This window comes from [Clostridium] citroniae WAL-17108 (assembly GCF_000233455.1).
GTDB classification, from domain to species: domain Bacteria; phylum Bacillota; class Clostridia; order Lachnospirales; family Lachnospiraceae; genus Enterocloster; species Enterocloster citroniae.
In genome coordinates, this window is record NZ_JH376429.1 from 55126 (window position 1) to 161226 (window position 106101).

The window sequence follows — 106101 nt, forward strand, 5'->3', positions numbered from 1 at the left end:
GCGGCAGCTTCCGCTCCCAGGGAATACAGATACTCCGCCGCGTCTTCCACAGACATATCTCCGATCATAACCGCCTCTCCCGTGGACTTAAACTCCGTATTCCATGTGGAAAATGCAGGCGGAACATCACTCCAGTAAGGGGTGGGATTTACCTCATCCGCTGTGATGATCTTATACAGCATCATGTTCAGCTTCTCATAAGTATCCAGATCCGGCTCAATGGATCCATATACCTCATCCGAAAGCGGAAGTCCCCGGGTGGTTTTAAGGATCTTCCCTGCCTCCACATCGGAGAGGAACCATTTGATAAAGTCCGCCGCTTCCTGGATGTGCTCAGACTGGGCGCTTACCGAGAAGAAGATCGTGGACTGTACCCATCCGGAACCGCCCTCGCCCTGAGGCAGGCATACGCCTCCCAGTTCATCATCCGGCAGCATTTTCCCAATGGTCATAACAGATCCCACGGAGATGCTGCGGGTCAGCACTTTCCCATTCAGGAAATAATCGTTCATGGGATCATACTCCACAAAGGAAAGGATCACCTCAGGAGGAGGGCATACCCCTTCTTCTACCAGATCCAGATAGAGCTGCATGTACTCCTTATAGGTCTCTTTATTAAAATTGAACTCATTTCCTGCCAGTGTCTTTTCTCCCCCGTGGGATTGCACATATTCCTGGTAATACTGGTACCAGTTACACATATCCCATAAAGGATACACTCCGTCCGGGCATTTTTTCTTTGCCTCACGGCCCCAGGCGATCATCTCCTCCCAGGTCCATCCGTTTTTCGGCTCTTCAATGCCCAGCTGCGCCAATCTGGTTTTGCTAAAGACAACGCCCTGTCCGTTGCGGCTCAGGGGGATTCCATAGAGTTTTCCATCGATCAGATAATTCTGTTTTTCATCCTCGCCCACAAACTCTGCCAGATCAATATAGGGCGACAGATCCGCCAGCGTTCCATTGTCAACATACTGCTCTATGTAGGCTGCATCCATCTGGAGAACATCAGGAACCTCCTTTGAGGCAGCTAACACCGGCAGCTTCTGCCAGTATCCATCCCATCCCGTAAATTCCACATCAAAGGTAACGCCTGTATCCTGAGAGTAAAGATCCAGTACCTTTTGAGTGGCTTCATGCCTGCTGTCCGAGCCCCACCAGAAAATAGAAAGGTTGGAAGCGCCGCCTGACGGCTGCCCCTCTGTTTTTGCGCCTGGAGAACTTTGTGCCCCCGGATCCTGCTTAGGACTATCAACCGGCTTTGAACAGCCTGACAGTGCCAGCATTGCAGCAAACAGAACCACCGCGACCTTTTGACCAATTTGTTTTTTCCTCATAATATTCCTCCTTTTTTTGATAGCGTACTCCGGAAATTTCCTGGTACTCAGATTTCTGTGCGGCCGGCAAAAAACCAGCTGCAAAGACGGGCGCCGGGGAGACTCCGAGAGTGCATGATAATATATTTGTTTTAACCCTTAATGCCTGAAGCTGCCACACCCTCTATGAAATCCTTCTGTCTTGTAAAGAACAGGATCAGGGAGGGGATGATCGAAAGCAGCGACATGGCAAATAATTCTCCCCATTTGATCTCCCACTGATCAACCAGCATCCGAAGGCCAAGTCCTACTGTAAATTTGGCCGGTGTGCTTAAATAGAGCATCTGTGAGTAGAAATCGTCCCAGCTCCAGATAAAAGCATAGATCGCCACGGTTGTCAGCGGTGCCTTTAGCAGGGGTAAAATGATCTGGGAATAGATACAAAATGTTGATGCCCCGTCACATTTGGCCGACTCATCCAGCTCCCTGGGAATCCCCCTGATAAATTGGATCAGCAGGAAGATAAAGAAGGCGCCTCCGCCCAGGCAATAGGGAAGGATCAGCGGCACATAAGTGTTGACAAGGTGCAGTTTGTTATACATGATATACTGTGAGACAACGGTCACCTGGGAGGGCAGCATCAAGGTCATCATGACAACGGAAAACCAAAAGTTTTTAAACTTAAATTCCATCCGGCCAAAGGCAAAGGCCACCAGGCTTCCGGAGGTCACTGCCCCCACCACATTGATCGACACAATGAACATGGTATTAAGGAACAATCTGCCAAAGGTCAGGCTGTTTGTCATCTGCCATCCCTTTATGTAATTGCTCAGTGTCCAGTTTACCGGCAGGAAATTACGGGACCCAAGCTCATTTAAAGGCTTAAAGGTTGCAAAAAACCACCATAAGATTGGAAATACCATGATCGCTGAGAGGAGGATCAGATCGATATGACTGACCCAATGGTTTTTATGCTTTTTCTGTTTTAAATCATTTTTCTCCACTGCAAATATCCTCCTCTCTAATTTTCATAAAACACCCAGAACTTTTGACCGATAAACATAACTGCCGTGAAACAGCCAACGATCCCAAGAAGTATCCATGCCATTCCGGCCGCATAACCCATCTGATAGGATGTAAACGCCTTTTCGTAAAGCATCAGCGCATATAGATATGTAGCATTGGCCGGGCCTCCCTTTGTGATCAGGAAAGCGGAGTTAAATTGCTGGAAAGCTCCGATCAATCCATATATCAGATTGAAGAAAATGACCGGCGAGATCATTGGCAGCGTGATCTTAAAAAACTTGTGTACTGTTCCGGCTCCATCCATGCCGGCCGCCTCATACAAACTGTTGGGTATGGCCTTCAGACCTGCCAGGAAAATGATCATGCTGGATCCAAACTGCCACACGTTCAATAAGACAATGGTTGTCAGCGCATACTTTGGACTGGTGAGCCATTTTACAGCTTCTATCCCAAAAATCCCCAGGATCGTGTTGATATATCCGTCTATGCCGAAAATATTCCTCCAGAGGACCGCTACCGCTACCGAGCCGCCTAACAGGGACGGCAGATAGATAAAGGTCCTGTACAGGTTCATCCCCCTTACGGCCTTATTCAGACGGGTTGCTACAAATAACGCAAAGACCAGTTTGAGAGGCACTGCCATGAGCACAAAACGAAACGTGGTAAACAGCGCTTTTGAAAACCCTCTGTCTCTTGTAAACATTTTGATATAATTTTTCAGGCCCACCCATTCCGGAGCCGTAAACATCGAGTAATCTGTAAAAGATAAATAAAAGCTATAGACCATCGGCCAGGCGGTTAGGATCAGGAATCCCAGCAGCCAGGGAAGCATATATAAGTAACCTTCCCAATCTTTCTTCCATCGTTTCCTGCGTGCTTCTTTGCTGATAACCTCTTTGCAGTTTCCATTTTTCACTTGATCCCCACCCTTTATTTTTAATTCATTTCCTTTTCAATCGCTTCCATCAGACCCATCATATATCCGGTGGCAAACAAGTTCCCGTTGGTCCCGTATCCCTGCTCCCCCACCGTGTCCAAATACATTGTGGGCACATGATCCGGACGGATCACCCCGTCAAATCCAATGTCGTAATAAGTTTTCATTGCCGTATACATGTCTGTTTTGCCAGTGTGGTGGAATTCCTCCCGAAAATGTCCGGGGCCGCCGGTCAAGTCTCTGAAATGTGCAAAAAATATCTTGTTCTGGGTTCCAAAATGCCGGATCGAATCAATGACATCTTCTCCCATGGCGGCAAAGGAACCCTGGCAAAGGGTAATTCCGTTGTATTCACTGGGCGCCAGATCAATTGCTCTCTGCATGGCGTTGACGCTGGTCAGGATCCGCTCAATGCCGCCAATATTGTCAACAGGCGGATCGTCCGGATGAAGCGCTAACTGGACACGGTATTTTTCAGCCCAGGGAACTACCTTCTTGAGAAAGTACTCCAAATTACTCCATAAACGATCCTGAGAAACGCGGCCTAGCTCTGTAATAGGACAGACCGGGATCAGATCATTGTCAAAGCCGGTAACCGTAGCTCCTCCATCCAGCTTGATATTTGTATCAGTGCGAAACCACCCCCACACAGGCATCCAGTTATAACAAACCGTTTTTATCCCAAGTTCAGACATATTCTTTAACAAGAGAATGAAGTGTTCAATGGCTTCATCACGCCCCTCTGATCCCAGCTTAACCTCATCCAGAAATCCAACACCTTCTACAACAGAAAATTCCAGCCCAAAACTCTCCATGGAAAGCTTTGTTTTTAAGAGCGGCATATAATCCCATTCATGGATGTAACGGGAAAAGCCGCCCGCCCATCCGGCACTGGTCACAGCGCAGCGCACCCCCAGCTGCTGAGCATGATGTTGTAAGATTTCATGTTTCGGATTAAAAAATGCATATCCAAGTTTCATTCCCCGCACCTCCATTTCAACGCCCCTTAAACGGATGCATTATTTTTGCACTATTGCATATTTACATTATCTATTATGCATTATCTATTATTTTTTGTCAATATCAATATGTCATTTTTTACATTTTTTATTTTTTGCGTGATTGTATTGTTTTTTTGCACTATTGTTTTTGATTTTATATTATATTATTGGATGATATGTTAAATTACATTTTTCGTAACAATTGTGCAATATTGCATATTTTGTGAAATGCACTATTGCAAAATATGGTTGTACATTGTTTCAATTTATGATATGCTTAGAAAATAAGAGAAATTCAAATCCAGGAGGTTTGTTAGAAAACTTTATGAAAGAGAGACGTGTTACCATTACAAGCATAGCCACAGAACTGGGATTATCGAGAAATACAGTTTCAATGGCGCTTAGAAATGATCCAAGAGTCGCTGAAGAAACCCGGCAGAGAATCACTAATTATGTGCGCTCTTCAGGATATACAAAATTCACAGACAAAACCAGCCGCGAAGAAGCACCTGACCGTCCTCTGCGCATCCTTGCCTTACGGCGCCCGGACAGTTCCCCTTATTGGGATCGGATCTTAAATGGTCTTTCCGAAGAAGCCTCTCTTTACAATTGCAACATCAGTATTGCTGTCGTCACCCAAAAGAATATAGATGAACTGCAGCTGCCCTATTCTCCTAATGACGAGATTGACGCCTGCTTCTTTCTTCATAAATTTGGAACTGCTTATACACAGAAGGTGCTGAAAAAAAAGATGTACAGTATTTTTCTTGACCGTGAAGTATATACGGCATTAGAGCCAACCATGGGGGATGTGATCAAAAGCGAGAGCAGACGGGCTACCATGGAATTAACTCTAAGCCTGATCCGCCAGGGAATGACAAGGATCGCCTACTTAAACCCCTTTCATGTGGACGGCGAAAGCTTTTGTGACCGCTTTGACGGATACCGCGATGCGATGACGATCTCTAACCTGCCCCTGGAACCCCAGCTGATCACCACGCCGTCGCCGTTCCCATTGATGTCTTCAGCGGTACGCAGCGCATTTGAGCAGCTGATGATCGATCCTCCCCAGGCGGTTGTCTGCGTAAACGACATCAGCGCCATGTGTCTGTCGGAAATGATCATAAAAGAAGGCCTTCGGATCCCCCAGGATATCGCGATCACAGGCTTTGACAATGATGAGGCAAACTCGTTCCAGCCGTTTTTCACAACCGTTGACTGCCATGCGCATCTATTGGGAAAACGTATGATCCACCAGCTTTTGTGGCGCATCAAGCATCCTGATGCCCCTTATGAAACGATCACCGTTCAGGGAGAGATCATCTACCGTGCTTCCTCCCAGCGGAACGTACAATCAAACATTTTCTGAAAAGCAATATGTGGAAGAAAAATGTGAAGAAAAAAAGCCCCAGGGTATCAAATGATTCCCTTGGGGCTTTCTCTGTCGTATGTCAGGAGTTCACCGGGGTGAGGACAGCCTTTTCCGGCCGCATAAACTTTAGTTCCCGGTACTCCACTCCGGTGGGACTCAGGGCTGACCTGAAGTTTTCAGGATCCTCCGTATTTTCCCCAAACATTCCATAATGGCATGGGATGGCTGTCTTTACGCCGATCTCCTGCGCCAGCCTGGCGGCGGACCTGTAATCCATGTTTCCCAGTTTCCCATTGATGCAGACGATCATGGCGTCCGGCGCATATGATTTGATTTCTGTGAGTTTTTCCGTATACTCCGTGTCCCCGGTGATGTACAGACCGCCTGTGTCATTTCCCTTGTCCTGAAACAAAAGCCCGATGCTGTCCCGGGTATGGCATGCATAAGCTGCCCTCAGGGTGATCCTGCCGCCGACCACGGTCTGCTGGTATCGCTCCAGCCGGGTGTTGTTATGGATACCGCATTCCTCCAGCTTCCCGATGCAGGAGCCGGGTCCCATAAAGGTGATGGGCCTGTGGGCCAGGCGGCATATGGATACCTGGTCAAAATGATCCAGATGGTCATGGGTGAACAGGATATAGTCCACATCCAATTCTTCCGGCTTAACAGGGACCGGCACCATCCGTTTCATTCCTTCTATCTCCTCAACCGTGTTGGACAGATAGGGATCAATGCACACTCTGCAGCACCCAAAATCCAGGATATATCCGGCCTGCCCCAGCCAGGTGATCTCAAATTCCATTTCTTCGCCTCCCTTTCCTACCAGTTGTGGACCGCCCCTTCCCTGTCTCTCAGGGTGGGAAGAAACTTAGGCTTGTAAGTGTATTCCCTGGCAGCGTCCTCATCCACCTCCACCCCCAGTCCCGGTGTATCCCTAATGGTGATGAATCCATTTTCATACCGGACATTGGTATGGAAGACCTGGTCCAGCTCTTCATTGTGGTCCACCCACTCCTGTATGCCGAAATTGGGTATTGCGAAATCCACATGAGCCAGGGCTGCATGGGCCAGAGGTGAGATATCACTGGGTCCGTGGAAGGCGATCTTAACTCCATGGTTCTCCGCCACTGCCGCTGTCTTCATGGACGGGGTGATCCCTCCGTAGTGGCTGATATCCAGCCTGAGGTAATCAATGAGATTCCTTTCAATGGGAATCAGGCAGTCCTTCATACTGTTATAAAGCTCTCCCATGGCAATGGGAGTCACACTGTGCCCGCGGATAAGCTCCAGTCCCTGGACATTGACCGGCTCCACAGGGTCCTCTAAGAAGAACAGGCCGAACCGCTCCAGCTGTTTGGCGGCAGCCGCCGCCTGGATCGGCGTAAAACGCTCATGGCTGTCATGGATCAGACCAATACTGCCGCCAAATGTGTCCCTGAGATAGGATGTGACCCGGATCAGGTCATGACCGTATTCCTCCGTGTCCCATACCTCCGGCTTTCCAATGTTTCCCTCTGTGACTTCGATCCGTCTCCCCAGGCTGATATCCTGATGGGGTTGGTTAAAATAAATCCCCTCCTGACGGCTGTCTTTGGTGTCAAAGCTATACCTGAAGCAGGTGCATCCGTCCTCCATCCGCTGCCGGATCCTGTCAGCCAGATCTTCCTTTGTGTGTCCATGGACATGGAAATAGGCCCTCAGCCTGTCCCGGCACCTCCCCCCCAGAAGCTGATACAAGGGCGCGCCATACCGCTTACCCTTGATATCCCACAGCGCCATGTCGATACCCGCCAAGGCGGTCATCAGTACAGGGCCGCCTCTCCAATACGTTCCCCGGTACACCAGCTCCCATATGTCTGTGATACGCTCCGCATCCATACCCACCAGATATTTGGACAGATGGCTGTCAAGGGCTTCCTTAACCGACAGCTCCCTGCCGTTAAGGGTTGCATCCCCATATCCTGTCACACCGTCTTCGGTTGTGATCTTCACGATCAGATAGTTCCTTCCCGGACATGTTAGGATCGTCTCCATACTTTTAATCAACATTCCTATCCTCCTTTGGTCCCTGGTGTACTCTCAGAGTCTCCTGGCACTCAGATTTGCGAGATGATTTTTTGTAGAGTACGCCCTGTCATCCCAGGGACTGGAACCATTGGTTCATGGGCCCCTGTTTTCCGTGAAGCGCCACCAATGTCTCCATATCAAGAGCGCCCGGTTCCGGCAGCAGAGAGGTCAGCCCTCCGTCCACCACAATATCGCTTCCCGTCACAAACCGCGCCTCCTCCGATGCCAGATAGACCGCGGTATATCCAATATCCCTTGGCTCCCCTATCATATGCAGGGGCTGGTTGCACTCCATACCCAAAAGATGTACATCCCTGAATTTCTCCACATATTCATCATAAATCTCCTGACCGTATCTGGATAATACCCAGTGGCCCACCTTTACCTGGATCGCCCCTGGTGAGATACAGTTGACGCGGATATTATAAGGGGCCAGTTCAACGGCCAGGGCTTTGGTCATCATCTTAACCGCACCTTTGGCCGCACAGTATGCGGTCTCATTGGCCAGCCCCAGATGGCCTCTGACAGAGGATATGTTAATGATACTGCCCCTGTTTCCCTCTTTCATATACGGAACCGCGAACCTGGCCCCATACCAGTAGCCTCTTACATTGGTCTCCATAATGGCCTCATACCGCTTTTCCGCCTCCTCATCCTCGTCATCCACAGCATATCCAAACATGGGATATCCCGCATTATTGACCAGTATGTCAATGGCTCCATAGGCATCGCAGGCGGTCTTCACCATGTTTTTCATACTCTCCCTGCTGCGTACATCCGTGCTGACGCAGATACTTTCTCCCCCCTGCCTGCTGATGGACTGCCGCAGCTGCTCCATCTCCTCCATACTTCTGGCAGCCAACACCACCCTGGCCCCCTCCGCTGCAAACATGGACGCGATTTCCGCACCGATCCCCCTGCTTGCGCCTGTAACAATTGCCACCTTATCCTTCAGTCTCATACTGCCTCCTGTGTTCTTTTTACTGCGTTTATAAACATGTCTTTTATGCCGGAGATATCCACCAGGTCAGTGGCCATATCAGAGGGCTCGGTTACGATCAGCACCGGATTGGCTTTCTCTCCCGGACAGGTGAACTCACCGTGAAGCACGCCGGGATTGATGGCAAAACAGCTGAACCCGGGATGATCATATACCATCTCCACGATCATAAAGTCCGATTCCTTAAGCTCCCTCCGGTCCCGCTTTTTAACAAAATCAGCCAGCCCGTCAAAGGCAAATGCGATATATAAGGGTTTTGTATCCCTGCCGGACAAAAGAAACACCTCTTCATGGGCCGGATGATGGTGAAACATGGAAGGCCATAAAAGGTTCATCCCCACATTGATCAATTTATTCCCCCCATGATCATTGCATTCCAAAACAACCTCCACCTGTGCCCTGTCATCAGCCATGGCATACAGGTCATTCCCGCTCCTCACAGAGGAGATAAGCCCCTTACCTTCCAGATAGTTCCATACCTTTTCATTCATTTTACATATTTGTATCATTTTTACCCCTCTGCCCCGGTCGCAGCCATCATGATCGCGTTTTCACTTACATTGGTCCTGTTAAGCTCAGCCGTGATCGTACCTTTGGTCATCACCAGAAAGCGGTCGCACATCTCGATCAGCTCCGTAAGTTCAGATGATATCATGATGATTCCGATCCCCTTTGCCGCCAGCCCGGATATGGTTTTGTATATTTCCACCTTTGCCCCCACATCGATCCCCCTAGTGGGCTCATCTAATATAAGGATTCTTGGATTTGTGCTCAGGCATTTTGCCAGAACCACCTTTTGCTGGTTCCCTCCGCTTAAGTTCAGCACCTTGGTATCAATGGATCCTGCCTTGATATTCAGGCTTCCCTTCATCTCCTGGGCATGCTTTTTTTCCTTGGATCTGTTGATCAGGCCCTTCCTGGAGATATTCTTCAGGCTGGCGATGGATATGTTTTCCTTAATGGATGCCATGGCTATAATTCCATCCTTTTTCCTGTCCTCTGTCACCAGGCCAATCCCATACTGCATGGCGGTGCGGGGAGAATCGATCCTTACCTCTTTTCCGTCCATGTATACAGTCTTGCTGTATTTTCCTTTATAGGACCCGAAAATGGCGTTGACCAGTTCACTTCTCCCAGCGCCCACAAGCCCTGAAAGGCCTAGTATCTCCCCCTCCCGCACAGAAAAGCTGACTCCGTTCACAATGTTCTTCTGCCTGTTATAGGGATGCTGGACCACCACATTTTCCACCCTCATGATCTCCTTCCCGATTTTCACGGTTTCCTTGGGATACATATTTTCAATCTTGCGGCCGATCATCTTTTCCACAACCGCCCTGTAATCAAACTCTGAGCGGTCAAATCCCCCTTGTGTCTCCCCGTCCTTTAATACGGTGATCTTGTCCGCCACATCAAACACCTCATTGAGACGGTGGGATATGTAAATACAGGAAATATTGTCCTTCTTCAGCTCCAGGAGGATCTTTAGAAGGTTATCAGTCTCTTTCAGCGTCAGGGTGGATGTGGGTTCGTCCAAAACCAGCACCTTGGGCTTTTTCCTGATCGCTTTGGCGATCAGGACCAGCTGCTGCTCACTTGCGCTTAAATTGCGCATAGTCTCCCTCACCGGAACATCCAGGCCCACTTTTGCAAGGGCTGCCTCCGCCTCCCTGTAGATCCGTTTCCAGTCCACGGTGCCATTCTGTTTTTTGTAATAGCTTCCTATAAATATGTTCTCCCCGATGTTCATATCCAGCATGCAGCTGATCTCCTGATATATCATCTCAACACCGCATCCGGAGGAATCAGACGGGCTGTTAAACTTTTTTTCTTCTCCGTCAATAAAGATCTGCCCGCTGTAGGAGGTACAGGGATATGCCCCGCTTAACACCTTCATAAGCGTGGACTTACCTGCGCCGTTTTCACCAACCAAGGCATGTATCTCACCGGCCCTTACCCGGATATTGACATTGCTTAGCGCCTTTACTCCCGGAAATTCTTTTGTGATATTTTTCATCTCTAAAACATAATCATTCATGGACCAGTCTCCTACGCTCCGTATTGCCGCACATGATCTGCGGCAATACGGATGAATCAATTTTCCGAATCTATTTCCTGTCTCTGTCAAGTTTGACTTTTTATCCTTACTTCTGTATAATTGGATTTGGTATAGGCCCATTCATTCCGCACTGTTTCCCCAAACATGACGATGGATCAACGGTCTATACCTTTTTAATTTCATCTTTCTGTCTCCACTCCATCCTGTCTCCTATCTTGCAGCGTCCACTTCCGGATAATCAGAATCGTGTTCGTATGTATCCACATTTTCAGCTGTTACAATGGTCACGCCGGAGTCCACAGATGAGGGAACTTCCTCTCCCAGTATGGCCTTATAGCAAAGCTCCGCTCCCAGATAACCCATCTCAAAGAAGTCCTGGGCAGCCACTGCATACACCTGTCCTTTGCGCACCGCATCCAGGTTCATATCCGTATCATCCATACACACTGCAACCACCTGATCCGTAACCCCCAGTTCCTCAAGAGCCTTGCCAACCCCCGGAGTGCCTCCGCTCTCTCCGCTGAAAATTGCATTGATGTCCGGATTTGCTTTGATCATAGTGGTGACTTTATCCAATGACTGAACAGGGTCCGCATTATCCGCCTGTTTGTCAACGATCTCATACTCGATCCCATTTTCCTTCATGTAGGCTTCTGCGCCCTCAAGCTGGGAAATCTGGTTGGCTGCGTCAATGTTGCTCATGAGAACGCCCATGACCACCTTCTTGTCCTTGCCCAGCTTTTCCACAATTGCCTCCATCTGGGAACGCCCGCAGGCATATGGATCCATACCCACAAATGCAGTTCTCTGGTCCTCACTGTCCGCATCCACACATACGGTAGTGACCACAATGCCGCTGTCCTGCGCCTTCCCAAGTACATTGGTAAATGCAGTGGGTGAGAATGGGCAGCATACGATTCCGTCAGGTGCCGCCGCAATGGTGTTCTCAATGGCTTCCACGGTCTTCTCAACCGAGTGGTCATCCGCCCCCGTCCACACGGCCTCAAATCCCAGATCCTTTCCGGCAGCCTCAAAGCCCTCCTTTGCGATCAGCCATACAGGGTCGTTTACCTTTGGGCAGTCGAACATGATCTTGATCTTCCGGTCCGGAGCCGCTGCCGCCGCTTCAGTCTTTGCCTCGGCGCCTCCTGCTGCAGATCCTGCCGCCGTTGCTAAGGACCCCGCCGCCGTTGTTCCTGCTCCTGCCCCGCTGTCAGCCTTTGAAGCTCCACATCCTGCCAGTGACGCTGATACCATTGCCGCGCATAATAAGTAACTTACACTCTTCTTAAACATCTTTACCCTCCCATTTTCATTGTTTGTAACTGTTCAGGACGGCTCATCTTCTTGACCGGAAAAGCCGGTCAAGAAGCATCGGATGTCCATCCGATGTGAAAATGGATGCAAAAACGGACTTATAAGCAAGCTTAACGCCCGCTTTTGCACCCATTTTCCCGCCGTCCTGAACTGTTACGTTTATTTTTTATTCCCATAACAAAAAGCGTTTCCTTTAAAGGCTTTCCCTGCTCCTCCTTTCCCCTGATTTCTCTGCGGTCTTTCCATGACTTTATATCACTTTACATCCAGACCTGCCCGCCTTTTGCTAATAAGATCAATGGCTACCGACAATACGATAATTGCTCCGATGGCTATGTTCTGCCAGTACACGGATACATTCATAATGATCATTCCATTGGATATGACCGACATCAGCGCTGCCCCCAGTACGGTACCCAGCACGGTTCCGGAACCTCCCAGCATACTTGTCCCTCCAATGATGGCGGACGCGATCACAGTCATCTCCCACCCCTGCCCCAGGGAAGTCTGGCCTGATTCGATACGTGAAGTCATGATAACCCCTGCTGCCGCTGCCGCCAGACTGCTGAGCAGATAAATCATGATCTTGATCCTGGTCACATTAATCCCCGACAGCCTTGCGGTCTCCTCATTTCCCCCGATCGCATACACGGACCTGCCAAAGGTGGTGTTTTTTAATATGAAGTCCAGAACAAATGCAACAATGATGACAAAAAACACAGATCCCGGCACGCCAAACACGGTCCCGTTTCCAATCACGGAAAACTGTTCCGGCAGCGGATACACAGGCACACCCTTTGTCAGGCCGTTACAGATTCCCCTTGCTATGTACATGGTGCCCAGGGTAACAATAAATGCAGGCATCCTTACCAGAACGATAAGGGTTCCGTTAAACAGCCCCACCAGAGATGCGACCACCATGGACGCAACCACTGCAACAGGAATCGGAAGCCCCATTTTGAGAAACATGGCAACCGCGATCCCGCTGACGCCTATAACAGAACCCACGGACAGGTCCATACCGCCCACGATGATCACCATTGTCATGAATATGGCAATGATCACCACATAGGATGTCTGCCTGGCCAGGTTGATAAGGTTACTGGCCGAGTAAAATGCCGGATTTGCAATGCTTATGACTGCGCACAGCAGCACCAGCGCCCCCAATACCCCAATTTCATTAAACCGTTTTCCTTTGCTCTTTTTTCCCTCTGATCTCATTACACCCTCCTCAAATATCCCAATCCTGAATGTCTTTGTCTATGTTCTCGCAAAGCCTGATATCAATACTGGTGGTATATGTATCTGATCTGACCTCTTTATCCCCAATGATAAGGTCGCTTAATATCTTCAGCGCCATGTACCCCTGCTTTTCCGGGTCCTGACAGATAACTGCATCAATGACCCCCTTTTTCACATAGTCAGTGACAAATGCAGAATTATCATAACATATGATCTTAATATCCCTGCCCAGGTTCTTCACCTCCACAGCCTTGGCAACTCCTTTAATCCCATATCCGGCTATGAAAATGCCGTTGATCCTGTCATTGCCCTCCAATGCCTTTAAGGTCTCCCTGAATGCTATCTCGTCATTTTCCTCCACCTCCAATACGCCGGCCAGACTGATCCCGGGATACTCCTCTTTGATCTTGGACTCAAACCCATTCAGCCTCTGCATATGGGCCATAATATACCGGTAGCCTATGGTCACCAAAAACTCCCCTTTTTTCCCGGTGAACTTAGCCAGCAGCTCCGCAGCCACCCGCGCGCTTTTTTCATGGCAGAACCCCACAAAGCAGTCCCGATAACCGCGGCTGATATCCGTGCTGCAGGTCACGATCCTGTGGCCGGATTCTCTGAGTTTTACAAGCTTATCAATTACAACCGGGGAATTGATCGCGTTTAAGGCAATCCCTGCAACCCCCATATCACTCATTCTGTCTAATAGCTCCACCATCTCCTTTTCTTCATGGGTATTCATGCAGAAAATGTGGGTCGTGATACCATACTCATTCAGGGCATCCCGCATCTGTTCCGCTCCCCTTTTCAATTCCTCAAAAAACGGATTGGTAATGGGTTCAATAATGAATCCAAGCTGCATGTTCTTATTCCTCAGCACCAGCGCTTTTCCAAGGCGGTTGGGTTTGTAATCCAGAGATTCTGCAATTGCCATGATCCGTTCCCGCGTCTTTGCACTGACCCCCGGCTTGTTGTTAAGCGCCCGGTCAACGGTTCCGATGGAGGTATTAGCCATTTTCGCAATATCTTTCATAGTCGTCATAGTGCTCATCCCTCATTTCCATTTGTTTATTGTGAACGATTACGTTATATTCTCCTATGTATACCTGAAAAACATGGTCATTAATCCACTTTTTACCATGATTTTCATCTTATATTTTCGTGAACGTTCACGTTTTCTGTCTTTAACATATCATTTTTCTTGGTCATTGTCAACATTAATTTGTTTATTTTCGTCTTATTTATAACATTTTTGTCATATTCAGGTTGTTTTAAAAGTATGTAAACGTTATTTGCTTATAGATTTACCTGTTTTTATCCCTGCCCATGAGTAAGATATACAAAAACATGCACCGGCTTTGATCAGCGGCGCATGTTCTGTGTACATTATGTGTTTTATATGTTTTATGTGTTCCGTGTATTTTGTTTCCGGTGCTTATCTATCCGTCCATTGCAGGGATTCCGCCAGGCGTTCAAATGCTTCCATATCCTCCTGGCTTTCTATCATAAAAGACCGTTCCAATTCAATGAACCGTTCATTTTCCTGATCCGGGATAAAATACCGGAACATTGTGGACTTGATGGTCATCAGCCCGTCCTCCGTCTTAAAGACCAGCTTCATTGCCTTCTGCCCGTCAAAATCCATGTCCTCTGCTTTTTCCAGGCAAAACTCATTCCCCCGTTTCAGGCCGTATTGCTCAATGGTGCGGTCGTACATTTCCAGCATCCACTGGCCAAAATCAGCGGCATTTCCCTGATCACTGTAAAATTGCCACATTTCCATTGGAGTTTCCCCTATGTAAACACCGTAGCGTTCGTTTCCATCTCCGTCATAGCATATGAGTCCCACACGCTGGTCATTATCATTTATCTCATAGTAATCCCCGGGCCCGCTGCCCTTGGACAGGTCAAGACAGAATCCGTATTCCGTGTGATAAAAGGTGGTTCCGTCAATATAGGCCCGGCCCATGGCGTCCTGATTGGGGTCATAAGATCCTCCATAGTCTGCAAAATCCGCCTGTGTCCCGCTGCTTCCGTTCCAGTCCCAATCCCAGGGAACCATATCCACAAAATCATCGCCATGCTGGAAAAAAACAGTTACATCTTCATCGATCACCTTTATGTCCGGACCGCTGTAAAAGGAAAGGGTTCCCAGGTATGGGTAATTTGTCCTGCAGTCTGAAAAAAGAAGCAGGCCGCCTGCAAAGGATTCACATTGAACCACATTTTCCAGGAATAGTTTGGAGGAACCGGCTGTGGTGATGCGCATAAGATCCGGCGCAGACCGCTCCTTTGCGCAAAATGCAAAATATTCCCCCTGGCCTGTTTTAAGAAGGCCTTCAGTGGAAAAGTTCTCCAGTACCTTAACTCCATCACAGTACAGATCCTGAGAGGTGTTATAGTCTGTGTAAAATACAGATTCCTGTTCCTCTCTTACAAGATCCAGCTTCGTGCCGTTGGCGATGCACTTGGGGGACTGTCCCGGCAGGCCGCCCTTTAAATCAAATTCATAGATCCAGCTCTGTTGGGCCTGGTATGAATCATCCATTTTGGTCAGAGAGAGATAGACGGCATCCTCACTCCCCGCCAAATACCAGTCATAATCATTCACCCAGTTGTCCCTAATGTCCGGGACCGCAAACTCTGACACAATACCGTCAATTGCTGCAAACAACCGGCTCTTGCCACTCCCGTTTATATGGTAGAGGATCATAGCTTCCCCAGCCAGCCAATGTGGTTTCTCTATGAACTCCCAGACCATGGATACCTGGTCGGACAAAAGCTTCTTTTCCCCCTCTTTATAATAGTACAGGGAATTGATTCCATCCTCCCCATAGACCGAGTAATAAACACTGTCCGAACCGGAGTCCAGGTAATAGCTGCCGGCCCTGTCTGCTTTGGAAAGGATTTCCTCAACCGTTCCATCCTTATTTATCTTATCCATTTCAAAATAACACAGGTCCCCATCCTCCTGAAACCCGGACATATAAATATTGCTGCAGTCCCCATTTACCCCAGCAACCTGCACATCATCAGCCAGAAATTCCTCTTTACCGTCCCTGTACCTGTAAAGCCTTTCCTTTCCATGCTCCCCTTTCCGTGTAAAGCAGATGACAGCCCCGTCCTCTGAAGGATAAAAATTATACACATCTTCAACTTCCAGGCAGCTGCCTGTCTGAGGCGTGTAGGAATACAGGTCATACTTTTGTTCAGAAATATCATACGGTTTCCGGGATGACAAAGCCTGACCTGCCTGCTGTTTTAAATCCACCTTAACCGGTACCTGGTATAATAGCCGGTTCCTGCACATTACAGTGTATGCATATCCGTCATATAACACCTTTGCCGTCCCATCCCTGTCATTGACAGCAATCAGCTTCTCATCCACACTGAAATTTTCAGATTCCATCTCAAAGTTGAATACGAGAAAGCTTCCATCTTCGGATATCTTAACATCATAATAATCCTTCAGGTTTGCGCAGGGGCCCGCGCCCTTCATGACCACGGACGGGTTCTCTCCCTCATCCATTACCCTGTTCACATCCGCTCTCATAAGATCTGTGTTCTTTATGTAATAGACATAGGCCGGGGCGGTTTTCTGATCCCATGTGTCCTGATTTTGTGCCTTCTGATCCCGTTCTTCCTGCCCTGCTGCTGCGCTGTCCTCTGTTCCGTTTTGTCCTCCACTCCCATTTCCCTGGTTTGTCCCGGTCCCGCTCTGGTTTGCGGACGGAGCCGTACATCCCCCCAAAGACATTACCGCTGCCATTACAGCACAGATAGACAACACTATAGCTGTTCTTTTTCTATCCCTTCTCTTCCCCATAGGTTTCCTCCTGATTCCTTGGAATTTTTGGTGACCTGTCTTTATTATATCTTAATTTTTAAAAACTTTGTTGAAAATAATTTTATATCAGGATAAAGTGGATTTGCGGAAGACAGCAGACGAAAATCAAAAGGAGATGATTGATATGAACAGAAATGTATGGGAGCAGCTCCCTGACCTGATCCAAAAAGAATATGATAATATCCGCGGCCTGGTAATTATCCGGAATGGATCGATCATACATGAATCGTATTATGGAAATAAAGGGCCGGATGACTGCATCCACGTTGCCTCAGTAACAAAAAGTATCCTTTCCGCACTTATAGGCATTGCTGTAAAACATGGTTATATTGACTCCATTGACCGGAAGGTCATGGAATTCTTTCCTGAGTTTATATTCACTGATCCCAATAAAACCCGTTCCCGGATCACGCTGAAACATCTGCTTACAATGACAGCCCCCTATCCCTATGAGGATTGGCAGGAACCCCTGGAATCACTTTGCACCTCTTCCGACTGGGTCAGGTTTACGCTGGATATGCTGGGAAAAGGAGGGGAAACGGGCGCCTTTAAATATTCCACAGCCAGCGCTCACCTTTTGTCCGCCGTTCTTTCGAGGACCACAGGGAAATCCGCCAGGGAATTTGCCAATGAAATGCTGTTTCGCCCCATTGGAATGAGATCTATTCCTGACTATCCCATGGACGGCTTTGGATATGAGGATTTATTTGGCGCAAAGCTGAAGGGATGGCCCCATGATCCCCACGGCATTACCACCGGAGGATGGGGACTCACCATGACGCCGCGGGATATGGCCCGGTTCGGTTTGCTGTACCTTAACAACGGCTGCTGGGACGGAAATGAGATCCTGCCCCAATCATGGGTCAGGGCTTCCGCGGCTGCAAATCCCCATCAATATGGGTATATGTGGTGGCTTTTTCAGGAAAAGGACATATCCGCTTTTGCGGCTATGGGAGATGGAGGGAATGCCATCTTCTGTATCCCTCAATTGGATATGGTGGCCGCTATTGCATCTGCGTTCATCCCCCAGCCAAAAGACCGCTGGATCCTGATAAAGGAGTACATACTGCCGGCTGTAGTTACTGGATCTTTCCAATGCCGGGATAGTAGCGGAATAACACCCTAGCCAGAATATCCTCTTCCGGGACATAGGGATCTTCCCAGAATCTGGCATCGGACGAGTGGTTTCTGTTATCCCCCAGCATCAGATAACACCCATCCGGCACTTCAAAATGATAGGTATTAGACTGCATTTCCTCCGGAAGATAGGTTTCCTCCAAAGGAATCTCCGACTGGTTGATATACACATGGTTATCTTTTATATCCACAGTTTCTCCGGGCAGTCCAATGATACGCTTCACCAGCCTTGTCTTATCCCTGCCCGGCTCTGTCTTATGGTCAAAGATCACAATATCTCCCCTCTGGGGATCTTCCCCAAACTGATAAGCGAGCCTGGAACCAATGATCCTGTTTCCTGCCATGATGGTATTCTCCATGGAGCCGGAAGGAACCTGACTGTTGGCAATGATGAACCTGTTTAGGAAAAATGCGATCACGGCTGCTATGAGAATAATCTTAACCCACTCCATGATCTCATGCTTCAGGTTAAATGGCGCCGGGTCGGCTGGATTGGAAGAATTGGATGTCTGTTTTATTTCTTTCATAATGTCTCCTTTGTTGCTGTATTACATATTATGACATTGGATAAGTTTATCACGGATTTCCGGAAAAGTCCTTACCATTCCGTTAAATCCGGTTTCCAATTTTCTGAATATTGATAGGCGGTCATGATAACGGCGAGAGCTGTCAGGTGTTGTCCTGGATTATCCTGCATGTAAAGGAAAAAGGAGGCAGCTTTGGTATCTTTCTCCCATATGATATTAAAACCCCCGGAGAGCTGCAACTCTCTGGGGGGTGTCTGTGTACCATTGGGATACAATCGCTTTTCTTTTCTGATTTCATAGATTGGCATGGATATCACACTGCTCTAAGTTATTCCTCTTCAAAAGGAAAAAGAAACCCCAGGGAGGTGCAACTCCTTGGGGTTTCGCTTTGCGTCCAGTAGACACAACCACTTTTCTCAGCTAACATTATAGTACGCCAAGGAAAAGAAAATGTCAATAGTTTAGTAATGATCAAAATATTGATTCCAACCACCAAACATATTCAGATCTTCTATGACGTTTTATTCTATCAGCATTTTCTTAGAACTTCCCAGCCTTAGCCGCTTCTTCCCTGGAAACAGGAAACCTTGATTTTTAGCCATTCTTTTATCAAAAGTATAGGAATATTCAAGAAGTAAACGACATTTCTACACCTTTTTATACACCGTTTCACCCTGTAGTACATTATTCGAATTATCAAGGATCTTTTCTCCATTTGAATCCTGAAGAGGGTCAAGAAACGAATATCGCTCCGGATAATCGGCAAATGCTGTTCCCACAATCTGCGTCCCGTCTGCTCTGTGAGCCGTATAACCTCTTAGCAGAGTTTCTTCTGTCACAGTATCCCCAGTCAAATCTATGAGGGTTCTGCCGCTGTAAACGACTTTATTTGTAGCCATTTAAGCCTCCCTCCTACCCGATAGTTACCGTAGTACCTCCAGCGGGATTCTCGCTTTCGTTATATGGGATTGCTTTGACTGTAACCTGCGATAAGTAGTTATATCCTTCCTCAGAATTCGGAAGCACTGTCTGCTCCTTTGTAGAAGGTGTAACTGTCTTTGCCTGTGGTTTGGCATCTTCCGTACCTGACATAGAACCTTCTACACCAAGCAGAGTAATACCCTCTCGAATATTATCCGGAATGATTTTCTCTTTTTCTGCTGCCGAAATCCCAACTTTACCAGAACCATCGTGATGTCCCTGCGGAATGGTGTACTCTTCATCCTTTGAAGAAATTGTACCTGTCACAGCTCCGTTATTCTTCATGGTTCCCGTCAGTTTCTGACCTCGTACATACGCGGTCTTTCCCTGAAGAATTTCAGCAACAGCGGCTGTTGCATCAGAAGAATCTACGTCATATTCACAAGTACCTGTGATCGGCTCCCCTCCTTTGTCATGGGCGGTAAAGCCGGAAAGAATCTTATCAGCGGTTACGGTATCGCCGGTCAGGTCGATCAGTGTCTCTCCACCATAGATTACTTTGTTAATAGCCATATTCTCTCATCCTCTCTTTTGGAAATAAAAAAAAGAACGGTTTCACGCTCTGTCCGCTTGCTACTCATCTTTATTTGCCTGCTTAATGATCTGATTTACATAGGTACTGAGACCGGCCATTAAAATTCCCTGAACAATTGCGATAAATATAGCCATTGCAATCTCCTGACCACTCCCTAATGGAGAAGTGGCCAAAACCCAGATTCCGCAAAGGACGATGCCGCCGACACCGAGGATCAACGGAATATACTTGTCCTTGATTGCCTGAGTCTGCTTCAGACCCATACCGCAGAAGTAAAGGACAATCGCCACAACGATTAACTCAGGCTGCACATAGTTCATAATCTGTTCCATCATTTTAATTCCTCCTACTGATTTTCTTGAATATAGGTTGATTTGTGAATAGGCAACTTATTGATCTCCTGCATGACTTTCTTAGCTGAGCCATTTCCGCCCATCTCTTCATAGGGCTTGTAGAGATAATCGTGCAGATTTTCATATTCGTCCTGCGTGATCCATCCCCGCTCGATGTAGGACATTCCCAGATAGATAATTCTATCGTGAGCAAGACCAATCAGCATCTGCGTCCTCACATCTTTTTTCTCACTTTTCTTCTGGATATACGCCCAAAAACCAGAAGAGGCGACGACTGCACACACAATCGTCACCACCATTTGAAACCATGGTTCCATTTTAGTATCCTCCATAACTATTTGATTTTATCGGTTATGATCATCCTTTTGCTGATGATTGTAATCGACTTTTCAAATAAATCTTCATAGAGACCTATCAAATTTTTTCTTTGTTCCTTCGACAAAAGTTTGTAAAAGCTTCCCATCCAGCCCCGAAACATATTCTCTACATTTTCATACGTTATCTCCTCGTTTTTCACTTTGACGGCGAGTTTCTTGAGCTTTCTGCGCATCGTAGTAACCCGCTTCGGATTGATTCGCTTAATTACCTTTCCGGAATCTGTTAAACTGTATTTTATTTGCAGAAATTTGTACGTGCTGGAAATCTTCACAATTCGAGTTTTCTTCTTATTGATATGGATTCCATATTCTTCTGCAATTTGATGAATATGATCTAGCAGATCAAAGAGTTCTTCTTTACTCGGATTCATGATATACCAGTCATCCATGTATCTTCCATAAAACTTCTGGCTTCTTACATATTTGACGTAATTATCAATCCGATACGGATAATAAATCCCGATGACTTGTGATAGCTGGTCTCCAATATTAACCGACTTCTCCATCCACTTTTCGCCTGTCAGCTTTGACTCTGGAATGTTCCTATAATCTAACTTGTTGAAAGTGTCAGACATACATGTGGCATATTCCTCGTCCGTCATGTAAGAAACATCGATTTTAAATCCGTCAAAAATCTGTGTTAGCAACCAGTCAATGAATTCGTCATCATCGAACAGCTTTAACAATTCCCGTTTGGCAATTTCATGAATGATATTATCGTAAAACTTGGAAAAGTCTCCGAACAATATCCATCCTTCATTTCCATACAACCGATAGTATTTACGGAGATGAACTTCGAACCTGTCCCGCTGATGAGAGATACCTCTTCCTTTAATCGAAGCACAATTGTCATAGATAATATGCTTCTTCACTTCCGGAAGCAAGACTTCATCGCATAAGACGTGCCTAATAATGCGATCCCGAATTTGAATACTTGTAATAGGTCTTACTCGGCCTCTCTCAAACAACGTGAATTCCTGTGTCGGTCCATTTTGAAGGGTCCGATTCATCAGATCATCTTGAATGGAAAAGATATACCGAAGAAAATTCAGCATGAATTTCTGGGTAGTCTCCTTCCATTTGCTGGTTTTGACAGAAACCTTGTAAGCCCTATACAAGTTGTTGGCGTCACAGATAATCTCCTCATAGTTCATAAATCATTCACCGTGATAGCAATACTTACCGTAGTAAATTGCGTCCGGCTTTGCTATTTATCCGTTCGGAAAGGACAATGTCTCCTTCTCTGTTGGTTAGGCAGAGAATCCGGACGAACTCCATTAGAGTTCGAAGCGTTGTTGTAGTTCGTATTGCCATTGTTGTTCACATTAGCGAAATTAGCCGAAGAAACGACGCATAAATTAGACATTACCCTCTTAACTGTGACTTGATTCGGTTATCTCGTTGACGCCACTTCTTTATCAATCCGATTTCTCGGTCGATAGCTTTAACATAACGACTGTAGAGATTAACGTCCACTTCGAATATCTCAACGATTCGTTGCAGCTCTTTTAAAAGCTGCTCGCAGTTTACTATGGCTGTATTCTGATAATCTCTTCTTTGTTCATACTCGTGTAGCGTAGTTGGATAGATAGAGTTTGCTGCTCGAACATTACTGGTCAGCATAGAAGCCAACTGATCAATACGATTTTTGTAGTTCAGCATCAAATATCTATACCTTGAAAAATCTTCTGTCGCATCCTTTCCGTGAGCATATCTTACTCGGACAAGCTGATCCAAGTCTTTCACTCCGAAACTACGCTGCATGAAATCAATCAACATATCATGTAATTCGATGGAATATGTAATTGCTTCGAATTTAGATTCAGTCCGATCACTCACAAGAACACTCATGCATAATCCTTGTCTGTGATCTCTTTGAATTCTTCTTCCGTAATCCAGTTCTTTTTCACTGCATTCCGAACCCGTACTTCATTCCACATACCCAAATTGTAGTAGCGTTTTACCTTGTCGTAATTCTTGCTATGTTCCATAACTGTTTCCTCCTTTTATAGTTCGATTTCAGACATCATGGCAACATATTCGATATCTGACTGCATTTTAACAAAGGCCAGCTCTGTTTCTGGAACCTCCCGCAAGACAAACCAATACTTGTCATTGACCTTGGTAATCTGGACAAGTTCCATGTTCATGTGAACTTCATCCTTTTCTCCATCGTTGATTGTTACGATCGAACAATTTCCGTCAAAAACGGACTCATTGATTTCCGATGAAGATATAAAGTTATTACCGTTCAACCTCAAATTATCAAGAACAGTTTCATCGGACAGAGTAATCTTATAAATCTTATCCTCCATTTTGATTCACACCTTTCATTTAGATTTTTCTTTTTTTATAGCACAGATTGTTGTCACCTGTGTACGGTTTTCGTGGGGGCACAGGGCCCCTGGATTCAGACTAACCAATAGCGAAGACCGGACGAACCCCATAAGAGTCCGAAGCGACGTAGCAGGTCGTATCGCCACCGTAGTTCACACCAGCGAAAACAGCCGAAGAAACGATATCTCTGAGCCAGAACGTTGCACGATTTGAGATCATCTTCGGAACCACCGTAAACAAAGCAAGCTGCGTCTTTCCGATCGTATAACGGTTCACAACGACCGTACCATCTCCTGCCGGAGTAAAGACAAGGCTTCCGTACATCATAATTTCATTCGGAAGTTCCAGCGTAGAATCAAACCAAGCACCAGCCGAAGGATATCCATTCGAAACGGCGTTTGTCAGATATTCACGGTGGGTGAGAATCAAGTCACCAAAGGCACTCGCCGCCAACGTTTTCGCCTGCGCCAGATTCTTGGTGTACATTTTAGAACCAACATAGCCGCCGGTTGTGATGTTCGTCTCATTCATCTGTGCGTTGTAAAGAGGTTTATCCGGCATGATAACCAGATGGGGCGTGGTGAAAGCCGTATCGCCGCAATTATACCAGTAATCAAAATCTACGATTCTCCATGTATAGCTGCCGATAGACCAGTAATCTCCAAGGAAAAATCCTTTGAAGGTTCCGTTCTTGATATTTGCCTTCTGGTCGTCTGTAATAACGCTCCCCAGATTTTTTCCTCTGTAAATCATGCGGCGCTGCTCCTTCGGAACAAAAGCGTCCAGAATTGCAAAGAGTGCATCGTCCGCACCAATCGCTTTGTTCCCTGCTGCGGTGCCAATCAATAACTTATCATCCGCAGACAACGTATTGATTTGCGTAAGTTCCGACAGATTGACGCCGGAAATGAAATCCTGAGAACTGGTAAGCCCAATCAAGGATTTAATAAAATCAGTCACCATAATTGTTTTGGTTCCATTGTTACCATCAATCAAGACGATGTTGCTTTCATCTAGTGTCTGGACCTTCTGATAATCCGTAATTTTCATCTCGATATGTCCTCCTTTTACCTAATACAAAAAATAACGCGGCCATCAATTGGCTGTCCGTTGCTATCCAGAATTAAGGAGCTGGAATATGCACGCGCCACAATCGGGTCCACGTTACTATCAATGATAGTTCCTTCTGATGAATCGAGAAGATTATCGTAATTCTCGTATCCATTGTCATAAAGATTGTTGTATACGGTGAATTCCGTCCGAATCCCCTCTACAATTTCTTCAAGAATCGATGTCCTTTTTTGTAACTCTAATATCTGGTTTGCCAGATTTGCTTCTACATCCTTCGAAAGAGTATCCTTCAACTGCTGGAACCACTCATCAAACAATGCCTGAGCATTTTCTCTCCATGCAGCCATTTCAGATGTATTATTGTTTGTGTACTCGTTAAACCAGGTCGCCCATAACTGTTTCCAGTAAGCACTTGTTTCCTGCATATCTGCCGTTTGAGCAGCATACCAGTCGTTCCATTGTTTTTCCCATGCCAGATAAGATTTCTGGATTTCTTCCGTCTGGGTGCTGAACCATTTTGACCACTGGTCTTTCCAGAAAGCATTTGTCGCTTCCATATCAGATGTCTCTTTTTCATAAAATGCATCCCACTGGTCTTTCCACTGAGCAACCAAGGCGTCAATGGACATTTTCTCCAGTGGAGCTGTTACGAACGGACACTCCGATGTACCAACAGCATTGGTGATATTCGCCTGACGGATGGATGTAACGCCAGAATTTACCTGAATATAGGCCAATGGATACTGCCAACGGTCGGTCGTGCTAATCATTGTTGGTTTCGCTGGATTAGTAGCTGGCGTACCTTTGATGATTTTAATCGCATTTGCACGAACAGATTCACGAGCATCTACTTCCAAAACAACCACATCAATCCGATTTAGAATAACTTCCGATTGTGGTACAGTCAAAGGAAGCAAGGCGTCATTCAACGTCCATGTATGATTAAACCAAGCTCGACCAATTCCGACATTCACCATCATGCCAGTAGACTCTTTCACCATCATAGCAGTCCCAACATGCTGCAAAATGCCGTCACGTATGATCCCGTCAAAAATGCTTGACATTTGAATGGCATCGTATCTCCGATCTTTATTCTTTGAGTTATAGAACCCATAAGTGACACTCATTTTTCTTCACCCCTTTCCTGCTATTCTACGGTAACGAATGTCGGATACGAGTCGAGTCCTTCTTTGCTTTGAGAGCGAATGAATTCCGTTACCCGAGCTTTCCCCTCAATTCCGTATTCATTCACAATCTGTACCATATCTCCTAAGAAGAAATCCTCTCCATATCGGTACATCCTCGTTGTTTCAACCTTTCCTTCGAAAGATTTAGTTAAAACATTCTCTGCCAAGTTCTCCAAACCTCTTTGGGAAAGCTGCGCTTTATACTCAGCATCTGTCAGAGTTTCGTTATCTACGGTCGAAGAAACATCTCTGGCATCTGTGTAAAGTTCCCGTCGCTTCAAACCTGTTCCAGCTCCGGACGAGCAAGCCACGGTCGTAGTTCTCCGATCAGCCCCCTCTCCCTCTCCGGCAACCAAAGTGACTGTTTTCAAAGTTTTCTTTGATTCCAGATAATTGGTATTGATCACATTCTCAAATTTAGGAGAGAAAATGACATAGGGATTAGTAAACTGATCGTAGGAACGGTCTGTGCCGGCGTAGAGTTTAAAGACGAATTTGTTATCATCAGATAGTTTGATTCGGAAACCAATATTCTTAGAATCGCATAGCTTTTTTATAGCATCATACAGATTGTCTCCGGTAAACTGCGCGTCTACCGTCAGTCCAGTAATCGCTGGGTCTGTAGAAGCCTCGAATATCAGTCCTTCCACCTTTCGGGAAGCATCAGAAGGATTGATGATGTTCTCATCCAGCAGCTTTTTGATTCCATTTTGAAAGTTTCCGCTCAGAATCGTTTGCTTCCAAATGATGCGGCGTTCCAGAATGGATTCCAATGACCTTCCAGTGACCGTGAAGTGGTTTCCGTTTTCAGCATCAGACTCGATCTTTCTATCCTCGACAATCATAGTCTGGTCAGATTCTTTCAGCCAGAGATAGTAGTCATCTTTCAGGATTTCAAGAACAGAATCGTTGATGCTTGTATATACCTCAAAATCTCCATAGGCGGAAAACCGCTCCGTCCATATCAATGACTCAAAGGTATCAAGCACAGAAAGCATTTTCAGAGAAGTATCCAGAACAATCAATTCCATAACTATGCCCCCTCAAACGCCGTTCTGTTTTCAATCTTAAACTGCACGTTGGTTGTTCCTTCTTCAACCACATAAGCGAAAATATTATCGCCTTTTGATAGCTGAAACCAATCGGAATCTTTGTCAAGGCAGTTTAAAATATTAGTGTAGATACCGTTTCGAAGAAGCGTGATTGATTTATCCCCTTTGATTGTTGAGATAATGATTTCATCGCCAGCAACCATTCCAGAACCAGTTAGCTGCTTTAATTTATCAGTATCAATACGCATTACCTCTCTCGTCCCGGTATTGTAAATCGTGATGTTTCTCACATTTCCAATGGCATGGATGGTAATCACAACCCCGATCTCGGCATCACCGGAGTAATATACCGTCTGCTCGGTTTCATTCTTAATCTCGCCAAATTCAATCAAGGACTCGGTTAAAGATTCATTCGAAAAAGCGAACTCAAACAGAGGTTCCACTCCATAGAAGATAGTGGTATTAGTTCCATCCGGACCAGCAGAATAAAAATAAGGATCAGGACACACGATTGAAATCTGCGTCGTCTCATCGCTGCTGAAAATATCTGGTTCATTTGATTCCACATAACCATAAGTCTCACAAATACGATTATCAGTCTCTATGAGAAGTGTTACTTTCTTCTTTATCGGAAAGTATTTGTAGGAGTCATGTCTTGTGTCTTCAATCTGAGGATTAAACATCAGTTTCAGAGACATAACGATATTTCTGGAATTTACTCTTGCCGAGTTATACAGCGATCCGTCATTCGTAGAGATTTCGGTCGTGTTAATATCTGCCTTGCTCGGTCCCAATCCGCTGATAGATTGAACAGCGAACCCGGATTCCTCCGGGAACGCTAATTCAAATCTTTTTGATTCGCCCAAGTAATTAGTTACAGTTACTGCTCTAATCATGTGTTACCCACCAGCCCTTTCATCGCCGAAAATTGATTCTTTGTCTGCCGATAAATATCAATTCTCGACAGAGCTTTAGGCGAATAATTATTTTGCGTGAATTGATAGGTATTTCCCGTAGGAGAACTTTCTCCATTTTGAACTTCCATTTCAGAAACACGATCATTCATCCCAGTGCTGACAGATAATGCCTGATTTCTGCTAAACAAAGTATTCAGCCTTCCGGTCCCTGCTTCTACAGCGGATAGGTCAAGAACCGGTCGAATGGTGGGCTGAACATCCATGTCTGCATCTACATAGTCTGCAATCTTGGAAATGATGTCATTCAGTCCATCGATAGAAGATCTGGCAATTTCCCGTCCAGCCTTTCCAGCCTTGGAAACATTGTCAATCAACGCATTTATGAAGCCGACTCCTGCAAAGTTACCGATTCCATAAAAGCGTTTAGAAGGAGAATGCTCGTCCAATTCGTCTTCCGCTGCTTCAGCGGCTGCGGCTGCCATAGCTCTTGCTTTTGCTTCTGCTTTCCAGGTATTTTCGCTGATACCATCACAGAAACCATCGACCAAGTATGAACCGGCAGATTTGAACTGACTATAATAGTCTTTGATGGCAGTTACAGAGCCACTCAGCGTAGTTGTAAAAGCTGTTCGGAGTTCACTATCTTTGCTTCTCACACCGGCGATAAACTTAACCATGCACTCTCTACCAGTCGAGGTAAACTCCGCATATTTATTTTTAATCACCGTAAGACAAGCGCTGATAATGTTTGTAAACGCCAGCCTCGCACTACTGTCCTGCGATCTGACGCCGGCAATAAGCTTCACCATCGTCTGGGTTCCAGTTGACGTAAATTCCCCGTACTTATTTCGTATTGCAGTCAAACAACCGCTAACGATATTGGTAAAGGTTGTTCTGGAAGAACTATCCTGAGACCGTACACCGGCGATAAACTTAACCATAAGTGTAGAGCCACTGGTTTGGAACTCTCCCTGTTTCCCATTGATTGCCGTCAGCACAGCCTGAACCAGCGTAGTGAATGTCGTTGTCAGTTCGGATTTCTTCGCATTTGCGCCATTGATGAAGGATGACAACATACTTGAAGCTGCGGCTGTTACTTTCGATTCTGCATTATTGAATGCATTGATAAATCCGGTTACACCGGTTTCGCCAAGCGTTGTCAACGCAGAGCTGAAGGAAGTCATACCGCTTGTATCCAGACCAACCATCCCATTTGCCATACTGACAAGCCGGTTTGTCTGGGTAATCACTCCGGACAACAACGTCGTATCAATACCACTGATGCTGTTGTAATAATTACTGAAATGAGAACCGAACGAAGCCATATCGCTACCGAAGCTGGAAAGTGTCATATCATCGGAGAACCATCCGCCTTCTTTTGGAAGACTTTTCTGAAGCTCAACAATGGATGTAGCAGCATTAGTTGTAGTGGTAACGATGTTCGCATCCACATCTTTCATATAGTCGGAATATTGTGCGAAGCTCTTACCAAAGGAGACCAAACTTGTGCCAAAAGCAGCAATATCATTGTCTCCGGTAAACCAACTCACCAATCCACCTGTATTCGGTAACGTATTCGCCAACTCAACCACTGCTTTGCCAGCCGTTGCGGAGTTCGTAACGGCCTCCACATCAATGCCCGCAATCGCATCAGAGTAGGATTTCATCGCTCTGCCAAATGGCACCAACTTCTCCCCGAACGTGTCCATGTCGTTCTCTCCGGTAAAGAAGCCCACGACACCGCCACTGTTGGGAACAGTATTTGCCAATTCGATTAAAGCCTTTCCCGCAGTAGCAGATTCCACGATTACATTCGCATCCAAACCTCTTACCGCCTGAGAGAACAGCATCATCGCCTCGCCGAACGGTACAAGCTGCTCGCCAAACGCATCCATATCATTTTCGCCAGCAAAGAAACCTACCACGCCTCCAGAATTCGGAATTGTGGTTGCCATTTCAGCCATAGCCTTTCCTGCGGTAGCAGCATTCGTTACGGTATCTGCATCTAGTCCTCTTACGGCATTTGCAAACCCCATCATTGCTTCGCCAAATGGAATAAGCTGGGCGCCGAAAGCACTCATATCGTTCTCACCCGTAAAGAAGCCGATGACTCCTCCGGAATTCGGAAGGGTTGCCACCATCTCCGCAAGTGTCCTTCCCGCCGTAGCCGCATTTGCCACCAATTCCCCGTCCATACCAGCAATGGCAATAGAGAAATCTCGCATCGCTTCACCAAATGGAACGAGTTGAGTAGCAAAGTCGCTCAGAGAAGATCCTCCTGTAATCCAGGAAGTCAATCCGTTCAAAATATCGGCAGCGGTCAGAATAAGAATTGTTTCTGCCAATGCTTTTACGCCATCCAGCATAGAAGGATTAAGCTGTGTAGCACCTTCGATAAATGGCTGCACATTCGTCATAAACGCAGAAAGATCTGAACCAATTTGAGGGAATTGACTTGAAACTCCAGACATGAAACCGCCGACAATTCCGCCAACAAATTGACCGATAGCCGTACCAATTCCCTGCAATAGATTTCCGCCCTCACCGATAAGCCATTCCAATCCCGGAATCTGAGCCAAGGCACCGACAGCCGCCAGAACCAATGCCAACTCTGCAATGACTGCTCCCATCCCGAGAACGCCAAGCATGGCTCCTGGTACCAACGATGCCACTGCACTAAGAGCAAGCATGATTGCTGAAAGCAAACCAATTCCAGCGATTCCTTTGATGAGTACATTTACGTCAATACCACTCAAAGCATCGATTACGCCATCAAAGAAAGCCATCAGCAGCTCCACACCGGCTACAATCAGTTCTGGCAATTTTGTCGTGATAGCCTGGATAATTCCGATCAGAATATCGAATAACTGCTCTACGATGATCGGCGTATGCTCAACCAGAGCCGAAAGCACACTGTCAACCAAGACAAATAGTCCGTCCACGACTGCTGGAACAGCCGTAACCAAAGCCTCAACTGCTGCAAGTACCAATACTGTAAATGCCTCGGCAATAGCCGGTCCCCCATTTGCAATTACTCCTGCGAGAGAAAGGATTCCTTCGCCTATCGCTTCAAACAGCAATGGAATCAGACTGAGAATACTGGATACCGCCACTACAAGGGATGCCGCTCCCGCTGCTCCGGATACTGCCAGAGCAGAAAGTCCAGTGGAAAATGCGAGAATACCAGCACCTGCGGCCAGACATCCTACTCCCAATACGGCAATAGCGGCTGAAAGTCCTAAAATAGCCGGAGTCAATGGTCCTAATGCCACTCCTGCAACACCGAGAACGGTGAAAGAGCCGGCCAGTGCCACCAACCCTTTGGCGATGCTCTCCCAAGACATATTCCCCAATGACTTGAGAACCGGGGTAAATATCGCCAATGCAGCGGACACGGTAAGAACCGCTGCCGCACCCGGAAGTGCAGTTTTCATTGCGTTGAGTGCCACAACAAGAATGGTCATGGAACCTGCAAGGGTTACCAGTCCTCTGGCAATTTCATCCCAAGACATTCCGCCCATATTTCGAACTGCTTCGCCAATAATGAGTAATGCTGCACCGACCTCCACCATTCCAGTCGCTTTCGACATCATTCCTTTTGGAAGTAGATTCATCGCAACCGTTACAGCAGCCATAGAACCAGCCATTGTGGTAAGACCTCGTCCAATCTCCCCCCATGTCAAGTTCCCCATCTTTTCCACTGCTTCCCCAAACACGAGCATAGCCGCCCCAAGAATTGTCATTGCTGTAGCGGTAGAAATCACATGCTTCGCATTGGCTGTCACTTTGGTGAATACCGCCAGTTCGGTAAGAACCACCGCAACCGCAGATAATCCCTTCAAAAGAGTGGAAATATCCAAAGCACCAAATGCTCCAACCGCATTCGCCAGAATATTGATGGACGCCGCAAGAAGAACCAAACCAGTTCCTTTCAGAACACCCATCCCATCCAAATCCGTAGCTTTCAGGAACAACGCCAGTTCGGTGCAAAGAACGCCGACTCCAATCAGACCTTTCGCCAAAGAGCCTACATCCAACGCTCCCAAATCTTCAACTGCTCCTACAAGCACTCGAATCGCTGCTGCAAATACTACTAAACCAGCAGAACCTTTTATCAACCCCTTCGATGTTTTGGAAAGAGCTGTCGCAGATGCTACCAGAATAGCGGATAACCCGGCAACGCCAACCAATCCTTTCAGAAGCTCATCCCAATCCAAACCGGATAATTTCTGAACTGCGCCTGCAAGAATAAGAACAGCGGTAGACATCCCAATCATCGCAATGGTCAACTGTCCCATTCCTTTGATTGCCGCTCCGTTCATTATCTTTTCAAAGATGGCCATTGAACCAAGCAGTTCGACGAACAGAACACTCAAAGCTCCCAAGGACGCATTCAGCTTTTCGGAATCAACCAGGGATAACGCCACAATCGCTGCGGTCAGGATTGCCATAGCTCCGGCAATCTTCAGAAGAGTGCCAGCTTTCAGACTTGACTGCCATGCTTCAAGACTCCCCTTAACTCCATCCAAAATATCTTTGAATGAACCAAGAATTCCGCCGCCGTTTTCGGTGATTTCCGATAGAGAGTCAATAAACTTTTTCACCCCGATTAGAATTGCAGAAAACAATCCGGTATTGATTAAATCCAAAATTGGGTCAAAACTTGCGGTATCAAATGCTGTGAGAATTGCTTCCCCAAGGTTTCCAAACGCATTTGCGACAATGGAACCCAGCTTCAATAAAACAGGCGCTGCCTTCTCGACAATCCCAATAATTCCTTCAAATGCCTTCTTTACCAGTTCGCCTAATTTTACAAACGGTTCAAACCGAGTCTGTACCTTATCCGCAAAATTATCGAGACCACTGGTATCAACATTCGCAAACTCGCTGAACGCATCGGCAACTGTTTTTACAAAAGTCTTTATTCCATCCGCAATTGGTTTCAGGAAATTCCCGATTCCTTCGATAGCTTTGTTAAAGGCATCGGACGATTTAATAGCTTCATCGATACTAACAATGAAATCTCCAATGCTGGCCGTAAACCCGAGAATTCCATCTCCGGCCGGAGCCACATAACCAATCAGATCTGCAAATCCACCAACAAGCGCTTTGACACCTTGAAGTCCAATATCAAATAAAGCGAATACCCCTTTGAATGTTCTCTTCAGGTTATTCGCTGTTTCTTCGCCCATTTTGAATTTTTCGGTAAGTTCCTGTAATCCTACAGTGAGATTGTAAAGCTGTTCTCCGGTCATCGGCGGAAAGACTTCTCTAAACGCTTCTTTAACTGGCTTTATAATGCTTAAAACACCCTCGAAAGCATTCCTTACCGCTTCAATCAACGCAGTTCGTCCGCCAAGATCTTTCCAATCCTGCAACATCTTATTTCTCGCTTCGGCAGAAGCATTTACCATGTTGCCAAGGGCGTTGCTAACCTCAGTTAAAAGTTCTTTTGCCTCTTCGAAATCACCAATGATGATTTCCCAACTCTGAGTCCAACCAGACTGAACCGATTCTTTCAGGGTGTCCCATAACTGCGTGAATGTCTTTACCTTGGTAGCTGCATCCAATGCTGTCTGAGCCAGTTTTGTAATCTCTTTAGCTTGTTCTTCGGTATATCCCTGAGCGATAAGATCTGCTTCTGAGTAAGCTCCAGACAACTGTGTCAGAGTTTCGGTCAACACCTCTGTTGTCAGCCATCCACCTTCGGTCAGAGAAGCTCTGAATGAACCATACTGTTCAATCATCGCATCCATGTTGGTTCCGAAATGTTCTGCGGTTCGAGTTAAGGCGTCTTGAAATAGCTGACCGCCCATTCCCGCATTTACAACGGAATTCCAGTCTTGCAAACTAACCTTGCCCGCTGCAATCGCCTGCGAAAGCTGATACATAGCGGTACTGGCCTGATAAGCATTAGAACCCGAAGCTGCTGCTAAGTTGGCAATACCTTTGATTGATGTTACTGATTTATCCAAGTCAACACCGGCAGCTGTGAAAGTGCCAATGTTACGGGTCATTTCCGTAAAATTGTAAATCGTCTGATCAGCGTATTTGTTCAACTCATCAAGAGCAGCATTTACCTGGTCAATGGTTGTCCCCTTGCTCTGTGTATTAGCAAGAATGGTCTGAACTGCATTGATCTGTGTTTCATACTCCTGAAATCCAGTCTTAATTGGATCGATTGTCAGTGCAGAAACAATATTTTTACCAGCATTTAACGCTGAATTTGTGATGTTCGCCAGAGCCGTAACTGCCATGACTTCCAACGCCGAAAACCGCATCTTTACGGTTTCGACCGCATTGGAAAGCGGAGTCATATTGCAATTTTTTGCTGCGGCATTAACGTCATCCAATCCTTTGGAGGCACCTTTTAAGTTTAAGCTTTTTTCGAGCTTTTCAATTGAAGATATACTGGTCTGAACATTCTGCTCAAACTGTTTGTTATCGAATCGCATTTCAACGACTCTTTCATCAATCGTCTTACTCATAGCTTAGTAACCTCCTTCCATGCGTTATTTGCAATTTCGTCAAAAATAGGCTGGATAGCAGGATTGATGTAATCTCGCCCCTGTACCCAGCCGCCGTTTCGAGTTCCGTGTCCATACTGCAAAATAACAGCGATTGGAACTCCATTTTGAACATTCGAATTATGAAATGAAATTGTAACCGAACCTTTTCGATTCTCAATTTCGTAATACCAGGAATTCGCCGTCTCCCCAGAATCCACTGGTGTTGCAGACGCAAGGGCGGCTACTCCCTCTTTACCAAACTTGTCCAGGTCTCCGATGTGAACCGCTTCTTTTGCTCTCTCCAGAAAGCGTGTCAACTTGGAGAAGTCACCCTTTTGTCTGAAACTTATCATCGTGCGTCCTCTTTAAATTCGAGTTGCGTAATCCAGTGAGATCCATCCTGCTCCGGATTTCAACTTACCCCATCCAGCATCAGAACCAGCACCGGTTTTAACCTCGACGATGGTGTAGACTCCTTTCGGACAGAAACCATTGGTTCCGTAATTCGTTCCAGGACCTTTACGGATATACAGATCGGAAATGTCCACCTGAACCAGAAAATTTCCAGAAGGCTTCTCTACTGATCCACCAGAATCAGAAGAAGCTGCGCCTTTATAGGTACAGTAAGCTTCATGAACGCTGATCCATCCTGCTCCGGATTTCAACCTACCCCAGTAACCGTTCTGAATTTCGGTAATCGTGTAAGTACCTCGGTCAGTAATCATCCCATTGGTTCCGTAATTCGTCCCAGGGCCTTTGCGAATATTCAAATCACCGATGTTGACTTTGTAAAGTCCAGTTTTGTAGGTTTTCTGGACGCTGTCAGTCGTACTTCCGCCAAGCTGAGCAGTTACCCGATTTGCAAGATTCCCCAGCCTGGAATACAGCCAATCCCCAGGACAAGATTTGTTGGCAAACCACCGATGAACCGTAAGGATCATCTCGTTTGATTTGGGACTGTAGTTCAGAGATTTGTCCTTGTCGCCAAACCAAAGGAGTTTTGTCTTACCATTTCTCCGGCAGATATCAACGCACAGAGCAACCAACTTTTCATATACCGCATTTGTCATGGCATACGGATCGGTCATATCACTGGCACACTCAATCGTCACAGCCCGCTGGTCATTCGCGTTACTGGAAGAGCACCAGCTTCTGTTTGCCTCATCCACGCAAAGAACCACACGTCCGTCACTACCAATTCCATAGTTGCAAGAAGCCTGTACGTTACTACTGTCAAAACAGCCCCCAATAGATTCTGCTGAAAGCTGACCGACTACACAATGCGGAGTGATCCGGTCAATTGAATGCGTCCTAGCTCCGCTATGGTTTGGACTTTTTACTGTACAATTCACCAAGCTGCTATTACTCATAGTAATCACCCTTTCGTATTCCACTTCTTTTTGCGGGCCGCATTTAATGCCGCATTCCGTTTCATAATTTCTCTGCGGCTATGTTTCTTCGGCGGCCTGCTCTTCACATCGCATACTCTTATCAAAGTGAACAGTTTATTGAGATGCCATTTCTGACATTCAAATGGAATGTTTAAAGCTATCATCCAGTAATAAACGAGTTCTGCCGTAATCTGCTCTCTGCTCCCCTGCGTTTTTTTCTCCTCGAAAAACCGGGTGGCGGTCATAGGAAGAGCAATATACCGATTGACCTCATTGATATTGCTGTTCGTCAGATAGTTATAAACTTCCGGGTTCACGTTCTGTGTAAGAGTCATACATTTTACATAATCGATGGTTTCTTCCAAAGTTTTTTCCTGCTTCGTCAGAAACGGCTTATTCCATCTCGATTCCCATTTTGAAAGAGAAACAAGAGAATGCTCCAATTGCAAGGTCTGAGCCTTTGTGTAAACAAACTCTTGCTTCACCTCCTCCCAGAATTCCGTGGATGGTATTGTGATTCGGAGCATCTCTCACCTCTCCTTTAATTCTGAGTGTTTGCTGCGATTGCAGGAACTGTGGCAGAATTGCCGATGTTCATCACCGCATTCACAAAGTCTGCTGCTGCCTTGTCATTCGTAACCAGTTCCTCAAAGAGAACCTCATAAGCAGGAGATTCCATAAAGGATCTGGAAATCTCCTCAGACTTCATAAAGCGACGGCCATCTTCACTCTTGACACCGTAAGCTTTCGTAATGAGATCTTCAAAGAATTCCATAATCTGGCCGCCATCAGCACCGGCGCCAATACTCTTGAGCTGTACATCATAGCCACCCTTCACGCTTGTCTGCATCTTGACAATTTCCGGCTTTGACAGGTGGAAATAGAAATCCTCTTTTCTTTCGACACCATTCAGATCGATATAGGGAATGGTTTTCTTCAGCATAATTTTTTCTCCTTTCAAATAAAAAGAAGCCCCGCACATTGAATACGAGGCTTCCTATACGTTATTCTTCAACATAACCATTGACATACTTCAGAGTGCCTGTCACTTCATCATCAGCAACAACCACCTCACTCTGCAATTCATTCACTGCTTTTCCAAATAAAACAGCCTCTCCGTCTTCAGGCTTAACAGAAAGGCTCATTAAGGGAGGTCTTCAGCAGCCAGAAGCTCAATCACTTCATCAGGAAACGGCAGTCTGGGATCAACGCCATCGTTACCCTCTGGAGTAGTCGGGTCTTTACCATACAGGATTTCTTCCAGAGCTGCCAGCTTCTTCGCATCAATCTTAGTAGAATCCAGTGTAAGGATTGCGGTAGGTTTCAGCTTCTTACCATCGATTATCTTCGCAATCTCCGCCGGAGTCGTGCTGAATTCCCAGGACAGAGCGATTGCCTCCGGGCTGTCATTCACAGTGGTATAGCCTTTCTCAGAAACAGAGGCAAGGCAATTATAAACAAGATGCAGCTTATAACCATAGTCATTGGAATCTACATCATTGCCAAGAATAGTGCGATAAGAAAGTCCAAACTGCTTCCTGCTCTGCTGGCCTGCAAAGACACCAGGAGCGACTTCAACGGAACCGTCACACTCCGCAAATTCATCCGGAGAAGTATAAGCCTCAATCGTTCCGCCGAAATCCTCTGCGGACATCAGGTTCAGATACTTGATGTTATCCGCATAGATCGGGGAGGGCTCCGCCCCGGAAGGGCTCTCTGTCACCGCGCTCAGACCGTTCCAAGCAACACCTTTGTTATACTGTCCACCAGTCTGAATCGGGTAGAGAACACCATGATCAACACCAGTTTCGTAGAGGCGTTCCCCAACTTTATCCCAAATAAGCTTACTCATTGAATTATTCCTCCAATCTTAGAAATACACATTAAAAATGTAGTGATTCAGGTTATCTTTTTTGAAATGCCGGTCAAACCGGCTCATCGGTAAATTCGTTACTTTCTGCACCAAGGATGTATCCGGATCTTTATCAATAACGGTAACGGCATATCTTCGATTAGATAAATATACCCCGTCGTTTGCATATGTCTTGTCTACATCATCAAGGCTATATACAATAGCGGGGTAATTCATCTTAATAGATTCCGGAGGCTGAAAATAACATCGGCACTGTTCACCTTCTATCGGGCAAGATAAAATCTCGCACAACAGTTTATGAAACAGGATTCGTCGATCAGTCATTATACACACCTCCTACCGTCAGAATCAGACGCGGATACTGTACTTCAACACTGGAAATCTTCCACTTCGCTCCCATGAACTCGACATACCGCATTGCGTGAAAATTCTGATAAGCAAAAGGATCGGCCACGATGCTGATCTCATTGGAAATGTTGATATCGTCATTGAGTTTATTGGAAGTCTGATACCGACTGGTATTCCGAATCAAATCGCCGAAATACTCTCGCTCAGTAATTTCCCCGTCCCAAACACCCGGACGAACGTCCTTTGATATTGCATAGCCGATTTTCCCAAAAAACTTTGCCATTTTGAATTCTCTCCTTTACTCTGTCTCCAAAGTCAATCCAATAAGCCCATAAGTCTTCGTAGTGGAATTTTCTCCATTGTCTACCGTCACCTTAATGCTCTGAGTATCCTTATTCTTAATAAGGAGTACAATGTTCATGTCGTCATCAAGCGTAACCGGTCCTTTGGTACCACCTACGAGTTCAACGGTCGCAACTGCATCTTTGGAATCAGCATCAACTTTCAAAGCAAGATAGTTTCCTTCCTGCTCAGAAGTATTACTGCTAAATCCCGTGTATCCAGTAACATGCTTCAATGTACCGGTAATCTCAGACTCTCTGATAGCAATATTCTCCTGTAACGAATTTACCGTTTTCCCGAACAGATTGGCTTCTCCATCTTCGGGACTAACGGAGAAGCTGATTAAGGGTTTACCGTTACGTCCTCTTCAATCGCAATGGCGGAGTACACTCTGGTCAGAGCGCCGGAGCATCTGGTTTCCAGAAGGGACTTCTCCTGGTTAAAGTCGATATCAAACTGCGTGAAGTGAGTAACTTCGCCGCCTTTCGTAGCACCCAGAGAGTAGTCATTCAGGTTCGTGATGATGGCAAGCAGCTTCTTGGTCTTGCTGTCGTCCGTCTTACGAGTCTTGCCTTCGAACTGCTCGGCCGTATGGATTTCCCCAACATTCAGAGCAGAAGCCAGCTCTGATTTAGAGCTATAAATGCGGCGGCCGTTCATATCACGAGCCAGGAGCATTACATTGAGCATGTGAGGAGTGATGTACATATCGGGAGTGCCAGTACCCTTATAATCCTCTCTTGCATACAAAACCGCATTGATCATTGCTTCAGCGTAAATATAGTTCTCGCCAAAGTTCACGCCGGTATTAGTACCCTGAAGTTCCTTTTTTGCGGCGGCAACATCCAAATCTGCATGAATGGTATACAGGTCATCATCGGTCCAGATAGGTCTGATCTTATCCGGATCGATCTTACCCTCATCACCATCATCACGACCGTCCCCCAGCATCATCGCAATAGCCAGCTCTTCATTGAGCATCAGGCGGTCGATGTCATACAGATACTTTACATAATCGAAATCCGTGATATCGACAATGTCGTCGCGATGCAGAGCATTCTTCACATAAACGGTCTGCGGATCGGTGGTTCTGCGTACCAACTTGAAATTTCCGGCCTGCTTCTTCTCTTTTCCTTTCTTGTAGCCCCTGGCGCGAAGTGTATCAATACCGCGAATATCGGTCTGGCTGGTTCTGATTCTGGAAATCGGGCTCTTATGTACTTTCTTCATCACATTAGTAATCCAGCCCTGGTCATTGGTAATGAGTTCGGGAGCCCCCGGACGCACTTCCTGATATTCCGGGAACAGACTCGTCACATTTCCGTCGCCGGTCTGAACAAATCCGCCGCTGACAGCATCATGCTGAAGACCGTTCTGCTCCGCATAAAGCTGAAGCGCTGTCTGGAAAGTACCAACCTGGCTGGTCTTCGCCGCCTTGATGATGTCTTCCTGTGCGGAATGCGTCAGAAAGCCACCGGTTTCGTTTTTCTTATCGTTGTCAAACACATTATGCTTCATCTCGGTATTTCCTCCTTTAGAATCGTCATCATTTTTATCTTCAGGCTTATCGGTTTCCCCAATAGCCTGTCCGATCATTGCATAAACCACATTTTTCTGCTTTTCATTGAGGGTATTAAATACCTGCTCAATTGTCTCGTCAACTTCCTCAGGTTTTTCTTCAGAAGTCTTATCTTCCTTAGATTTGGATTTCTCCTCCGTCTTCTTTTCCTCGGATTTGTCATCCTCCTCGGCGGAATGATAAATCATAATGTTCTCGTCATATCCAATAATGGTACGGTCTTCTGAAGTCTCACCGTGAGCCATAACAGAATCAATGAAAGCTCCCGGATTAGCTCCAGCCAGAACAAGGCTCAGTTCGTAGATAACGCCATGCATCACATTCGCTCCGGCCTGTTTAAGCTGACCGGCACAAATAGAAAGTGAACGAACATCTCCGTGCTTAACTAGCTTCTTCGCTGCCTGTCCGGATTCACTGTCATTGAAACTACAGTAGGCATAAACGCCCTCATCACGATTTTCCAGTACCCCATGACCGAGTACACGATTGGGATCGGAATGATTATGTCCCCAAATTAGTGGAACAGTTTGTCCATTCTGGTTCTTAAACGCATCCCTTTTGATGGTACGGCCATCGGTGCAAAGAAGATCGTTTCTAGTGGCCCAACCACTAAAATCGTATTTCTCCATTTTGAAAATCACTCCTTCTATCAGTATTGTGCGAAAGCCATTGCTACTTCCTCCGTTTCCTCTTCTTTACCGCTTTATATTCGGAAGCTATCTTGTCAAACTCTTGCTGATAAAGATCTTCATAAGTGGCATCAAGATTTTCTTTTGCCGCTTTATAAGCTTCCCTTGCGGCGGTAACGGCAGCCTTTAACTCTGTACTAACTTTTTCTCTTTCCGATTTAGCATTCGCAGAATTATCAGCCCTTTCTTCTTTGGTGTCCTCGGTAATTCGCTTCTTCTTAAGACTTGCGGAAGTTCTCACCTCTTCCTTTTCAGCTTTCGCCTGCTCACTCACCTTAGATTTATCCTCGCTGGCATCATCACGAAGCTTTGCAATTTTCTCATTTCGCTCCGCTACTCGCTTTACCCTTTCCTCTTTGGATAACCCGGATGGAATTTCTATCGCCATTAAGCGTTCGATCTCAGTATTCTTCTTTTCATCGATACGCTCTTTCTGGTCTTCTGCTTCTTCTCCAATATCCTCCAAATCAGATTTTTTACGGGAGTCAACCCTACTCCTTCTCGACGAAGATTCCTCGGTAAGCTGAGTATTCAGTTCCTTTAATTTAGCCGAGATCTGCTCTCGGGTCGCCTTGGCCTTTGCTCTCAGCTCAGCAATTTTTTGTTTCCGTTTTTCCTGTTCTTCTTTTACCTTTTCCTTCTTCTCACCAGAAATCTCATTTTTTGTATAAGCCCAGACTTTCTTTCCCTCATCGTTAAGCTTCGTTGTGGAACGACGCCCTTTGAGTTCTCTGGTTCTCATATAATATTCATGAGCTTTCACCGGGTCGTAATAAGGAGATGCATAGTGTTGAAGAGGCTCGTTAATATCCATTAGGTCTCCTCCTCATCATCCGAAAGATAGCTTCCTATAATTTCATCAATCTCCTTTTCAAGACCGTCAAGCAGCTCGTTTATGATACTGTCATAATCGGCTCCGGCATCACTTTCATTGGATTCGACATCAGAACTACCGTTTGAAGGATCAGATTTGGCCTCACTGATATTGCTGTTCTTCAGCGCATCAGCTTTTGGATCATCAGACGGTTTCATACCAATAATCTGGCGAATTTCGTTTGATGTCATAATCTCATTTCTTGTGAATTTGTCAGCAATTTCTGACAGATCAGCTACTGGTACAAGTTTGAAGGGGTCACGGAAGAACAGAATCGATTGCTTTTGAGACCTGGCTGTTTTAGTAAGGAACTTACGTTTCATTTCGTCAACGATTGCTGAAATGATCGGCTCAATAGTACGGTTGTAGTAATTCAGCATGGTCTTCTCGTCTGCGGAACCATCCAATATACTCTGAGTGATACCTAACTGGCTGTATAGCATACTCGTTAGATATTCAATCTGCTTCATCAGATTATTTTCCACAGAACGATTCAACTGTGTGATTCGCTCCGTACCATCGGTATACGCAATACCATATTTAGAACCGGCCAACTGACGCTCAATCTCGACACGCCTCTTCTCAGCCTGTTGACGCCTTGCTTCTGTTTTTATCACATAGGGAAGCTGGATAATTAAATCGAGTTTTCCTGAACTGCTCTGCTCATCAACAACGTCCAATAAATTCAGTTTTCTTATCAAACGCTGCATCGTTGAGTTTGGCTCATTCATCACCGCATAAAGCGGATTTTCAATAATGGCGACCGTATCTTTTGGAACTACAATGTCTTCCTTTAATCCAGTCCGCTCATTATAAACTCTTGCTTTGATATGATTCGGAAACCATTCCAGAATCTTCCCGGTTCGCATTGACTCGATTTTATAGGAGCCTGTAGTGTCAGGGTCATCATCCGTATCCACCGGGATAATCGCCACACATCCCTCATCGAGCATTGACAAAACCACATCCTGAAGGAAAGCCCGCCCAGTCTGGTCAATGTTGGCTGATAAATTCAGACAATCATTTAGCCCCGAAGAAATTTTTTCAAGAAATCTTTCGGAGTCGTCCAGACGGACATGTTGAATGTTAATTGAAGCGCAATCCAATGCGATTCGATTATATACAGAGGTAACGATAGATCTTTCATTTCCTCTTGTGAGTCTTGGACGGTCGGGCCTGTACGAATATCCAACCCCTATGTCCCGATAGAAACCTGTTGGGTCTCTATTTAAAAAAGCATTCCAGGCATGTTTAATCCTGGAACCGATTGAAACTTCCATTTTGAAATCGTCACCTCCTATTCAAAAGCATCTCTGTTCAGCTTGAAAGCAACAAACGCATCCATCATAGCTGCCACAGCATCAATCTTTGCGTCATATCGCTTTTTCAGCAATTTACGATTTCCATTCGTATCTTCCATAACGATACAGTTCCCCATTGCAAAGGTCATAAGTTCTTCATCAAACAAAAGCATCCGCTCCTCAGAAAGTTTCTTTAACTCTCCCAAAGGAACGGATTCTGTCTTAGCACCCTGTATTACCTTTTCGATTCCAAACGGACCATTTTCAGAAGACCATCGCTCAATGAACTCCTTTGCGTTGTACGGGTCATACCCCAAGCAACGAACGTCATAGCCAAATTCTGTGATATGGTTATCCAAATCTTCATAGACTTCCATCATATCCAAAACGGTTCCCTCTAGGACAATCAGGCTTCCTTCATCCATGAATTGGTCGTATTTAATTCTCATTGCTGCCGGAAGTTTCATCAGAGTCGATGAAGAAATGTAGTTCCTGGTTTTAACTCCAAAGGAACCATTCGATAACGGGAAAAGGAACGTAAAAGCACAGAAGTCATCCCCCTGCGACAAATCAATTCCCAAAGAGCAGGGCATCTGCCAATAGCTTCTCTTCTTATGAGGAAGAGTTTCTTCATATGTGAAGTAATAGGTGTAGCCCTCCATCGGCAATCCAAATCTCTTAGCCAAGATATCGTTTCTGGCCGCCGGAGACTTCTCTGCTCTTTCCACATCGAGCTGATAGGTCTCATAGCTTACCGTTTTACCGATATTGGGATTCGCCTTCAACCACATGTCTGGATTTCCAACTTCATCAATGGAATCAAGCTTATACCACCAAATGGAAACATGTGGATTGACATATTCTCCTTTAAGAATGTCCATCAACTCCATTTTGATTGTATCGCCTGCTCCATTTCTCACTGTTCCCTCTGAACTCGTGGCAACAATGATATAGTCATCCAATTTCGATGCTCCTTGCTCTAAAGCGCCCACCACATCTTCCCTGGTATCACCGGACAGCCACTCATCCACTGTAGAAATCTTAGGTCGTAATCCCTGAAGCTTTGCGATGGACATTGGCCGCACTTCCAAAAGCGAACCTGTGAGAAAATTCTCAATACCCTTTTTGGTGGAGGCCAATTTCATTCTCTTTGCTTTAGAACCAGTCGTATTCTGCAAAGAGCCCTCTGTCAGAAACCGGAACAATGGACCTCTCGACCTTGTAATCGCAGTGCGAAAAGGTGACATTACTTCATCCGCCTGTTTCATGGTAGGAGCTGTCGTGACTTGATGAGTCGTGGATGTGTCGATATTCAGCCCATAGGAATGAACACAGGTGTCATACAAAGATTTAGCAGCTCCTCGCCCAATGATAAGATATTGTTTCTTCGTCAGACGCTGCTTGATTCTTTTATTCACATATCGGCCGCCATGTCCGTCAGAACTTGGCTCCCACACACTTCGTTCGACGAAGTAGTACCATCCATAAAGCTGCTCACCCCACAATTTAAACGAGTCCAGCAAATTCAAATCAGAACCGTCCGTCAATGTTAGTTCTGATTCGCAATAGGCAATCCATCCTTCGACGGCCTGGTCATCATAGTAAATACCAGGATTGGCTATTAGGTCGTCAATTCTGTTCATCTCCATAGAGATTTCTTTACAAACCGGTATCTCTCCCCTGATTACGGCATCCCGAAACATGCCGTAGTATTTGGGAACGGCAGTGTTTGATAATGCCATAATTGAATCACCTACTTGCTTGTTGCTTTCTTGATGACCGCGTCAATTCCCTTCGTCATGTACTTCGATACATAATTGGTGGCGGTCTGCTTTGCGGCATTGGTCAGCACATCCTGTACAAACTTTCTACCGACAGAAATTTCTGAACTGGTAAGCTGTTTATACTGCTTTTCCATTTGAAGACGGTTGATCTTTGAGCGGAGTTCCGAATCAGACATCTTCTTCACCTCATCATCGGAACTCGTCTTCTTTCCGCTTGCTCTTGCAAGCTGTTCGGGAGTTCTTCGGACGCCCCATTTCATTCCAAGAATCCCGTGATGCTGTAGTAATGCTTCATTACTCATTTTGAATCTCCCTCCTTTGCGATATATGATGTCACTCCGTTTGCTGCGTTCCCAGTCTCGTAATACGGAACTTCTGTTACCACAATATTTCGATCCAGAACTTTATTCTCAGTATCCAGCATTTGAGATTGGAACGCTTTCGGCGTTACCCTATACTCGCCATCGTAGGACTCGTGTTCTTCGGACTTTTCTTCGTCAGTTTCCGCTGCAACATTCAGTCTCCACTCCGCCTCAGCAATCATCTTTTCCATAGACGCCATTACAGCGGAACTCAAAGGAGGATCAAACAGCAGCTTTACCTTCAAATGCATATATGATTTTACTAACTGAAATTTTGTCTCATCGGAGACGAATTCTTTCCATATAGAAGTTTTATCCCGAATGGAAAATCCCGATGGCGGACCAACCCCAAGTTGTGTCAAAATCATAAACACTGAATTGATATGCATGATAAGATCTGAATCGAAATGTTCATATTCTTCCGTAATACCAAGCATCTTTTTGATTGAAGTCAATATACTCTCTATAATTTCCATAATCTCTATGATCTCCTCTCCATCAAAGTTTCCAGGGACATGTATCGTTTCTGCTTCGAACAATAGGTTCTGCGACAAGAAGACTTTCATCTCCATAGTGAATGGCATTATGTGTTGTAAGAATTGTTGAGATGAGAAATTCTGGATTTAAAAGAAAATCACTTCTCTTTAAAATATCCTCCACGGAAATCGGATTCATATGGTGAATCAATATCTTCCCATATATCTCATGACCTTCTATTCCGAGGTCACATCCGTTATCTCTCACAATCACAAAATCACGAACTGACTTCCACTCCATAGACCGATAGAAAATCTGATTCAGATATCGGTCAAACCCAAACGTGTCTGCCCCGATGACTCCGCCCAAACGAAGATACTCGTATCGTTCTTTAAAAGTCTTCAATTTTGATAATTCCGAATATGTCCTAATCATCATCGTTACCCTGTCCACTGTATATACGAAACGCATTGATGGCGTCCTTATAGAGATCTTTAATCTCATCTGTGGAGTCAATAGCTCTTACTTTTGCCCGCAACAGATTGTTCTCTTCCTCCAGTCTCTCCCTCTCAAGCTTCTCTCTGGAAGAGCCCAGTTTCAAATAGTGAGTAATGACCTGAGAAGAAGCAGTCCCTTCCAGCAATTGTCTTTCAGCCAGGTCAACAGCCAAAGAAATCATCTGAAGTTCCCTTGCTTCCGGAGTCAAAGCAGGACGAATCTTTTTGGAAGAACCTGTCGATTCAGAACTCTTTACTTTTCTAGCCATTTACTGCCTCCTTCCCGTCTGTTCTTCAATAGTTTCATAAAAGTTTTCCGGCAGTATTTAAAAGAACCCACAAGGCTGACTGTAACTTTTTTACCGAAAGGAGAAAAAAGAGTAAAAAGAACCACAGCTTATTACTTAGCCAACCTTATGAGCTCTGTTAAATACTGCCGGAAGGTAAAAACATTCTCCGAAAAATACCCCCGGGGAATTTTTAAAGACCGCCGCGATGACGGAGGGGGTGCGATTTTTGCTACCCCCCCCTATACCATCTGATACCTAGACAGCCCCCGCGTCTCGCGTAACTTTTTTGTAAATGTTTCGGAAATCGTATTTTACGATCTCATCAATTGCTCGTTCAACTTCCAAGTCATTCTCTTCATCGGAGAGTTGGTCCGAGGTTCTGGCAATTCTACCAAGATACGAACATGAATGATAACCTTTTTCCTCATCAAACAGTAACCATGAAGTGAACTGTTCAAATGGATCGAAAGGATTGTCAATGGTTGTAAGCATACACTTCTTCGCCATTTACTTTGTTCACTCCTTTCCATTCAGATACTTCGACACAGTAGAACTGGAAACACCCAAAGCCGCTGCTATCTCAGCAGTGCTATAGCCAGAAGCGTTCAGCGCCGCAATACGATTTACTTTGGCAGAACTAAGGGTTGTTGTTGCACGAGGGGTAGCTCTCTGTCTGACTGTATCTATGTTTGTACTGTTGAGAATCTGGGTAAGCTTGTTCTCGCTGATAGCGCCGGCTTGAATCGCTTCCCATTCACGATCTGTAATCTCGACAGGGGTTCTCTTGGCACCAACAGCAGTACGGGCCGCAGTAAGGGCCTGTTGATTAGCCTTCTTGATTTCAGCCTTTGTCATATCAGGGTTGTCTATCTTCTTAGCGGCCACAATAGAATTCGCCATGGTCTGTGCCTGACGCTCGCGGGGGGCGTTCTTTAAAGCTACATTAAGCTTAGCCATAAGAGAATCAACCTCTGTCTGGTAGGTCTGTTTTGCTGAAGCAGAGTAGGCTATCTTTCCAGTATTAACCATCTCCCTGCGGGCCTGATTAGCCAGAGACTTCATGGTATTTGCATAGTCTGCATACGCCTCTTCCTGTGGTGTCCCAGATGAGAGAGTGCGAGCGTCTCTGGTTTCTGCCATCTTGGCACTCTTTTGAGTCCGCACCTGGGTCTTTCCGTTCTTATCTATGTACTCCTCCCTGACGCTCTTCCAGCTTTGCTCTCCGGTTTCCTTGTCAATGATCGGGCTTCCTTTTCTTTTCAACACAGAAGTCTCAGACTTGGCACGAGAAATCAGCGTAGAAGCTCCGCCATAACCATCATCGTCATCGTGAGCCTGGTACTTCTTCTTCAAAGCCGTAATACCATTGTCCTGCTCACTCTTCTTGTAGTCTAGCTTATGCTTCTCTGCATCGATGACGACCATACTGTGACGTACAGCTCTTGCAAGCTCATCTTGAGTAGCACCTTTCAAAGTCATATCAGTAATCAAGTTTGAAATCTTACCCATTTCTGTCTGGGTATTTTTCATAATCTTAATCTTCTGACCGCTGCTGTTACAATAATCGTCACCTTTCTTAACGGTCCCATAAGACATCTTAGGATCGAATCCTTCCAACCCCTTTAATTGTGGAGTAGAAGTAATCTTCACCCTACTATTAGAAGAATTACAAGGAATCACCATGACAGTATCGCCATCGAAGTCAGCTCCGGAAAGACGGTCAGCAACCTTTTTGTTAATGCCAATAGCGTCTGTCGGTGTATTCCCAAGAACTCTTCTTCCTTCTGGCTGCTTATTATTAACAGTTAAGATTGGAATCTCAAAAGTTCCACCATGCGGATACCGCACAAGAGCTACTGTTTCTCCATTCTTGTAGTTCGGAGCATAGACCTCATTGTCTTTGATAGATGTCAATGGAAGAATAACTTGATACTTCTGTCTGGGAAGAGCGGCTGCCTGTAAATGAACAGCGGCTGCATCGCAGTCATCAGCAAAAGATTTCAAAAGAACCTTTTTCACTGTTGGATTCGTAAGAGAACAAATCTCATCAAATTCAGACTGCTTGTCTGCGGCCGCTAAATTCAACTGCTTCTTTATCAAAGTTCTACTCTGTTTCGACAGAAACTGAGATGGAAGCTTGTCTGCCCATTCGCCCCAATCCCCTTCTTCTGCTCGCTTGTTGATAAGGGAAAGCTGTTTCTTCCCATTTTTATCATAGTAGTAACTCTGACCTCCTCTTTCAGTAGTGGGGTTATCCGGGTCATTAACTCCCTCTTTAATTAAAGAACCGAACGGGTTATCCGGGTCATCTTTGATTGGTTTCAGAACATCCATTTTAGGTGTCCCTTTTTTCTTATTGGTGTTGAACATAACATCCACACCATCAGGAAGGTCATCTGAATAAACCGCCATCCCTTTGATGTAGTGTGTCTTGTCAACTAAGATGCGAACCTGAGCATAATGGGATTCTCCAAGAGACAGGTCGTCAACACCTCTTCGAATTTCCACAACACCATCCTTCAATTCGCCGCCATCTTCCGAATACCGAATCTGCAACCGCTTTGAATCCATGCTTTTGGGATAAACAAATTTGGGATCAAAAGATTCCCCATCATCATGAGAGACATAATCTTTCAGAGAATTGATATTCTCAAAATCGTAAATCTCTTTATGCTCTGTTCCAGGAGGACAAATCACACGAAGCGTTGTTTTCTTCCCAGGATTTGTTACCTGATCCGCTCGTCCGCCGTAAACAGGATAACCCTCCATCTCCAGCATATAGAGTGCTTCATTCAGTTTCTCCTTGGAAATTCCAAGTTCACGTTCCACACCGGCACCAACATCAATCATGCCTTTTTCGTCAATTTGCTTTTTGATAATTTCAGCAGTTGTCTTAGCTTGGTTCATACGAACCTCAGAATTTTCATTCAAAAGCGAACGAACAGAAGAGTCGTTTGCGAAGCCCATTTCTTTCGCAATTTCATTTAAGCTCAAACCATCTTCTCGAAGAGATTTTGCTCTCGCCACATCCAGCGCACGACGTTCATCTTTTGCTAACGATTTCTGCGTACGGTATTGAGTGGTGGTTAAACCCATGGCTTTTGCAATTTCGGTATCACTCATACCCAGACTTTTCAGTTCATCCACTCGACTCAGAAAATCTCCACTATGCTGATACGGATTATCACCAGATCCCCACGGATAACGACCGGAACGGCGGGGCATTCCATAATGCATCAAAATTTCTTCTGCAATCGGATTCATAAGTTAGCCCTCCTGTTCTTTGATTTTGTTGATTACTTTGTCGAATGTGATGATCTTGTCCATGATGGGAACAATGGTTTCAGCCGTTGGATTCTCATAAAGAATCTGGTTGTTCTGATAAATCCGAAGTTCCATTTCAATGTCGGCTGGCTTGATTTTGTATTCCAAACAAAAAAGAGCAGCATATATTTCAAGCTGCTCCATGTGCGCAGGAATGACGCCGGTTTTTAAATCATGAATGCGAAGCATACGATTTCGAAATGCAATCGCATCTGTTGTTCCAAAGCAATTCTCCGAATAGAAAAGAGGCTGCTCAGGAACCATCTTGAATCCTATGGCATCATTCACATACATATTCAATGTTTTCTGGGACTTCGGAAGTTTCTGTCCAAGTGTGATACATTTTGCCGCAAAATCGTGAAGCTCTGTTCCTTTTTGAGTTGCAAGGAATTTTGAATACGATTCTGCAACTTTGGATTCGTCATAGTTGATCCAGTGATATTTACTTGCGCCAAGAAAGGCGTGTTGCCCTTCAAGAGCAGAATGCTTGTTGAAGATCATGTAACACTTCCTCCTTATTTTCAGGACAAATAAATCTTGAGAACGACATCTCGTTCATTCGTCCAACATAATATTCTTGATTTGGTTGTTTCTTGGCGCGAACACTTTTCTTACATTCTAAAGTGGCCCACTTATTGTTATAAAGGATCAGCAAATCAGGAATTCCCTGAATGTGGCTGGAATCCAGTTTTGTTACAATGCAGCCTTTGAACATTTTTTTCAGTTCTTGGATCAGTTTATTCTGAAATTCGCTTTCCAGCATAAGTAAGCCTCCTTTCTCCAAAATAAAAGAGAGAATGGCCATTTTAACCCTCTCTCTTCATAACAGTCGATGTATTTTTCGCGCGCAAAAAGAAACAAATGAAAACATAAAAATAGCCCGTACCCCAATTCCAATAGGTACAGGCTAAATAATTTCTTTATTTTATCGGGACTCAACTTTCACAGGATTTAGATAAAAAACACCTTCATTCTCACTAAAATACTCAACTTCAGCGGTCACATGTACATTTGATCCGACACTTATATAATCAGGAAGATATAAATCCTCGATTCCCATTCCATAAGTATTCACATCTTCAAACTTAAAGATTGGTCCAGGATTGACCATTTCATCATCTACATAATTACCGCCGCTCATCAAAATATCATATCGAGTATCGTAATCGCCATGGTTTGTAATGTAGGTAATACAACCATCGAATACTATCGTTGAGCCTTTATATTGTTCTGCAAAAGTGGAATAAAAATCGTTTATTTCTCCTTCAGTCGATAAAAGTTTTTCGAGATCAGCACAAGTTTCAATTGTGAGTATCGATTCTACTGCTTTGTCTTCGGCTTTTTCGCTTATTGACTCCTTCGACTCCTCATCTTCTTCCAAATCACTCTCTTCCGAAAATGTATGGTAAGTAATAATAACCTCTACATCATTTGAATACCATTTATCAGCGGAATAATTTTCATCACCATCTACAGAAACATTTTCAACTTCTCCATCTTTCGTCAGCCAACCTGTTATTAAATCATCAAGAGCAACTAACGATATGTTTGTAAATCCACGTTCTTCAAAATCTTCAACAACTGACTGATAATCCCTTCCTTTTTGAGCTCCCGATGCAGAAGGTGTCTTTGCTTCGCCATCATGTGTCTGAGAATCAGAGCAAGCAATAAGCAAAAACGTCATAATTGCTGCGATCATAAACATAACAATCTTTTTCATTTTCAATCTCCTTTTAATGGTTTTCTTCTTCGTCATCGCCGGGAATATTGTTTTGCTTAGAAGTTAAATTGACCCCAATGGCGGTACCTAAAACTGTAATAACACCCGCCACCACTCCACTCACAATCCCTATTAACTTTATGCGGTTAGCCGACTTTTCGGAATCCTTTTTCGATATTTCATCGGCAACCTCTCTCATTTGTTCGAGTATGTAAGTCTTTTCTTTAAAGGTCAAATTGTCATTTTCAAGAATACACTCAAGAGAATTCATCACACGATTATACATATCGTAACATATTTCCGCACCATCCCTGTCATCATTCATCAACTGTTGTAGAATACCCCGATACTCTTTCATAATTTCAAGAGATATCGATACGAAGTTAGGAAACTGCTCTAAAGCCTTCTTTGCCACTTCAGGTTCCATTCCCGGAATCATTGTAGCAAATGCTATGACTTTATCCTTTGTCAGATGACGAAAGTCAGGAATATCTAATTTTTTTAGAACTTGTATTTCTGTATATGGTCTATCCACAATGTCACCGTCCTCTAGTCAGATAGATTTTGGCGCAATAAAAAAGGTGCGGCCCCAACAAGAGACGCACCTAAAAAAGTGTTCTCCCATTGTTGCCACACAATCTCGTTCCGTTTAAGGTATGAGTAAAGAGAGAATACACCTTTTACCAAAGTGAATTCCCTTAAACGGATTCTATATTAGATTGTGTGGCTCTTACAGTATATCACAAATTTTTCCAGAAGAAAAGAAATTTTTCATTATCTCTTGACATTTTCTTTAAGCTGTGATATATGCCTGTTTTCTGAGATCATCATAGACCATCTTCATTCCATTCTCAAAATACACTACTATACTCATATAACCGAACGGACGAAAATATACGGATGACCGCGACAACCTTGGATAGATTGACTTAAAATTTTCATACAAGCTCTCCCAACTAATCTTGCTCATGATTTCCTCCATTTTTTTGCTCGTGGCCAAAAACCCACTTTTTTTGCGCTATTACTATATACTTTTAAACTTTCTATCATAATAGTTTAAGAAAAAAAGTGGGAAAGTGGGCTTTGAGCCCGCAAACCCGCATTAATACTGGGTTTTTACTGACCAAATCGGGGTTTTAAAAGTGGGCAGAAAGTGGGCAAATGGCCACAAATTTGACCAAAATCGTCCGAATCCTTCCCCAAAATTCCCTGCGTTTCTCAAAAAGCCCACATAAAAGTGGTCAAAGCCCATTTTTCAAAACCCAAAAGTGGGCGTGATTTTCACCCACTTTCAAGCTTTGTACGGACGATTTTCAATAGTTCCTTCTCTGATAAGGTAAGTGTTTCTGAACAATTGGCCGATACGAATACTGCTTAACGAAGGATTCTCTTCGAGATTTCCGCAAAGACATCCCATATCGAGCCGGAGAACCTAGACTCTTTTTCTTCTCTTTCTCAGGTGTCGAAACTCCAAACGCCTTGTTCAGAGCATCCGCCATCTCTTTTATAGATGCTGTAAACTTTTCCCAAACTTCTACAAGTGTATCAATCGCTCGCTGTAAATCAGTCATATCCATAAGCTACCTCCAAATTCGCCCGGTTCGTTTGTCCTTGATGACGATCCGCTCTTCAACGTGGAAGTCGGACAGTTCACAAAGAGTAAAAATCGTATCCAGCAGCTTATGGAACCGTTCTTCTTCCCGCTCAATGTTTCTCAGTGCTTCACAGGCAGTCGGATCGGAATACCCTTCTGCATTTTTACGATAATCATTTTTAACGCCCATCTCGTCCTCCCCACCGGAATGAATCGTCCATATAAGTTGCAGAAGAGCTGGTCGCCTTTAACACAATCAGTCCGATCAGACCCACGAGCCCAACAATACACGCAATAACTCCCATTACACATTTCATGTTGCTTCACCCTCACTTTCAACTAATTTCACACCACCATATTCCCACAAATCCTCTTTCAGTTTTTCCATATCCAACTCACCATTTTGCCAGCGTTCGTAGTATTCCAGAACTCGTTCGGTGAACTTCGGAATTCTCTTCGCATAGGATTTTGTCCAATAATGGTCCATCAACACTTCCAATGGCAAAGTCAGAAGCAGAACCATCGCAGTATTTACCGCATCATCGGTAGCCTCCTGCTTTACTCTGATAAGTTCGTCTCCGATTTTTTCCCGAACCATGACATCGAGTTGTGCCTTTGTGAGATTGTATGTAGTGGTTTTCTCTTTTTGCTTTAACTTTTGAGCACGTCTTCTCTCGGCTCGTCCCATCGTCTTCCTCTCCTTCATAAATCCAATTCTCTTTCGAAAAGAACAGATATCCACCTATAATCAGGGTAAATAAAAAGAACGTTGCATCCCATTCAATCGGGACTGACAACGCTCCTAGAAGAATAAACAGAACGGCATGGATTTTATTTTTTACTAACTTATGACTCCACATTTTTTCTTGCATCCTCCTTCTCTTTTCCGATTTTAATAATGCCCGCCTCAACATCGCTCATTTTAGTCATAACTCCGTTTTCTCTTAATTTAGAATAAGCTCTGGCGGTAGCACAATGTTCAATGCATTTACAGATTCTACAAATCAGAGCATATACATAAAGATATACAAGGCTAAATAAAATCACATATTGAATAGATGTCATTATTACGCTCCTTTTAATTTTTTTAGTTTGTAGCAACTCAGTTCAAATTGAGGCTTCACACCACTTCGATGTGCGATGGTACTAAATTGAATACCTTCTCCATATTTTGCTTTCAACCGCAAAACATCCGGATGGTTGGGTTTCCAAGTTGCTAATAGTTCTTCCAAGGTGTTGTAAAATATAGACTCATAGTATTGAATCATGTTTTATCTCCACATTCTACCAATGATAATGTCTGAATATGGAAGCGCCTCAATCCACTTGCAGAATTTTACCCACTCATCCAGCTCATGATTTCTTAGCATGGGATAAACACTGGTTAGTGTTTCATAATTCGTCATCACAGTACGTTTCTGATTATGATAGGACGCGGGAAGAAGCTGAATCATCTGCCACCAATATTTCTTGTCTTTGGTTATTAAAAACATCTCTCGTGCCGAATTTAATGAATCGATGATGACGTCCAAATTACAAAACCAGCAGTTGTCACCTTCATCGACCAGATGCTCACATGAGAAATCGTCCAATGTAAACGCCTTCGCAGCCAGTTCAGACATCGCAGAGCGAGTATCAACAGCTATACCAACCTCGTAGGTATAAAAATCTTTCCACCAATACAACGGAGCCGTGATGTCCAGATTCACCGTAATCATTCGCCGATACCTCGCATCCGCAAGCCGCATCATCAAATCGTGGTCTGCTTTACCGAGCTGCCAGGAATGATCATATGTATGCTCGCAGGAATCATAATTGGCACAGTTCTCACATCCGATACCATCATCCCCACCTTTGCAGATTCCACTATCCGATTTCTCCCAACTGTTCATCGGATTCCGCATTCCGCGGATAGCGTGTTCCCATCCCATAACTTCAACATTTTCAATTTTAATCATTGTCTTCTCCTTTCATGGGTTCCGCTGCAACTTTAATTTGATACTCCAATTCCTGAGCCATGTCTTTTAAAAATTGAACTATAACAAATTCAAACTGATTGCTTCTAATACGACGAAAGTCATCGAACATAACTTTACGAACCAACCTATGCCGTTGATGACAGTCTCTTTTATCCATCTGAATAACGATAGAATTCGTTGCGCTCTCATATCTCCAAAGAATTTCAAAATGGCGTTCTCCCAGTTCTTTTAACAAACTTTCAATCATCGCTTTCTCCTCTCTTCATTCGCAATTTTTCCTCTCAAAATAGTCCAATTCTTCTTTAAATAATCTGAAGAACTCGTAATAATCATCAATAGTTCTGTCTTTCTGTGAGCAAGTGTTTGTCCTTCCGAGATGTTTATACCAATTTACCATCATGCCACTTTCCAAATGGATGATGTAATACTCGTTGGAGTTAGAAAACCAAGCAAATTCATCACAAACGACAGTTCCATGACAGAATGCGTCCATAAGTCTATCGTAGCCAACGGTTTCTTTTACAATCTCACACAGTTTATCTCTGTCGATATGATACTGTGGTAGAGGACTCAAATGTTTTTCATTCATAAACTTTCTCCTTTTTTAACTTCCTAATTTCAAGCCTAACCCTGAATATAACTGGGAATAAATCTGTTTTTCTATTTCGTCTTTATAAACCTTGGTTGGCGTACCGTTTACCATAATTGTCATAGTTTCTCGTAATAAAGGCGCTGCTAAGTTTTCGAAACTTGGACCTGCCGCGTTTGCTAAAACTTGTGTTTCAGTCATATACGCCAGTGCTTCCATTCGCTTATTTTTACACCGACTGACAAACGGGCAATTCTTGCATTCTTCTGAAAGTTTTGATAATCCCATTACTGACAATTTCTCCTTTCCCGTTCCAGCTTCACATCAATGGCTTTCTGTAAATCCTCTGGCTTAATATCAAAAATGGACTCCAGGAAGTTCGGACAAATATAAGCATCTGCCATCTCTTCCAAGAGTCCAATTCTATCGCCATAACCTCGAACCTGTTTGCTGATCTGCTGCTGAAGCTCTGCAAATTCCTCCATTGCCACCGTACATTTTGTTTTCCAGGAATGTTTTTGAAGGCTTCTGTGAATAATACGCCGTCTTTCTTTTTCAGAAAATTGAATGTCACCTTTTTATCCCTGGATAAACCTATTCCGATTCATACTGAAGCTCCTCCTCGCAACGCAGACAATCATTATTAGCGGCTCCGAAACAGCCATGGCAATGCTTCCTCATATCATACTCAGCCTTGGTTATTTCAACAAATTCGTCATTTTCTTCTTTAAAGAAGCGATTAAGCTCCACTGTACAGTCTTCTGGTGTAATTGTATAGAAAATTCCAACTGTGTCGTAATCTCCATTTTCCGGATCAACTAAAAAATCTTCGCAATAGACCTTAAATGGTTTACTTGCCGGAAAATATGGCATGGTAATAGGGAACTTCTCTTCCATTACCCGATTGATCAAGCTACTATGATAGGAATCATGTGGATTGTTCATATTGATTCCACAGTATCTATCTACATCGTGATACTTTACGGTTCCATCAGAATATACATATTTGAAAAGAGAACTCATTCGCTTACACTGATAGTTTACAATTTCACCGCGATATCCCGAAAGGTCCGTAATATCACTCCAAACATCCTCTGTATCCTCGATCGATGTAAGTGGCTTTCCGTCAATTAGGCGATTCAGAATATATTTAGTCATACCGATACTGAAACCGCTATGGCCGTCCTCGGACAGACTGTGATAGGCTTTCAGAGCACTTTCGTAGCAGACGCAACCATAATCCCACTCCCTTTCTTTTGTTCCGGAGGCTTTTCTTTCGTTCTCACAAGCAATCTCTACCTCTTTTTCAGCCCATGTCTGCGTATTGGATTTTTCCCGGCAGGATGACAAAGGAATATTCCGGTCATCTATATACTCATTTGCAAAAATCTTTCTGGTATCAGAACCAAAGTTCTCGATGATTTCCGGAAGATTCTCATTGACCGCATCAAACACCAGATTTCTCTCCTTACACCACTCAACAGCTTTTTGAAGCATGTCTTCCACGCGGCAGGTCCACAGAATCAACTTATCTCCATCCTTTTTCCGATTACGAAGATACTCTATCAGTTCTTCGTTCGGCGCTCCGATCCCTGGCCAGTTGTTCTCACATAAAGTTCCATCGAAATCTACTGCAATAATTTTCACTGATTTAAGATTCATACGTTTTTTCTCCTTTCTTATAGCGGACTCATCCCTTATGCAACTACTATATCCGCCTTGTGGTCGCCCTCATTATTGCTCGACCCTCTCCCAAATTCTCCAATTACTCAAGCCATTTGTTGTCGATATAATAGAAACTGTAGACACAGACTCCAATTAAGACCATCCAAATAATCCAGAATATCCACATTGCAAAATCGGTTTCTAAGTATTCTACGGTTTCATCAATCTTCATATTTTCATAAAATGGTGAGTTATCGGCTATTGTTTTATCAGCCAGTTCTGTAAATATGGTTCCGGTAAAGTTTAAACCAACTCCATAATACTTATAACGAATGTGGCTGGATTCTTTAACAGTGTCTATATACTCCTTTCCCGGCAGGTCGATTTTACTAACTGAAAAAACGTGATTTAAAAATGATATTTCATCACATATCTGTTCCTCACTACCAGCATAATCCCATGTCCAATAGGTTTCCGTTGTATAGTAAGTATGGGTTTTTCCATTCGTAGTTGTTGTATGTGCAACCTGGCGAGTATGCATTGTATATCGTTCTTTCACTTTTTCAATATAAATGTATTCTCCACCAATTTCAGGATATGTAACTGTATCGACCGCTTTCAAATCGCCATATACAAAAGCGTTCCCGGCATTAGTCCTCATTCCGTACTCAAACAGTTCCTGCGATTCTATTTTTATCGCCTTGTTGTATTTTTCATTTTTATCCAATTGATAATCCGAAATTTTTCCAGCAATAAGGACTCCAATCAGAAGCATAATAGCGACAATCGATACACTTACCAGTATTTCCCGTTTCGTAATCTCGAAATTCCCGAAATCAAAACTTCTACGCTTGCGTCCTCTCATAGCTTTTACTCTCCAAACAGATTCTGCGGAGCATCGGCAGGAGCACTATAGTCAAGATAGGTATATCCCCGAACCTCATATCCGAGAATATTGAGAAAAAATCTTGTCGGGAATTTGCGTATATATCGGTTGTATTCTTTTACCTGCTTATTGTAGTTACTCCGATATTCTGCAATTAAATTTTCTGTAATTGAAAGTTCATTCATTAACTCTTTATAATTTTCATTAGATTTTAATTCTGGATACGCTTCTGACACCGCCGTGATAGCTGTAGTAACGTTTTCGATATCACCGGTAGAGCCTCTATTTTCAACAATCGCCGTCAATGTTTCCGCTTCATGCTTATCGTACTGCTTAACACAATTAGCAAGGTTGTAAACCAAATCTACACGTCGTTTTTCCTGAACTTTGATGTCAGAATCAGCAGTATTAACTTGCTCTTCCAAGGTAAATGCTCTGTTCTGGGAACTCTGTATACAAAACACACCTAACAAAATAATAGCAATAATACCGACTGCTACAATTAAAGCTACTTTCCAGTTGTTTTTAATTGTTCTCATGATTTTTTCTCCTTCTTACTCTTCTGAATTTATCTACACTCTTTATCACACCCGTATTCTTATTGATAATGCGATAATAGAACTCTGTCTCCTCAACCAACATCCAATCTTTACAGTTTAAATAATGAGCAGATAAGCATTCTTTTTGCTCTCTGGTCAATTTTTTCGGTTGCTTCATGTGGTTTTCTCCTCGCTGTAATTGATTTTCTTAGATTTGGGGAATACCAGCTTTTGATAAATTTCTTTGGCTTCTTCCCCTTGATAGGCATTGATAATTTCTACCCTTCCTTTTTGCTGCCTTCCAACAATCAGAACGCCAGCGTCTTTCCCATGAGAAAAATCCCAACTCACAATAACACTATCTGTTGATTTCATTCACTATCACCTCCCCAAGCTTATTTTTGATACGTCCTAAGATATCCTCCACCAATCTTCTCGTATTCGGATGCAGTTTTATATAGCTTTTCCGCTCCTCATACCAAGAGAAGATCTCCAGCAGGTTCCCTTTAAACCAGCTAAAGGACCACCAATCACAAATCATCTCCAGAATATAACAGTAAGGCATTTCCAAAATGATTTCTCCTTCTTCGGGATCGTCATTGATAAGCACCCAATACTGCCAATGATGAGGGTTTCGATGAATATGTAACAGCCAAGCTTTTCTGAAATCCTCAACTACTCCATAAGAGCGATTGCCTCCATAAAAATAAATATCATAGGGGCCATACTCATCGGGCTCCGTTTTGGATTGGTCATGTGCAAATACGATATTGTGTTCCGCACCACTGCCCTCTGTAATTTCAGGAAGATTTTTCTGCAACCAACGAAATCCGGCTTCAACGTTGGATTTATGTTGCGCCAAATATCGGTCATATTGATAGCTCATTTTTTCTTTTCCTCCCACTTCATAGGTTTCTGGGAATTGAGATTGTATCCATAATCCAAGCATTCATTACATGGGTCGAATTTTTCTCCCAATTCCTTGTGTTTACAGGTTTTACAATACTTTTTAAAATCCACTTCCAAATACTCTTCGTTCATGGTTGATCTCCTTTCACCACTTCACAAACCTCGATTCATTAAAATCTCTCTTATCTTTCAGTGCCTTACTAATTGCCAAATCAATCCCACTACGAGATTTCAAGTGATAGTAATACAAATCTTTGAATGGCGTATTCAACCTGTCTATTCGCCCCGCAGATTGCTGCATGATTTTGTAAGAATAGTTCTGTGAGTAGAATATAATGGTATCTGTCTTGATGCAGTTCCATCCTTCCGCTCCAGCATTGTACTGAACAAGATACACCCAGTTTTTCGACTCTGGGATTGGCTGGTGTTTGTGACCATTCCACTCTGCAATTTCAAAGACTCCATCGTCTTCATAAATTCGAAACAACCCGTTCAAAAGCTCCAGCTCATAATCAAAGTTGTAAAATATAATGGCTCTGGGATGCTTCTCTACAATTTCCATCAAGGCGATCTGTCGTGACTCGTCCGTATTCACAATTTTCCGCCATACATAGCAAAGACCGGCGGCATTCGCAATCGGCTCATTCTTATACGGGTCCCATCGTGTTCGTCCAACATCTTTGTATCGCTCTATGCTGTATCGAACAAATATATCTTCGTGATGAGAAACCGTCTGACGCTTGAAATCCATATTCACCAAAATACGATTTCTGAGTCGAATCAATCTCCCAGTATTCAAATATCGGTCAATCTTTGGGTATTTACTGAATCGACTATAAACCACATGTTCTCGGATGAATTCTGTCCGGTTTTTGTAAAACCCATTTGCGATGAATGCCGGAATATAATCCTGCCAGGTATCTCCCGGAGTTGCAGACAATAGAATCCACTGATTTGATTTGGTGATTTTCAAAAACGCCTTCACCCAAGCTCCGGAGCCTATCACTCTCTGCTCGTCAAATATAAAGAAAGCATCCTTTACATCCTCGTACTTCTTGATATTATTCCAGGAATCCACGACAATCTGATTTGAATATAGATTGACATCCTCGTGAACCGAAAGAAGGAAAGGCGAAAGATCACCCTCCCATTCCATCGTGTCCCGCTTTCTGGCTGTTGTGATGATGTATAAGTCCTTTGGGGGATCGTCCATCGCAACATAATCCTCAACCCCCATCAAGCAATCCGGATTTCCGCCATTCTGGAGATAGTAATAAGCTAATGCTGTTCTTGATTTTCCGCTTCCAACGCCGCCACACAGAATACAACCATTTCTCATTTTTTTTACTGCTACTATTTGATAGTCATACAATTCAACGGCCATTCCGTTGCTCCTCAAGAACCGCTGTTATGCTGTTTTTCAGGTTCGCCATATCCGAATACATCTCGTTTTCATTCTTCGTGCAGTCATCTTCTATGGGGGCCATATTTAACAGACTATCCAGCTCTTTTTCTAATGCTTTCAATCGTTCATTCACGCTTATCCCTCCTCATAAACTTTCATATACTGTGAAATAATCTTCTCATAGTCCACACATCTGAAAAATATATAGGTGTAAACCAGTAATTCTTCAAATCATCAGCCATAGTCATTGGTTTGGTCAAAGAATTTCCAACTTTAAAATATCCAGCAATTCCTAGAAGAGAAAGTTGAATATAGCACATCAAAGCTGGAACTTCTTCAATGTCTTGTCCGGAAACTAATAAATGGTTTTGATAATTATAATTTTCTTTTTCTAATTGCTTTCGTGCTTCGTGAATAGCAGCAATCAAGTTGGCTCCCGCTCCGCAACATGGATCGTTGATGGTAATATAGCCATCTTTCCTTACTTTCTCAGTTACATCCGTAATGGTGATTTTTGCCATAAGCCGACACATGTCATAAGGAGTAAATATTTGTTTCAACTCATCGTAGCCAAGATTTAAGCTCATGTACATCTTTCCTAAAAAATCCTGCTCCGGATTCATTTCTAAAGACATGACCAGATTTGCAAACAACTGTGGAAAAAGTTCCTGTTTTGACTTACTGTAATGGCGAATGATATCCAAGTATCGTTTCTCTCGCTTATCATATTGAGATTTGTCCACAGAATTTGATATAGAACAAGCCGACATAACAATAAAGTCTTTCCAAATATCCCACGGTCTGTTTTTTTCTGAAACAAGTTGACGAAAGATGTTCATAAATTCTTTCTCATATCTGTCGGGTTTGAAAGTGGGAAGATTTTTCATTTTCGGCTTCGGTGATAAGCTTACTTGATGTTCCTCTTTATGAACTACAAAGTCGTGCTTCTCTGATATTTTCTTTGGTTTTTCGACCTTGGAAATAGAAGCATTGATCTTCGGTTTCGCTGTGGTTCGCTTCTTTTTCCGATTCCAAAATGCCATAACTTTCTCCTTTCGCAGAAATATAGGGCTGTTTCCTCTAGCCTTAGGACATTTACCTTGCTGGCAATATCAGGCACCCTATTTGTCGCTCATCAGTGGAATGGGACCTCTTCCGGCCCTTCTTCCTCCGCATACTTCTCAGCAAACTCATCCTCTTCGATGGTGACATACATCGTTTTCAGATAAGCCTTAATACCGCTCTTACCGTTCACGTCCCAAGAATACGGCCGAATCGTCAAATCAACCTTCCGAATCTCCGCATAGTCCAAAGTGGAAATGGATTCATCATCCAACGGTGTTTTTGTCTTTCTGGTAATCATATACACCTTAGGCGGGATATTCTCAAAGCTGACTGCCACCTGGATATAATGTTTCGGCTCTTCGTCCTCGTCTCTCGGAGCCAGCGCTCTTACATTCCATCCATCATTGGAGAGTTTCTCCGCCTGCTCCGGATCTTCGATGATGACACAGAAATTCCGATTTCCAGCCCGATTGTATTTAGACTCTTCGCCTCGGAAGTTTCGAAAAATAATTCTTGCGTTTTCAATAATGATATTGGGTACATTTTTGTAAGCCATGATATACTTCTCCTTTTCTTTAATTAAATGGTATTTCCTCATCAGCGTCTTCTGGAATGTTCATAAAATCCTCAAGCTTAGGTTTGGGAATATAAGGATCATCGGATATGAACCATTCAAAGTCACCATATTTGGATATGGTTTCCACTGCATCGTCTACAAGCTTGTCATAATAAGAACGATCAACGGAATCCTCTTTAGAGAGTTCCTTTACCATCTCAGACTCTAACCACCGATAGCCCTTTGACCCAGTGGCAGCATAATATCGTCCGTCCTTTTCTCTCATGAGCAATCCGCCACCAGCCCCCGATTTAATCGGACAGAACTGACCAACTCGTCCAATGAAAATATAATTGTGAGTCGCCTCGTCTTTTTTACAAAGCTCGCTGTATCTTGCTCCTATTTCTTCGTATGTATATCCGTATTTAGATGCGACATCTTCAAGAGATTTCCCTCCAGCCTGACTATTCCAAGCCTTGTCGATGGCATTTAATTCCCTTTCTTCCTCGGTTGTAAGCCGCGGAAGTTTCTCATTCATATCCAAATATAAAGCGCTGCTTACCGACTTGGTTTCACACACATCTTCAAAGGCAATTTCTTCGCCGCTGAAAAGTTTCTTGAAGACATACGGAATCTGGAACTGAGTTCCTGTGGCTGTCCATTTTCCGTCTTTATACTTGGCGATATAGACGGCGTCATTTACAAGGCACATCCGGTCGTATGTAGCCTCATGCTCAAAGGTGTAACCATATCGCTTTCCGTAATCCATAACAAACTGGATAATCTCCGGTGTCGCATCAGGAATCTTGATAGAGTCCGTCTTAATGTGAGCAACAGTAAAGCCCCGTTCCTGTACCTCGTGTTTAAGGTTAATCATGAACAGAGCTCCTCGTTTGGCTACAATATTATCTTTGTTTCTCGGATCACGGAACGGATTCTCGAAGTTAGCAGAAGTCAGACCATATACCGAGTTGATTGCCGTCTTCAAAGCATTTGCCAAATCCTTCGCTGTCATCTCTCCGTCAATGACCTTCTGGATATATGGTGTCAACTTCCCATCCAGCATATGATTGACTTCGTCCCAAGCTTCGTGTTTGATGCTGACTCGTCCTTCCACAATGTCACGGAAGGCTCTCGTAAATTTCACACCGAACAGAACTTCTGCAATTGCACTATGAGGATGCATAGAGGAAATATCCAGCAATGCCACATTTCCGTACATACCAGGTTCTGCATAGACATAACCGCCTTCTCCAACTTCTTCTCCTCGATATGTCGATTTTCCATTCTCATACTTGTATCCAGGAAAATATGGTAAGAGACTTCCTTCATCGCCATGCGTTTGCGCCATCATTTCGGGACACGCTTCGGCCAAGAAGGAATAGGTTTCTTCATCAAGGTGATGCACTGGCTCTGCCAGATTTCGGTAATTGAACTGATCCTGTGGTTTCCGCTCGTTTCCAAATATAATCTTCTGGGTAAGCGTATTGGTCGTATCATTCACTGTCATTCCAGCCAAATCCGCCAGAATCTGTCGAGCTGTCCAATCAGCTTTCAGATAATGGAATGCCGCTTCGGTTGCAATTACATCGTTATCACAATACTCGGCAACTTTCGTCCACATTTCTTCTGGAACCGGTTGATCCCAAGGAAGCCCAAGCTCCTGATGATGGATTCCCATCTCAATTTCCAGCTTCTTCAAGCTCTTTTTATTTCCGGCAGATGCAAAGTCATACACATCCGTATAGGAAACATTGTAGGCTTCTCCAAAGAAACAATTCGGACTTCCACTGATAATTTTTTGTGAGAGGTTATAAAGCTGCTCGTTTGTATAACCCATGAGTCTTGCATACAGAATATGATTATCATATCGCCGACAGTTAAACCCGACCAACCGGAATCGCATCAATTCCTCAATCTCCGTTGGAGTCGGGTTAATCATACGCACCACAGGCTTTCCTTCGCCCTCGATTTTCCAGTTTACAAGGAACAGATTTGGAAATACCTCAATATCGTAAAATACCAACTTTGCTTCTTCGTTTCTCCCCGCTGTGGAAGGGTCTGCTGATTTAAACTGCATCTTATTAACCAGCTTGATACAGTATTCGGCCTGATGCGTACTATTCGCAGCAAATGCTAAAACCGCATTCCGCATGTCCGTCACGTCATAACTCAAATCGCTGGAATATGCGTCCTCCAGTATTTTGTAGATAAAGTCGATACTGGGCTTAGTACCCGGATGGATTTCTTTATTCAGATTTCTCTTGATTAGTGTTCTAAGCCCTTTCTCGCTTTTAATCGCTTCAAAATTTACCATTTTATCTTCTCCTTTCGTCGGTAAACCAGAGCTAATCGTTGCGATGGGCAAATCATTACACTTTGTAAGTTTTCTTCGTAATGAGCTTTTACCCGTGAACACTTTCACTTCGATGTGGTCGTCATAAATACGACTCAGTTTTTTCACATCTCCCGTATAAATATAATGAAGATGAACCCCCTTTCCGCTTTTGCTTAGCTCTGCATAAGTCGCCGGCCACTTGCTTGCTTCTTCTACATTCCGTTCGAAGGATTTGTTCCCTTCCTTATTTGGAATATCGAAATCAATTACGATGTGGTTTTCCGGGACTTTAACATAGTGGATTTTAGAAGTATCCAAATCCGATAGCTTCGTTTTTACCTTGTTCCATTTCATGGAAGGTGTTTCTTTGTCTGTTGCATACTGCGATGGACAATCGGAACATACCTGATCGAAAATGGATTTGGCAGTATTAAACTGCAATAATGAAGGCTTCTCTTCCGGCTTTTCAGCAACCATTTCCTCTTCAAATTTTTCAGTCCGGAATCCGATATAATAACTTCGTACTCTCGAACCGTCCTCCATGTTGAATCGCTCTTTGTAGTCATGGAAATAGTTCTTCAGTTCTTCCTTAAAAATTCTCTGAGAAAATGGATAGCCTACTTTGGCTTCATCACAATAGGTCTTATACATCTCCCAGGCAGCTTTCAAAGTCGTGCCGTTTTCCCGTTTGAATACATGGTAGGAATCAATGATGAAGTTATAGAAATCATTGGATGCGCCCAGCATTGCAATGGGAATATAGTCATCATACAGACCGGGATTGTTTAGATAGATTTCCCGGCAGTGATATGCAATCGCTCCCAGTTCGAATTCAATCTGTTTCATAATTGCTTTGTATTCCTTCGGGCTCAGCTTATTTCCTGAAGGAGATACGTCAATCAGTCGTCGAATCAAACCAGATTTTGCATCTGTAATCTTTACCGGCTTGTTGGTACCCATGAACAAAAAACATTTGAATCGGTTGGAGTAAGTCGATTTGAACTTCTCATTTACGGTCATCAGCTCATGGGACACCAAGCTGTTTAACCTGGTATTATCCTCAATTCTTGACAAATCGCCATCATGCTGGATCGCAACAAGCGGATTACTCTTGAATGCCTCCAATGCAAAAGAATTACTGGACGACCCCAGAGCTTTTGCGTCAAAGACCGAATAATACCCTTCAAAGAGCTGCTGAATAATATTGAGAACTGTGGATTTACCTGTTCCGGCAGCTCCATACAGAACCATAAATTTTTGCAGTTTTTTCGATTCTCCACATACCACAGAACCGATAGCCCATTCAATTTTCTGTCGCTCAGCCTCAGAGTACAGAGTAGACATCAATTGGTCATAAGCAGACAAATCGCCAGCTTCAAGCGGATATTTCAGCTTTTTACTGGCGTAATCTTTTTTATCGGTTTTTGTGTTGGAGAATATCAATTTGTCATCCAGCATGTGGAAAGAATCCCGCATTTGTTTCTGACAATATTTGTGCCAGGAATCAATCATTCCAGACTCTGCATCCCACATGTGAAGAACTTTTATTTCAGAGTCAAAGCGCTGGCGGCTTTCTTCTGCGTACCTATCCAGTTCACGGTCGATAAGTTGTAAAGCGTCCTGTTCATCTGTAGACCATAAACCTCGTTCCTCAATCCAGATAGCGTAGAAGTCACCACCTCGAATCATCAGATCGGAGCTTTTCTTAATAATGAACTTCGGATAGATTTCAATTACACCACGCTTTGTACTACGTGTAGAAATCATCAAAAAGTCGATCATCTCATTTTTTACTCTCCTTTATCGCACTTCATTTCCTCTATTGTTGATTCCAATTTCTCGATTCTCTTTTTCTGCTCTACTCGATCCAGTTCCAGGAGAACCAGATTAACCGTTACGATAAGAACAAGCGTACTTAATTTCCGATTATAACGTGCCTGTTTATTCATGGATTTCCGGATAGACCGGATCGCTGTTTCCGAGCTGCTAAGACTTCCAAAAATATAATTCATAACCTCGCACATTTTACTTTTTTTCTCCCTTCATTCCATTCAGAAAGCTAGTAATCGTTTCAAATTTCCAATCTTTCTGACCGTGATAAGTGAATATAAATTCTTGGCCATTTTTCTGGCGGATACGGATACTGTTCCTTCCATTTGGAAACCACATATCAATCCGCTCTCCTGAAAAATCGGGAAAATAACTCTCAAACCACTTCATTACTTCACTGTGACCCATGGCAATCTCTCCTTCTAAGTATTTTCGTCCAAGTACCAGCACATCTGATACCAGATTTCAACAGATCTCAAATCGTATCGGCTGCGATTTACGGTAAACAGTCCTCCGTCACCATTACGGCTATATTTCCGATCCAGAAACTTCTGGACAATGTCCTCGACATAATCTCTGTCAAACTTGGAATCATTCATAGAACCCAGCCCAAGATTGACAATCATATTCCAAAACCACTGTCCAGTTCGGTTTCCAATGTCTGGATCATCCATAATATGTTCCTCACACCGAATCGCAAGCGCGATCATCATTTCCAGCACACTGCAAGTCCGATTATCCAAATAGGTGGAAACCATAGAGCTGCTGTATCCGTTTTCATAACCAAACCGATACCTTAAATCCACTCCATCTTCCGCCCGATTTCCATCCATCGGAATACTGTAAGTAAATTCGATTCGATGCAGCTCTCTTAAAAGCTTTTGATACGATAATCTCTTTGAATATCTCCCATCAAATACAAGCTGATACATCCAGTTAAAATATGCATCATTAAGCTCGTTCTTTGTCATTACTCCTCCATTCGATGTGGCATCGTTTTTACAACATCGGAATAGTTTCTCTGGTCAAGCAGGATTTCATAATCGCACTTTAACCGGTCATTTCGGACAAACACAGAGTCGTCTTCATATTCCCCGAAATGATTCAGAGAGCCCTTACCGACAATTTCCTCCACATCGTCTACCTCTTCATCATTCTCGTCAGCCAGAACTTCGTCTGCATAGTAAGTGAGGCTGATTTTTTCATACTCTTCAAATTCGCCAAATTCCTCTGGCGAGATGACATAAGGTTTTTCCACAAACGCCTCTCCTTTCTTTTCCTCAACCGTTTTGGAATAATCCGTATAGCCCTCTTTCTGAATGATAGACGCGTACTTTTTGAAATCCATGTCGTCTACATCCTTCGGAGTTCTATCTTCCGCTACTTTAAGGCCATCACGAAAACCCTTCACAAAACTCTTTCCCGCTTTCTCTACGCTTTCTCTTTCGGCATAAGCTGCTTTTACGGAGTCGATTTCTTCCTGAGCGATCAGCTCATATTTCCGTTTCAGCAGTTGCCATGTACATACAGAACCAATCCCCGCTCCAGCAATAAAAGCAAGGAAAGTCAATCCTTTACTGCTCATCCTCTTCCTCCTCGTTTTTAATTGTCATTACGGTTATTGCCAAACCGCCAAAAAGAAAGGAGACACTCAACAGAATGCCTCCCATAATATGTCTTTTTCTCTTAGTATCCAGAACATAGTCCAGTACCGATATCACATTCTCCAGACCGTCCATATCAATGCTCCCTTCCCGTTGATAGAATTGCGATTCCACCAACAAAGCAGATACCGGACATTGCCGCCAGTGTATAAGACACAAATGCTAAAAGATTACGCATGATGATTCTCCTTTCTTCACTCATACCTTGAAAAATAATGATTTTCAACTTGGAACATCGGAACGCCATACGCACTGTATTCTCCTGCCGTAAAGAACACAACGTCGTAATTGCTCCTTGACTCCAGTTCCTCATAGACAAGGTCACAAATATCCGCTCGGACTTCGCACCTGTCCACTCGACCATTCCACATAGATGAAAATTGATTCGGTTGATAAACCACTTCATATACCGTATCGGGAAAATGTTCGGAATCTACCCGATTCAATATAGTATCGATAACAAGGCGTTTTCCTTCTTCACATTCACCTTCGGCTTCTGCCATAGTAACTAGGGCGATTAACTCTACATCTTCTCTCGACATTTTCGGTATAACTTCTTCTAATCCCTCCATTTCCTCAGTGGCAATTGGAATGGATTCCTCTTGCAAAACTGTAATAACCGGTTCTGTCTTTTCGACAACGCTGGCCCTAGGTATTGCTACAACGTCTTCCCCTTCTGAGTGAAATTCAGATACAAAGAACGAAGATGCTATCACGATACCACACAAGATCGGAACCGCTATTACTTTGATTAACTTGCGCATAAATTCCTCCCAAATAAAAACTATCCCCAAGAATCGTAATAACTCCTAGGGATAGTTATAAATTTATCTCTCACATCAAATCCCAGATGTTCCCATCCACATTAAAATCCAAAAGGATTGCCTGGTCGAATCCATTGACATAATCCGAATAACTCAGATTATCAGAATACAGACCGAAATCAATGTAATTATCTCCTTTAGAATTTTCCGGATTATAAACCCAACCAACAATCTGGCCGGCTTTTGTTCTCGGAAGTCCAAGCATCTCATAGACTTCATTCAGAAATACGCGCTTCTTTGCTTTCAACAAGTCGTTTGCATAACGCTCTTGGGCTTTGATGAACATCAGATTATATTCATTGTTGCTTTCCCAATGAGGATTAAGAATGGAATTTCCATCCTCATCCTGCGTGTACTTTTCAAAGAATCTGGCATAACCGCTGATATCCCCCGGACTTACCACAAAACCATTCTTCTTAACTTTCTTCTCTTTTCCAGTCTCTTCATCAATAACCGTTTCATCAAACTTTTTGGCTTTGAGATTATATTTCAGTTCACGGTCAACCTCTTCGCCAAATCGTTCGATCACACGGCTGCGATACTCTTTAAATCCTTTATCAATAGCTGCATAAGCCGCACTTAGAGCTACATTTCTCTTACGAAGAATGTTATTAGATGCCAAAATACTGGTGATTGACAATGCACCGAGTATGACGGAAGGCCCATACAGTTTGGCAAATTTCATACCGGTCTGAACATAAACAATCGCCAAATCTTTTTGGGCATCCTCGCTGGAATACCGCTCCTTCACGGATTCGTCTGCTTCACATTTATGAATTGTTTCGACATCTTCTTTTGTCTTGTCCAGAATTTCACCCACTTTTGTCGTTGCTTTACAAGCCATTACCGCGCTTGTAACCACACCGATAACTCCAGCCACAACGAGAATCTCCGGACTATGCTTCTTTAACTGGAAACTGGTTTTACTAAGAAAACCATTCATGCTCTTTACAATCTCTGCTTTTTTCATGATTATTTATTCTCCTCTTCTACTTTTTCTGTTTTCTTTAAATGGTCGATCAAATGCTGGGCGTACCAAAGGATTTTTTCCAAATCCTGGATTCCGTTTTTCTTCTTCCAACGGCAGGCATATTTGATGATGTTTGCGGTATCGGCAGCCTCAATTCCTTTTAAATCAGAAGTAAAGGCTTCGATTACATCAATAACTTCCATACCCGTTTCGGAAATATAATGATCCGGATGAGATACCATCCTGTCTTCTGACTCATACATCTTGAATCCCTCCTTTACAACGGCATTGGTTTAGGCAATTTTAAAATATAACCATCCCTTACTCGAACCGCCCTGCATCCAGCAATATCAGTCCATCCGTATTTATTGGCAGCATAATTGTCATTGGACACGTTTGCCAAATCATAAAGATCTGCAACACTAACTACCTCATACTGTGCAATAATTTCGTTCATGGCGTCTAATACCGATTCCGCATCTCCACGAGTTTCGAATAAAAGCTCATCATATTCGTAGCTCGTCCGGCTCTTCGGTGCTGTATAATCTTTCTTTCCGCTGTCGTAATACTTCTGATAGGATACCTTGGACGCTGTAGAGTTCTTTTTTGACTTCCCAGTTTCTCCATAGAGGATCATATCAATACCATTGGTAACTATATCGGAAATTGCCTTTTTTATTGCCGGCACCAGAACATCCATCACAATATAAGATTTTACGTTATTGACATCTTCAGAAATGAATACGTCTGCAAACTTCTGCATTTCTGATTTTTTCTTTGATTTTACCGTCCCAGAAATCACTTTCTCTACACGTTTTTCGGGAACAAGATTTTTCTGCTCCTCCTTTGATTTGTGGGAATTCGGCTTATATTCCTCCATTAAGTTGTCTCCTTTCCGCTCACCAAACTGATCTTTCCAGGCAATATAATCTTTGTACCCGGAAGTCGGTTGTTTTTCTTTTTAAACTGATAAGTAAGGTTTGACCTTGCTTTCTTTTCTGAAACTGCCCGTGTGGAAGCAATCCAGCGATTTGCAACACAGTTGTCAAATTCCATAACTGGGCCATCATACGAATACATGTTCATAAATTTCACCTCCGGATAAAAGAAGAAAGGGAAAGCACCTTGTTACAGGTACTCTCCCTCGTGTTGAAACACATTTTTTCGTTTAGGCTTCTTCGGAATCCTCTTTTTCATTCTCAATGATTGGTTCTTCGGGTTCATCCCACTCAGCATCGATAATCTGCTGCTCCTTCTGAGCTTTGATTTTGGCAATCATCGGCTTACCCACATACCTGTAGATTACAACACCTGCAAGTACGGCTAAACCGATACCGGCCGCAACCTTAAACCCCTTACCAGAACTCGCTTTAACGATTTCCTCTGTGGCTGTTTCCATAACCTCTTCGTTGTTCATGATTTCATTGGTTTCCATGTTTATTCTCCTTTCAATTTTTGAAAATGTGTGGTTCTTCTTCCATTAAAGCCACTGTTTTTTTCGCGCGTCACATCAGCTCACTGAAATTGTATCTCGGAGCAATACTGTAATCAATCACCAGGCAGGGAGTTCCATCGCTGGTCAATTGAGAACTAAATGATAGATCAATATACCCATTATCAATATTCCATCCCAACTCATCGCCGATTTTGATATTATCCAGACCGACTTCGTAGTAGAAATCATTTAAGGATACATACATCTCATCGCGCATCCGACGATTTAATTCACATTCCGCTTTCTTAATTTTGTCGATATCGCCTTTAAAATATCTGCCAGAAATCGCGTCATAGCAGAGCGTATTTCCCTTTTCTGTAATGATTATCTCTCTTGTTACCACTGGATTTTTCTCGATTTTATCCTTTGCAATAGCATCTTTCACAGTTTCGTGCTTCTTCTCTCCGAACATCTCAACGACTTTTCCCTGATAGTCCTTGAGAGCGGATTCCGATAAGGTATATGCCGTTGCGAGTGCTGCATTCCGTTTAGCGTTTACTGAGCTGGCTCCAATTAAACATGCAATGGAGAGGGTTCCCGTAATCACTGCCGGAATATAACAGAACCAAGTTGTTTTTACCACATCTGCGACTTCAAGCTCCTCGGCTCCAATCTCCTCTTTTCTATCTTCAATGAGAATCAGCGCTTTCGGCGTTGCCCGGACCGCCATGACAGTCGTTGTGATCATACCAGCAATACCAATTCCGGTAAGAATTTCAGGGCTGTGCTTCGCCATGGATGTTCGAACTGACGACAAAACTTTTGATATGTTCGATTTCTTCATTATCTCATTCCTCCAAATATCACACTGAATATCGTTTTAACCATGTCAAGAGCCTGATTCTCAGTAAAGCCAGCACGAACAAAGCTGTCCATAATTACTTTGGTTTCCGCTGTTGCTTTATCGTACTGCTTATATTTTTCTAACTTCTCAATTTCCTTTCTCAGAGTATCAATCTCGTTTTCTTTATTCCAAATTTCCATCTTTAACACTGCTTCTTTTGTAACCATTACATCATTCTGACAATAATGCAGAATGTCTTCTGAACCAGCATCAAAGCCCCAAGGATAACGGCCAGATCTACGGGGCACAGGGCCCCTAGATTCCTGCTTAACCAACCAGAATTCCGGACGAACCCCATCAGAGTACGAAGCGCCGCCGTAGCTCGGATTGCCATAGTAGTTCACACCAGCGAAAGCAGCCGAAGAAAACTCCTCTTTTGTAGCATTTCTCAGCCATCCCCACGTAAGCTGATCTTCAAAACAAGCAATTCGATTCTTGCACTCTTTCATCAAAGGAAGCTGTTCATCGCTATCTGGTTCCAGATTCTTGTTATCCCATTCGTCCTCATGACCAACAATCTGTCCAACGGTTGGAATAGTAAGTCCGTAAATCTTATCACGCAACTCTTCTGGGAACGCCATAAACAGAACTGTATCCATCCACTTCTTCAGATCGGACTTTTCAAAACCACCTTTGTTTGTAGAGCAGTTATTCATCGGCCGGCAGGTAACATATTCGTCAAATATAAACATGACGCCCTCGTCCGTAACCTTGTGAGCGGTCGCGGTAAACTCTCCAAGCTCTGCCAGCGGAATGACTATCTGATCTCCTACCTGAATGTTGGCTGTTTCGATTTCCTGTTTTCTTAATACCTTCATAATGCTTCTCCTTTCGAAATATAAAATTTGTGGTTATAAAATAAGACCGAGAAGTGTCTCGGCCGTATTTTCTGCAACTTGAAATATGTGGTTATTTGCTGGATTTTCCGACAGGTAAAGAAAAAGCTCCATTTTCAATATAAACCCTTCTATCACTAAATCGGCTTCTGTCATCGGATGATCCATAATGGCCAGTAGAATCTCGTCAACCGCCCACCGTTCATACGAACGTTCCATAATGGCTGATTTAGGCCAATTTTCTCCCGGTTCAAACAGATGCATATTCGTATAATTCATGATTTTTTGAATAGCCTCATCATTCATCAGCACTTGCTCCAAACTAAAAAGAAAGAGCCCTTGTTAGGACTCCTCTTCGTTTTCATCATCTTTTTTGGCAAGTGCCTCGTTTACCTTTTCTTCAATTTTCTCATCCATTTTCTTTTCGTTTACCCAATCGGTAAGAATACTTACTCCAAATCCGATCGCCGTAACTGCAATCCCAATGGCTTTGATAAAATTTTTGTTTTTCATAAAGCATTAGCCTCCTTTTCATAATACGGTCTGTAATTTTTGCGAATCATTCAAATTTGTTGACCGCCATCGTGTCTATAATGATGCACTCCAAGCTATCTTCCAACGTTGATTTGTAATTATCAAAATCCAACCAATAGCAATCCATTTCTTCTACCATATAGCTGATATCCCATCCGAGTTCATCGCCTCCGTCTATGCCTTCGACACCTAAAAATGACAAGTATTCATTTAATGAACAATCGCCTTTAATGGAAAGATTCCGATTTACATGATATTGGGCGTTTAACACCGCTGCCATTGTGGTTCTAAAATACTTCTTTGAGGCAAGATCATAGAAAAGCAACCGTTCACTTTCAGAATCCATGTCCATGTTGTAAACCTGATAACCCCAGTCGTAGGAAGACACCATGGCATCTTTCGCCATTTCCGCATGGATTTTATCATCCGCATCCTCTCCGTAAACTGTCTTGGCTGACTTCCGATATTGCTTATAGGATTCATTGAGCATAACGTATGCACTCATCAAAGAAGCCTGTTTCTTTTGATTTAATGCATTCGCTCCAAAGATACAAGCAATAGTTGAAACTCCCAGCAGTACAGAAGGAATATAAGTCGGCCCCGCTACTCGGACGATTTCTAATTTAGTTAGATTTTCGCCCTTCTCCAGCTCTGCCTCTTTCAACAATTTTATTGCTTTAGGGGTTGCCTGAACAGCCGTAATGGTTGTTGCAATGACTCCAATAGAAGCTACTACCGTTAAAATTGTCGGAGATGAGCGATATAATTGACGCCCGACTCTTTTCAAGATTTTAACTTTTTGCATAATATTCTCCTTTCGTTTTATCCTATTCCATGGCATATAACAGATCTTGAATATTTTCTCCAACCATCTTAGCGGTGGTAAATATAGAACTGTTCTGTTGATTCATAGAAGCAAAGTCATCCATTTTTTCTATAAATGATCGAGCCATCGCTTCTAAATTTTTTATGGACGTTTTGGTCTGGGGAAAAATATGATCGGCTACATAATTTCGAAATTCTCCAATCGCCCACAATGTATTGCTCACCCTAGTGAACTCTTTCTTGTCGAATACCGGATTTGGCAACCATTCGTCCATTTCGTACATATCACATAGAATCAACGCCAATTCGTCCAAACTCAAATTTCTGACCACCTTCTTAAAATCCCCCTTTCTTGATTGATAAAAAAATAAAAGAGAACCAGTATCGGACTCGAACCGATTACCTCCACGGAAGTGTGGCGCTCTGCCAATGAGCTAACTGTTTCTCCATAATAAGAATTGTAAATTTTGCGAAGTAAAAAGAAAGAGCCATTGCTGGCTCAATCCTCTTAATTTAAACCGATTTTCTTCAGAATTTTCATGAGTTCTTCTTTACTCATATCTGCATCAATACTCACATGTACGTGCGCTTTCTCATCTGAAATCGAAGCATTCAACTCGTTTAACTGGATATCTACGTTATATCCAAGCTTTTTATGTAATACCCCTTTTGCTAATTTCGAAAGCAACATCCGTGTAAATTTTGAGTTGATTTTCATTTCGTCCATACTCCTCTTCCTCCTCTCAAGATCTATCGGTTTCCATAAGAGAAGCTGTAAAAATCACGCAAAAAGAAAGAGTCCTTGTTAGGACTCGCTCTTATTGATAATGGTGATCTCTTCAATTTTCTTCTGGCGATCAAGCCAATCTTCGAATTCTTCTTTGTTTCTAAACTCTCGATAATCCTCGACTCCTGATCGCTTATACGTTATTTTAATCATAAAAGTCACTCTCCTTTCACAATAGGAGATGTAATTTTAGCGGACTAAATATTTCTCCTGTCAAAAACAGTCTCCCATCGTTCCCTCTTAATCGGCTTCATTTTTAAAGCCCACATAATCTGACGAAGTGTCACAGTGGGATAAAGCCCGTCCGTAGCCATTCCGGAATGTGTATCAAAGTATTCTTTAAAACGAGGATGCAAATATAAATCATCCGTAATCCATGGGTCCACGTCTCCCCACCAGGTACTCTTTGTTTTCTCGTCAAATCTCTGCTGAATAACTGCCAGTCCCTTTTCTCCGATTTGGAACAGCGTGCAGCAATGATAGACTGGATGGTCACAAAAATATACTTTTCCGTACATCGACAAATAGATGTTCGGTTTTTCATAATGGTATCGCATCATTTATTCTCCAAAAAGAAAAAGCCTATGCCGAAGCATAGACCTTCTCTTAATAATATTTTTAGTCATCAAATAGCTTACATGACGTTTTGCAATACGGATATGGTCCTCCGCAGGCTCTGCATCCGGCTGGCGGAATATCTCCTTGTTCCATATCGAGCATTTCTTCCGTCCATTCTACTTCTTCATCGGACTCATACTCGTAATCCTCTTCGTCCACCTTTAATCCACACGATGGACAGATATAAATTCCGCATCCAGTCTTCGGATCTTCTGTTTGCCTCATGACGGCTCCACACCGATTGCAAATCGCATATCCGTTATTCAGGTACTCAATCAATTCAATACCTTCGGGTTTGATAATTTTGTAGCTCATAAATATTATCTCCTTTCGTTTTTCGAAAGAACCGCTATTATTGTACGGTTTCTTCCGGTGTACGGTCAAGAGACAAAGAGCTCTTTGTAGCATCTCCTTTCCATAATAGCGTCTGTAAAAATCACGCAAAAACGAAGAGGACATGTGTAAATCACGCCCTCCTCATTTCTGACCGGTTAATTATTTCTTTGTCGGTCTAAAACGATTGAATAATCCTCTGAATGTTGTTGAGGTATAGGTTCCCGTTTCTTCAAACTTGAATCCTTTCCGCATCCAGATACCATAGAACATTATCGGTATGAGAAGTTCTGCCGCTGCAATCCCCAGTTTGAAATATCGATCCTTCACTTGCTCGTCAAGCTGAGAACGCTTATACTGCTCATCCTGTACGTCGGCTTTGATCTGTTCGTCCAACTGAGATTTCTTAATCTCATTCTCCCGGACATTTGCTTCACTTTCCAACGTACGCCGGCTTCGCTTATCCTCTGCGTCCAGCTCACTTTTGGTTTCCTCGATTCTCAAACGGTAGAGTTTTGCCAGATCCTCTATAGCCTTTGATTTCTCTTCGCTACCCGAATCCAGAGAAGATATTGCTTGAATTTCCGCTGCTATCTCCTCATTCAACAATTCTTTGATGTTTTCACTCATTTTAGTTCTCCTTTCGTGAATTCATTAACTGCTCCATAAAAGGACTTGTTATTCGTGCGAAATATAATTTTTGATGTTGACTTTCAAGACTACATATCTTTTCTTATATATCGCATCCGCTCCCTTATGGGACAGCTCCAAAAACAAATAAGGTCCGCTGTCCGGATCGGATTGATCAACCCGCAGCGAACCAACGACATCCCTTCGGAATACCTGTCGTCCGAAGACAATTCCGATAACAATACCAACGATAATGCAAATAACCAGCTCCATATTTTGTTCTTCCTTTCAAAAACCTTTTTCCAGATTTCCCACCCGGGATTTTTTCAAATATCAACATAGCATGTCTTTCGGATACCTTGGTACTGTGTTTTAACCTAGGATAAAAAAGAAAGAGCCATTGCTGGCTCAATCTCTTAAAATTTAGTAACCCCTTCCCGTTCAAATGTTTCTAAAACCTTCGCTGTTAAAGATTCATACTCATCTGGGTAAAACTTTGCTATTGATTTTTGGCACGCCGTGATACCTTTTTGGTAGCTATAACTCGCTAACAATCCAATACCGCAACACGCACATACCCCAGCCGCAAACAGTCTACCAATTTGTTGTTTTCTAATTTTCGCGTTGATTTTCATAAGTTCTTCCATTATGTGTCACTCTCCTTTCACAATAGGAGATGTTATTTCTGCGTTCCTTCGCCCTCATACACGATCTTCTTTCTCATGTCGGACCAGGCAATATATCGCTCTTTCCGACACACGGGGCAATGGAATTTACACACCTTTCCTCCGATATCCACCACCTCTTTGCTGTCCGCCTCCAATCGACTTTGACAATTCGGACAGTTGAAGCGATAGACTTTTTTGACTGCTATGTCTACAATCTTCATTTCAATCCCTCACTTTATTCAGTAACCAGAAGAATCGTCTGTACAAGTTGTAATAAACATCCTTGCAGCATGGAATATTTAACCTAGCTTTCAATATATCGTAGGACCATCCCTCGGTTACTCCTTTTAAAATGTAAGTGGATAACTCTGCATCTGTCGCAATCGCCGCTTGCTCGACCGTCTTCATACGCTCTAAATAGTGAGATCGAGCTTCTGCACATCGAGCAGTCGGATCGCCAACCACCCCGTTCTTTGAAAATACTTCCATATCAGAAGGCCGCCGGCTAAGCCCATCCAGGGCGGCGTATGCTTTCTTCCATATCGGATACTGTAAACAGAAATGCTTCAGTTCATAGTAGCGATGACGTTCAATCCAATATGGATTTTTCTCAGATAATTCCGGGCGAATCGTTGTTCCCATATTAACGCTTCTCTCCTTTCCATAAATATCCGGTTTCTTCCCAGAGCCGCTTCGGAGAAATATAAAAGTTAATGCGTCCATACTTCGAATTCATCTCTTCAATGTTGGTAATCAACTTTCCGTTTCTAGTAGCCTTTCCAATAGGAAGCCATCCGGATATGATACCGGCTCGAACCCAGGAAGCATCTTTCCCATACACCCTGGCAACGACCGCTACCGGAACAGACCCCGGCGCAAATATAATTTCTTCCATTGGCTGTTACCTCCTTTCAACGGCTATTCTAGGATAAGAACCGCAATTTGTTAAAACAACCTCGGTGGCTATTTACATTGACTGAATGAAAAACCACAGTTAGAATGTAAAGTATCGAAAGGAGAACTATTTTTAAAGGGATGGAGGTGATGGTCATTGGTCAAAAAGCAGTACGTCTCTTATTCTAAGTGCTTTAAGCCGAAAGAGGAATCCAAACTTTTACCCGAGTACCTGGTTTTCCTTCTGAAGAATAAAGACACCAAAAAGCCTATGAATTACAGGCAATGCTACACAAAGTAATTCATCACGAGAAGCCGCCACCAACGGCTTCTTTTGATTTTTAACCATTCTCCCCATCCCTTTAAAAATAGTTCTCCAAACGATAAAAAAGAAAGAGCCCTTGTTAGGACTCCATTCTCTTGAAATACAATTTTTGTAGTTTTGCTCTCATTCTTGTCAATTCAATTTGAATCGCTTCTGCCTGACCAAAATTCTTACATCGTAAAAGCATATCCTCGAATATACGAATCTTAGTTTGTAAGTGCTTTTCCTCTTTTGACATCCTGAATCTCCTTTCGATTTTGTCTTTCACAAAAGGAGTTGTAATTCTTGCGAATTCTTCCATCGAGCCATCGTCATCTCGCATGGATAATCTTCATATCCATATGTCTCGCAGGTAATGAATCCCTCTAGTACGCCACGAATCACTTCGGCTTCGTACTGCTTATAAGGGGAAATATAATCCGGCAATTCTCTGCGTATCTGTCCGCAGGAAGGACAACGAAACCGATTTACTTTTACCCATGAAGTTTTTCTTCCTTTAGTCCGAACAATTCTCAATACATTATCGTACCTCTTTAACCTTACTCCGCAATTCCGGCAGGTTAATTCCTCATTGCTAACCATATATCCATCCCTTTAAAAAGTTTAAGTGTAGGAGTTGACAATTCCTACACTATCATATATGATTACTAATGATAAATCAACCTTGCCGCACAAAAATCTCGATTTATAAAATATTTAAGGAGGTATTGAGAATGTTGATAAAATGCCCCGAGTGTGATCTACAGGTTAGCGATAAAGCTACTTTCTGCCCGCATTGTGGCTATCCGCTACAACCCGATATCAAACAACGAAAGCCTCGAAGCAAAAATAACAAGCGAAGGCGACTTCCTAACGGTTTCGGACAGATAAGCGAAATCAAAAATCGGAATCTCAGGAACCCCTTTCGAGCTATGGTCACAGTTGGAAAGACATCCACCGGACGTCCAATATGTAAACCATTAAAACCGGAGTCATATTTTCCAACGTACAATGATGCATATACGGCCCTGGTGGAATACAATAAAAACCCGTATGATCTGGAACCAGATATTACGATAAAGGAACTGTATGAAAAATGGCTCAGTGAATACTTAAAAGATGCATCTGATACTTATATACGTTCTGTAAATTCCGCATGGACATATTGTTCTTCCATATACGATATGCGCGCAAAAGATGTTAGGGCTCGACACATTAAAGGATGTATGGAAGAGGGATTTCGAATCGAAACGAGAGGAAAAAAGAAAGGAGAAAAAATCCATCCATCGCCAAGTACAAAATCCAGAATAAAATCTTTATTTAATACTATGTTTGACTACGCTCTTGAGTATGAAATCGTTCCTATGAATTATGCAAGAACATTTGAAATTTCTGGAGACATTATTGTTGAAATAGAGAAAAACAAGAAAAAACACTTTCCATTTACCGATGATGAAATGAAAGTTTTGTGGCAAAATGTTGATAATGTAAAATTTGCTGATTGGATTCTCATTCAATGTTATATGGGTTGGCGCCCGCAAGAACTCGCTACCTTACGGTTGGACGAGGTCAATTTAGAAAAAAGGTATATGCAAGCTGGAATGAAGACAGAAGCAGGGAAGCAACGGATAGTTCCTATTCATCCAAGAATCCTAAAATTCGTTGAACGTAATTATAAATTTGCAATTTCTATCAATAGTGAATATCTTTTTAATGATAAAGGACAGACACATTCCGGTTCCTGGTCTGTAACGTACGACAAATACGCTAATCGTTTTGAAAAAGTGATTAGTCAATTGAATCTAAACCCGAATCATAGACCTCATGATCCACGAACAACCTTTGTTACGATGGGGAAAAAATCCGGTATGGATGAGTATGCACTTAAAGAAATGGTTGGACATACCATACAAGACATAACAGAATCTACTTATACTGTCCGCGATTTGGAATGGCTGAGAGAAGATATAGAAAAAATAAAATAGCTTGTTTTTAGTGTAGGAATATGGGTGTAGAAGTAGTGTAGGGATAATGTATGAGTTACATACATTTCCCTACTTTTTTCTACTTTTAACAACATCTTAAATCCTTAATTTTACTGGATTTCTTAGAATTTCCCAGCCTTTGCCGCTTCCTCAATGCTAACCGCAATCGCCACAGTCATACCAACCATTGGGTTGTTGCCTGCGCCGATCAGGCCCATCATCTCAACGTGAGCAGGTACGGAAGATGAGCCTGCAAACTGTGCATCGGAGTGCATACGTCCCATGGTATCGGTCATACCGTAGGATGCAGGGCCAGCTGCCATGTTGTCTGGATGCAGAGTACGGCCTGTACCGCCGCCGGATGCTACGGAGAAGTACTTCTTGCCCTTCTCTACACATTCCTTCTTGTAGGTTCCCGCAACTGGATGCTGGAATCTGGTTGGGTTGGTGGAGTTACCGGTAATGGAAACGTCAACGCCTTCCTTCCACATGATCGCAACGCCCTCTGTTACATCGTTAGCGCCGTAGCAGTTAACCTTTGCTCTTAATCCCTCAGAGTAGGACTTTCTCCACAGCTCTTTTACTTCGCCTGAGTAGTAATCCATCTCGGTCTCAACATATGTAAATCCGTTGATTCTGGAAATAACCTGCGCAGCGTCCTTGCCTAAGCCGTTCAGAATCACGCGCAGTGGTTTCTGACGTACCTTGTTTGCCTTTTCAGCGATACCAATGGCGCCCTCCGCTGCTGCAAAGGACTCATGGCCTGCCAGAAAACAGAAACAGTCAGTGTTTTCTTCCAGAAGCATTTTTCCTAAGTTTCCATGGCCTAAACCAACCTTACGCTGGTCAGCAACAGAACCTGGGATACAGAATGACTGAAGGCCCTCGCCGATTGCCGCTGCAGCGTCAGCAGCCTTTCTGCAGTCCTTCTTAATAGCAATTGCAGCACCTACTATGTATGCCCAGCAAGCATTCTCAAAGCAGATTGGCTGGATCTTCTTAACCTGATCATAAACGTCCAGGCCTGCATCTTTGGTAATCTTCTCAGCTTCTTCAATGGAAGCAATGCCATAGCTGTTTAACACAGAATTGATTTTGTCAATTCTTCTCTCATATGATTCAAATAATGCCATCTTCTTATTCCTCCTATTCGGTCTTCATCATTCTTTACGTGGATCGATAATCTTAACAGCGTCAGCAACGCGGCCGTACTGGCCTTTTGCTTTCTCCCATGCTGTGTTAGGATCATCACCCTTCTTGATGAAATCAGTCATCTTGCCAAGGCTTACGAACTGATAACCAATGATCTGATCGTCTGCATCCAGTGCAATACCGGTTACATAACCTTCAGCCATCTCCAAATAGCGGGGACCTTTCTTCAGTGTTCCGTACATAGTACCAACCTGAGAACGAAGGCCCTTTCCTAAGTCTTCCAGACCAGCGCCTACAGGAAGTCCATCCTCAGAGAAAGCACTCTGTGTTCTTCCGTAAACGATCTGAAGGAACAGTTCTCTCATAGCGGTATTGATCGCGTCACATACCAAGTCTGTATTTAAAGCCTCTAAAACAGTACGGCCCGGCAGGATCTCTGCTGCCATAGCTGCGGAGTGGGTCATTCCTGAACATCCGATGGTCTCTACCAGCGCCTCCTGGATAATACCTTCTTTTACATTCAGTGTCAGTTTGCAGGCACCCTGCTGAGGAGCACACCAGCCCACACCGTGGGTAAGGCCGGAAATGTCTTTTACTTCTTTTGATTTTACCCATTTTGCTTCTTCCGGAATTGGAGCAGCGCCATGATGAACGCCCTGTGCAACTGTGCACATCTCTTCTACTTCATGTGAATAAATCATGTGTTAAAACTCCTTTCAAAAATGAATTTGATCAAGTACAGTGCCCATTCGTTAAATTTATCACATCATACTTGGTTCTATTCTCTCACAAAATCCGACATTTTACAAGCAGATTTTTTTATTTCCGGCCGCCCTGGTTTTATGCAATATGACTGTCCCATTTCCTCATCATTCGTATGAAAACAGTAAAGAAAATGATCCCCTTTACAATGCTGGAAATCGTCAGCGCCCACCAGATCCCATTCAGTCCCATGGCTGTACCGCCCAGAAGTATGGCCAGCGGAATACGGGCAGCGGTAAAGATAATGGTTATGACGGATGCCTCCATGGTCTTTCCCATACCGGACATGGCGCCAACAGTCATCAGTTCCACACACATGAACATTTCCGAAAATCCGATAATGCGCAGATAATCCGCTCCCGCAGGAATCACTTCCGCTTCATGGATAAACAGGCTGAAGATTGGTACAGCACCCAAAATCAGCAGACAGGTGGTAAAGATGCCCCAGACAAACATGATGCCTGCGGCTGTCATATATCCCTTTTTCACCCGCTTTAGGTTTCCTGCCCCATAGTTCTGCCCCACAAACGCATTGATGGCAGACCCGAAGCCGTCTGCCGTCATCCATGAAATGGACTCAATCTGCCCTCCTACCCTCTGGACGGCTACCGCAGTATCCCCCCAGGAAGTGACAAAGCGGGTCAGGACCATGGAAATGCCGCAGTACAGCATACTCTGAACCGAGGAAGGAAATCCGATCCTTATCATGGTTTTAATATTGGAAAGGGGAGTGGGGTTCCATATGCGCATCTGGGCTGCCAGCACCGGATCCCTTCTCATGGCCAGGACAAGCACCAGGGCCACAATAAACTGGGCGGAAACCGTTGCTATGGCAGCGCCAGCCACTCCCAAGCCAGGGACGGGTCCCAGGCCAAAAATCAGAAGCGGATCCAGCACTATGTTGGCTCCCATTCCAATGCAGTTTGCAATAAATGGCGTCCTGCTGTTGCCGGATGCCGTATACAGTCCGGTCAAGGTCTGCCCGATAAAAGCAAACACAATAAGACCGCATGCGATCCTGAGATATAAAATTGCGTTCTCCACCACCATGGGTGAATTGAGATGGAAAAACCCGATCAGAGGACCGGCCAGCATATTGGTCAGCACCCCATATGCGATTGCCAGGCCCAATGCCAGCTGCAGAGCGCCTTTGCCGTACTGCACCGCTTCCGCAAGATTTCCCTCACCATGCGCATGGGCAGACTTTACCTGTCCCCCCATCCTGGCCAGCGTAACCACACCGGAGGACAGCCATGTATACATGGCGGCTGCCCCCACTGCCGCAACTGCATCGCTGCCCACCATACCGATCCAGGCCATATCCGTCAGGTTATAGGCTGTCTGCACCAGGGACGTGGCCATTATGGGGAGTGCCAGCCCGGTCAGGGATCTGAGGATCTTTCCATGTAATAAATCAATATTCTTCTTCACAAATTTCACCTGTCACTTTAATATTAGCATGCCATATATAATTCTCATTGGATATAAAACTTCTATTACTATACTATCTTTCGACTTTATATGCAATATGGAAGACTCATGTCTTTAAGTGATCTGGTGACCGGCTTTCATCCACCTGGAAGACAGCCTGGAGGATCAGACGCTGATTTCCGTTCACACAGGTGGACAGTGTGATGACCCGGTCTTCCCCTCCCGGAATCACACCTGTATCATAGATGGAGGCCTGCCGCATTTCCTCTAAATACTCTGTCCATTCCTCTTTCAGAAGGTTTGTCCTGTAGGCGCCCGCATCATTTTCACTGCGGATCTGGCAGGAAAAGACGGGGCACTCCCTCCATCTGCCATTATAAAATATTCTGATAAAAGGGTTTTGCTGAAAAAATGATTTGTCCCTATATTGTTTTAATCCTGCAAACATGGACCCATCCTTCATGTTATGGCCGTAGAGGATGGTATGATTTGCCGTCAAAGGGACTGTGGTGCTGTCCGCGAAAATGCTGCCCGCTATATGCTCCTCCCGGTTAAACTGATGAGTCAGGTAATACTGGTTATTCTCATGCTGTACCACCGGATATCCAATTGCAGTTCCAGGAATGGAGAGCCAGAATCGATAGTCCGGATTAATCCTGAGCAAAGCAGGCTCATCAATGTCAGGCACAGCCTCCTGCGCCTCTCCCTGAATTTCCTCTCGTACCTTCTCCTGTGTCACCCTCTGCATCTCCTTTGGCATTGCTTCACAGCCCTTTTCGTTTTTATATGCGATCCGGCGCACGGATTCATAATAATCCCTTCCGTTGGCGTATACTGCCATGGTTTTTGCAAGCCATCCTCCACTGATGATAAAACCTGCCAGAAACAGAGCCGGTACTACCCCTGAAATGCGGCCGGCCCCTGTTTTCATCTTAAAAGCCGCTGCAGAGGCAGCAAGCACAACAAGAGCAAGAAGCGCAGAACATTCTTTTATTTTCCCGGAACCGGATGCTTCACTGTCACCGCCTGCCCATAAAACTCCGGTCCGGCCCTCATGGTTTTCCTGCTGCCTGATATCATTATGATCAAGAAACACACTTCGGTTTACCTCTCCGCTATATGAAGCATTGCAGTCTGCTACCAGCTTTCTTCCCCTGACAGTCAAATCCCTGTACATCACTCCATTCTTTTCATATGGTTCTCCTTTCCACCGGATCCGGTCAATCTTATATGATTCCTCCGGCAATCCGGTCTGGGATAGAAGGATTTTTTCATATTCTGCAAGCAGATTCCCATATTCATTTCCTGGCGGGTCATCGCTCTCTGGTCCGGCCCCTAGGAATCCACCATCCAGCAGTACATCCCCCAACAGTACATCCCCCAACAGTACATCCCCCATCAGATAACCATCCGCCCCATAATCCGTCACCGTCACATCCAGGTAAAGGTCTTCCACCCAGCGCTCATTGGAAAAATGGCATTCTGCCAGGGGAAGCAGAACCTTTTTTCCTATCCCCGTCTGTGCATCATAGGCCCATATCCAGGCAGCCTGGGGCACGGGGTCTTTTCCCTCCATTCCGTCATATATGATCTCACCCGAAACATAGATGGTTTCCTTTCCGTCATGGCCTATCCCTCCATTATCGTTCTTGGGGGCAGCCATGACCATACTTGGAAATACGGCTGCAATTGTAATTAAAAACAGGATAACCACTGCTGCTTTTTTCTTAATGGTCCATTTTCTTATTCCATCCCTTCTTATGCTGAAAATGAATCCGGCCATACACAGAACAGCTGTAACCGACACGGCCAGGACCGGCAGATCGTCCCCTGTCTGGATCTTATGCTTGAATCCTGTGCCGAAATGAAACGTACCTTTTCCAAATCTCTGGTCCACCTTATATACGGCTGTGATCCTGCCGATCCGTTTCTGGGGAAGTTCCTTTTTCCAGTTGTAAACAGTTGTATTTCCCCTTATATCCCCATTCTCCTCCACAGTAAATTCATATACCGTATCATCCACCGCATATTCCTGGGGCGGAGTGATCTCCTGGATGGTATATGTGCCTGGGAGATCCGGCCGGAATAGAAGTGTTCCGTCCTCTCCTGTCTCTCCTTCATACACGGATTCCATTGGCACATGCGCCCGTTTCATGCACAGCCGGGCACCGCTAAGGGGCTGTCCCGTAGTTCCGTCCAGTTTTGTGATGACCACCTTCATTTCCTGATTTATGATCTCATATATCCCACGGATAATGTCCGGACCGCTGACCGTAAAACTGTAAATGTCCTGGTTCAGGGCATAACCTGCAGGAGCCTTTGTTTCCTTAAAGGTATAGGTTCCGTCTTTTGGTTTCTTAATCCGTACTCTCCCCGTATCATCGCTGACTGAGGTTCCTATTACATTTCCCCGTTGGTCATAAAAGGTAAATTCAGCTCCCTTAAGAGCCGCTCCAAGGGCATTTACTTTTTTAAAGAGAATGTATTCAGTCATCAGGCCAGGCTTCTCCCCGCCGCCGGAGGAGGAGGCGGCCCTGTTTTCAAAGCGGAATACCTGTACGGACTGATGGCTGTCTTCCACTGTGATCTCCTGATCCTGCGCCTTTTTGTAGCCGGATGGCGCCTGCACCTCGTGAATCCTGTAAATCCCCGGATCCAGCCCATAAAATATCTGGCCGCTTTCTTCCTCCGAGGTCCACTCCCTGATTATCCGGTCATTCTCGGTTTGGATCAGCTGAAGCCTGGCTCCTGCCAGCAGAGTGTCCGTTCCTGCTTTTGTCTTTTGGACTTCTACAATGGTCGAATAGTTGCGCATGATCAGCCGCGGGACCTCCTCCAACCCATCTGTAACCGTAAATTCAATAGGCTTTGCCAGAAGTTTAAATCCGTCCGCAGCCTTTATCTCTATAAGGCGGTATTTTCCTGCAGACAGGTTCTTCGTGCAATGGCCCTGCTTGCCGGTTATCCATTCATCCACCGGTATCCAGGTAAAACTCTCTGTATTCCCTGTTTCTTCCCTGTTTTCATCTGCCCACTGTTCAATCCGCAGCGTAACTCCTGCCAGCAGTTCCCCGGTATCTCCTAGCAGTTTTTCAGTGATCACCCGATTGGAATCATTGGTAGGATTGTATTCTGCTATGATCAGGTCTGTCAGTTCATTTTTGTATTCAAACTGGAATTCATATGGTTTCAAGGTCATCATATGGCCTTCTGCTGCTTTTATTTCTTCGCATACATATGTATAGGACTGGAAATTTCCATTGGGATCCATGGTTCCAATCGGCTGGGGTGCAAACTGCGCCGTCCCCATGGAATCTGTGGTTATCTTTTCACAAATTTGATTCAATGTCTTGTTCACCAGCTGGAACTGGGCCCCCTCCAGCTTTTGGCCGGGGTCGTCTGTATCGCTCTTGGTTATTTTAAGGATCCCATCCGGGATCTCATCTGTCATTTCCACTTTTTGCAGGACTTTGGTGTCCACAATGGAAAATGGGATATCCACGGACTGCAGGAATCCATAGGGCGTTGTCACTTCCCTCAGGATATAATTCCCCTCGGGTATGTATTTTATAAGATGGGGTTTTAAATCTCCGAGCTTAAATCCGTCCGGGATAGCTCCACATTCCTGGTCCTCCACCCCATACCTGCCATCCAGGCCGCTGATCCATTCCACTGTGACGTCCTCATATCCTCCATCCTCAGCAGGCTGATGAATCACCAGGGGAGATCCGGCCGGATTTCCCTCTCCATCCGCCTGGTAAATGGCAAGACTTGCCCCGTTCACCTCTTTGCCTCCGGTTATGTGTACCTTTGAAACTTCAAGCGTCAGTGGAATGTCACCCATTTCCCCGTACTGGATTTCTTCTAAATGTCCTTTTTCCTCCACGGTCATTAGGACCGGATCTGATGTGGCATATCCTTTTGGGGTTGCTGACTCTGTCAGTACATAGGCACCGGGAGGCAGATATTCCAGACGAGTGGTTCCATGTTCCGTATAATAACAGCGGCCCTGGAAGGTGCCCGGGATGTGTCTGAACTCATAATCATATTTCATGATAGGATGGCTTCCGCCTGCGTCAGACACCACCCGCCCGGTTGCGGCCACCTCCTGCCCGTCCTTGTAGGTCGCTGCGCGGAAGGTGAATATCCTGCCGTCCTCATCGTACTGCGGGATTCCATCCAAAACAGAGGGCTGTCCATGCTCGTCCAGCTTTGCATGGTACAAGGTCAGCCATGCCTCACTGTCCTCATAGATCACATCACTGTTTTCCGTATCATACTTACGTATTTCAATGGAAGTAAAATCATCCTCCATCTCAAAGCTCTGTACATTCCCGGTTTCCTCTATATCAATATTGACTGATGCTGACCGGACATATCCCTGTTCGTAAGGACAGATTGTTTCCTCCAGCACATATGATCCTGTGGGAATATGGTCGATCCAATGGGGCTGTACAGACGGGATCGGCTGTCCTTGGGGATCCGGCTTGATATTACCGTCATCACCATACTGGTATCCGCTGATCCAGGCTGCATATACGCTGCCCTTTTTGTAGATCCCATCCTCCCCCTTCACCGGATTCCCGCTGCTGTCCAGCTGGGCCTGATATAATGTCAAGAATGCGCCCTGGATTTCTTTTTGAGTCCGCACATCTATTTTGGCAAATGCAGTTTTAGTAAATTCATTCTGCATAAAATACGTTTGGACCTCCTCCGTGTCCCGGAGTATGATCCCCATATGCCTTGCCTGGATATAACCCTGGCTGTAGGGCACTGTTTCCTCCTGTAGGATATATGCGCCAAAAGGAAGACGGGTAATGGCATGCACGGCCCCCTGCCCTTCCGGGACTCCGTGGGGGTCTGTGCTGTCATCCGTCACCCAGGATTCATCCTTTGTCACCACCGCTCCGTCAACATAATAGATGGGCAGGGCATTTTCATCATCCTTGTCCGTCTTATTCTCATAAATGGTCTGACCCGTACCGTCATCCAGCACCTGAATGGATCTTATCAGTTCCTTGTCCCCCTGGCTGTCCACGGTATAGGCAAGGATACGTCCGTAATCATCATATACATATGCCATGCCTGTTCCTGCATCCGCATAACACAGTGGATTGCCCCGCTTATCCAGGACCAGCAGTTCACCGGTATCCGGGTCTTTCCGGGTATCCACAGTATCTAGGTCGTAAAAATATAAATGGACCGGTTCATTTTCCACCCAAACAGCATCCCATACATCCAGCGCCGCCTGACCGCTGTCCTGACCTGTGACACGAATCTCCTTATGGGTTCCTGTATTGGTGTCCGTGATCTTTCTTACTTTCCCCTTCTCCCACAATACAGTGACGCCTTTGTATGTATGTTCCCCTGTCCGCTCAAGCTCCGCCGCCTTATATAAGGACAACCTGGCCCCGGATACCGGTATATCAAACCGGATTCCTCTGCCGGTAAAAGTCCCATCCCATTCATAGAGCAGTTTTACCCCCTTCATAGCCTTCAGGGATTTTTCACTCCCCTCAACTATATGCTCAGAGTATACGTCCAGGGCTTTGGTTACATTGCCGTACCAATCCATTGTCTCAGGATCATAGGTGATGTCCCTTACATCTCCCCGCTCCTCCAGCTTTTCCTTTCGTCCGCGGACTTTATACGTCAGCAGGTCTCCGGTATCGTTCACCGTGATATCTCCATCAAATCCTCCGCTGGATTCTGTTATCCCCTGATTATCTGTCCTTTGAAGTCCGTTCTGGTTGCCTGTCATGGAATCACCGTCCTCCACTTTGCGTATCTCAATTCTGGAAGGATAATCCTGCACGTTTATCCGGCTCACTGTTTCAGTCCGGAACATATCACTTTCCCCTGGTACAGGAACAGCGTATTGATACCTTACAGCGGGTTCCGGTTCCCACCCTTTGGTGGTTCCGTCCGTATTTCTCTGCTCGCTGTAGTAGATCACATCATCCCCATAAATCTCAAATGCCGCCGGACGGCTTTTCGTATATCCTTCCGGCGCCTGGATCTCCACCAGGACATACGCGCCTGCGCCCAATGGTTTATATGTTACAATGTATCCCACCGGTACTTTTTGTGCCTGTCCATCTATGGTCATTTCCCGGACAGTGGAATATGCCCTAAAGATCCCGGTCTCATTTCCCTCCCTATCCTCCTGCTTGACCAGCTGGGTTTCATCATACTGCGGGATCCCTTCCCGGTCCAGACGGATCGGCAGGTCGTCATTGTCAGCATTGCTCTGCCCCACTCTTGGATAAAGTATATGGTTTCCATCCGCATCTTTTACCGGATTTCCTTCCCAGTCAACCGCTTTTCCAAACAATACATCCCCGGTCCCGGCAACCGCGCCGGTCCCGTTCTTAGCCACATCACGTTTTGCCGCATACAGTTTAAACAAGGCCCCATCATGTATTATGTTTTCACCTGTCTCCCCATCCAGCTTTTCAATCCGGATCCGGGTACGATAATATGTATCCTCAAAATCCTCCTGGGCAAATGCCACAAAGTTAAAATCCGATCCGCTGCCGGACGGTATGAGCGTCTCCACATCTCCCGTATCCGGATTTACACGGTCTGCGGCAGGCGCCAGCACGGTCCAGGGGACCAGCATGGGGGCAAACTTTCCGTCTATGGCAGTCTGCACTCCGGTCATAACGGATACGTGATCCCTTATCTCCGTCTGACCGCTCTCCGTCTCATATCCATGGTAGGCCACCTTGTCCAGCCAACCTGCATCCTCGCTCTGTGAGGTGTATCCAGGATAGTAGGCTTTCACAGATGCATTCTTTCCCTCCATATATTCCGGCTCATGAGGTTGCGCCTCGGTCAGGCTGTGCCCCGGGCGAATATCTTTATCCAGTCCATACTTGAATACCTCAAAGTCGCCATCCTGGCCATGTGCCTGAATGATATGTGATTCCTCGTTAAAGCGGATACTATACTTCCTGATCAGGTCCTCAGGGGTGTCCATAGAATTAAAACGGTAGTAGGGATCTCCTGTCTGGTAGTTCACCTCTGTTTCCCCTGTATTTTCATCCTGTCCCATATAGGGTACAAACGGCAATGTTATCTCCTTGGGATAGTCCTTATTAAAATGACGGTTTGCCAGTTCCTTCCCAATATCAGAGGGCGTCTGCTCCGCTATGACATAGGTGCCGTACGCAAGCATGATGGAATGATTATAATAATCATCCTTCCCATTTTTGGTGTTGCACTGCAGGGTGGTCTTATCCCCATCCGCCCCGCCCCCCGGGTCTTTATCCCAGGCAATTGCAAGACGGTCATCCAGCCCGATAAAAATATCCAGATAGTCTGCTGCCTGAGCCTCTGCCTTTTTAAGGGCCATTTCGTACGCCTTATCACTGTTTAGGTCCGGTTCTGCTGCCAGGATCTCCTCCTTATATCCTTGGATGTCGTAATAGTCAATGGCAAACTGTTTTACTGCCTGGGCCGGGTATGTATCTCCTTTCTTCTGCCCGGCCCCATACATGGCGTCAAAAAATTTGGCGTAATGGTATGTTCCATCCTCTTTTGTCTCCAGGAGCCTGGTGCCGTGGCCATCTTTTGGAGGCAGATATATTTTCTGGACATCTCCCTTATATCCCTGGATCCCTATATCTTCTGAGATGATCCTTCCCCTTTCGTCCACGAAAATGTTCTCCAGATTGCTTTTAAGGTATGCCTTAAACTTAAACTGGTTCAGTACCTTGGCGCCCTGAGAGGCATTTCCATGGTTAAATAGTCCCAGAAGCACGGTGGCAGGATCATTGTGCAGGGAACCATATGTATTCACACCCTCATAGGATGCCTGGGATATATCCTTTGTGATCTTAATGGACTGTTTGATGGCGCGCTCCAGAACCTGCACCGGCCTCTCCCCCGTACCTCCGTCCTGAAAAGGCTGATTCTGCCCCGGGTAGGCCAGGGTCTGAGTCACCATATAGCTGCCCTCATCCATGGCCGGAACGGACACGCATACACTGACACCGGCCCCCGCCACGTCAGTCAGGTACTGGTTAAAAGGCATTTCCATACCTTCATAATCAATGGTTTTCCTGGTTGTCACTGCACGGTACGTGGTTTTTACCGCCAAACCGGTGTGGCTCCAATCAGTGTTGTTTTCCTCGTGGATCACATAGGTGCCGGAAGCTGTTTGATAATCGGCCCTGGTCGGAATCAGTTTTTCATATTCACAAACCTCCTCCCTGCCCTCATATGTTACGATCCGGTCCATCACCGGGATCGGGTTTCCCACGCGGTCCAGAAGCACTTCCCCTTTTTCATAAGTTTCATAAACCGGCTGGTAAGCAGTCCGGATCAATGCGGTAAGATCATCCCCGTAGGCAACCGGTTCCCCAATTTCCCGCTTTTCGCGGACCGATACGGTTTTACTTTTTAAATTGTACTCCCCTTTGAGATATTCAATCCAGTATTCTACCTCATCGGCCGGCCCTCCTTCCAAATCCGCTGTCTTGCGGACATGAAGCTTCTGGGTGGAGGAATCATACACTGCCGGGTAGGGATCGCTTACAGCTGAGTAATTGTATAAAAGCCTGGCATAATAATCCCCGTTCTTTTGGTAGATGTACTCCACCTGTCCGCAGTCGTAAAAGCTATGGTCCGTATACCAATCCAACATCTCGGCGGCTGCCTGGGCATTGGTGGATCCCGCCAGCCGTATATCAGCCCATGCGGAAGTTCCAGGGGCAGTCTTATACCCCATCTGATCCAACATGGTATTGACCTGCTCAGACAGATAATTTTCATCTATTGTCTGTCCCCATTTGCTCATATCTTCCGGCACCGCGCCGCCGCCGGGATAGGGGGCTGTCCGGAAACGGTAACAGAAGGTTTCCCCAAACGGTACGCCTTCCTCTGAATTACCGCCCGTTTCCTCTTTTATCATGGGATTGCCGTTTGCGTCTGTTTTATACTCCCCTCCCTTTGCTTTCTGATAGACAGGATTCCCATTCTCGTCCAATTTGGGCTGCAGGGAGCTTCCCGTGACCACCTTCACATTTTCTGTTTGTTTTTCAGTGTCAACTTTATAAAACTCCGTTCCCAGCGGATATCCGCTGACCAGGATATCAAAGCCATTTTCCGTCTTATAATTTTCTATGATAAAATCATTCCAGGAACCATCCGCATCCATATTATTATAGTCTGACAGTCCTCCTGCCACCCAGGCCTGTCCTGCTTCCCTTATTGTGGTGGTTCCTTCCTGGGTGCGGTTGCTTTCTGTCAGGGAAATACCGCTCACCGACAACTCATATCCTTCGGACCGGCTCAGTTCCCTGATGTAGTAATTTCCCAAAAGAAGGGGCCGGCCGATCCACTGGTTTCCATTAACCGCTGCATTATCCGGGTATGTAATGGTTCCAAATCCCTCCGGCGAGGAAGTGATGGAAGAACCATTGTATAAACTCTCCTGGCCCGTGGCATTGTCAGGGGATTTTAAGTTCCCGTCCAAATCCAGGCTTGTTCCCGGCTTCTCCGTAAATACCAGGAATGAGGCATCGCCGTTCTTATCTGTTGCAGCTACTGCCACCAGGTCATTCAGGTTATATATGATATGGGATTTTCCATCCGGATGGATCAGGTCCTGGGCTGCGAACAGGCCGTATACAGCCCCCTCTAAGGTTCCATCCCCCTGGGCCAGGCCATAGCTTCCCTCCCCGTCAGTCCGGTACAATTCTAAATCCCGTTTATTGATATGAATACGCCCTTCTGTCCGGTGATTCCAGATCTTAAACACATACAGGATCTCTCCGGGATTTCCATATCCGGAAGGATCCAAGGGGTCCAGGCTGTCGTCAATAAAGTCCGGCAGAAACGCTGTTATGCTGTTGTCTTCATTGTCTGTAAAAAAGGAGGCAAAGAAACGGACAATCCCGCTGCCTTCCCCAGGCTGTTCCTTTTGGTCTTCCCTAAAGGTGATGTCTGCTTCAAAAGATGGATGGATTGGATTTCTTGTGTATTCATATACTTCGTAGCCATCTGCTTCCTGATCTTTGTCAGCCGCCTGTGTCATATTGTCATTTTGTTTAGATGCATTACTTCCCGTGGCGTGGGGAGAAAAAAGGATGGTCCGATGGTGAGGCCTGGCAGAAGCTGTAATAGATGACATTAGATACGCAGAGGCCGCCTCAGGCTGACGGCCGTTATTTGGCTCGTCTTCCTGGCTTTCATTCGCTGAGCCATTGTCTGGCGGATCATTGGTTTCTGAATCATTGGTTTCTGGATCATTGGTTTCTGAGTTTTGTTTTTCGGAATCGCTGGTTTCAGGAGATTCAGTCTCGTCCTTTCCGCTTTCTGTTCCATCGTGGTCAGGTCGGATGATCTCTGAATCCGCACTTCCTGATTCATTGTCTTCAGGATTTTTGATTCCGTCCTCTTCCATCCCTTTGTTATCGCTGCTGTCATTCTCAGACTCATGGTTGTCTGAACCTTCACTTTCAGTGTCATCAGCTTCCATCCTTTCAGATTCAGAGGGCAGGGATTCCTGACTGATTTCTGCCGTGCTTTCCACAGGTGCCTTAATCTGTTTTTCCTCTTTTTCCTTTTTGATGCTGAGTATACTGCGCCGTTCATTTAATTCCAGATCATGTCCCTCCGGAAGAGGATACGTATATCCTTTCCGCACATTGATCTCTGACAGAACTGTATACACTGGATCAAACAGAGTTCCGATCACACTGCGGCTTTTATGATCTCCCGCTCTTGCGCTGCCTCCTGCCTGTGCTGATGCAAGTATTACACGCTCTATCTCTTTATCATCATTGTGTCTGCCATGGAGAATATAACCGGTGCGGGCTGTTTTTTCCTGCAGATGGTAACTGTATTCCAAATGAATAAAGTTTTCATATGTTATATCCCTGTCCTCTAACATGTTCTCCATCGCAGTTGTATCCTGACCATGATCATCTTCATCATCGTTCTGCACATGAAAATCACATGTGGCAATGCACAGTTCCTGTTCAGCCATCCACTGCCGGCGCAGCCGTTCATTTTCTTCATCACAACTGCATTCCTCTGCTTCTTCCGCTTCCCCTTCTCCTCCTTCACCTTCGTGGTCACACTGGATCCAATCCGGCGCAGGATGCCCCATACAATACGTTTTATTGTAATGGTAGTACCTTGTGTCGCTGTGCCTGGCCTGTCCGTTGGTATCTGTAGTAATGGTACTGCAAATATACTCAGTGTGCGGCTCCGGGGACATACAATTCAGATAAACCTCACCCGTGATTCCCTCCGGTTCCCCTTCCTTGTATTCATCTTCATTAACCTGGGAAAAATCAAAGTCTTCCCAAACATTGAATGTAGTGCCCTCCAATGGTTGGTTGGTTTCAGCACAGTATTTTTCAAGGCTTATGTTGTAATCGCTTTGGAAGGTTTCTTTGTGGCGGTATAGTTCTAGTTGCCCGCTTTCAGATGCTCCTGGCTCTAAAGATACTATCTCAAACTGGATTACCGCTGGTATATGTTCATCCTCAAAGCGGCCAACTTGATACTGAAAGCCAGGCGGTGAGAATATCTCAGCATGATATTGAACATCTGTTCCCGGCAGTTCAGATGACCGTATAACGCCTTTTGGTTCTGCGGCACCATTATAATTAAATGTGATACTCCTCCCATCCCCATCTAAACTATATGACCAATTAGAATCAGGAAATACCCAACTTGCTTCTCGGATAACGGGATATGCGCTTATATCCAATGTAAGAAAATATCCCCCGTTATTTAGTATCATCTTTTGCTGAGTCCCGTTCCAACTTGGTAAAACAGCAGATGAACTATATCTTTCCTCTTCAGAAATAACAAATTGCTTCATATCTTCATAGTATCTCATTACACCGCTGCCCAAAATTGGGACTAATTGTTGCATGGCCTGTTCCTGAGTATCCCAATCATCTGAATATCCCGCCATACATCCCCAAATATAAGTCTGTACAACAGCATACGGTATATTGGTTCGGTCTGTATAATAGAAGATCCAGTTATATGCACAGGTAACAGGCAGGAATTTATCAGCAGGACCAACTCCCGGTATTGTTTCTCCCTTTGAAACAATATATTTTTCGTAAGGAGCCGCGCTGCCATTAGGCATTCTCTTTCCCGGCTGAAGACAAAATGTTGGATTAGGCGGATCCGTACCTAATATTTGATAAAATCCCATTTCATTATGTTTTTGCCCAAATAAATATATGGTATGACCCTGAAAAATATTTTTCCTTCTTATTAAATTTACTGTATTCTCAGCGAATGAAGAATGATCCATAAACACGATTAATAACAATACAGCCAGAATAAGTGCTGTAGGGCGTTTGAATCTTTTTGGTGATCTCATGTTATTTTCCTCCGATAAAATAAAGCTATGGTTTCTGCCCTCTCAAGCAGCCCCATAGCTTTATATATTTATACAACTATTTGTAACTGTTCAGGACATCCGAGTTTCCATATTGAATTTTCAAGGTACTTACGTTTACATGTTCTTTTTAGAAAATGTTTGGAATAAATACCCTGAAATACAGAGTAGAAATAATAAGATAATCAGAAACTCCATCATTTGAATATAATAAATTGTATCCTTGTAATTCTGTTTAATTTGCTGATGCCAATCCGTCACTTCCTCCCCATTCTCCTGTTCCATGTCCACTGTCTCCTGCCTTTTTTTAATTAGTTCTTTCTGCACTTCATCTGTCTCTGTATGGATAATCAACTGATCTTCTTTTAATCGGTTTAATCCCATATAAACAGAACTGAGCAGACCCCTGGATTGTAAACTTGTTATTTCACCATCATTTTCACCTATCTCAAATAATGGCTTTAATACACTTCGTCCAACCAGTCTTCCTACGCTAAATCCACCTGATCCGCCAGATGAATTTCCACGCATATACTTCATATCATCCTTGGTTCCTGGTAACTGATCCGGACCATTCATCCATAATTCATCATCTTCTGTCCCAAATATACCGTCTGGACCAGGCCGGACATTGGTTCCTTCCTGTTTCTCTTTATTATCATAACAATCATCCTCTGTTCCATATTGTCCATCCGGTCCGGGATGAATCAATCGGTCATCCTCTGTTCCCGGCTTCCCATCCGGTCCATTCCAGTACACCTCATCATCCTCCGTACCAAATACTCCATCCAGGCCAGGGCGAAGGTTCGTTCCCGGATAATCACAGCTGTTGTCCACCCAGTCGTCCTTTGTCCCCAGCTGGCCATCCAGGCCCGGATATATCAGCCGGTCATCCTCCGTTCCCGCTTCCCCATCCGGTCCATTCCAGTACACTTCATCATCTTTTGTACCAAATATCCCATCCAGGCCAGGACGCAGGTTCGTTCCCGGATAATCACAGCTGTTGTCCACCCAGTCATCCTTTGTCCCGGATATTCCATCTAAGCCGTTAAAAGCAAGAATATCATCCGCTGTTTCAAATTCATGATCCTGCCCCGGCCTTGTATTGGTTCCATCTTTATTGTCGCGATAATCATCCTTGGTCTGAAACGTTTTATCCGGACCGGAATATATCTTCAGCTCCTTTTCATCCATGTAATAATCATCTTCTGTTCCATATTGTCCGTCCTGCCCCGGATAAATTCTTTTGTCATCCCGTGTCCCGGCAAGGCCGTCTCTGCCATTTAGATAAAATGTATCATCCTCTGTATCCAGATCCCCATCAGGCCCGGGCCTTTGATTGGTGCCATTGCCAATATCGCGGTATATCAGGGTAAAGTATGCATATACCTGAAGATCCCCCGCAACCTGATATATATCTGTTTCCGCAACCTTCTTGAGATTGGATGGCCTTTGCTCCCCGAACATGATTCCTTCCTGATAAATATGACTGTATGGTTCTGCATACCACCCCAAAAACTTATAGGCTTCCATGGACGGCGTGGGCAGAATGCCGATGGCACTGTCATAGGTAACTGTCTTTTTCCTGCTCCCCCAAAAGGAATCCTGTGTATGAAATATAAGATCATACTGATTCGGTGACCACTGGGCATAATAGGTTGTGTCACTGCCTGGAACTGCGGTTTCCTCTGTAATCTTCTCGCCCCCGGTACGATCCGTGCCAAATCCAATCTGGGTATATCCCGGCCTTGTAAAAACAGGGAGTTCTCCTAAATTCAAGGTATACGAGAGAACTTTTGTTATATTTTGAGTGCCGTCCAAACCGTCATGGTATGTAATATCATATTGATCAGGCTGCCATTGCGCATACAGCTGCAGATTGCCGGAATAGACAGGCGTCAAATTATTTACTGATTCCTTATCATAGTACACTGCTCCTCTTCCGTCCGGCTGCTCAGACCAATTTATAAAGCTGTGGTGATCCTTTTTGAAATTATTCGCCTTTAGGGGCTGAGTGATGTTGTAAACAAAGTCTTGGACTTCTGTCTTTTCTTCCCCATTGTTAGACAGGAATGTCACTGTATATGGATTATTTTTAACATCTGTTTTGGAATTGCACCCGTTCCGTACACATCTCTTGTAATAAGTCCCATTGTCCGCTCCGGTATAATAATTATTTTCCCATAAATGTCCCAATGCTGACGTTACCTGTGTCTCAGCAGTCCCGCAGCCTGCGCATGTCCTTTTCTTTAATCCCGTCTCAGTGCATGTGGCTGCCTTTACAATTGACCAGTCCCCATATGTATGCTGGCGTACCATTGTAAAGTAGTCTGTTTTCATAGGAATAGGGGACCAGGTACTCCCCTCAGAATCGCTGTCATAATAATATCCTCCGGCATTTACCTCTGATATGCTCCAGCTCCAGTGGGAACTGAGATTCATCTTAGAACCGGCATACCAATATGCATTCTCATCAATAGGGGCATAGACCCATTTATGGCCTTCTGCCCAGGTCTCGTGGTAATATTGCAGATTGGTCCAGGCTTTATCTGCTTTGTAAAAAATGATCACCTTGTGTTTGCTATTACTTGCCCCCAGATAATCATTGATCGCCACCTGATTGCCATATTTCTTCGCCAGACCGCAGTCAATGATCAGCCGTCCGCCGTTGGGTATGTCGGAAGCCGTAAATATCGTAACATTACTGCTCCCTGCCAATGTTTTTTCAACTGCCGTCACATCCGCTCCACGGCTGAGGGACAACGGCATAATGCCAGGATCCGGATACTTATAATTCAATGCATTGCCAAGCACCTTCCCCTGCTCATCGCACCGATACCAGCATGGGTCAAGGTCCGCTTTATCTATCTCACTGTTGACAATGGTACCATAAAGATAATAGCTGTCAGAATCCGATCCCTCCTGTACATTTCCATAAATATGCAGAAAATCGTACCTGGTATTATCATAATTAGACCCGGACAAAACTTCTGAACCAATTCTTCCATTTTGTTGTACTTCTATATTCTCTCCATATAGAAATGTCTGCAGTTCACTGTCTGTGATCCCCGCACTTTTGTAACGGTAGGGTGCCAGTACCATATCCTCACTCTGTATATCAACAGCCCGGGAATCCGAGAGATTTCCCTTCTCATCACAGGCATACCAGCCCATAATGCCTGAGGAGACTGTGTATATCCGGTATTGGGGACATCCGGTACGGTCCACAAAAAAGTAAAGATCCACTGTCCCGCGGCTGCCTTTTATATACCATGACGGCACTTGGGACGGCTTCAGCATGTTTACTTTGTCTATTATCACTCCTGATTCCGTACATTCCAGCCACTTGTCTTCCATCTCTGCATTAACAGCACGGCCATATATAAAATATCGGACAGGCGAATTATGTTTTAGCAGATCCTCCCCCAGCCACCACACATCATAAAAAGTGCCGTCATAGTTTTCCCCCAGTTCCGAATCCACGACTTCAAAGTCCATGGAGTTGACAATATGATCATCCACCCCATAAAGCTGGCAGGAAAGCTCACATGTTATATCAATACCTACCTCTGCGCTCTCCCACCGCAAAGGAGCCAGCACCCAGTCCTCCCACAACAGATCGATCCACTGGCTTTCATTTGTAACCCTTCCCCTTTCATCACATTCGTACCACTCTGCATCTGTTTCCTCGTCATAATATCCATAGATTCTGTGCTGGATATTTCCATACCTGTCTTCAAATTCATAGTGGGTCCTTCCCCCCAGTAAACGCCCTTTTATTTTTGTATACCAACTGGGCACATCCTCAGGTTCTGCAGACTCAAAATCAATTTCCACCACCGGCGTTCCCATCCGAACCTGCGGTTCGGATGGAGTTGCTTCTGACGGGCTGGCTTCTGACGGGCTGGCCTCAGATGGACTGGATTTTGACACATTTTCCCTCACCTTCCTCAATGCACCACCCCCTGTCCCATCTGAAATCAGACTTCCGGCATAAACAATTGAGTTGGTCAACATTGCCGTCATTAATACAATCATCCCTAATCCTTTTAATTGCATATTCGCTCTCCCCAATCTCCCTTACATTCTTACAAGAAATCATCTGCTTCCCAAACCATTACAGCCTTTAAAACCACCTCCATTTCAGTTATGCCATATATAAAATAAATGTAACTGACAGGACATCCGATGTGAAAACGGATGATACCGTACTCATTAACATACTAAAAATGATTGGATAAAATTTAACACATGGAGTTAGACACATAAACTTAGACACATAAACTTAGATGCATAAACTTAGATACATAAACTTAGATACACAGAGAAAGATTAACAAAGTAAACTATATGACATAAAATACACGGAATTAAATCTTCAACCCAATCATTATAACCTAATCAAAATTTAATACGTGAAAACCGGCCGATTCGGCCAATCAACCAGAACAAACCTGTTCTGAAGAAGCTGACACAGAGAACTCTGTGAGATTGAATATAGAATAGCACATATGTAATTGACAAGTCAAGACCTGTTAAAACTTTTCCTTTCCACAACATCCTCCATCCCCTTTCCCATAGCACAAAAAACCGGTACACAGGCGCCTTCGCAGCACCCGGATACCGGTTCTTTTTCCTTCCGTCAAAGGAAAATCCTTTGCCAGTCCACTTTTTGACTATCTCTTTGTTTATTTACTTCCGTGAAGGAACTCATCAATTCCCCTTGCGCCTGCACGGCCTGCCTCCATTGCGAGGATAACTGTGGCGGCACCTGTCACGGCGTCTCCGCCTGCATATACGCCTTCCTTGGTGGTCTTTCCATTGGACTCATCCGCTATAATGCATTTCCAGCGGTTGGTCTCAAGTCCCTCTGTGGTGGAGCTTATCAGCGGGTTGGGGGAGGTTCCAAGGGACATGATCACTGCGTCCACGTCAATGGTATAGTCGGAGCCGGCTATCTCCACCGGCCTGCGGCGGCCTGATGCATCGGGCTCACCCAGTTCCATCTTACGCACTACCATGCCTTTTACCCATCCGTTGTCATCTGTAAGGATCTCCACAGGATTGGTCAGAAGGTTAAAGATGATCCCTTCTTCCTTTGCATGGTGCACTTCCTCCACTCGGGCCGGAAGCTCCGCCTCGCTTCTCCTGTATACGATATGTACTTCTGCACCCAGACGCAGGGCTGTTCTGGCAGCATCCATGGCCACGTTTCCGCCTCCTACCACTGCTACCCTTTTTCCCAGATAGATCGGGGTATCGTAGTCATCCCTGAATGCTTTCATCAGGTTGCTTCTTGTAAGGTATTCATTGGCTGAGAATACGCCGCTGGCATTCTCTCCCGGGATTCCCATGAACTTGGGAAGCCCTGCGCCGGAACCGATGAATACGGCCTTAAAGCCTTCCTCATCCATCAGCTCATCAATGGTCACGGACTTTCCGATGATTACATTGGTCTCTATTTTTACGCCCAGTTTTCTTACATTATCGATCTCAGGCTGTACCACTCCTGATTTAGGCAGACGGAATTCAGGAATACCGTAGGTAAGCACGCCGCCCGGCTCATGGAGCGCCTCAAAAATGGTCACCTCATATCCCATCTTGGCCAGGTCTCCTGCACAGGTAAGCCCTGCCGGGCCGGAACCGATGACAGCCACCTTCATGCCGTTGGTCTTATCCGGCTTTGCCGGTACAAATCCATGCTCCTTGGACCAGTCAGCCACAAAACGCTCCAGCTTTCCGATGGAAATAGGCTCTCCCTTGATGCCGCGGATACATTTTCCTTCACACTGGCTCTCCTGGGGGCACACACGTCCGCACACAGCTGGAAGGGCGCTGGACTCTGCTATGGTATTGGCTGCATCCTCGAATTTTCCTTCCTTTACTTCTGAGATGAACTTGGGAATATTGATGGCAACCGGACATCCCTGGATGCACTTGGCATTCTTACAGTTGATGCAGCGCTGTGCCTCTTCCTGCGCCTCTTCCTGGTTGTATCCCAGACACACTTCCTTAAAATTAGTTGCTCTTTCCTGTGGGTCCTGCTCCCTTACCGGTATCTTCTTTAATACGTCCATTATTCCTCACCTCCGCAATTTCCGCATCCGCCGTGGTGTGTTGCGCCTTCCTTCAGTCTTAAGAGCGCCCTGCCTTCCTCTGTCTTATACATCAGCTGGCGTTTCATGGCCTGGTCAAAATCCACCAAATGGCCGTCAAACTCAGGACCGTCCACGCATGCGAACTTTACTTCTCCGCCCACGCTGACGCGGCAGGCGCCGCACATGCCGGTTCCATCCACCATGATGGGGTTCAGGCTGACAATGGTGGGAATGCCTAATTCCTTGGTAAGCTTGCATACGAATTTCATCATGATCATGGGACCGATGGCCACGCACACATCATATTTCTTTCCTTCATTTTCAACCAGGTCCTTGATGACCTCAGTAACCATGCCTTTGCGCTCATAGGAACCATCGTCTGTTGTTATGTACAGATTGCCTGCCACTGCCCTTAATTCATCTTCCAGTATAAGCAGGTCCTTTGTCTTGGAGCCTTCAATGACATCCACGTCAATGCCGTTTTCCTTCATCCACTTAACCTGTGGATAAACAGGAGCAGAACCAACGCCGCCGGCCACAAAGAGGTAGCGTCTTTTTTTTACTTCTTCCAGGTCTTCCTTTACGAACTCGGAAGGCTGGCCCAGAGGTCCCACGAAATCCTGGAAATAATCCCCGGCTTTTAAGCCTGCCATGCGCTCGGTGGAAGCGCCTACTGTCTGGAATACAATGGTGACAAGCCCTTTCTCCCTGTTGAAATCACAGATGGTAAGGGGAATCCTCTCTCCTGCCTCATCCATCTTAACGATCACAAATTCACCCGGCTGGCAGGCTCTGGCTACACGCGGTGCTTCCACGTCCATCAGATAGATCTTGTCTGCCAGGCATTCTGCCTTAACAATCTTATACATGGTTCTCCTCCTGATTTGTTATAAATAGTAATTTATAATTAGCCCACTTGAATGGTATAGCTCTTACTCCATGATTCCCATCCAGGCAGGGAAATGATACCTTTCCTGTCTTTTAACTCTCCCTTATACCCTTCTGACGCGCAGATCCCATACCATGGCTCCAGGCAGACAAAGGGGTGGGTATCCTCTATGGTCCAGACTGCCAAATAAGGAAAGTCATCGCACCCCATGGTCACATAGGGCCTGCCGTCCAATAACAGGCTCACACTGCTGACCTGTGCATCATCAAACATATAGGTGAGGGCTGTATCGAAAAACCCCTTTGTCAGTTCCACCCGGCCGTCCTGAAGCGAAAGGGTTCCCGCCAGTTCCTCCGACTCATATCCCCCACTGGTGGGGGCAAGATAGTGAAGTTCCTCCTGAAACTGTCCTTTCCTGCATCCTTCCCGGTTAAACTCAAAGGTGTAATCGTAGATGCTACGCCCCTCCGGCACCTGAAATGCAGGGTGTCCGCCCATCATAAACAGCATTTCCCCGGAATCCAGGTTTGTCACCTTCCACATCACAGTGATGGTGCGGCCTTCCAGCCTGTGCCCGATCTCCAGTTCAAAATGGAAGGGATATTTTTCAAATGTTTCCGGCGTATCCTTAAGCTTAAACCAGCACTCATCCAGATCACACAGGACCGGTTCAAATTCCATGTCCCTGGCAAATCCATGCTGGGTCGGCATCTGATATTCTTTTTCTTCATAAATATATCGGCCTTCATAGCACTTTCCCACAAAAGGAAAAAGCACAGGCGCATGGCGGTCCCAAACAGCAGGGTCAGCGCCCCAAAGTACATCTCTCCCGGCCTTCTTATCAAAAATCCTGGTGAGTTCCGCCCCGTGTCTGGCCACGGTGACCAAAAGTTCATCATTTTCCAGTGTAAATAGTGTTCCATCTGCTTTCATATGGATTCCCCCAATCTGCTTGTGAGAATTTACAGCTGCACAAGCTTTATATTATCATTTTCTGCATCATGTTACAACTGCTTTTTCTAAAATTCCTAAATATTTTTTAGATTTTAGTCGTAATATACAATTTTTTTGTTATTTTATCCGTTGGAACTTCTGAAAGGTGTAACAAAGGTCAAAATATGTCTGTTCATCCCCCTCATCCGTCATTCTCCAATCCCCATCATTTTCCAGATTTTTGAAAAATGTGTCCGCGTCATAGGTGTAGTCAATGCGGGTTACATGTACGGTGTCTGCGTAGGGCAGAAACTGTTCATAGATGCTCTGTCCGCCTATGATATAGATATCATTGGTGTCAAAAGCCTGGAGCCATTCCATGGCTTCCTCCAAGGAATGGCACACATGGGCACCTTTGATCTTATAATCCTCATCCCGGGTCAGCACCAGATTCTTTCTGTTTCCCAGGGGCTGTCCTCCGGGCAGGCTTTCCAAGGTCTTGCGCCCCATAACCACCACCTTGCCTGCGGTCTCCCTCATCAGCGTCTGCTGGTCCGCCGGAATGGTCACCAGGACCCGTCCGTCTTTTCCAATGGCCCAGTGCCTGTCAGCTGCTACGATCAGATTCATTCCTGCTGCCTCCTTGTATAGATCCTGAATTCATAGGCCAGGCCGTTATACTCCTGCATTTCACCCACACGCTCCCACTCCCAGTCCTTTTCCCGGTCCAGATCCACAAACTTTGTATCTGCCTGGAAAATACCGTGGATACAGGTGACATATGCCTTTTTACAGTATGGAAGAAATTCCCCGTAGATCATTCCTCCTCCTATGATGAATATATCCTCCTCCGGATACTGCTTTAATGTCTCAAGGGTTTCATTTACATCATGACATACAGTCACTCCCTCAGGGCAGTAATCCCGGTTCTGGGTCAGCACAATGTTGACCCGGTTCTTAAGAGGTTTTGCGTCAGGAAAGCTTTCCAGGGTTTTTCTTCCCATCACCACGATCTTTCCCCGGGTGGTTTCCCGAAAATATTTCATATCTCCCGGCAGATGGGTCAAAAGTCCTCCGTCCCTGCCGATTCCCCATGCTTCATCCACTGCCACGATCAAGTTCATGTAAGACCTCCTGTCTTTGGTTGCAGTATTTACTGTCATTGGTCCAAACAAAAGAATTATAGCATGAAACCTTGCAGAAAGAAAGATTTTCTCTTTCTAATCCGTATAACCTCTGCTATAATAGGTTCATATTTGACATAAGGAGTAATGTACATGAGTTATGCAGACCAGATATTTATACAGAATTGCAGGGATATTTTAGACCATGGTGTATGGGATACGGACTACCAGGTCCGCCCCGTGTGGGAGGACGGCGCTCCTGCCCATACCATCAAGCGTTTTGGAATTGTTAACCGTTACGATCTGTCAGGTGAATTTCCCGTGATCACCTTAAGGCGTACGGCTTTTAAATCAGCAGTGGACGAGCTGCTCTGGATATGGCAGAAGAAATCCAACAACATCCACGACCTGAACAGCCATATATGGGATTCCTGGGCTGATGAGAACGGTTCCATCGGCAAGGCATACGGATACCAGCTGGGAGTGAAGCATCGCTATAAGGAGGGGGACTTCGACCAGGTGGACCGCATCCTTTATGACTTAAAGCACAACCCTTTAAGCAGGCGGATCATGTCCAATATCTACAACCACCACGACCTGCACGAGATGAACCTCTACCCATGTGCCTACAGCATGACATTTAATGTGTCCGGCCACACGCTGAACGGAATACTGAACCAGCGTTCCCAGGACATGCTTACGGCCAACAGCTGGAATGTGTGCCAGTACGCCGTGCTGCTCCACATGTTTGCCCAGGTAAGC

The 106101-nt window shown here is 44.7% G+C and carries 112 protein-coding genes and 1 tRNA gene (1 of these 113 only partly in view); 4 read left to right on the forward strand and 109 right to left on the reverse strand.

Going from position 1 to position 106101, the window contains the following annotated elements; translation table 11 throughout:
* The 4 genes from HMPREF9469_RS24890 to HMPREF9469_RS24905 all read right to left on the reverse strand — a co-directional run.
* Positions 1–1334: the 5' portion of an ABC transporter substrate-binding protein gene (locus HMPREF9469_RS24890; RefSeq protein WP_007868643.1), read on the reverse strand. The gene continues 13 nt to the left of window position 1, outside the view; the window shows 1334 of its 1347 coding nt (coding positions 1–1334); it begins with the start codon at positions 1332–1334; its stop codon lies off the left edge, out of view.
* 131 nt (positions 1335–1465) lie between these two features.
* On the reverse strand, positions 1466–2317 hold the full coding sequence (locus tag HMPREF9469_RS24895; RefSeq protein WP_007868645.1) for a carbohydrate ABC transporter permease: 852 nt from the start codon (positions 2315–2317) through the stop codon (positions 1466–1468).
* Between the two features lie 17 nt (positions 2318–2334).
* The gene (locus tag HMPREF9469_RS24900; RefSeq protein WP_007868648.1) at positions 2335–3255 is read right to left on the reverse strand and encodes a carbohydrate ABC transporter permease; all 921 of its coding nucleotides are present in this window, start codon (positions 3253–3255) and stop codon (positions 2335–2337) included.
* A 20-nt stretch (positions 3256–3275) separates the two neighbouring features.
* On the reverse strand, positions 3276–4256 hold the full coding sequence (locus HMPREF9469_RS24905) for a mannonate dehydratase (protein WP_007868651.1): 981 nt from the start codon (positions 4254–4256) through the stop codon (positions 3276–3278).
* A 346-nt stretch (positions 4257–4602) separates the two neighbouring features.
* On the opposite strand from HMPREF9469_RS24905, the gene HMPREF9469_RS24910 reads away from it, so the two are divergent.
* Positions 4603–5646, forward strand: coding sequence for a LacI family DNA-binding transcriptional regulator (locus tag HMPREF9469_RS24910; RefSeq protein ID WP_040417293.1), 1044 nt, complete (start codon positions 4603–4605; stop codon positions 5644–5646).
* An 82-nt stretch (positions 5647–5728) separates the two neighbouring features.
* Here HMPREF9469_RS24910 and HMPREF9469_RS24915 read toward each other — a convergent pair whose 3' ends face one another.
* The 9 genes from HMPREF9469_RS24915 to HMPREF9469_RS24955 form a co-directional block, all read right to left on the reverse strand.
* Positions 5729–6451 carry an MBL fold metallo-hydrolase gene (locus HMPREF9469_RS24915; RefSeq protein WP_007868657.1) on the reverse strand — a complete coding sequence of 241 codons (723 nt, stop codon included), beginning with the start codon at positions 6449–6451 and terminating at the stop codon, positions 5729–5731.
* A gap of 17 nt (positions 6452–6468) precedes the next feature.
* Positions 6469–7698 (reverse strand): D-galactonate dehydratase family protein, encoded by a 1230-nt coding sequence (locus tag HMPREF9469_RS24920; protein WP_007868661.1) that lies wholly within the window; start codon positions 7696–7698, stop codon positions 6469–6471.
* An 85-nt stretch (positions 7699–7783) separates the two neighbouring features.
* The gene (locus HMPREF9469_RS24925) at positions 7784–8677 is read right to left on the reverse strand and encodes an SDR family NAD(P)-dependent oxidoreductase (RefSeq protein ID WP_007868664.1); all 894 of its coding nucleotides are present in this window, start codon (positions 8675–8677) and stop codon (positions 7784–7786) included.
* Positions 8674–9225 (reverse strand): hypothetical protein, encoded by a 552-nt coding sequence (locus HMPREF9469_RS24930; RefSeq protein ID WP_007868668.1) that lies wholly within the window; start codon positions 9223–9225, stop codon positions 8674–8676. The genes HMPREF9469_RS24925 and HMPREF9469_RS24930 overlap by 4 nt, the downstream gene beginning before the upstream one ends.
* Before the next feature lie 2 nt (positions 9226–9227).
* On the reverse strand, positions 9228–10751 hold the full coding sequence (locus HMPREF9469_RS24935; RefSeq protein ID WP_007868671.1) for a sugar ABC transporter ATP-binding protein: 1524 nt from the start codon (positions 10749–10751) through the stop codon (positions 9228–9230).
* A 231-nt stretch (positions 10752–10982) separates the two neighbouring features.
* Entirely contained in the window at positions 10983–12068 is a 1086-nt protein-coding gene (locus tag HMPREF9469_RS24940) for a sugar ABC transporter substrate-binding protein (protein ID WP_007868680.1), read from the reverse strand.
* A 276-nt stretch (positions 12069–12344) separates the two neighbouring features.
* Positions 12345–13310, reverse strand: coding sequence for an ABC transporter permease (locus HMPREF9469_RS24945; protein WP_007868681.1), 966 nt, complete (start codon positions 13308–13310; stop codon positions 12345–12347).
* Positions 13311–13320: 10 nt separating this feature from the next.
* Positions 13321–14370, reverse strand: coding sequence for a LacI family DNA-binding transcriptional regulator (locus HMPREF9469_RS24950; RefSeq protein ID WP_007868682.1), 1050 nt, complete (start codon positions 14368–14370; stop codon positions 13321–13323).
* A 393-nt stretch (positions 14371–14763) separates the two neighbouring features.
* Positions 14764–17154: a hypothetical protein gene (locus HMPREF9469_RS24955; protein WP_007868683.1), complete on the reverse strand. Its 2391-nt coding sequence runs from the start codon at positions 17152–17154 to the stop codon at positions 14764–14766.
* A 145-nt stretch (positions 17155–17299) separates the two neighbouring features.
* Here HMPREF9469_RS24955 and HMPREF9469_RS24960 point away from each other — a divergent pair, with 145 nt between their 5' ends.
* The gene (locus HMPREF9469_RS24960; protein WP_007868686.1) at positions 17300–18301 is read left to right on the forward strand and encodes a serine hydrolase domain-containing protein; all 1002 of its coding nucleotides are present in this window, start codon (positions 17300–17302) and stop codon (positions 18299–18301) included.
* On the opposite strand, the gene lepB is transcribed toward HMPREF9469_RS24960, so the two are convergent.
* The 86 genes from lepB to HMPREF9469_RS33925 all read right to left on the reverse strand — a co-directional run bounded on the left by lepB (position 18255) and on the right by HMPREF9469_RS33925 (position 79193).
* Complete coding sequence (gene lepB / locus HMPREF9469_RS24965) at positions 18255–18764, reverse strand: signal peptidase I (protein ID WP_227884703.1); 510 nt, start codon at positions 18762–18764, stop codon at positions 18255–18257. The genes HMPREF9469_RS24960 and lepB overlap by 47 nt on opposite strands.
* Before the next feature lie 146 nt (positions 18765–18910).
* Entirely contained in the window at positions 18911–19147 is a 237-nt protein-coding gene (locus tag HMPREF9469_RS24970) for a hypothetical protein (RefSeq protein WP_040417297.1), read from the reverse strand.
* 339 nt (positions 19148–19486) lie between these two features.
* The gene (locus HMPREF9469_RS24975; RefSeq protein ID WP_006780975.1) at positions 19487–19738 is read right to left on the reverse strand and encodes a hypothetical protein; all 252 of its coding nucleotides are present in this window, start codon (positions 19736–19738) and stop codon (positions 19487–19489) included.
* 13 nt (positions 19739–19751) lie between these two features.
* A complete protein-coding gene (locus tag HMPREF9469_RS24980; RefSeq protein WP_007868688.1) occupies positions 19752–20333 on the reverse strand; it encodes a hypothetical protein in 582 nt (193 codons plus the stop codon).
* A gap of 60 nt (positions 20334–20393) precedes the next feature.
* Positions 20394–20690 carry a phage holin family protein gene (locus tag HMPREF9469_RS24985; RefSeq protein ID WP_007868689.1) on the reverse strand — a complete coding sequence of 99 codons (297 nt, stop codon included), beginning with the start codon at positions 20688–20690 and terminating at the stop codon, positions 20394–20396.
* 11 nt (positions 20691–20701) lie between these two features.
* Positions 20702–21025 carry a hypothetical protein gene (locus HMPREF9469_RS24990; protein WP_006780978.1) on the reverse strand — a complete coding sequence of 108 codons (324 nt, stop codon included), beginning with the start codon at positions 21023–21025 and terminating at the stop codon, positions 20702–20704.
* A 17-nt stretch (positions 21026–21042) separates the two neighbouring features.
* Positions 21043–22239 (reverse strand): reverse transcriptase domain-containing protein, encoded by a 1197-nt coding sequence (locus HMPREF9469_RS24995; protein WP_007868691.1) that lies wholly within the window; start codon positions 22237–22239, stop codon positions 21043–21045.
* A 211-nt stretch (positions 22240–22450) separates the two neighbouring features.
* Positions 22451–22936: a hypothetical protein gene (locus tag HMPREF9469_RS25000; protein ID WP_007868692.1), complete on the reverse strand. Its 486-nt coding sequence runs from the start codon at positions 22934–22936 to the stop codon at positions 22451–22453.
* Positions 22933–23076: an XkdX family protein gene (locus tag HMPREF9469_RS25005; RefSeq protein WP_007868693.1), complete on the reverse strand. Its 144-nt coding sequence runs from the start codon at positions 23074–23076 to the stop codon at positions 22933–22935. The genes HMPREF9469_RS25000 and HMPREF9469_RS25005 overlap by 4 nt, the downstream gene beginning before the upstream one ends.
* 15 nt (positions 23077–23091) lie before the next feature.
* The gene (locus HMPREF9469_RS25010) at positions 23092–23400 is read right to left on the reverse strand and encodes a hypothetical protein (protein WP_007868694.1); all 309 of its coding nucleotides are present in this window, start codon (positions 23398–23400) and stop codon (positions 23092–23094) included.
* A 100-nt stretch (positions 23401–23500) separates the two neighbouring features.
* On the reverse strand, positions 23501–24472 hold the full coding sequence (locus tag HMPREF9469_RS25015; RefSeq protein ID WP_007868695.1) for a hypothetical protein: 972 nt from the start codon (positions 24470–24472) through the stop codon (positions 23501–23503).
* Between the two features lie 17 nt (positions 24473–24489).
* A complete protein-coding gene (locus HMPREF9469_RS25020; protein WP_007868696.1) occupies positions 24490–25620 on the reverse strand; it encodes a hypothetical protein in 1131 nt (376 codons plus the stop codon).
* A gap of 20 nt (positions 25621–25640) precedes the next feature.
* Positions 25641–26711 (reverse strand): siphovirus ReqiPepy6 Gp37-like family protein, encoded by a 1071-nt coding sequence (locus tag HMPREF9469_RS25025; protein WP_007868697.1) that lies wholly within the window; start codon positions 26709–26711, stop codon positions 25641–25643.
* A 2-nt stretch (positions 26712–26713) separates the two neighbouring features.
* Positions 26714–27628 carry a phage distal tail protein gene (locus HMPREF9469_RS25030; RefSeq protein WP_007868698.1) on the reverse strand — a complete coding sequence of 305 codons (915 nt, stop codon included), beginning with the start codon at positions 27626–27628 and terminating at the stop codon, positions 26714–26716.
* Positions 27625–34137 (reverse strand): tape measure protein, encoded by a 6513-nt coding sequence (locus HMPREF9469_RS25035; RefSeq protein ID WP_007868699.1) that lies wholly within the window; start codon positions 34135–34137, stop codon positions 27625–27627. Before HMPREF9469_RS25035 ends, HMPREF9469_RS25030 begins: the two co-directional genes overlap by 4 nt.
* Entirely contained in the window at positions 34134–34511 is a 378-nt protein-coding gene (locus HMPREF9469_RS25040; protein WP_006780988.1) for an HK97 gp10 family phage protein, read from the reverse strand. The genes HMPREF9469_RS25035 and HMPREF9469_RS25040 overlap by 4 nt, the downstream gene beginning before the upstream one ends.
* Before the next feature lie 12 nt (positions 34512–34523).
* Positions 34524–35528, reverse strand: coding sequence for an N-acetylmuramoyl-L-alanine amidase (locus HMPREF9469_RS25045; protein WP_007868708.1), 1005 nt, complete (start codon positions 35526–35528; stop codon positions 34524–34526).
* Between the two features lie 5 nt (positions 35529–35533).
* Complete coding sequence (locus HMPREF9469_RS25050) at positions 35534–36076, reverse strand: hypothetical protein (protein ID WP_007868710.1); 543 nt, start codon at positions 36074–36076, stop codon at positions 35534–35536.
* A gap of 14 nt (positions 36077–36090) precedes the next feature.
* Positions 36091–36492, reverse strand: a complete 402-nt coding sequence (locus tag HMPREF9469_RS25055; RefSeq protein ID WP_007868712.1) for a hypothetical protein — start codon at positions 36490–36492, stop codon at positions 36091–36093.
* Between the two features lie 61 nt (positions 36493–36553).
* On the reverse strand, positions 36554–36694 hold the full coding sequence (locus HMPREF9469_RS32195; protein WP_007868714.1) for a hypothetical protein: 141 nt from the start codon (positions 36692–36694) through the stop codon (positions 36554–36556).
* Positions 36694–37401: a hypothetical protein gene (locus tag HMPREF9469_RS25060; protein ID WP_007868716.1), complete on the reverse strand. Its 708-nt coding sequence runs from the start codon at positions 37399–37401 to the stop codon at positions 36694–36696. The genes HMPREF9469_RS32195 and HMPREF9469_RS25060 overlap by 1 nt, the downstream gene beginning before the upstream one ends.
* Positions 37402–37738: 337 nt before the next feature.
* A complete protein-coding gene (locus tag HMPREF9469_RS25070) occupies positions 37739–38053 on the reverse strand; it encodes a DUF7253 family protein (RefSeq protein ID WP_007868718.1) in 315 nt (104 codons plus the stop codon).
* 401 nt (positions 38054–38454) lie between these two features.
* Complete coding sequence (locus HMPREF9469_RS25080) at positions 38455–40320, reverse strand: HK97 family phage prohead protease (protein WP_007868722.1); 1866 nt, start codon at positions 40318–40320, stop codon at positions 38455–38457.
* Between the two features lie 43 nt (positions 40321–40363).
* Positions 40364–41194, reverse strand: coding sequence for a hypothetical protein (locus HMPREF9469_RS25085; RefSeq protein WP_007868723.1), 831 nt, complete (start codon positions 41192–41194; stop codon positions 40364–40366).
* Positions 41194–42534, reverse strand: coding sequence for a phage portal protein (locus tag HMPREF9469_RS25090; protein ID WP_007868735.1), 1341 nt, complete (start codon positions 42532–42534; stop codon positions 41194–41196). Before HMPREF9469_RS25090 ends, HMPREF9469_RS25085 begins: the two co-directional genes overlap by 1 nt.
* A gap of 17 nt (positions 42535–42551) precedes the next feature.
* Positions 42552–44297: a terminase TerL endonuclease subunit gene (locus HMPREF9469_RS25095; RefSeq protein ID WP_007868738.1), complete on the reverse strand. Its 1746-nt coding sequence runs from the start codon at positions 44295–44297 to the stop codon at positions 42552–42554.
* A gap of 11 nt (positions 44298–44308) precedes the next feature.
* The gene (locus HMPREF9469_RS25100; protein ID WP_007868739.1) at positions 44309–44641 is read right to left on the reverse strand and encodes a DUF7211 domain-containing protein; all 333 of its coding nucleotides are present in this window, start codon (positions 44639–44641) and stop codon (positions 44309–44311) included.
* Positions 44638–45177 (reverse strand): phage head-tail connector protein, encoded by a 540-nt coding sequence (locus HMPREF9469_RS25105; protein ID WP_007868742.1) that lies wholly within the window; start codon positions 45175–45177, stop codon positions 44638–44640. Before HMPREF9469_RS25105 ends, HMPREF9469_RS25100 begins: the two co-directional genes overlap by 4 nt.
* A gap of 22 nt (positions 45178–45199) precedes the next feature.
* A complete protein-coding gene (locus HMPREF9469_RS25110; RefSeq protein WP_330363694.1) occupies positions 45200–45616 on the reverse strand; it encodes a hypothetical protein in 417 nt (138 codons plus the stop codon).
* Positions 45606–45944 carry a hypothetical protein gene (locus tag HMPREF9469_RS25115; protein ID WP_006781004.1) on the reverse strand — a complete coding sequence of 113 codons (339 nt, stop codon included), beginning with the start codon at positions 45942–45944 and terminating at the stop codon, positions 45606–45608. Before HMPREF9469_RS25115 ends, HMPREF9469_RS25110 begins: the two co-directional genes overlap by 11 nt.
* Before the next feature lie 276 nt (positions 45945–46220).
* Positions 46221–46472 (reverse strand): hypothetical protein, encoded by a 252-nt coding sequence (locus HMPREF9469_RS25120; RefSeq protein WP_007868750.1) that lies wholly within the window; start codon positions 46470–46472, stop codon positions 46221–46223.
* Between the two features lie 9 nt (positions 46473–46481).
* A complete protein-coding gene (locus tag HMPREF9469_RS25125) occupies positions 46482–49229 on the reverse strand; it encodes a helix-turn-helix transcriptional regulator (protein ID WP_007868752.1) in 2748 nt (915 codons plus the stop codon).
* Between the two features lie 3 nt (positions 49230–49232).
* Positions 49233–49790, reverse strand: coding sequence for a PD-(D/E)XK nuclease family protein (locus tag HMPREF9469_RS25130; RefSeq protein ID WP_007868754.1), 558 nt, complete (start codon positions 49788–49790; stop codon positions 49233–49235).
* Positions 49762–50052: a hypothetical protein gene (locus tag HMPREF9469_RS25135; protein ID WP_007868756.1), complete on the reverse strand. Its 291-nt coding sequence runs from the start codon at positions 50050–50052 to the stop codon at positions 49762–49764. The genes HMPREF9469_RS25130 and HMPREF9469_RS25135 overlap by 29 nt, the downstream gene beginning before the upstream one ends.
* Positions 50053–50214: 162 nt before the next feature.
* A complete protein-coding gene (locus HMPREF9469_RS25140) occupies positions 50215–51009 on the reverse strand; it encodes a DUF4839 domain-containing protein (protein WP_007868758.1) in 795 nt (264 codons plus the stop codon).
* A gap of 13 nt (positions 51010–51022) precedes the next feature.
* Complete coding sequence (locus HMPREF9469_RS25145) at positions 51023–51544, reverse strand: hypothetical protein (RefSeq protein WP_007868760.1); 522 nt, start codon at positions 51542–51544, stop codon at positions 51023–51025.
* Positions 51545–51802: 258 nt separating this feature from the next.
* Positions 51803–51979 carry a hypothetical protein gene (locus HMPREF9469_RS32515; RefSeq protein ID WP_006781011.1) on the reverse strand — a complete coding sequence of 59 codons (177 nt, stop codon included), beginning with the start codon at positions 51977–51979 and terminating at the stop codon, positions 51803–51805.
* Positions 51980–52322: 343 nt separating this feature from the next.
* Entirely contained in the window at positions 52323–52586 is a 264-nt protein-coding gene (locus HMPREF9469_RS25150; RefSeq protein ID WP_006781012.1) for a hypothetical protein, read from the reverse strand.
* 3 nt (positions 52587–52589) lie between these two features.
* Complete coding sequence (locus HMPREF9469_RS25155) at positions 52590–52793, reverse strand: hypothetical protein (protein ID WP_006781013.1); 204 nt, start codon at positions 52791–52793, stop codon at positions 52590–52592.
* A gap of 123 nt (positions 52794–52916) precedes the next feature.
* Positions 52917–53291 carry a hypothetical protein gene (locus tag HMPREF9469_RS25160; RefSeq protein ID WP_007868764.1) on the reverse strand — a complete coding sequence of 125 codons (375 nt, stop codon included), beginning with the start codon at positions 53289–53291 and terminating at the stop codon, positions 52917–52919.
* Between the two features lie 158 nt (positions 53292–53449).
* Positions 53450–53668, reverse strand: a complete 219-nt coding sequence (locus tag HMPREF9469_RS25165; protein WP_007868766.1) for a hypothetical protein — start codon at positions 53666–53668, stop codon at positions 53450–53452.
* A 2-nt stretch (positions 53669–53670) separates the two neighbouring features.
* Positions 53671–53871, reverse strand: a complete 201-nt coding sequence (locus HMPREF9469_RS25170; protein ID WP_007868769.1) for a hypothetical protein — start codon at positions 53869–53871, stop codon at positions 53671–53673.
* Positions 53872–53874: 3 nt separating this feature from the next.
* Positions 53875–54561, reverse strand: coding sequence for a hypothetical protein (locus HMPREF9469_RS25175; RefSeq protein WP_007868771.1), 687 nt, complete (start codon positions 54559–54561; stop codon positions 53875–53877).
* Positions 54554–54829 (reverse strand): hypothetical protein, encoded by a 276-nt coding sequence (locus tag HMPREF9469_RS25180; protein ID WP_007868773.1) that lies wholly within the window; start codon positions 54827–54829, stop codon positions 54554–54556. Before HMPREF9469_RS25180 ends, HMPREF9469_RS25175 begins: the two co-directional genes overlap by 8 nt.
* A gap of 15 nt (positions 54830–54844) precedes the next feature.
* Positions 54845–55171, reverse strand: a complete 327-nt coding sequence (locus HMPREF9469_RS25185; RefSeq protein WP_007868775.1) for a hypothetical protein — start codon at positions 55169–55171, stop codon at positions 54845–54847.
* A 15-nt stretch (positions 55172–55186) separates the two neighbouring features.
* Positions 55187–55459 (reverse strand): hypothetical protein, encoded by a 273-nt coding sequence (locus HMPREF9469_RS25190; protein WP_007868777.1) that lies wholly within the window; start codon positions 55457–55459, stop codon positions 55187–55189.
* Entirely contained in the window at positions 55459–55656 is a 198-nt protein-coding gene (locus HMPREF9469_RS33130) for a nucleoside triphosphate pyrophosphohydrolase family protein (protein WP_242827942.1), read from the reverse strand. The genes HMPREF9469_RS25190 and HMPREF9469_RS33130 overlap by 1 nt, the downstream gene beginning before the upstream one ends.
* A gap of 109 nt (positions 55657–55765) precedes the next feature.
* Complete coding sequence (locus HMPREF9469_RS25200) at positions 55766–56833, reverse strand: hypothetical protein (protein ID WP_007868780.1); 1068 nt, start codon at positions 56831–56833, stop codon at positions 55766–55768.
* Positions 56834–56936: 103 nt separating this feature from the next.
* Positions 56937–57701, reverse strand: coding sequence for a hypothetical protein (locus HMPREF9469_RS25205; RefSeq protein ID WP_007868782.1), 765 nt, complete (start codon positions 57699–57701; stop codon positions 56937–56939).
* Between the two features lie 5 nt (positions 57702–57706).
* Positions 57707–58261 carry a LemA family protein gene (locus tag HMPREF9469_RS25210; RefSeq protein ID WP_007868786.1) on the reverse strand — a complete coding sequence of 185 codons (555 nt, stop codon included), beginning with the start codon at positions 58259–58261 and terminating at the stop codon, positions 57707–57709.
* Positions 58248–58439: a DUF6906 family protein gene (locus HMPREF9469_RS25215; RefSeq protein ID WP_007868788.1), complete on the reverse strand. Its 192-nt coding sequence runs from the start codon at positions 58437–58439 to the stop codon at positions 58248–58250. Before HMPREF9469_RS25215 ends, HMPREF9469_RS25210 begins: the two co-directional genes overlap by 14 nt.
* The gene (locus HMPREF9469_RS25220; protein ID WP_007868793.1) at positions 58436–58636 is read right to left on the reverse strand and encodes a hypothetical protein; all 201 of its coding nucleotides are present in this window, start codon (positions 58634–58636) and stop codon (positions 58436–58438) included. The genes HMPREF9469_RS25215 and HMPREF9469_RS25220 overlap by 4 nt, the downstream gene beginning before the upstream one ends.
* Positions 58620–59147, reverse strand: a complete 528-nt coding sequence (locus tag HMPREF9469_RS25225) for a DUF5662 family protein (protein WP_007868794.1) — start codon at positions 59145–59147, stop codon at positions 58620–58622. The genes HMPREF9469_RS25220 and HMPREF9469_RS25225 overlap by 17 nt, the downstream gene beginning before the upstream one ends.
* On the reverse strand, positions 59144–59302 hold the full coding sequence (locus tag HMPREF9469_RS32520; RefSeq protein ID WP_006781026.1) for a hypothetical protein: 159 nt from the start codon (positions 59300–59302) through the stop codon (positions 59144–59146). Before HMPREF9469_RS32520 ends, HMPREF9469_RS25225 begins: the two co-directional genes overlap by 4 nt.
* A 13-nt stretch (positions 59303–59315) precedes the next feature.
* Entirely contained in the window at positions 59316–60554 is a 1239-nt protein-coding gene (locus HMPREF9469_RS25230) for a DEAD/DEAH box helicase family protein (RefSeq protein WP_007868797.1), read from the reverse strand.
* Positions 60544–60708, reverse strand: a complete 165-nt coding sequence (locus tag HMPREF9469_RS32525) for a hypothetical protein (protein ID WP_006781028.1) — start codon at positions 60706–60708, stop codon at positions 60544–60546. The genes HMPREF9469_RS25230 and HMPREF9469_RS32525 overlap by 11 nt, the downstream gene beginning before the upstream one ends.
* Before the next feature lie 22 nt (positions 60709–60730).
* On the reverse strand, positions 60731–61618 hold the full coding sequence (locus HMPREF9469_RS25235; protein WP_007868799.1) for an N-6 DNA methylase: 888 nt from the start codon (positions 61616–61618) through the stop codon (positions 60731–60733).
* Between the two features lie 92 nt (positions 61619–61710).
* Positions 61711–62196: a hypothetical protein gene (locus HMPREF9469_RS25240; RefSeq protein WP_007868801.1), complete on the reverse strand. Its 486-nt coding sequence runs from the start codon at positions 62194–62196 to the stop codon at positions 61711–61713.
* A 19-nt stretch (positions 62197–62215) separates the two neighbouring features.
* Entirely contained in the window at positions 62216–66316 is a 4101-nt protein-coding gene (locus HMPREF9469_RS25245) for a DUF5906 domain-containing protein (RefSeq protein WP_007868803.1), read from the reverse strand.
* A gap of 243 nt (positions 66317–66559) precedes the next feature.
* Entirely contained in the window at positions 66560–66772 is a 213-nt protein-coding gene (locus HMPREF9469_RS25255; protein WP_007868808.1) for a hypothetical protein, read from the reverse strand.
* A 14-nt stretch (positions 66773–66786) separates the two neighbouring features.
* On the reverse strand, positions 66787–67335 hold the full coding sequence (locus HMPREF9469_RS25260; protein WP_007868810.1) for a hypothetical protein: 549 nt from the start codon (positions 67333–67335) through the stop codon (positions 66787–66789).
* Positions 67335–67949 carry a peptidase associated/transthyretin-like domain-containing protein gene (locus HMPREF9469_RS25265; protein WP_007868814.1) on the reverse strand — a complete coding sequence of 205 codons (615 nt, stop codon included), beginning with the start codon at positions 67947–67949 and terminating at the stop codon, positions 67335–67337. The genes HMPREF9469_RS25260 and HMPREF9469_RS25265 overlap by 1 nt, the downstream gene beginning before the upstream one ends.
* Positions 67939–68103, reverse strand: coding sequence for a hypothetical protein (locus HMPREF9469_RS25270; RefSeq protein ID WP_007868827.1), 165 nt, complete (start codon positions 68101–68103; stop codon positions 67939–67941). The genes HMPREF9469_RS25265 and HMPREF9469_RS25270 overlap by 11 nt, the downstream gene beginning before the upstream one ends.
* Positions 68104–68222: 119 nt before the next feature.
* On the reverse strand, positions 68223–68792 hold the full coding sequence (locus HMPREF9469_RS25275) for a cell wall hydrolase (protein WP_007868840.1): 570 nt from the start codon (positions 68790–68792) through the stop codon (positions 68223–68225).
* A gap of 70 nt (positions 68793–68862) precedes the next feature.
* Complete coding sequence (locus tag HMPREF9469_RS25280; protein ID WP_007868841.1) at positions 68863–69822, reverse strand: DUF6353 family protein; 960 nt, start codon at positions 69820–69822, stop codon at positions 68863–68865.
* 2 nt (positions 69823–69824) lie between these two features.
* The gene (locus HMPREF9469_RS25285) at positions 69825–70085 is read right to left on the reverse strand and encodes a DUF3310 domain-containing protein (protein WP_007868842.1); all 261 of its coding nucleotides are present in this window, start codon (positions 70083–70085) and stop codon (positions 69825–69827) included.
* A 14-nt stretch (positions 70086–70099) separates the two neighbouring features.
* The gene (locus HMPREF9469_RS25290) at positions 70100–70702 is read right to left on the reverse strand and encodes a hypothetical protein (RefSeq protein WP_006781041.1); all 603 of its coding nucleotides are present in this window, start codon (positions 70700–70702) and stop codon (positions 70100–70102) included.
* Complete coding sequence (locus HMPREF9469_RS25295; protein ID WP_007868844.1) at positions 70702–70908, reverse strand: hypothetical protein; 207 nt, start codon at positions 70906–70908, stop codon at positions 70702–70704. The genes HMPREF9469_RS25290 and HMPREF9469_RS25295 overlap by 1 nt, the downstream gene beginning before the upstream one ends.
* 82 nt (positions 70909–70990) lie before the next feature.
* Positions 70991–71257, reverse strand: a complete 267-nt coding sequence (locus HMPREF9469_RS25300; protein WP_006781043.1) for a hypothetical protein — start codon at positions 71255–71257, stop codon at positions 70991–70993.
* A 70-nt stretch (positions 71258–71327) separates the two neighbouring features.
* On the reverse strand, positions 71328–72101 hold the full coding sequence (locus HMPREF9469_RS25305; protein ID WP_007868846.1) for a DUF6353 family protein: 774 nt from the start codon (positions 72099–72101) through the stop codon (positions 71328–71330).
* Positions 72101–72979: a DUF6273 domain-containing protein gene (locus HMPREF9469_RS25310; RefSeq protein ID WP_007868848.1), complete on the reverse strand. Its 879-nt coding sequence runs from the start codon at positions 72977–72979 to the stop codon at positions 72101–72103. The genes HMPREF9469_RS25305 and HMPREF9469_RS25310 overlap by 1 nt, the downstream gene beginning before the upstream one ends.
* A gap of 33 nt (positions 72980–73012) precedes the next feature.
* Complete coding sequence (locus HMPREF9469_RS25315; protein ID WP_007868850.1) at positions 73013–73303, reverse strand: hypothetical protein; 291 nt, start codon at positions 73301–73303, stop codon at positions 73013–73015.
* A gap of 36 nt (positions 73304–73339) precedes the next feature.
* Positions 73340–73510 carry a hypothetical protein gene (locus HMPREF9469_RS32530; RefSeq protein ID WP_007868851.1) on the reverse strand — a complete coding sequence of 57 codons (171 nt, stop codon included), beginning with the start codon at positions 73508–73510 and terminating at the stop codon, positions 73340–73342.
* 46 nt (positions 73511–73556) lie between these two features.
* Entirely contained in the window at positions 73557–74336 is a 780-nt protein-coding gene (locus tag HMPREF9469_RS25320; RefSeq protein WP_007868853.1) for a DUF6353 family protein, read from the reverse strand.
* Positions 74337–74358: 22 nt separating this feature from the next.
* Positions 74359–74676: a hypothetical protein gene (locus HMPREF9469_RS25325; RefSeq protein WP_007868857.1), complete on the reverse strand. Its 318-nt coding sequence runs from the start codon at positions 74674–74676 to the stop codon at positions 74359–74361.
* Between the two features lie 54 nt (positions 74677–74730).
* A tRNA-OTHER gene (locus tag HMPREF9469_RS25330) sits at positions 74731–74801 on the reverse strand.
* 63 nt (positions 74802–74864) lie between these two features.
* Positions 74865–75083 carry a hypothetical protein gene (locus tag HMPREF9469_RS25335; RefSeq protein WP_007868866.1) on the reverse strand — a complete coding sequence of 73 codons (219 nt, stop codon included), beginning with the start codon at positions 75081–75083 and terminating at the stop codon, positions 74865–74867.
* A 78-nt stretch (positions 75084–75161) separates the two neighbouring features.
* Positions 75162–75296: a hypothetical protein gene (locus tag HMPREF9469_RS33395; protein ID WP_007868868.1), complete on the reverse strand. Its 135-nt coding sequence runs from the start codon at positions 75294–75296 to the stop codon at positions 75162–75164.
* A gap of 465 nt (positions 75297–75761) precedes the next feature.
* A complete protein-coding gene (locus tag HMPREF9469_RS25345; protein ID WP_007868872.1) occupies positions 75762–76076 on the reverse strand; it encodes a hypothetical protein in 315 nt (104 codons plus the stop codon).
* A gap of 180 nt (positions 76077–76256) precedes the next feature.
* Positions 76257–76724 carry a hypothetical protein gene (locus HMPREF9469_RS25350; RefSeq protein ID WP_007868874.1) on the reverse strand — a complete coding sequence of 156 codons (468 nt, stop codon included), beginning with the start codon at positions 76722–76724 and terminating at the stop codon, positions 76257–76259.
* Between the two features lie 48 nt (positions 76725–76772).
* The gene (locus HMPREF9469_RS25355; RefSeq protein ID WP_007868875.1) at positions 76773–76997 is read right to left on the reverse strand and encodes a hypothetical protein; all 225 of its coding nucleotides are present in this window, start codon (positions 76995–76997) and stop codon (positions 76773–76775) included.
* Between the two features lie 143 nt (positions 76998–77140).
* The gene (locus HMPREF9469_RS25360) at positions 77141–77371 is read right to left on the reverse strand and encodes a hypothetical protein (RefSeq protein WP_007868878.1); all 231 of its coding nucleotides are present in this window, start codon (positions 77369–77371) and stop codon (positions 77141–77143) included.
* Positions 77372–77403: 32 nt separating this feature from the next.
* On the reverse strand, positions 77404–77613 hold the full coding sequence (locus tag HMPREF9469_RS25365; protein WP_007868901.1) for a hypothetical protein: 210 nt from the start codon (positions 77611–77613) through the stop codon (positions 77404–77406).
* A 1-nt stretch (position 77614) separates the two neighbouring features.
* Positions 77615–78034, reverse strand: a complete 420-nt coding sequence (locus HMPREF9469_RS25370; protein ID WP_007868904.1) for a hypothetical protein — start codon at positions 78032–78034, stop codon at positions 77615–77617.
* A 1-nt stretch (position 78035) separates the two neighbouring features.
* Positions 78036–78287: a hypothetical protein gene (locus tag HMPREF9469_RS25375; protein WP_006781058.1), complete on the reverse strand. Its 252-nt coding sequence runs from the start codon at positions 78285–78287 to the stop codon at positions 78036–78038.
* Between the two features lie 588 nt (positions 78288–78875).
* Complete coding sequence (locus HMPREF9469_RS33925; RefSeq protein ID WP_081034798.1) at positions 78876–79193, reverse strand: DUF6431 domain-containing protein; 318 nt, start codon at positions 79191–79193, stop codon at positions 78876–78878.
* 131 nt (positions 79194–79324) lie between these two features.
* Between HMPREF9469_RS33925 and HMPREF9469_RS25385 the strand changes: the two genes are divergently transcribed.
* Positions 79325–80575 carry a tyrosine-type recombinase/integrase gene (locus HMPREF9469_RS25385; RefSeq protein ID WP_006781060.1) on the forward strand — a complete coding sequence of 417 codons (1251 nt, stop codon included), beginning with the start codon at positions 79325–79327 and terminating at the stop codon, positions 80573–80575.
* 122 nt (positions 80576–80697) lie between these two features.
* Here HMPREF9469_RS25385 and HMPREF9469_RS25390 read toward each other — a convergent pair whose 3' ends face one another.
* The 10 genes from HMPREF9469_RS25390 to HMPREF9469_RS25435 form a co-directional block, all read right to left on the reverse strand.
* The gene (locus tag HMPREF9469_RS25390; RefSeq protein WP_007868909.1) at positions 80698–81708 is read right to left on the reverse strand and encodes a GGGtGRT protein; all 1011 of its coding nucleotides are present in this window, start codon (positions 81706–81708) and stop codon (positions 80698–80700) included.
* A gap of 27 nt (positions 81709–81735) precedes the next feature.
* Positions 81736–82428, reverse strand: a complete 693-nt coding sequence (locus tag HMPREF9469_RS25395) for an iron-sulfur cluster assembly scaffold protein (protein WP_007868910.1) — start codon at positions 82426–82428, stop codon at positions 81736–81738.
* 139 nt (positions 82429–82567) lie between these two features.
* Positions 82568–83929, reverse strand: coding sequence for an MATE family efflux transporter (locus HMPREF9469_RS25400; protein ID WP_085952487.1), 1362 nt, complete (start codon positions 83927–83929; stop codon positions 82568–82570).
* A 97-nt stretch (positions 83930–84026) separates the two neighbouring features.
* On the reverse strand, positions 84027–96278 hold the full coding sequence (locus HMPREF9469_RS25405; protein ID WP_007868915.1) for a class B sortase: 12252 nt from the start codon (positions 96276–96278) through the stop codon (positions 84027–84029).
* Between the two features lie 135 nt (positions 96279–96413).
* Positions 96414–100241 carry an InlB B-repeat-containing protein gene (locus tag HMPREF9469_RS30820; protein WP_242827946.1) on the reverse strand — a complete coding sequence of 1276 codons (3828 nt, stop codon included), beginning with the start codon at positions 100239–100241 and terminating at the stop codon, positions 96414–96416.
* Positions 100242–100983: 742 nt separating this feature from the next.
* The gene (gltA, locus tag HMPREF9469_RS25415; RefSeq protein ID WP_007868920.1) at positions 100984–102372 is read right to left on the reverse strand and encodes an NADPH-dependent glutamate synthase; all 1389 of its coding nucleotides are present in this window, start codon (positions 102370–102372) and stop codon (positions 100984–100986) included.
* Entirely contained in the window at positions 102372–103262 is an 891-nt protein-coding gene (locus HMPREF9469_RS25420) for a sulfide/dihydroorotate dehydrogenase-like FAD/NAD-binding protein (RefSeq protein WP_007868924.1), read from the reverse strand. The genes gltA and HMPREF9469_RS25420 overlap by 1 nt, the downstream gene beginning before the upstream one ends.
* A gap of 38 nt (positions 103263–103300) precedes the next feature.
* On the reverse strand, positions 103301–104215 hold the full coding sequence (locus tag HMPREF9469_RS25425) for an aldose 1-epimerase family protein (protein WP_007868927.1): 915 nt from the start codon (positions 104213–104215) through the stop codon (positions 103301–103303).
* Positions 104216–104353: 138 nt separating this feature from the next.
* Positions 104354–104845 carry a dihydrofolate reductase gene (locus tag HMPREF9469_RS25430; RefSeq protein ID WP_007868929.1) on the reverse strand — a complete coding sequence of 164 codons (492 nt, stop codon included), beginning with the start codon at positions 104843–104845 and terminating at the stop codon, positions 104354–104356.
* A complete protein-coding gene (locus HMPREF9469_RS25435) occupies positions 104842–105339 on the reverse strand; it encodes a dihydrofolate reductase (protein ID WP_007868932.1) in 498 nt (165 codons plus the stop codon). Before HMPREF9469_RS25435 ends, HMPREF9469_RS25430 begins: the two co-directional genes overlap by 4 nt.
* A gap of 153 nt (positions 105340–105492) precedes the next feature.
* On the opposite strand from HMPREF9469_RS25435, the gene HMPREF9469_RS25440 reads away from it, so the two are divergent.
* Positions 105493–106101, forward strand: a 609-nt coding sequence (locus HMPREF9469_RS25440; protein ID WP_007868936.1) for a thymidylate synthase, incomplete at its 3' end; no start/stop codon positions are given.

Coding starts and splice junctions, on each gene's coding strand:
- HMPREF9469_RS25155 (WP_006781013.1), bottom strand. CDS start 52,793: ATGGGCGTTAAAAATGATTATCGTAAAAATGCAGAAGGGTATTCCGAT.
- HMPREF9469_RS24955 (WP_007868683.1), bottom strand. CDS start 17,154: ATGGGGAAGAGAAGGGATAGAAAAAGAACAGCTATAGTGTTGTCTATC.
- HMPREF9469_RS25295 (WP_007868844.1), bottom strand. CDS start 70,908: ATGAACATGTATTCGTATGATGGCCCAGTTATGGAATTTGACAACTGT.
- HMPREF9469_RS25040 (WP_006780988.1), bottom strand. CDS start 34,511: ATGATAAGTTTCAGACAAAAGGGTGACTTCTCCAAGTTGACACGCTTT.
- HMPREF9469_RS24995 (WP_007868691.1), bottom strand. CDS start 22,239: ATGAACTATGAGGAGATTATCTGTGACGCCAACAACTTGTATAGGGCT.
- HMPREF9469_RS24960 (WP_007868686.1), top strand. CDS start 17,300: ATGAACAGAAATGTATGGGAGCAGCTCCCTGACCTGATCCAAAAAGAA.
- HMPREF9469_RS25005 (WP_007868693.1), bottom strand. CDS start 23,076: ATGGAACATAGCAAGAATTACGACAAGGTAAAACGCTACTACAATTTG.
- HMPREF9469_RS25255 (WP_007868808.1), bottom strand. CDS start 66,772: ATGGGTCACAGTGAAGTAATGAAGTGGTTTGAGAGTTATTTTCCCGAT.
- HMPREF9469_RS24990 (WP_006780978.1), bottom strand. CDS start 21,025: ATGGAACCATGGTTTCAAATGGTGGTGACGATTGTGTGTGCAGTCGTC.
- HMPREF9469_RS32195 (WP_007868714.1), bottom strand. CDS start 36,694: ATGAGCCTTTCTGTTAAGCCTGAAGACGGAGAGGCTGTTTTATTTGGA.
- HMPREF9469_RS24950 (WP_007868682.1), bottom strand. CDS start 14,370: ATGACGACTATGAAAGATATTGCGAAAATGGCTAATACCTCCATCGGA.
- HMPREF9469_RS25310 (WP_007868848.1), bottom strand. CDS start 72,979: ATGAAGGTATTAAGAAAACAGGAAATCGAAACAGCCAACATTCAGGTA.
- HMPREF9469_RS25025 (WP_007868697.1), bottom strand. CDS start 26,711: ATGGAATTGATTGTTCTGGATACTTCTCTGAAAATGCTTTCTGTGCTT.
- HMPREF9469_RS33925 (WP_081034798.1), bottom strand. CDS start 79,193: ATGGTTAGCAATGAGGAATTAACCTGCCGGAATTGCGGAGTAAGGTTA.
- HMPREF9469_RS25300 (WP_006781043.1), bottom strand. CDS start 71,257: ATGGAAACCAATGAAATCATGAACAACGAAGAGGTTATGGAAACAGCC.
- HMPREF9469_RS25150 (WP_006781012.1), bottom strand. CDS start 52,586: ATGGATATGACTGATTTACAGCGAGCGATTGATACACTTGTAGAAGTT.
- HMPREF9469_RS24920 (WP_007868661.1), bottom strand. CDS start 7,698: ATGTTGATTAAAAGTATGGAGACGATCCTAACATGTCCGGGAAGGAAC.
- HMPREF9469_RS25345 (WP_007868872.1), bottom strand. CDS start 76,076: ATGAGCTACAAAATTATCAAACCCGAAGGTATTGAATTGATTGAGTAC.
- HMPREF9469_RS24945 (WP_007868681.1), bottom strand. CDS start 13,310: ATGAGATCAGAGGGAAAAAAGAGCAAAGGAAAACGGTTTAATGAAATT.
- HMPREF9469_RS25230 (WP_007868797.1), bottom strand. CDS start 60,554: ATGGCCGTTGAATTGTATGACTATCAAATAGTAGCAGTAAAAAAAATG.
- lepB (WP_227884703.1), bottom strand. CDS start 18,764: ATGGAGTGGGTTAAGATTATTCTCATAGCAGCCGTGATCGCATTTTTC.
- HMPREF9469_RS25335 (WP_007868866.1), bottom strand. CDS start 75,083: ATGGACGAAATGAAAATCAACTCAAAATTTACACGGATGTTGCTTTCG.
- HMPREF9469_RS25170 (WP_007868769.1), bottom strand. CDS start 53,871: ATGATTCAATACTATGAGTCTATATTTTACAACACCTTGGAAGAACTA.
- HMPREF9469_RS25240 (WP_007868801.1), bottom strand. CDS start 62,196: ATGGCTTACAAAAATGTACCCAATATCATTATTGAAAACGCAAGAATT.
- HMPREF9469_RS25235 (WP_007868799.1), bottom strand. CDS start 61,618: ATGGCATTTTGGAATCGGAAAAAGAAGCGAACCACAGCGAAACCGAAG.
- HMPREF9469_RS25120 (WP_007868750.1), bottom strand. CDS start 46,472: ATGGCGAAGAAGTGTATGCTTACAACCATTGACAATCCTTTCGATCCA.
- HMPREF9469_RS25265 (WP_007868814.1), bottom strand. CDS start 67,949: ATGAGCAGTAAAGGATTGACTTTCCTTGCTTTTATTGCTGGAGCGGGG.
- HMPREF9469_RS25355 (WP_007868875.1), bottom strand. CDS start 76,997: ATGGAGCTGGTTATTTGCATTATCGTTGGTATTGTTATCGGAATTGTC.
- HMPREF9469_RS25015 (WP_007868695.1), bottom strand. CDS start 24,472: ATGAAAATTACGGATTATCAGAAGGTCCAGACACTAGATGAAAGCAAC.
- HMPREF9469_RS25095 (WP_007868738.1), bottom strand. CDS start 44,297: ATGGCATTATCAAACACTGCCGTTCCCAAATACTACGGCATGTTTCGG.
- HMPREF9469_RS25375 (WP_006781058.1), bottom strand. CDS start 78,287: ATGGAAGAAATTATATTTGCGCCGGGGTCTGTTCCGGTAGCGGTCGTT.
- HMPREF9469_RS25215 (WP_007868788.1), bottom strand. CDS start 58,439: ATGAAGCAACCGAAAAAATTGACCAGAGAGCAAAAAGAATGCTTATCT.
- HMPREF9469_RS25020 (WP_007868696.1), bottom strand. CDS start 25,620: ATGAGTGTCACTTATGGGTTCTATAACTCAAAGAATAAAGATCGGAGA.
- HMPREF9469_RS25165 (WP_007868766.1), bottom strand. CDS start 53,668: ATGACATCTATTCAATATGTGATTTTATTTAGCCTTGTATATCTTTAT.
- HMPREF9469_RS25280 (WP_007868841.1), bottom strand. CDS start 69,822: ATGAAAAAAGCAGAGATTGTAAAGAGCATGAATGGTTTTCTTAGTAAA.
- HMPREF9469_RS24935 (WP_007868671.1), bottom strand. CDS start 10,751: ATGAATGATTATGTTTTAGAGATGAAAAATATCACAAAAGAATTTCCG.
- HMPREF9469_RS24940 (WP_007868680.1), bottom strand. CDS start 12,068: ATGTTTAAGAAGAGTGTAAGTTACTTATTATGCGCGGCAATGGTATCA.
- HMPREF9469_RS25185 (WP_007868775.1), bottom strand. CDS start 55,171: ATGAATGAAAAACATTTGAGTCCTCTACCACAGTATCATATCGACAGA.
- HMPREF9469_RS25390 (WP_007868909.1), bottom strand. CDS start 81,708: ATGGCATTATTTGAATCATATGAGAGAAGAATTGACAAAATCAATTCT.
- HMPREF9469_RS32520 (WP_006781026.1), bottom strand. CDS start 59,302: ATGAACGAAGAGTATTTGGAAGTGGATTTTAAAAAGTATTGTAAAACC.
- HMPREF9469_RS25365 (WP_007868901.1), bottom strand. CDS start 77,613: ATGAAGATTGTAGACATAGCAGTCAAAAAAGTCTATCGCTTCAACTGT.
- HMPREF9469_RS25175 (WP_007868771.1), bottom strand. CDS start 54,561: ATGATTAAAATTGAAAATGTTGAAGTTATGGGATGGGAACACGCTATC.
- HMPREF9469_RS25055 (WP_007868712.1), bottom strand. CDS start 36,492: ATGCTGAAGAAAACCATTCCCTATATCGATCTGAATGGTGTCGAAAGA.
- HMPREF9469_RS25070 (WP_007868718.1), bottom strand. CDS start 38,053: ATGGCAAAGTTTTTTGGGAAAATCGGCTATGCAATATCAAAGGACGTT.
- HMPREF9469_RS25050 (WP_007868710.1), bottom strand. CDS start 36,076: ATGCTCCGAATCACAATACCATCCACGGAATTCTGGGAGGAGGTGAAG.
- HMPREF9469_RS24975 (WP_006780975.1), bottom strand. CDS start 19,738: ATGGCTACAAATAAAGTCGTTTACAGCGGCAGAACCCTCATAGATTTG.
- HMPREF9469_RS25085 (WP_007868723.1), bottom strand. CDS start 41,194: ATGGATATTAACGAGCCTCTTCAACACTATGCATCTCCTTATTACGAC.
- HMPREF9469_RS25385 (WP_006781060.1), top strand. CDS start 79,325: ATGTTGATAAAATGCCCCGAGTGTGATCTACAGGTTAGCGATAAAGCT.
- gltA (WP_007868920.1), bottom strand. CDS start 102,372: ATGGACGTATTAAAGAAGATACCGGTAAGGGAGCAGGACCCACAGGAA.
- HMPREF9469_RS25395 (WP_007868910.1), bottom strand. CDS start 82,428: ATGATTTATTCACATGAAGTAGAAGAGATGTGCACAGTTGCACAGGGC.
- HMPREF9469_RS25180 (WP_007868773.1), bottom strand. CDS start 54,829: ATGATTGAAAGTTTGTTAAAAGAACTGGGAGAACGCCATTTTGAAATT.
- HMPREF9469_RS25060 (WP_007868716.1), bottom strand. CDS start 37,401: ATGAGTAAGCTTATTTGGGATAAAGTTGGGGAACGCCTCTACGAAACT.
- HMPREF9469_RS25205 (WP_007868782.1), bottom strand. CDS start 57,701: ATGAGAGGACGCAAGCGTAGAAGTTTTGATTTCGGGAATTTCGAGATT.
- HMPREF9469_RS25010 (WP_007868694.1), bottom strand. CDS start 23,400: ATGGAGGATAAGATTTATAAGATTACTCTGTCCGATGAAACTGTTCTT.
- HMPREF9469_RS33395 (WP_007868868.1), bottom strand. CDS start 75,296: ATGATTAAAATAACGTATAAGCGATCAGGAGTCGAGGATTATCGAGAG.
- HMPREF9469_RS25350 (WP_007868874.1), bottom strand. CDS start 76,724: ATGAGTGAAAACATCAAAGAATTGTTGAATGAGGAGATAGCAGCGGAA.
- HMPREF9469_RS25105 (WP_007868742.1), bottom strand. CDS start 45,177: ATGGAAATTATAGAGAGTATATTGACTTCAATCAAAAAGATGCTTGGT.
- HMPREF9469_RS24905 (WP_007868651.1), bottom strand. CDS start 4,256: ATGAAACTTGGATATGCATTTTTTAATCCGAAACATGAAATCTTACAA.
- HMPREF9469_RS25430 (WP_007868929.1), bottom strand. CDS start 104,845: ATGAATCTGATCGTAGCAGCTGACAGGCACTGGGCCATTGGAAAAGAC.
- HMPREF9469_RS25260 (WP_007868810.1), bottom strand. CDS start 67,335: ATGACAAAGAACGAGCTTAATGATGCATATTTTAACTGGATGTATCAG.
- HMPREF9469_RS25130 (WP_007868754.1), bottom strand. CDS start 49,790: ATGATCTTCAACAAGCATTCTGCTCTTGAAGGGCAACACGCCTTTCTT.
- HMPREF9469_RS25315 (WP_007868850.1), bottom strand. CDS start 73,303: ATGAATGATGAGGCTATTCAAAAAATCATGAATTATACGAATATGCAT.
- HMPREF9469_RS25435 (WP_007868932.1), bottom strand. CDS start 105,339: ATGAACTTGATCGTGGCAGTGGATGAAGCATGGGGAATCGGCAGGGAC.
- HMPREF9469_RS25210 (WP_007868786.1), bottom strand. CDS start 58,261: ATGAGAACAATTAAAAACAACTGGAAAGTAGCTTTAATTGTAGCAGTC.
- HMPREF9469_RS25420 (WP_007868924.1), bottom strand. CDS start 103,262: ATGTATAAGATTGTTAAGGCAGAATGCCTGGCAGACAAGATCTATCTG.
- HMPREF9469_RS25125 (WP_007868752.1), bottom strand. CDS start 49,229: ATGAATCCGATTGCAGAAGAAATTTTGATGCATTATGGAATGCCCCGC.
- HMPREF9469_RS25135 (WP_007868756.1), bottom strand. CDS start 50,052: ATGCTGGAAAGCGAATTTCAGAATAAACTGATCCAAGAACTGAAAAAA.
- HMPREF9469_RS25030 (WP_007868698.1), bottom strand. CDS start 27,628: ATGATTAGAGCAGTAACTGTAACTAATTACTTGGGCGAATCAAAAAGA.
- HMPREF9469_RS25405 (WP_007868915.1), bottom strand. CDS start 96,278: ATGAGATCACCAAAAAGATTCAAACGCCCTACAGCACTTATTCTGGCT.
- HMPREF9469_RS25270 (WP_007868827.1), bottom strand. CDS start 68,103: ATGGACGGTCTGGAGAATGTGATATCGGTACTGGACTATGTTCTGGAT.
- HMPREF9469_RS24925 (WP_007868664.1), bottom strand. CDS start 8,677: ATGAGACTGAAGGATAAGGTGGCAATTGTTACAGGCGCAAGCAGGGGG.
- HMPREF9469_RS25140 (WP_007868758.1), bottom strand. CDS start 51,009: ATGAAAAAGATTGTTATGTTTATGATCGCAGCAATTATGACGTTTTTG.
- HMPREF9469_RS24930 (WP_007868668.1), bottom strand. CDS start 9,225: ATGATACAAATATGTAAAATGAATGAAAAGGTATGGAACTATCTGGAA.
- HMPREF9469_RS25305 (WP_007868846.1), bottom strand. CDS start 72,101: ATGAAGAAATCGAACATATCAAAAGTTTTGTCGTCAGTTCGAACATCC.
- HMPREF9469_RS24910 (WP_040417293.1), top strand. CDS start 4,603: ATGAAAGAGAGACGTGTTACCATTACAAGCATAGCCACAGAACTGGGA.
- HMPREF9469_RS24970 (WP_040417297.1), bottom strand. CDS start 19,147: ATGCCAATCTATGAAATCAGAAAAGAAAAGCGATTGTATCCCAATGGT.
- HMPREF9469_RS25285 (WP_007868842.1), bottom strand. CDS start 70,085: ATGTATGAGTCAGAAGACAGGATGGTATCTCATCCGGATCATTATATT.
- HMPREF9469_RS25035 (WP_007868699.1), bottom strand. CDS start 34,137: ATGAGTAAGACGATTGATGAAAGAGTCGTTGAAATGCGATTCGATAAC.
- HMPREF9469_RS25360 (WP_007868878.1), bottom strand. CDS start 77,371: ATGGAAGAACTTATGAAAATCAACGCGAAAATTAGAAAACAACAAATT.
- HMPREF9469_RS25425 (WP_007868927.1), bottom strand. CDS start 104,215: ATGAAAGCAGATGGAACACTATTTACACTGGAAAATGATGAACTTTTG.
- HMPREF9469_RS25225 (WP_007868794.1), bottom strand. CDS start 59,147: ATGAGCTATCAATATGACCGATATTTGGCGCAACATAAATCCAACGTT.
- HMPREF9469_RS25190 (WP_007868777.1), bottom strand. CDS start 55,459: ATGGGATTATCAAAACTTTCAGAAGAATGCAAGAATTGCCCGTTTGTC.
- HMPREF9469_RS25000 (WP_007868692.1), bottom strand. CDS start 22,936: ATGAGTGTTCTTGTGAGTGATCGGACTGAATCTAAATTCGAAGCAATT.
- HMPREF9469_RS24980 (WP_007868688.1), bottom strand. CDS start 20,333: ATGGCTATTAACAAAGTAATCTATGGTGGAGAGACACTGATCGACCTG.
- HMPREF9469_RS25110 (WP_330363694.1), bottom strand. CDS start 45,616: ATGATGATTAGGACATATTCGGAATTATCAAAATTGAAGACTTTTAAA.
- HMPREF9469_RS25115 (WP_006781004.1), bottom strand. CDS start 45,944: ATGGCTAGAAAAGTAAAGAGTTCTGAATCGACAGGTTCTTCCAAAAAG.
- HMPREF9469_RS25245 (WP_007868803.1), bottom strand. CDS start 66,316: ATGATCGACTTTTTGATGATTTCTACACGTAGTACAAAGCGTGGTGTA.
- HMPREF9469_RS25275 (WP_007868840.1), bottom strand. CDS start 68,792: ATGCGCAAGTTAATCAAAGTAATAGCGGTTCCGATCTTGTGTGGTATC.
- HMPREF9469_RS33130 (WP_242827942.1), bottom strand. CDS start 55,656: ATGGAGGAATTTGCAGAGCTTCAGCAGCAGATCAGCAAACAGGTTCGA.
- HMPREF9469_RS25320 (WP_007868853.1), bottom strand. CDS start 74,336: ATGCAAAAAGTTAAAATCTTGAAAAGAGTCGGGCGTCAATTATATCGC.
- HMPREF9469_RS25045 (WP_007868708.1), bottom strand. CDS start 35,528: ATGAGTAATAGCAGCTTGGTGAATTGTACAGTAAAAAGTCCAAACCAT.
- HMPREF9469_RS25290 (WP_006781041.1), bottom strand. CDS start 70,702: ATGGAGGAATATAAGCCGAATTCCCACAAATCAAAGGAGGAGCAGAAA.
- HMPREF9469_RS24985 (WP_007868689.1), bottom strand. CDS start 20,690: ATGATGGAACAGATTATGAACTATGTGCAGCCTGAGTTAATCGTTGTG.
- HMPREF9469_RS25220 (WP_007868793.1), bottom strand. CDS start 58,636: ATGAAATCAACAGATAGTGTTATTGTGAGTTGGGATTTTTCTCATGGG.
- HMPREF9469_RS24915 (WP_007868657.1), bottom strand. CDS start 6,451: ATGGAATTTGAGATCACCTGGCTGGGGCAGGCCGGATATATCCTGGAT.
- HMPREF9469_RS32530 (WP_007868851.1), bottom strand. CDS start 73,510: ATGAAAAACAAAAATTTTATCAAAGCCATTGGGATTGCAGTTACGGCG.
- HMPREF9469_RS25370 (WP_007868904.1), bottom strand. CDS start 78,034: ATGGGAACAACGATTCGCCCGGAATTATCTGAGAAAAATCCATATTGG.
- HMPREF9469_RS25200 (WP_007868780.1), bottom strand. CDS start 56,833: ATGAATCTTAAATCAGTGAAAATTATTGCAGTAGATTTCGATGGAACT.
- HMPREF9469_RS25090 (WP_007868735.1), bottom strand. CDS start 42,534: ATGGAAGTTTCAATCGGTTCCAGGATTAAACATGCCTGGAATGCTTTT.
- HMPREF9469_RS25160 (WP_007868764.1), bottom strand. CDS start 53,291: ATGGGACGAGCCGAGAGAAGACGTGCTCAAAAGTTAAAGCAAAAAGAG.
- HMPREF9469_RS25080 (WP_007868722.1), bottom strand. CDS start 40,320: ATGGAGAAATACGATTTTAGTGGTTGGGCCACTAGAAACGATCTTCTT.
- HMPREF9469_RS25100 (WP_007868739.1), bottom strand. CDS start 44,641: ATGAGTAATGAAGCATTACTACAGCATCACGGGATTCTTGGAATGAAA.
- HMPREF9469_RS32515 (WP_006781011.1), bottom strand. CDS start 51,979: ATGAGCAAGATTAGTTGGGAGAGCTTGTATGAAAATTTTAAGTCAATC.